This is a genomic window from Serinibacter salmoneus (assembly GCF_002563925.1).
Lineage (GTDB): Bacteria > Actinomycetota > Actinomycetes > Actinomycetales > Beutenbergiaceae > Serinibacter > Serinibacter salmoneus.
This window is the reverse complement of sequence record NZ_PDJD01000001.1, coordinates 1,837,526-1,949,063: the sequence shown is the minus strand read 5'-3', so window position 1 is coordinate 1,949,063 and position 111,538 is coordinate 1,837,526. Positions and strand designations below refer to the sequence as shown.

The following is a 111,538-nucleotide window of genomic DNA, read 5'->3' as shown; positions in this document are numbered from 1 at the left end:
CCGGTGGGCTGACCGACGGCTGGAATGCGCTCGTGCGCGCCGGCAACGCGACGCTCGTGGCGCTGGGGGCCGCTCTGCCGTGGCTCGGCGTCGCCGCGATCCTCGGCGCCGTGGTGTGGGGGATCCGGCGCTCGGTGCGCCGCCGCCGCGCCGCGCGCGAGGTGACGGTCAGCGAGCCGACCGGCGAGTGATGCCCGGGTGACGCCTGGCCCGGCCGGCTTGCGACGGCGCTGGCTTGCGACGGCGACTGACCCCTTCGCTGGCGGCGGATCGGCTTCGCCGGCGGCGGATGCGTGAGGCCCGGCGTTGGCGGATGCGGCATCTGTGCAGGTCAGCGGGCCGGGGTGGCGGTGTCGGCGTCGCACATCCGCCGTGCGCGAAGCCGATCCGCCGTGCGCGGAGCGGCTGGGGTCCGGTGGAGGGGCTGCGCGGTGAGGATGCTGCGCGGTGAGGACCCAGTGCGGTGGGTGCGCGGCGTCAGCCGTGGGTCAGGGGAGCGGCGCGGTCGCCGCGAGCAGCGCGCGGGTCACCTCGTGCTGCGGCTGCGCCCAGACCTGCTCGGTGGGCCCGGTCTCCACGATCCGCCCGGCGCTCATCACCGCCACGCGGTCGCAGGTGCGGCGCACCACCGCCAGGTCGTGGGAGATCAGCACCATCGCCGCACCCCGCTCGCGCTGCAGCTCGCCGAGCAGGTCCAGGATCCCCGCCTGCACCGCGACGTCGAGCGCGGAGACCGGCTCGTCCAGAATGAGGACCTCCGGGTCACTCGCCAGGGCGCGCGCGATCGCGACCCGCTGGCGCTGACCGCCCGAGAGGCTGCGCGGCATCCGTGAGGCGAGGCCGGTCTCCAGGTGCACGGTGCGCAGCAGCGCGGCCACCGCGGCCTCGTCCCGGGCTCCGGCGTCCCGCAGGATCCGGCCCACCGTGCGGCGCGGGTCCATGGCGCCCAGGGGGTCCTGGGGCACCATCCGGATCCGGGAGCGGGCGGCACGACGGCGCCGCTCACCTCCCGCGGACCAGGCGCCGCCGTCCAGGCGCACCTCCCCGCCGTCGGTGGGTTCGGCCGCCAGGAGCAGCCGGGCGAGCGTTGACTTGCCCGACCCGGACTCCCCGACGATGCCGAGCATCTCGCCGCGGCGTAGCGCGAGGGTGACGTCGTCCACCGCCGCGATCGTGGCAGCCACGAGGCCACGACCGCCCGGCACCGGGTAGCGGCGCACCAGGTGCTCGGCGCTCAGCACCACGGTGCTCGCCGGAGGGCCCTCGCCTGGCTTCGGGCCCCGCGGCAGGGCCGCCAGCAGCGCCCGGGTCGCGCGGTGCTTCGGGGCGCCGAGCACCCGCGCGGTCGGCCCCTCCTCGACCACCCGCCCCGCCTCCAGCACGATCACGCGGTTGGCGATGCGCGCCACCACGCCGAGGTCGTGCGTGACCAGCAGCATCCCGGTGCCCGCATCCCGCTGTCGGGCGAGCAGGTCCAGCACCCCGGCGGCGATCGTGGCGTCCAGCGCGGTGGTCGGCTCGTCCAGCACGAGCAGCGGTGGGTCGGTGACCAGGGCGGAGGCGATGAGGGCGCGCTGACGCATCCCGCCGGAGAGTTCCCCGGAGCGCTGCCGCGCCCGCGTGCCCGGTTCGGGCAGGCCGACGTCACGCAGCGCCTCCACCACCCGGCGGGAGCGGGCCGCCCGAGGGGCCCGCGTGTGCAGCCGCAGGCTCTCGCCGACCTCCGCGCCGATCGTGCGCAGCGGGTCCAGGGAGCCCAGGGCGTCCTGCAGCACCAGGCCCACCCGCCGCCCGCGCACGCCGCGCCAGGCCCGCTCGGTGGCGCCCGCGCACGCCACGCCGTCGACCCTCAACTCCCCGGCACTCACCCGGGCGCGGGCCCCTCCCTCGCCTGCCAGGCCCAACAGGCTGCGCGCGAGCACCGACTTGCCGGCGCCGGAGGCCCCCACCACCGCCACGCACTCCCCGGCGGCGACCTCCAGGTCCACCCCGTGCAGCACCGGCGTGAGTGCACCCTCGGTCTCGAAGGCCACCCGCAGGTCCCGTACCCGCAGCACGGCCTCGCTCGAGGAGCGCTCCGGGCTCGATCCAGCGCTCATGCCGCCCCCACCCGGCCGAGGGCCCTTCCCAGGCCCGTGGCGGCCAGCGCCGTCACCGTGATCGCCAGTCCCGGGCCCAGCGACATCCACCAGGCGGTGGTCAGGTACAGCCGCCCGGCGTTCAGCATGGCCCCCCACTCCGGATCCGGCGGCAGGGCGCCGAGCCCGAGGAAGCCGAGCCCGGCCACCCACACCACCGCCTGTCCGATGCCGAGGGTGACCACCACCGCGAGCGGCCACAGGGTGTTGGGGACCACGTGGCGCGTGAGGGAGCGCATCGCGCCGGTGCCCTCCAGCCGCGCCGCCTGCACGTACCCCGAGCCGGCCACCGAGCGCACCCGGGCGCGCAGGATCCGGGCATACCCCGGGGCGCTCGCGATCCCCACCGCCAGCACCGAGGAGGCCAGCCCCGGGCCCCGCACCGCCACGAGCAGCAGGGCGAGCACGAGGGTGGGGAAGGCGTACAGCACCTCGATGGCGCGCCCCACGCCGAGGTCCACCCACCGGCGGCCCAGGCCCGCCGCGAAGCCGAGCACCAGCGCGATCGCGGTGCCGATCGCGGTGGCCGCGAGCCCCACCCCGAGGGAGTCGCGGGCGCCGTGCACCACCCGGGTCCACACGTCCCGGCCGGACTCGTCGGTGCCCATGGGGTGGGCCCAGGAGGGCGGCGAGAGGGCCGCGGCGGGATCGATCGCCGTCGGGTCGCCGGGGGCGATCACCCCGGGGGCGGCGACGGCGAGCAGCAGCCACAGCGCCGCCGCCAGCGAGATCCAGCCGGGCACGCCGAACGCGCGCCTCATGTGGCCGAGCCCTGCGTCGTCCCCGCCCGCGCGGCCCCGGCGGCCGCCGACCGGGTGCGTCGCAGCCGCGGGTCCAGCAGCGCCTCGACGACCTCCACCACCACCGTGAGGAGCACGTAGGCCACCGCGATCACCACGACCCCGCCGATCACCACCGGCACATCGCGCTGCAGGGTGGCATCCACCAGCAACCGGCCCAGACCCGGGCGGGCGAAGAGCACCTCGACCACCACCGCCCCGGAGATCAGGAACCCGAACGCCCAGCCGGTCAGCGCGACCGTGGGGGTGGCGGCGTGGCGCAGGGTGTGCCGCAGCAGCACCCCCACGCGGGTGCCGCCGCGGGCGCGGGCGGTGGTCGCGAACGGCGCCCGCTCGGCCTCCACCAGCCCCTCGGCCAGCAACTGCCCGAGGAACCCGGCCAGGGGGACCGCCAGGGTCACGGTCGGCAGCACCAGCCCGAGCACCGAGCCGGGGGTGGAGGTGGCGGGGAACCACCCGAGGTCGACGGCGAAGATCACCACGAGCAGGGCGCCGAGCAGGAAGTGGGGGAGCACCGAGGCGACGATCTCCCCGCCGCGCAACACCCCGGCCGCGCCGCGGGCGAGCCACCCCGCTGCGCCCGGGCGGGTCGAGGCCGCGGCCGGAGCGGCGACCAGGGTGACGGCCAGGGCCAGCAGCCAGGCCAGCACCAGCGCGCTGATCGCGAGCACCGCGGTGGCGGCGAGCTGATCGCCGATCAGGGTGGCCACCGGGGTGCGGCGGGCGTAGGAGTCGCCGAGGTCGAGCGTGGCCACCGCCCACATCTGCCGCAGGTACTGCTGCCACAGCGGCAGGTCCAGCCCGTACTGCTCCCGCGCCGCGGCCACCGCCTCCGGTCCCGCCTGGGACCCGGGGCCGCCGAGCACCGCCTCCACGGGGTCCCCACCCGCGGCGCGCAGCGCGAGGAACACCACCGTCGCGGTCACCCAGACCACCAGGAGGGCGCGGCCGAGCAGCGCGAGGGCGCGGCGCAGCAGCAGGGTGGTCATGCGAGGTGTGTCAGCCGAGGGTGGCGCTCGCGAACGACGGCGTGGAGACGCCACCGGCGGCCGTGACGCCTTGGGCGCCGCGCACCAGGAAGTGGTTCTGCTGGTCATACAGCGGCAGGATGCTGTAGCTCGCGAGCACGATCTCCTGCGCCTGGGCCATGAGGTCCGCGCGGGCGGCCTCGTCCTGGGTGGCGGAGGCCTCCTCCAGCAGGGCGTCCAGCGCGGGGTCGTCGAGCTGGGCGTGGTTGGCGAAGTAGCCCGAGGGTGCCGGCTCGATCGAGTCGGAGTGGTACAGGATGCGCAGCACGTCCGGACCCACCTTCGTGTACGGCGCGGAGACCGCCTCGTACTCGTTCGCGCCGAGCGCGGCGTACCAGCTGCCGAGGTCCATCGGCTCCAGGATCACCTCGAAGCCGACCTGCGCGGCGTTCGCCTGGATCTGCTGGAACAGGGACTGCTCGGCGGCCACCGACTGGTTCGTGGAGACCGGGAATCGGACCGTGAGGCGCTCGCCGTCCCGGGTGCGGTAGCCCTCCGCGTCGGTCTCGCTCCAGCCGGCCTCGTCCAGCAGTGCCGCGGCGGCCTCCAGATCGGTGCCGAACAGGTCCGGGTCGCTGATGGCGGTGGGTTCCACCGACGCGAGGGGGGAGTAGGAGCGCTCGGCAACCCCCGCGAACAGGGTCTCGATGCCGGGGTTCGGGCCGGCGGCGCGGATGAAGGCCTCGCGGACCGCCACGTCGTCGAACGGGGCCTGGCCGCCGTTGAGCTCGATGCGGTTCACGCTGCCGGGGCGCGGGGCGTCCAGGTGGGTGATCGCCTCGTCGGCCTGCGCGGCCACGATCTGGTCCGGCTGCGGATTGTCGATCACGTGCACCTCCCCGGAGATCAGCGCGGCGTGCCGGGTGGCGGCGTCGGGCACGAACCGCCAGGTGATGGCGTCCAGGGCGGCGGGCTGCGGGGCATCGGCCCCGGCCGGCACGTAGTCCTCGTTGCGCACCAGGTCCACCTGCTGCTGCGGGGTCCACCCGGCCACCACGAAGGGGCCGGTGCCGATCGGCGCGAGGCAGTTCTCCTCCATGCCCCGCTCCAGACCCGCGGGGGACTGGATGGCGGTCCACGGCTGGGTCAGGGACTCCAGGAGCGCGGCGTCCGGTTCGCTCAGGTGCAGCACGGCGGTGCGCTCGTCCGCGGCCTCCACCTCGCTCACCTTCGCCACTGCGAGGTATCCGGTGGAGGAGCCGGTGTCCGGGTCCTGCAGGTGGGCGATGTTCGCGGCCACCGCCTCGGCGTCCACGGGTGTGCCGTCGGTGAACGTGCGCTCGGCCAGGGTCAGGGTGAGGGTGAGGCCGTCCTCGCTGACCTCCCACTCCTGCGCGAGGCCCGGCGTGATGGTGCCCTCGGCGTCGCGTTGCAGCAACGGCTCGAGCACCTGGGAGGCGAGCAGCGCCTGCGGGTAGTTCCCGCCCACGTGCGGGTCCAGGCAGGTGGGCTCCGCATCGCCGGTGGCGTACACGAGGGTGCCGCCGGATGCGGTGCCCGAGGTGGCGTCCGAGGCGTCGGTGCTGCCGGCGGGGTCGGCGGGGTCGGTCGTGCCGCCGCTGCACGCGGCCAGCACGAGGGTGAGCGAGGCGATGAGGCCGGTGGCCGATGCGCGCACGGAGAACCTCCCAGGATTGTTGGGCTGCGTCCAACAATAGGCCCGCGCCCGGGGGCGAGGCGACGTACCATCGCCGGGTGAGTGAACGTCGTCGCGCCGGCCGGCCCCCCGCCGCCTCCCGCGACCTGTTGGAAGAAGCGGCCTGCGAGCTCTTCCTCGAGCGCGGCTACGACGCGGTGTCTGTGGCGGACATCACCTCGCGGGCCGGGGTCTCCCGCTCCACGTTCTTCAACTACTTCCCCGCCAAGAGCGACCTGCTCTGGTCCTCCTTCGACGCCGCGGTCCGTGATCTGCACGAGGGGCTCACCCAGCACCGGGCGCGGCGGCGCACCACCGGGCGGGCGTGCGAGGCGGACGCGGTGGCCGAAGCCCTGCGCGAGCTGGCGCGCACCCTGCCGCCCGGGAACGTCACGCTTGCCCTCTCCCAATTCCACGCCATGGGACTGGGGGAGGAGTTGCGAGCCGCGCAGGCGCAGCGCGTGGCGGGGGTGGCGGACGTGGTGGCCGAGCACCTGGAGGCCACCGGGCAGGGCGAGCTGGCCGCGCGGGCGCAGGCGACGGCGTATGCCGGAGCCCTGCTCGCCGCGGTTGCGGCGTGGGCCGGTTCGGGAGCCGGGCGCGCGGACCTGCTGCCGCTGCTGGAGGAGGCGCTCGGCGCCGTCGCCGCGCTGCGCACCTGAGCGCGCTCCGCCACCCCGCCCCCTCCGCCACCCCACCGCCTCCGCCGCCCAGCGCGCGAAACCGTGCCTCCCGCGGTGAGGACGTGCGCGGCGGGCACGGGCCGAGCGCGGAAGGCACGGTTTCGCGGTGGGAGGGGCTACGGCTCGATCGCCGGTGTCTCGTCCGGTGGGGTCTCGTCCGGTGGGGTCTCGTCCGGTGGCGCCACGCCCGAGGGGGCGCCCTCGTCCTCCCGGGTGCGGTTGAGGTACTGGATCACCTGATTGATGACGGCGGCCAGCGGCACCGCGAACAGCGCGCCGATGATGCCCGCCACCAGGGTCCCGGTGGTCACCACGAGGATCACCGCGACCGGGTGCAGGCGCACGGCCGGGCCGAGCATGAACGGCTGCAGCACGTTCCCCTCGATCTGCTGCACCGCCAGCACGATGAGCAGCATGATGAGCGCCGAGCCGACGCCCTGGTCCACGAGCGCCACCAGCACGGCCGCGGCCCCGGTCGCGATCGCCCCGATGAACGGCACGAACGAGCCGAGGAAGACCAGCACGGTCAGCGGCGCCACGAGCGGCAGCCCGAGGATCAGCGCGCCCAGGCCGATGCCGATCGCGTCCACGCAGGCCACGAGGATCTGGGTGCGGGTGTAGCTGCCGATCGCCGACCAGGCGACGTGGCCTGCGCCGTCGACCCGCTCACGCGCCCCGCGCGGGAACAGGCGCACCGCCCAGCCCCAGATCGACCGCCCCTCCTGCAGGAAGAAGAACAGCGTGAACAGGGCGATCACGGTGCCCGCGGCGATCTGCCCCACCGAGGTGGCCACGCTGAGCGTGCCGTTGACGATGCTCCCGGAGTTGTTCTGCACCATCGAGGTGACGCTGTGCATCCAGGAGTCGATCTGGCCCGAGTCGATGCCGAGCGGACCCTCGGCCAGCCAGTCCAGGAGGGCGTCGAACCCCTCGACCACCTGGTCCCACAGGTCCGCGATGCCGTTGATGAGCTGCCCGCCGGCCACGATCACGAGCGTGACCACCACCCCCAGGGTCGCCAGCAGCGTGACCAGGGCGGCCAGCCAGCGCGGGAGGTGGGCGCGGTCGCGCAGCGCCCGCACCACCGGCGTCAGCAGCGCCGAGAGCAGCGCTGCGATGACCACCGGCACCACGATGACCTTCAGCGCGATGACGAGGAAGGCGATCACCACGAGCGCGCCGGTGATGGCGAGGAATCGCCACGACCATTCCGCGCTCTTGCGCACGGGGGAGGGGACCGACGCGGAGTCGGGCACGCGATCCGGCAGACGATCAGGCACTGCTACCTCACTGGTGGGCCGAGGGGTGGAACGCGCCGGAGCCGGGGAACGACGGCGCGTGCTCGGGGTGGCCAGGAAGCCGCCGCCCCGAGGGGTTCAGGCGTGTGTTGCCTCAGACGTACTCGTCGTAGGCGGGCAGGTCCAGCACCCCGTTGCCGGACAGGCCCAGCACGATGACCTCGTCGGTGGTGGCGGCGCGGGCGTGCGCGATCGCCGCGGCCACCGCGTGGGTGGACTCCGGGGCGGGGATGATGCCCTCGGCGCGGGCGAATTCCACCCCGGCGCGGAAGGCGTCCGTCTGCTCCACGGCCACCGCCTCCATGAGCCCGAGGTTCACCGCGTGGGAGACCATCGGGGCCATGCCGTGGTAGCGCAGCCCGCCCGCGTGGATCGCGGGCGGCACGAAGTCCTTGCCCAGGGTGTGCATCTTCATCAGGGGTGTCAGGCCCGCCACATCGCCGTGGTCATAGCGGTACTCGCCCTGCGTCAGGGACGGGCAGGCCGCCGGTTCGCAGGCCACCAGCCGGGTGCTGGTGCCCTCACGCAGGTTCTGGCCCAGGAACGGGAACGTCAGGCCCGCCAGGTTCGAGCCGCCGCCCGCGCAGCCGAAGATGACGTCCGGCGCGCCGGACTCCACCTCGGCGAACTGCACCAGCGCCTCCTGACCGATCACGCTCTGGTGCAGCAGCACGTGATTGAGCACCGAGCCGAGGGAGTAGTGCGCCTTCGGGTTCTTCGCGGCGGCCTCCACCGCCTCGCTGATCGCCATCCCGAGCGAGCCGGTGGTGTCCGGGTCCGAGGCCAGGATCGCGCGGCCGGCCTCGGTCAGGTCGCTGGGGGAGGAGTGGCAGATGCCGCCGTAGACCTGCATCTGCAACCGGCGGTAGGGCTTGGAGTCGTAGGAGGCGCGCACCTGCCACACCTCCACGTCCAGGCCGAGCAGCGCACCGGCCAGGGACAGCGAGGCGCCCCACTGACCGGCCCCGGTCTCGGTGGTCAGCGTGGTGGTGCCCTCGATCGCGTTGTAGTACGCCTGCGCGATCGCGGTGTTCGGCTTGTGCGACCCGGCGGGGCTGACGCCCTCGTACTTGTAGTAGATCCGTGCCGGGGTGCCCAGCGCCCGCTCCAGGCGCTCGGCCCGCACCAGCGGGGAGGGCCGCCACATCGCGTAGATCTCGCGGATCGTCTGCGGGATCTCCACGTACCGCTCGGCGGTGACCTCCTGCGCGATCAGGGCCTGCGGGAACAGCGGCGCGAGGTCGTCCGGACCCACCGGCTCCCGGGTGCCCGGGTGCAGGTGCGGCGGCATCGGCTCGGGCAGGTCCGCGGCGAGGTTGTACCAGTGGCTGGGGACCGTGGACGGCACGGCGGTGCCGAGCGGCTCGAGGGAGCGCTGGACGGGCGGTACGGGCATGGTCATGGATCCTCCTGGTCTCTCACCCACGTCGGTGTCCCTGTGAGCCTAGGGTCATCCATCCCTCCCCCGCGAACGAGGGAGTGGCGGCGCCCTCGGTCAGGCGGGCCGTGAGGGAGCGCAGGTCCTGGCCGTGGCCGGCCGGGACGGCCAGGGTCAACTCGACCTGCGCGCCGTAGTCGGCGTCCACCTGCCAGCCCCGGCCGCGCGCCTCGCCCTCCAGCGCGGCGGCGCGGGAGTAGTCCAGGGTCAGGGTGAAGCGCTCCACCCGGGTGCGCTGCGCCGTCGTGCCCTCCTCCAGGGCCGCCGCCACGGCGCCGCGGTAGGCGCGGGTGAGACCCCCGGTGCCCAGCAGCACGCCCCCGAAGTAGCGCACGACGACGGCGACGACGTCGCTCACCCCCGCGGACAGCAGCGCCTCGAGCATGGGGGCGCCGGCGGTCCCGGAGGGTTCGCCGTCGTCGCTGCTGCGCTGCAGGGCGCCCTCCGGTCCGATGACCATCGCGAGGCAGTGGTGGCGGGCACGGGGGTGCGCGGCGCGTTCGGTGGCGACCACCTCGCGGGCCTCGGCCTCGGTGGCGGCGGGGGCCACGACGGCGAGGAACCGGCTGCGTTCGATGATCAGTTCGGCGCGGGTCTCCCGGGCCAGGGTGAGGTAGGTGCCCGGCTCGCTCATCGCTCGGGGGTTCCGCCGGTGGTCATCGGGGGGTCATGCGGTGGCATCGTCGTTCGGCCCGGGGGTGGTGCCGGTCTGGTTCGGGGGCTCCACGAGCGCGGCCAGGTGGCTGCGCGCCTCCTGGAGTCGCTGCGCGGCCTCCGTCTCGGAGCGGCGCCACAGCGCCAGGGAGGTCGCGGCCTTGTCCCGGTCGCGGGTCAGCCGGTCCAGCTGCTCCTGCAGGTCGGTGACCATCCCGGCCAGGGAGTCGATCGTCTCGCGCACCGCGTCCAGTCGCTTCTCGGCGGCGACCAGGTCGCTGGTGGCGCGCTGCAGCGCGAGCGGTCCGGCGGGTCCACGGGCGGGCGTGGCCCCGGTCAGTCCGAGCGGGACCCCGGAGACCAGCGCGACGGTCTCCGCGAGCGTCCCGGAGCGCACCGCGGCGGCGACATCGGCGGAGACCACGGCCGAGCGCAGGGTCTCGGCCACCAGCGCGAGGGTCTCCGGGGACGGGCTGTGGTGGCCGCTCGCGGCCTGGGACTCCCCGTGGTACCAGAGCAGGGCCACCAGGGCGTCGGTCTTCACGCGGCGCTCACCCTCCAGGTCGGTGAGGTCATCCGGCGACCCCGCGGCGAGGCGGGCGCGCAGGCGTTCGCCGACGTCCAGGAGGGCCGCCAGTTCCTGCGGCCAGCGCCGGGCCAGCTGGTTCACCCAGTACGCCCCCTCCGTGGGGGCGGCGAGGCGGCGGATCCGGGCGGCAGCGAGTTCGTCGCCGTCGTCGGCGAGGCGAGCGGCGATCGCGTCACGACGGCGCACGAACGCCACGGGTTCCTCGCCGTACAGCGCGTGAACCTCGGCCTCCTGCCGTACCGCCACCTGTCATCCCCACGTCGCTGGGCGCGGCCGAGTGCCGCGCGTCGCGCCCTCAGTCTGACGCACACCGCGCCCTCGGTCCATCGTAGACGGGCGGGAATCGCCTCAGACCGCCTCCGAGGGTGGCTCCGACCGGTCCAGCGCGGCATCCAGGTCGGCCATGATGCGGCGACACTCCGCCACGTCCCACGGGGTGCCGGACAGCTCGAACTCCAGCAGGATCGGGCGACCGGAGGCGCGCGCGATGTCCCGGGCCGCCTGCTGGTAGTACCGGCCGAAGTTGCGGTTCCCCGAGCCCATCACGCCGACCATCGCGCGGCGGTTCGCCGGCTTGCGCAGGAAACGCTTGACCGCCTCGGGGATCGTGTCGTTGGTGGCGTTGCCGGACTTGTACGACGGCGTGAGCAGCACCCAGGGCCCGTCCACCTCGCTGGTGCGCACCTCGCGCTCGGCGAGGTTGAAGACCGGGCGCTGGAGGTGCTCGGCGAAGGTGCGCACCAGCCCCGAGGACGAGGAGTAGTAGTAGATCGGGGTCTCGCGCACCCTCTCAGGATCGCGCAGCGGCGAGCAGGTGGGCAGGACGTTCGTCCCGCGGGTCCTCGCCGGGGCTGCACGTGTCGAGGAGGTCCTCGCACACGGCGAGCAGCGCGGCGCGGATCGGCTCTGCGCGGCGGGAGAGGTCCCGCTGCGCCGCGACGTAGGCGGCCTTGCCCTCGGGGGTCTCGATCGCGACGGGGCTCAGGCCGAAGCGGGAGACGTCGTAGGGGGAGGCGCGCATGTCGAGCTCACGGATGTCCCGCGCCAGCACGAACGCCTGCAGCGCCAGCGCGCCGGGGATCGCCGGCCCGAGGTGGATGACCGGCTTCATGAGGTCCATGCCTACGTGCAGGCACCCGCCCTGGTCCATCGCCACCTGGGTCTCGCGGGTGGGACGGTAGGCGTTCAAGGGCTCGGCCGGCGGGGTGAAGAACCGGTAGGCGTCGATGTGGGTGCACACGATCTTGTGCGTCTCCACGACCTCGTCGGTGGCGGCCTCCCCGAGCCGCAACGGCAGGTCGTGGCGGTGCCCGCCTGCCGGTTCGCGGTAGACCATCGCCCACTCGTGCAGCCCGAAGCAGTCGAAGCGGGGCGCCCGGCCGGCCACGGCGCGCAGCAGCTCGGCGTGGAAGCGCACCGCGGCGCCCCGCTGCGCCAGGAAGGCCGAGGTGTCCAGGTGAGCGGCGCCGTCGGGCGTCATCGCGAAGTACCGGGCGCCCTCGAACGCGCTGCCCGCGGCATCGGCCAGCGCGACGCCGGCGCCGGGCGACCAGCGCTCCAGCGCGGCCGGGCGCAGCGGGTAGTAGGTGAACAGGAAGTCCTCGACGGCGTGCTTCTCGCCCGTGGCCCGGCGCTCGCGGTGCGCGGCGGTCAGGTCCCGGGCGGCCTGCGCGTGGTCGCGCGCGAGGGCGCTCCAGGTCGCCCGGTCCAGTCGTTCCACGCTCCCATTGTCCGCGACGGGATGGGTGCGCGGCGCGAGCGCTGGGTGGGGCGGGAAGCTCCTCGGTGGCCCTCGCCCAGGGCGGTGGACCCCTCGCGCAGGGAGGAAGCACCGCTCTCGGTTCCAGGTGCCGGCGGGCGTCCGCGCAGGTCAGGCGGTTGGGACCTCGTGGTCGGGAGTCGCCCGCGCCGATCGCACCGCCCTGAGCGAGGGGTCCACCGCCCTCAGCGAGGCCGCGCGCAGCGACGCCGACGCCGACGCCGCCACCCGCCGCGGTCGGGGAGCCCCTCGGCGCTCAGCGCGTCCCGCGCGGGCGCAGCGCGAACCGGTCCAGCTCCCGCGGCGTCGTCCCCGGGTCCCGCACGTCCGCCACGTAGCTGACGACCTCCCGCGCCCCGGTATCCAGCAGCGTGAACACCACGTGGTCATTGCTCGCCACGTACGGCACGCCCTCGAGGGGCGCGGTCGGCCACGCCGGCTCCATCCCGCCCGGACTGCCCGAGGCGAGGTGGTCCGCCGAGCGCCACGGCGCGGGCGGCACCTCCCGCTCTCGACCCGAGGTGGCGTGAAAGGCCCCGTGGGTGTTCCCGGTGTTGGAGGTCTCCACGTAGTGCACCCCGCCCGGGGAGGTGAAGCGGGTGAACAGGTGGGAGTGCCCGGAGAACACGAGATCCACCTCGGCCTCCTCCAGCAGCGGCACCAGGTCACGCAGCAGCACGTTGCCGGGGTACTCGTAGCGGATCCCGACGAGCGCGCCGTCCTGCTCGCGTTCCTCGATGCGCACCGGGGGCGTGAACGGTGGCATCACGTTGGTGCCGATCCCGTACGGCCCCTCGTGCAGCATCACCATCCGTACCCCGGCGGCGCGGAAGGCCTCGCTCGCCAGCTCCTGGCGCAGCCACGCGTGCTGAGCGGAACCGGCGATCGGCGCGTCGAACAGGAAGTCGCCCTGACCCTGCCGGGTCGGTTCGTCCAGGGCGTCGGCCGCCTCCTGGAACCGACTCGCGGCCACGCGATCGGCAGGGTCGGGATCGGCGACGGCGGAGCGCCAGATCCGGGTCGCGTACAGCACCACGAGGCGCACCTCGCCCACGGTGACGGCGTAGTACCGGCCCGCGCCGGGGGAGGTGCTCGGGAGGGTGAAGAGCTCCTCGTAGGTGGTGGTGGAGAAGGAGCGGTCCCGCAGCCACGCCTCGCGCTGCGCTGCGGGGTCCGCGGTGGGGTCGGAGGTGGGGTCGGCGCTCGCGGCGAGCGCGGCCCGGGCCTCGGCGTCCGCGGCGAGCTCCGCCTCCGCGACCGCGCGGGGCACCGGGGCGGCGAAGGAGGCCGCAATGCTGGGTTGCCCGATCCGCCGGCCCTGCACCTCGTGGTTGCCGATCGCGGGGAAGAGCGGCACGTGCTGCAGGAGCGGCGCACCGTGCCAGGTGCTCGCGCCCGCGCTGTCGGCCCGGTCGGCGCGCCCCTGCATGGTGGCGAAGAAGGCCGCCCCGCCCGCGCCGTCGAACCACTCCGAGGCCCGGTCGGGGCGGTTGACCATGTCCCCGGCGAGGAACACCGCATCCAGCGGACCCAGTGTCGCGGCCGCGAGCTGCAGGTTCGCCGGGGTGTTCGGCTCGGCCTGGTGGTCGCTGGTGAGCAGGATCCGCTGCGCCGCACCCGGCGCCGGTGCGGGCGCCAGGGTGAAGACGTCGGAGAGCCAGACGTGGCCGGCACCGCCGGTCACCTCCAGCGGATCCGGTTGCGGGCCGAACACGCTCACCACCCGGTACGGCTCGCGCCGGCCCGCGGCCAGGTCGGCGACGCGGGCGACGAGGCGCCACACCTCGCGCGGCACGATCCCCGCCTCCCGCGGTGGCCGGAGCGCTGCGGGCAGGTCGGAGTCGGCGTCCTCCGCGGTGCGGGTGAGCCGGGTGGGGTGCGCGGGAATCATGCGCACGCCCGGGATCTCCTCACCGTGGCCGGCGCGGGCCGCGTCCTGGGCGGTGAGGCCGGCGACGGCGTCGCCCACCAGCACGGCGCTCGCGGCGGGGCGGGTGGCGCTGGCCCAGGCCACGTGCACCTGCCCCGGCCCGGGGAGTTGGAGGTAGGGATCGCTCAGGACGAGCGGGTGCAGGGGCGTGATCGTCACCGGTGCTGCCAGTCCGCCGCGCGGGTGGCCTCCACCGCCCGCTCGGGCAGCGAGGACAGCCACGTCACCAGCCGCTCCAGCGGACCCCTGCCGAGGAACAGTCGCCAGATCCACGCGCCGAGCACGCTGCCCAGGGCCAGCAGGATCAGCGGTTCGTTGGAGACGGGGTACCAGACGGCGTCCGGTCCGAGGATCGCGATCACCACGATCTGCGCGGAGTACACGGTCAGCGACATCGACCCGGCGGCGGCGAGCGGGCTCAGCGCGACCTCGACCGGCCGCACCGAGCACAGCAGCAGGCACAGGGCGAGGACCGCGAGCGTTACCCCGAGGTTCCCGACGACCTCGGGCGGAGAGTCGGTGTGCGGTTCGGCGTTCGCCAGCACCCCGGGCCATGCCGCGAGCTCCTCCTCGGTCAGGCCCGCGCTGAGCCACACCCCGGCGCCGTACCCGATCGCCGCGAGCGCCACCCCGGCTGCGCCGAGCACGAGCACGGCCGAGCGCGAGTTCCCGGCGGCGAGGAGCCCGCGCCCCACGACCATGCCCACCACGAGGTAGGCGATCCACACCAACGCGGGGTAGTACCCCCACACCATCTCCCCGACCCCGTACTGGAACAGGTGGTCGTAGGGATCGGGGGAACCGGTGGTCACGGTGCGCAGCCACAGCACGAAGACGGGCGCCAGGGTGGCCGAGAGCACGCCGAGCAGCACCAGCAGCCACGTCGGGGCGCGCAGCACCGGGATCGCCATGAGGAACATGACCCCATAGGTCGGCAGGATGATCGCGACCGGCGTCCCCAGCCCCATCAGGGCCACGCCGATCGCCATGATCACCACGGCGCGCACCACCAGCCGCCCGCTCAGCACGCCCCACCCTGCGGGCCGGCGGCGGTCCAGACGGCGGGACATCAGCGCGATGCTGACCCCCGCGAGCGTCGCGAACAGCGCGGAGGAGCGGCCGTCGAACCACCACATCCAGTCCTCGCCGGTTCCGCCCTGCGGGTGGTGCCCGGTGCCGAGGTGCGCGATGAGCATGCCCAGGATCGCCACCGCCCGGGCGACGTCCACACCCGCCAGGCGCGGCGCCGTCGGGCGTGAAGCGGGTGGTGACGGTGTTGTTGCCGGGGCATCGGTCACCACTTGAGACTACGGTGAGGCCACCGGATCGCAGGCGAAGGAGGCTGAGATGTCCACCTATGTTCATGGCCACAGCGAGAGCGTGCTGCGGCAGCACTCCTGGCGCACGGCGGAGAACTCCGCGGCCTACCTGCTGGATGATCTCGGCCCGGGGCTGGACCTGCTCGATGTGGGATGCGGCCCCGGCACGATCACGGTCGGGTTGGCGCAGCGCGTGGCCCCGGGCCGGGTGGTCGGGGTGGACACCTCCCGCGAGGTGCTGCTGAAGGCCTCGGAACTCGCCGTGGCCCGCGGGGTGGAGAACGTGCTCTTCGAGGAGGGCGATGTGCGCGCCCTGCCGTATGCCGACCACTCCTTCGACGTGGTGCACGCCCACCAGGTGCTGCAGCACCTGAGCGACCCGGTCGGGGCGCTCGCCGAGATGCGCCGGGTGCTGCGGCCCGGTGGGCTGCTGGCGGTGCGCGATGCGGACTACGGCGCGATGACCTGGTTCCCCGACTCCGAGGGGCTGGATGCCTGGCGCTCGCTGTACCGGGAGGTGGCGCGGGGCGCCGGGGGAGAACCCGATGCCGGACGGCGCCTGGTCGCCTGGGTGCGCGAGGCCGGGTTCACCGATGTGGAGGCCGGCGCCGACACCTGGTGTTACACGCAGGAGGAGGCGGCCTGGTGGGCCGGGGTGTGGGCGGACCGGGTGGTGCACTCCGCGTTCGCGCGCAACGCGATCGCGCAGGAGGCAGCCACGGAGGGTGAACTCGCGGATCTCGCCCGGGAGTGGACGGCGTGGGGCCGGCAGGAGGACGCCTGGTTCGTGATCCTGCACAGCGAGGTCCGCGCTCGGAAGGTGAGTCGCTGACCTAGGCTGGCGGTATGCGCATCGCACGAATCGTCGTCGGAGATGACCCCCGTTTCGCCGTCGTGGACGGGGAGGGGGATTCCGCCCGCTACGCGGTCATCAAGGGTGACCCGCTGTACACCCCGATCGAGCCGACCGGGCAGATCCTGGACGCCGACGGCGTGCGGCTGCTCGCGCCCGTGATCCCGCGTTCCAAGGTGGTCGGGGTGGGGCGCAACTACGCCGAGCACGCCGCGGAGCTCGGCAACGAGGTGCCCGAGGCCCCGATGATCTTCCTCAAGCCCAACACCTCCGTGGTCGGCCCGGACGACCCGATCGTGCTGCCGGGATACTCCCAGCGCGTGGACCACGAGGGCGAGCTCGCCGTCGTGATCAAGCGGATCTGCAAGGACGTGCCGGCCTCCAAGGCGCTGGAGGTGATCTTCGGGTACACGGTCGCGAACGACGTCACCGCTCGCGACCAGGGCGAGACGGGCCCGTGGCTGCTGAAGAAGGGCTTCGACTCCGCCTGCCCGCTCGGGCCCTGGATCGAGACCGACCTCGACCCCGCCGACCTCGCGGTGCGGGTGCGGGTGGACGGCGAACTGCGTCAGGACGGCCGCACCAGCCAGATGATCCACGGGGTCTCCGAGCTCATCTCCTACATCTCCTCCGTGGTCACGCTCCTGCCGGGCGATGTGATCCTGACCGGAACCCCCGCGGGTGTGGGGCCGATCCATGCCGGCCAGCGCGTGGACGTGGAGATCGAGGGCCTCGGTACGCTGTCGAACCCGGTGCTGCCGACCCGGTAGGCGCCCACGGCGGTGCTGCCGACCCGGTAGGCGCCCACGGCGGTGGTGGCGGCACTGCGGTGGCGCCTCGTGGGTAGTCGTCAACGGCGACTACCCTGAACGACTGTGACTACTGCTGCTCCTGTGACGCCCGAGACCCCCGTGAAGGTCCGCTTCTGCCCCTCACCGACCGGCACCCCGCACGTCGGGATGATCCGCACGGCCCTGTTCAACTGGGCGCAGGCGCGTCACACCGGCGGCACGTTCGTGTTCCGCATCGAGGACACCGACGCCGCCCGTGACTCCGAGGAGTCCTACGCCGCGATCATCGACTCGCTGCGCTGGCTCGGGCTGGACTGGGACGAGGGCATCGAGGTGGGCGGCCCGGACGGGCCCTACCGCCAGTCCCAGCGCGGGGAGATCTACCTCGAGGTGGTCGAGAAGCTCAAGGCCGGCGGCTACCTCTACCCCTCCTACGCCACCGCGGAGGAGGCGGCCGAGCGCAACGTCGCCGCCGGGCGCGGCGCCCAGATGGGGTACGACAACTACGACCGCGACCTGACCCCGGAGCAGATCGCCGCCTACGAGGCCGAGGGCCGTCAGCCCGTGTGGCGGCTGCGGATGCCGGATGAGGACATCACGTTCACCGACGCCATCCGCGGCGAGGTGACCTTCGCCGCCGGGTCCGTGCCCGACTTCGTGGTGGTCCGCGCCGACGGGAAGCCGCTGTACACGCTGGTCAACCCGGTGGACGACGCCCTCATGGGCATCACCCACGTGCTGCGCGGGGAGGATCTGCTCTCCTCCACGCCCCGCCAGATCGCCCTGTACCGGGCGCTGGTGGAGCTCGGCATCGCCGCCCGGGTGCCGGACTTCGGCCACATGCCGCTGGTGCGCGGCGAGGGCAACAAGAAGCTCTCCAAGCGCGACCCGCAGTCCAACCTGTTCCACCACCGCGACCGGGGGTTCATCCCCGAGGGCCTGCTGAACTACCTGGCGCTGCTGGGCTGGGCGATCGGCCCGGACCGTGACGTGTTCACGATGGCCGAGATGGCGCAGGCGTTCGACATCCACGACGTGAACCCCAACCCCGCGGCGTTCGACGTGGCCAAGGCGGAGGCGATCAACGCCACCCACATCCGCATGCTCGAGGCCGAGGACTTCCGCGACCGCCTCGTGCCCTACCTGCCGGGGCTGGTCTCCGCCGGCACCTTCGCGGAGCTCACCGTGCGCGAGCAGGCGATCCTCACCGCCGCCGCGCCGCTCATCCAGGAGCGCGTCACCCTGCTGGGCGAGGCGAGCGACATGCTGGGCTTCCTCTTCACCGCCGACGGCGATCTGCAGATCACCGAGGACGCCGCCAAGACCCTCAAGGAGTCCGCGCCCGCGGTGCTGGACGCCGCGATCGGCGCCCTGGAGGGCCTGAGGGAGTTCACGACGGCGCAGATCGAGCAGGCGCTGCGGGAGGCCATCGTGGAGGGCCTGGAGATCAAGCCGCGCCTGGCCTTCGGTCCGCTGCGCGTGGCGGTCTCCGGCCGCCGGATCTCCCCGCCGCTATTCGAGTCCATGGAGATCCTGGGCCGCGAGTCCACCCTGGCGCGGCTGCGGGCGCTGCGCGCGACCCTGTAGCCGTGCCGATCCGGGGCGTCCTGCTCGACATCGACGACACCCTCGTGGACACCCGCGGCGCCTTCGGTGCGGCGCTCGCGGCCGTCGCCGCGGTGTACCTGCCGGTGGGGGTCGACGTCGAACGGGTCGTGGCCATGTGGCGCGCCGATGCCTCCGGGCACTACCGCCGGCACACCCGCGGGGAACTCACCGCCGCGCAGCAGCGCCTCGCCCGCGCCCAGGAGGTGCATGCCGCCTTCGGCGGACCGCCGCTGGACGAGGCGACCTTCCCCGCGTGGGACGAGGTGTTCCGCACTGGATTCCGCGCCGGCTGGCGCGCCCACACCGACGCCCTGCCCACGGTGCGGGCGCTGCGGGAGGCGGGCTACGCCGTCGGGGCCCTGACCAATGCCGTGGGTCCGCTGTCGCAAGACAAACTCGAGCGGGTGGGGCTGGCCGAGGACGTGCCGCTCCTGGTCACGCTCGACACCCTCGGCTTCGGCAAGCCCGACCCGCGCGTGTTCCTCCAGGCGTGCGCGAGGCTGGGGACGGCGCCGGGGGAGACCGCCTACGTGGGCGACGAGCTCGACATCGACGCCCTGGCCGCGCTGCGCGCGGGCCTGGGACTCGGGGTGTGGTTGGACCGGCCCGGCACCCGGCGCGGCGGACCACACCTGGAGGACCCCGCCGCGGCAGCGGAGCACGGCGTGGCGGTGATCTCTTCGCTCACCGAGCTGCCGGGCGTGCTGGGCCGCGTGGACGTGCGCTGAGGGAGCCAGCAGGAGCGGGCGCGTGGTCGAGGCTTAGTCCGGAGCCGTCGGAGCCGTCAGCGTCGTTAGCGCCATCCTTCGCGCACGGCGGGTCGGCTTCGCGCACGGCGGGTCGGCTTCGCGCACGGCGGCTGTATGACGGCGCTCGGTGGGCGAGACGGCGTCGCTGCAGGTCAGCGCGTGGTTGCCCCGGCGGGCGGCTCGCACATCCGCCGTCAGCGAAGCCGATCCGCCGCAGGCGAAGCGGCGGAGTCGGTGATCGCAGTGACCTCGCGCCAGTAGCAGCGCGCCAGCGCGAGCCGTTCGGGGGCGTACCCCTCCCACTTCGCGGGCGGTATCTGCGACTGAGGCACCTCGTGGAAGCCGCGGCGCAGGAAGAAGGCCGCGGCCTCGTCCGAGACCGTCACGGCGAACACCGCCCGCAGCCCCCGCTCGGCGGCCAGCTGCAGCACGCCGTCGATCAGCATGCCGCCCGAGCCGGCGCCGGAGAACTGGCTCACGGTGATCAGCCCGGAGATCTCCCCGACCCGCTGCGCGGCGTAGGGGGTGGTCTCCAGCCCCACCACGCCCGCCAGGTGGCCCGTGGAGCGCAGCCGGGCACCCAACCCGGTGGCGGCGATCCGCGCGATCGCCTCCCGGCTGCGTGGCTTGAGGATGCCGTCGGCCACACCCTGGGCCACCAGGGACTCCACCGCCGGCAGATCGTCCACCCGCAGCGGCGAGAGCGCGGTGTAGCCGCCGAGGGTGAGCAGGGTGCCCGCGCCGTCGAAGGTGAACAGCTCCACCTCCAGATCCGCGGCCCGGCACAGGTTCACGCTGAACGCCCCGCCGCGCAGGGCCTGCTCGGCCGCGGGCAGCAGGTGGGCGCTGCCGCGGGCGGCGAGGTCGGCCTCGAGGGCGGCGCGGCTGTGGCCGAGTTCCACGAAACTGCGAGCCGGGTCGCCCAGCCCGCCGCCGGGGTCGGTGAGCATCACCTTGGAGGCGCGCAGGCCCGCGGCGACCTGACCGCAGACCGCGGCGACCCGCTCGCCAGGGTGGGCCGCGCTCGCGGGCACGCCGTCGCCGTCGGGCACGCCAGCGCCGTCGGGTACAGGCGCGTTCTTGACCGCAGGCGCCGTGCTCGCGTCGATCAGCAGCACCGGCTCGTCCTGCGCCGCCACCCACAGGCGCGCGAGCGCGGCCTCGTCCCAGGAGGTGGCCGCCATCGACTCCACGCCCACCGCGGTGGTCGCCAGGGCGTCCAGGAGCACGGCCACGGCGTCGGCATCCGGCAGCACCACGACGAACCGGGTGTCCCCGGCCGCGAAGCCCTCCACGCTGCGGCGCAGGGCCGCCACGCCCTCCGCCTCGACCTCGGGGAGGGCCACCACCACGGTGGAGCCGCGGAACTCCTCCACGAAGAAGGCGCGTTCGGTGGTCGGGATCTCCTCGGTGCGGGCGCGGGCCACCGGGGTTCCCGGGTGCACGGTCTCGCGCACGGGGGCGCTGGCGCGGCGGCGCACCGGCGCGGGGACGTGTTCACTCACGGCGACCAGTGTGCCGCCGCCGGTGGGTGCGCGGGAAATGCCGGGGAACCTCAGCCGCGCGGCAGGGGCGGGATCCACCGCGTCGGCACCGCGGCCAGCGCGTCCGGCGGCACCAGGCGCCGCACCAGCGGCCGGTACCAGAGGGTGTAGAGCGCCACGATGAACACGATCGAGGCGAACTGCGGGCCCGCACCCGGCAGCAGGGTGAGCACGCCGTCGTTGAAGGAGTGCAGGGCGGCGGCGGCCAGCCACATCCCGATGATCAGGCCCGCAGCCTTCCTGGTGCCGCGGGCGAGGTTCAGCCAGATCACGCTCGCAGCGCCCGCGGTGATCATGACGTGCAGCAGCTCCACCCACGCGCGGCCCATGGTGCCCGCGAACGTGAGCAGGGCGTGGCGGGTGGACTCCGACAAGCCCGAGAGGTCGACATCGCCCAGCACCTTGTCCTGGTGCAGGCCAGAACCGACGGCGAACTCGATGCCCTCGAAGATCCCGAACACCGCGCCTGCCAGCACCACGACCCACACACCGGCGCGAGGATCGCGGATCCACGGCAGGCCCACGGCGAGCAGGATCAGCGGCACGAGCAGCTTCGCGAACTCCTCCGCCGGCCCCGCGAACAGGTACCCGGGCTCGCTCGCGGATCCGACGAGCGCGCGGAACGCCGACTCCAGGCCGAGCGCCACGCCCACGGCGATGACGCCCGCGGCCAGGCCCCACCACGTGGCCACGCGCGGTACGGAGGCCTCGATGCGCAGCCGACGCGCGGTGCCGAGCACGAGGGCCACGATCGGGCCGCCGACGGCGAAGAGGCCGGCCACCCCGAGCACCACCTCGTTCGGGGTGCTTCCCGTGGACCCGCCGACCCAGGCGAGGACCGCGCCGATGAGCAGGCCGCCCACAGCGATCCAGAACGGAGCGCGGCGCATGGTGGCACCGAGGGAGCGCGGCGAGTGGAGCTCCGGCGCGCTCGGCTCCGGCAGCTTGGGCCCGGACCACAGCGCCCCCGTCCATTCGCGGGCGAACCCGGCGTGGCCGCTGGGGTAGGTGCCGGGCGGGGGAGTCTGCGTGGGAGCTGCCGCGCGGTGCGCTCCGTGGGGGGCCGTCATGCTCCCAGGCTAGGGGGCGCCGTCGCGTGTCCGCAGGGGTGGCGTGGCGGCGTGTTGGGGGCCCGCCCGAGCGATGCGGTGTGATCTGCGTCGCGTTCCGCGGACCGGCGCAGGGGCCGGTTTGGAGCATCGGCTCGGACCAGGTAGAGTCCTGCGACGGTTGATGGACCGGGAAACCGGCCCTGATACCCCCTTGGGGTATGGTGTAATTGGCAGCACGACTGATTCTGGTTCAGTTAGTCTAGGTTCGAGTCCTGGTACCCCAGCGCAGCGGAAAGTCGCGGATTTCGCATCACGGCGAAGATCATGTAGGCTCTCCGAGGCCCGGGAAACCGGACAGCATGACAGCGTGACAACGGCCCCATCGTATAGCGGCCTAGTACGCCGCCCTCTCACGGCGGTAACGCGGGTTCGAATCCCGCTGGGGTCACAGTTGGAAGCCCCCGCTCGCATCGCGAGCGGGGGCTTCGTCATTTCCGGGGTGCGCCCCCACACGCGCGGGCCGCCCCCTCACGCACGAGAGACGACGAAGCGCGCGAGAGACGACGCCCGGCGGACCATCTCGCGCGTATCGACGACGCTCGCGGGTGGTGCCAGGGCTCGCGGGTGGTGCGGGGGCTAGCGGGTGGTGCCTGGGCTCGCGCACGCGCGAGGGCCGCGCCCCCGCACACGAGAGACGACGAAGCGCGCGAGAGACGACGCCCGGCGGACCATCTCGCGCGTATCGACGACGCTCGCGGGTGGTGCCAGGGGTTCGCGGGTGGTGCCGACCTCAGCTGGCGTCGGCGCGGCGCAGCACGTCCGAGAGACGGTTCGCGGCCGAGACCACGGCCGCGGCGTGCAGGCGCCCGGGCTGCTTGGTCATCCGCTCGATCGGGCCCGAGATGGACACCGCGGCCACGATGCGCCCCGAGGGCCCGCGGACCGGCGCGGAGACCGAGGTGACCCCCGGCTCACGTTCGGCCACCGACTGGGCCCAGCCGCGCCGTCGCACCCCGGACAGCACCGTGGCGGTGAACTTCGCCCCGTGCAGCCCGCGGTGCAGTCGGTCCGGCTCCTCCCAGGCCAGCAGCACCTGCGCGGCGCTGCCGCCGAGCATCGAGAGCTGCGCCCCCACGGGGATCGAGTCGCGCAGGCCCACGGGCCGCTCGGCCGCGGCCACACAGATGCGCTGATCGCCCTGGCGGCGGAAGAGTTGGGCGCTCTCACCGGTGTGGTCGCGCAGCGCGGCGAGCACGGGGCCGGCGGCGGCCAGCAGACGGTCCTCGCCGGCGGCGGCCGCGAGTTCGGCCAGGCGCGGGCCGAGCACGAACCGGCCCTGCAGGTCGCGCGCCACCAGGCGGTGGTGCTCCAGCGCCACCGCGAGCCGGTGCGCCGTCGGGCGCGCAAGATGGGTGGAGGCGACCAACTGCGCGAGCGTAGCGGGACCGGACTCCAGCGCGCCGAGCACCGTCGCGGCCTTGTCGAGAACGCCAACCCCAGAAGTGTCCATGCCTCGATATTGTCATCTCATCTCATGAGACGCAAGTTCGTCGCAGCGCCGGTGCCGCGACAATGAGACGGCAACAACCGGGCGCGTGGGCACACCCCGCCGCGTGCTCGATCCAGAACCGGACGAAGGTGGCGATATGGGCAAGACCCTGGCGGAGAAGGTGTGGGACGCGCACGTGGTGCGGCGCGGTGAGGACGGCGCGCCCGACCTGCTCTACATCGACCTTCACCTCTGCCACGAGGTGACCAGCCCGCAGGCCTTCGAGGGCCTGCGTCTCGCCGGCCGCCCGGTGCGCCGCCCGGACCTCACGATGGCCACCGAGGACCACAACACCCCCACGCTGGACATCGACCTGCCGATCGCGGACCTCACCTCCCGCACGCAGATCCAGACGCTGCGCAACAACGCCGCCGAGTTCGGCATCCGCATCCACTCCCTGGGCGACGCCGACCAGGGGATCGTGCACCAGGTCGGCCCGCAGCTCGGGCTGACGATGCCGGGGATGACCGTGGTGTGCGGCGACTCCCACACCTCCACGCACGGCGCCTTCGGTGGTCTGGCGTTCGGGATCGGGACCAGCGAGGTCGAGCACGTCCTGGCCACGCAGACCCTCCCGCTGAAGCCGTTCAAGACCATGGCGATCAACGTCGTCGGCGACCTGCCCCCGGGCACCACCAGCAAGGACATCATCCTGGCGATCATCGCCAAGATCGGTACCGGCGGCGGCGCCGGCTACGTGCTGGAGTACCGCGGTGAGGCCATCGAGAAGCTCTCGATGGAGGCCCGCATGACGATCTGCAACATGTCCATCGAGGCGGGCGCCCGCGCCGGCATGATCGCCCCGGACCAGACCACCTTCGACTACGTGCAGGGCCGCCCGCACGCCCCCGAGGGCGAGGACTGGGACGCCGCGGTGGAGTACTGGAAGACGCTGGTCACCGATGAGGACGCCACCTTCGACGTCGAAGTGGAACTGAGCGCGAGCGACCTGGAGCCGTTCGTCACCTGGGGCACCAACCCCGGCCAGGGCCTGCCGATCTCGGCGAACGTGCCCGTGCCGGAGGAGATCGCCGACGAGGGTGAGCGGGTGGCCGCCGAGCGCGCCCTGGAGTACATGGGCCTGGAGCCCGGGCAGCCGCTGCGCGAGGTGAAGGTCGACACGGTCTTCATGGGCTCGTGCACCAACGGCCGCATCGAGGACCTGCGCTCCATCGCCAAGGTCATCAAGGGCCGCAAGAAGGCCGACGACGTGCGCGTGCTGGTCGTGCCGGCCTCCGCCCGGGTGCGTCTGCAGGCCGAGGCCGAGGGCCTGGACGAGATCTTCACCGACTTCGGGGCCGAGTGGCGCAACGCCGGCTGCTCGATGTGCCTGGGGATGAACCCCGACCAGCTGCAGCCGGGGGAACGCGCCGCGTCCACGTCCAACCGCAACTTCGAGGGACGTCAGGGCAAGGGTGGCCGCACCCACCTGGTCTCCCCGCTGGTGGCCGCCGCCACCGCGATCCGCGGCACCCTGTCCTCGCTGTCCGACCTGGACCTCGGTGAGGACGTGGACCTCACCACCTTCGACGGCTCCCCGCTGAGCCCCCTCGACCCGAACCTGCTGGTGCAGGTCTGATCCGCCGGTAGCACGGGAGGAAAGCAATCATGGAGAAGATCGTCACCCACACCGGCATCGGCGTCCCGCTGCGCCGCAGCAACGTGGACACCGACCAGATCATCCCGGCCGTGTACCTCAAGCGGGTCACCAGGACCGGCTTCGAGGACGCCCTGTTCGCCGCCTGGCGCGGCAACGAGACGTTCGTGCTGAACCAGGACGCCTACCGCAACGGCTCGGTGCTGGTGGCCGGCCCGGACTTCGGCACCGGTTCCTCCCGCGAGCACGCGGTGTGGGCGCTGAAGGACTACGGCTTCCGGGTGGTCCTCGCCTCCCGGTTCGCGGACATCTTCCGCGGCAACTCCGGTAAGCAGGGCCTGGTCGCGGGCGTGGTGGCGCAGCAGGACATCGAGCTGCTGTGGAAGATCCTCGAGGCCAACCCGGGCATGGAGCTCACGGTGGACCTGGCCAGCCGCACCGTGACGGGCGGCGAGGTGACCGTGCCGTTCGAGATCGACGACTACACCCGCTGGCGCCTCATGGAGGGGCTGGACGACATCAGCCTCACCCTGCAGCACGAGGAGGACATCACCGCCTTCGAGGCCACCCGCGACTCCTGGCGGCCCAAGACCCTGCCGGCCAAGCACCTGCCGACGCAGCCGATCGTGGCGGCCCGCTCGGGGGAGTAGCCCGGACCGGGCGGTGGCGGGGTCGTCGACCCCGCCACCGCTTGCGTGCGCACCGCGACGGCGCACAGACGGCGGGATCTCGCCGTTCCCTCGGCGCGTGCTTGCTTGAATCCGCGTCAACGCGTGGAACACTTTGGCCGTGACGTCACTCTCCAGTCGTCCGGGCAGCCGGACGGCGGGAGGCCCCCCGAGCGACGTCAGCGCCCCGGGGGTCCTCCCGCGCCCCGACTCGGACTCGGTGCGCCCTCATGCGGGTGCCCCGCACCTGCAGGGTCTCGACGGACTGCGTGCCCTCGCGGTCCTCGCGGTGTTCGGCTATCACGCGGAGATCCTCGGCCTGACCGGGGGGTTCCTGGGCGTCGACCTCTTCTTCGTCATCTCGGGCTACCTCATCACCACCCTCATCCTGGTGGAGGTCACCCGCACGGGCCGGTTCGCGGTCGGCACCTTCTACCTGCGGCGCGCGCGGCGACTGCTGCCGGCGCTGTACCTTGTACTGGCCGCCGTCGCGGCCGCCCAGCTGCTCCTGCGTGAGCAGCTGGACCACCTGCGCGGCGCGATCCCGGCGGCGATCGCGTACGTCTCCAACTGGTTCCAGATCCTCGCGTCCCAGTCCTACTTCGATGCCTCGGAGCGGCCCTCGCTGCTGCGTCACCTGTGGACCCTCGCGGTCGAGATGCAGTTCTACCTCGTGGCGCCGCTGCTCGCCTGGGTGGCGCTGCGCTGGGGACGACGCACGCTCGGCAAGGCGCTGTTGATCACCGCAGGCGTCTCCGCGGTGCTGATGGTGCTGATCTCGTTCGCCTCCGGAGTGCCGGGGACCGACCCGACCCGCGTCTACGTGGGGACCGATACCCACCTGTTCCCGATCGTGCTGGGTGCCGCTGCCGCCTGCGTGTGGCGCCCCTGGCTGCACACCGGGGAGCGGGCGCGCCGTTCGGCTCGCACCAGCGACGTCGTGGCCGTGGTCGCTCTCGCGGCCTTCCTTCTGCTGGCATTCCTCGTGCAGGACTCCTCCCGTGCTCTGTACCTGGGCGGCTATGCCGCCATCGCCTTGGTGTGCCTCGCCCTGGTGACCACGGTGGTCCACCCCGGGTCCGCCGTCGGCCGGATACTGGAACGCCAGCCGCTGCGCTGGATCGGCACCCGCTCCTACGGGATCTACCTGTGGCACTGGCCGGTGCTCATGCTCACCCGACCCGGCATCGATGTGTTCTGGCCGCTCCCGGCGGTGATCGCCGTGCAACTGCTGGCCACCGGCCTGCTCGCGGAGGCCTCCTGGCGCTACGTGGAGACGCCGATCCGCCGGGGCGCGCTGGGCCGCTGGTGGACGGCGGTGCGCACCTCGGGGGCCCTCGCACCGGCGGCGCGGGGGACGACGATCGCGGTGGCCTCGGCCACGGTCCTCGGCGTGGCCCTCGCCGCCGGGCTGGCGCTCACACCCGACCGGGCGACGGCGCTGGAGAGCAACGAGCGGCTGGCGGCGGGTTCCGGGGTCGTCACCGCGGCCGCGGCCCCGGGTGGTCCGACGGCGCAGCCCGGCCAGGAGCAGGCGTCCCCGGCCGAGGCGGCGGGGGAGGCCGAGTCGACCGCCAGCGCCCGGCCGAGCCCGGAGCCCAGCCCGGAACCCACCGCCGAGCCCAGCCCGGAACCCACAGTCGAGCGCAGCCCCGAAGCAAGCACAGAGTCCGCGCAGGAGCCCGCCGAGCAACTCGGCACGGTCAGCGTGGTCGGGGACTCGGTGGCCGGTATCGCGGCCCCGGAACTCATCGAGCGGGGCGTCGCCTCGGTCGATTGGGAGGTGGGACGCCAGTTCGCGGACGTGGTCAACGCGGTGTTCGCCAGCCGCGACGCCGGCACCCTGGGACACACGGTGGTGGTGCACGGGGGGACGAACGGGCCGATCGGCGAACGCGACCTGCGCCGCCTGATCGAGGGGCTGCCGGACCGCCGGGTCTTCCTGGTCACGGTGCGCAGCCCGATCGTCTACGAGGCGGAGGACAACGAGCGTCTCGCGCAGATCGTGCCGGAGTACGGCAATGCCCACCTCATCGACTGGTTCGCGCTGTCCGATGCGCACCCGGAGTGGTTCTACGAGGACCACTTCCACCCGCGGGAGGGCACCGGGACCGACCAGTACGCCGACCTGATCTGGGAGGCGATCCAGCCCTGAGCGTCGCGGTGCTCATCGGGTCCGCCCGCGGACCCCGCTACGTTCGCGGCGGCCCGGACGCCACCAGCGCACGCTGCCGATCCGGCTGGGCGTCCGGCCCCTGCCAGCGGCCGTCGATCCACCAGGTGGCGCCCGCCGCCTCGTAGGCGGCGGCCCGCTCCGCGGCATCGGGCTGCTCGGCGAACTGCCCCTGCAGCACCACCTCGAACCCGGCCATCGCCTCCGGGCCGCCCCGCACCTCGGTGAGGTGCGCGACCAGGGCCGCCACGTCGTCGGGCGTGGGCTCCTCCATGGCCCGCTCGCCCCGCAACTGCACCACGATCCCGTCCCAGCGGGCGGCGCGCGCCATCGACTTCGGCGCCGGCCACACCCCGACCGGCCAGATCGGCACCCGGGGCCGGGCCACCGGTCGCGGCGCGATCAACATGTCCTGCACCTGGTAGTGCTCCCCGGCATGGCTGAACGGCTCGCCGCCGGCGGCGGCGTCGAGGATCGCCAGGGTCTCGTCCAGGAGGGCGGCGCGCTCACGCAGGCCGTGCGGCGTGGCGCCCCGACCGCTCACGCCGGCGACCGCGCGGTCCTCGGTCACGCCCACGCCCATGGGCAGCACCAGGCGGCCGCCGGAGAGGTGATCCACCGTCAGTGCCTGGCGCGCCAGTTCCCAGGGGCTGCGGCGAGGGACGGCGAAGACCAGCGCCCCGAGCGTGATGCGCTCGGTACTCGCGGCCACCGCGCCCAGCAGCGCGAACGGGTCCCAGGTGGCATCGGTGCCCAGGGAGATGGCGTCCCACGTGAAGTAGCCGTCCCAGCCCGCGGCCTCCACCTCGCGCGCGAGCGCCACCTGCTCGGCGACGGTGCCGAAGGATCCCACGAATCCGTATCTCATGGTCGGCACGCTAGCGGTGCCCACCGACATCGACCTCTCACGGCGGCGGCTCAGGCGATCCGCACGCCCTTCGGCAGCACGCCCGCCGGGGTGCGCAGGCGGCGCTGCGCGGCCCAGGTGCCGGCGGCGCCGAGCACCAGCAGCGCCCCCATGCCCCAGGGCCAGATCGGCGCACCTGGGTCGATCTCCTCCGGCTCGTAGAGCATGACGCCATAGCCCTCGCAGTAGTCGAACTCGGTCTGCGGCGGCTGCTGGGCGGCGCGGACCAGGTAGCTCAACCCGCTCAGCGGGTCGGGGGCGGCCGAGCTCACGCTCTGCCCGATGGTGGCGGCATCCGCGACGATCACGAACGGGTTCAACCCCAGCAACCACGCGGTGCGCTCGAGGTGCTGCACAGGCTGGGTCTCGGTTCGCCACACACACTCCTGCATGTCGGAGGCATCCGGGTCGCCTTCGTTCCAGTCGTAGGTCTCCCAGAACTCCTCGGGGAAGTCGCGCACCCGCACCTCCTCCTCGGTGCCGACGAAAACCGCCGAGAGGCCGAAGGCGATCGGGGTGCCGATCGCGAGGCCCGCCACGATGAGATAGGTCAGCACCGCCGAGCCCGCGGGGCGGGAGGTCAGGGCGCTGCAGCCCAGCCCGATCCCACAGACCACCAGGAGGATCAGCGCGACGATCCCGATGGCCACCACACCGGCGCCCACGGACGTGCCGCCGCGCGAGAGCCCGAAGGCGAGGAATGGCAGCGAGATCGCGAGGAACGCCAGGCTCGTGGCCCAGGCCGCCAGCAGCTTCCCCAGGGTGAGGTCCCAGGAGCTCAGCGTGGTCGCCTGCAGGATCGCCAGCGTGCCGTTCTGCCGATCGCCGTTGATCGAGGAGGCCGACATGGTCGGCGTGATCAGCAGGCCCAGCAGCAGCACGAACATGAGGATCAACCCGAACACGGTGCGCCCGGCGGCCTCCTGCGCCTCGGTGAAGCCGCCCTCGCCGGTGACCCACCCGGCGGCCGCGGTCACCAGCCAGGTGATGACCCCGACGATCACGAACCAGACCGCCAGCGCCGCCTGCCAGCGTGTGGAGCGGACCCGCTGGCGCAGGTCGAGGGCCGTCACGGTGCGGATGCCGTGCCCAGAGGGTCCGCGCCCGGGGGGCGGCGGCGTGGAGGGCGTGCCGGCGGTGGCCGGTGAGGTGGTGGTCATCGCGTCTCCAGCTGCATCTCGAGGTAGGTGTGCTCCAGGCCGCGGGGCGCGGGCGCGAGGGCCGCGATCGGCAGCCCGGCGGTGATGGCGTCCCGCAACACGGTGGCGGCCTGCGCCTGGTCAGCGAGGTGGAGCCCGACGGCGCAGCCCCCCTCCGGTACACCGCCGGCCCCGGGCGCGGGGTCGGGGTGGATCGGGAGGCCCATGCTCGCCGCCCAGGTGGCGAAGGCGTCGCCGTCCAGGCACACCAGGCGCCAGGGCTGGATGTCGGTGCGGATCTCGGGGGGCGCGGTGGTGCGGCCCTGGGAGAGGAAGACCGCGTCGTCGACCATCCCCTCCAACTCCACCAGGATGTGGGAGGAGACGAGGATCGCGACGCCGGAGGCGGCGAGGTCGCGCAGCATGGTGCGCGCCTCGATGCGGGCGCCGGGGTCCATCCCGGAGGTCGGTTCGTCCAACAGCAGCACGCTGGGGGAGTGCACGAGCGCCCGCGCCAACCCCAGGCGCTGCTTCTGACCGCGGGAGAGCACGTGCGCCTGGGTGTGGGCGAAAGCGGTGAGGCCCACCTGCTCCAGGAGCTGCGCGGCGCGTGCGGCCCCGGCAGCCTTCGGCAACCGGTAGGCCGCGGCCATCGTGGTGAGCACCTCCGTGGCGGTGAGGGAGTCCCACATCCCGAAGGCGTCCGGCATCCACCCCAGTTCGCGCCTGGCGAGGGCGCCCTGAGTGACGGGGTCGTGGCCGCGCACCCGGATCGAGCCCGCATCGGGGCGCAGCAGCCCCGCGAGCATCAGCATCAGCGTGGTCTTCCCCGCGCCGTTGGGTCCGATCAGGGCCGTGACCTTGCCCGCCTCGAGGGTCAGGCTGGCGTCGTCCACCGCGACGAAACTGCGGAAGGAGCGACGCAGGGAGACCGCCTCCAGGGCGGGCGCACCGTTGCTCATGGCAACACGCTAGACCCGCGACGTCCAGGAGACGTGCATCCCACGGTCGGGAATCTTGCGGGTCCTGTGGAGGTCGAGCCCACCGGCGGCAACGCGGTCGGTATACTCAAAGTATGACCACCACCATCAAGGTGAGCAACGAACTCCGGGACCGGCTCAAGGGCCAAGCGGCTCGCGCGGGACTGACTCTGGGTGGGCATCTTGCGGCGCTGGCGGATCGCGCCGATCGGGACGAGAGCATGGCGAACCTGGCTGCGGCGATTGCGGCGACCCCTCCGGAGGTGATGGAGGAGTATGCACGCGAGACGGCGATCTGGGAGCGGGTGGAGGCCGAGGACCTGGACGGCGGCTCGCGGTAGCGGCGCTCGACCGTGGCGGACGACCTGGTTCCGGGTGCCCTCGTCTGGGCCGAGCTCGACCCCGTGCTCGGGCGAGAGCAGGGCGGACGGCGTCCCGTCCTCGTCGTCGCTTCGCCCGCCTACCTCCAGGTGGTCACGACGTTGGTCATGGTCGTTCCGGTGACGAGCGTTGATCGCGGGTGGCCCAACCATGTCCCGGTGCGAGGGGGCAGTCTCGGTCGGCCCTCCTGGGTGATGACCGAGCAACTGCGCACGATGGCCAGGTCGAGGGTGAGCCGGTCGGCCGGTCTCGTCGCCCCGAGTTGCCTGGCGCAGGTGCGCCGCTGGCTGGGCTACTTCCTCGAGGGTTGACGCCTCGCCGCTAGCCGGTCTCTTCCTCGGAGTCGGGCTCGGCCTCCATGACCGCCGCGACGGCGTCCAGCGCCCCGCGCAGATAGCGCACCACCACGGCGCGGTCCTCCTGCGACAGCGCGGCGTCCATCGCGGCCAGCCGCTGGAACATCGGGCCCATGTGGGCCCTGACCTCGGCCTGAGCCGAGGGCGTGACGACCACGCGGGTGCGGCGCCGGTCCTGCGGGTGTGGCTGGCGCTCCGCATGTCCCTTGGCCACGAGGCGATCCACGATGCCGGTGGAGGCGGCCGTGGAGACGTCCAGCAGGCGCGCGATCTCCGCGGGGCCGATGGGGGAGCGCTGCAGGTGCTCGAGCGCCTGGAACTCCAGCTCGCTCACGTTCACGCGCGCCGCGAGGGCGTGCGTCATCTCTCGAGCTACGCCCATCACCTCACGCAGGAGCGTGAGGGACTCGGACTCGTGCCAGCGCTGCGCGCCGGGCGAGGCGTTGCGTGCCGGGTTCGCATCCTCGACCGGTTCCGTCATATAGTTCACCTACTTAGTGACTAGGATGCTGAGATAATACCCGACATGAGGAGGATCCGGTGATCGACACGTCGCAGGACCACCAATCCGAGGCGCAGGATGCGCCCACGCGTGGGTGGCAGGCCTTCGCCCTCGCTCCCCGGACCGCCTGGATCGTGGCGGTGGTCCCCCTGCTGGTCGGTCTCGGCCTCATCGGCGGCCTCGGTCAGGCCACCTGGGAGCGCACCCCGCTGGACCAACTGCCGGCCGGCATGGACTCCACCGAGGGCATCGCCCTGGCGCAGGAACTCCCCGAGAGTGACGGCTCCAGCGCCGTCATCGTCTTCGCGGCCGACGAGGGCGAGCTCGACCAGGCCCAGATCGGCGAACTCGGCGCCCTCATGGGCTCCTACAGCGAGGGCGAGCCGGTGCTGATCCCCTCCGAGGACGGCACCGCCGCCCTCGGCATCCTCTCGATCGACTCCGCCAGCGCCAGCGAGGTCAGCGAGCAGGTCACCGAGCTGCGCGCGAACCTCGAGGAGGACACTCCCGACGGCGTGACCGCCCAGGTCACCGGCCCCGCCGGGGTGGAGGCCGACCTCGCCTCGGTGTTCGAGGGGGCGAACTTCCGCCTCCTGGCCGTCACCGCGAGCGTGGTCGCGGTGCTGCTGATCATCACCTACCGCTCGCCGGTGCTGTGGATCCTGCCGCTGCTCGTGGTCGGCGTGGCCGATCAGGCCGCCGCCGTGAGCGCCACCTGGGTGCTGAAGGCGTTCGACATCCCGTGGAACGAGTCCACGATCGGCATCCTGTCCGTGCTCGTGTTCGGAGCGGGCACGAACTACGCCCTGCTGCTCATCTCGCGCTACCGGGACGAGCTGAAGATCTACGACAACCGCTACGAGGCGATGCGGGTCGCGGCCCGCCGCACCGCCGAGCCCGTGCTGCTCTCGGCCGGCACCGTGGTGGCCGGTGTGCTGACCCTGTTGCTCTCCCTCACCCCCACCACCCGCGGGCTCGGGCTCGCCTGCGCCGTCGGGGTGACGGTGGCGGCGTTCTACGTGCTCGTGTGCCTGCCGAGCGTGCTCGTGCTGTTCCCGCGCGGCATCTTCTGGCCCAAGCGCCCCCGGGTCGGCGACATCACGGCAGCCGAGGCGCCCTCCGTGTGGCGCCGCATCGGCGGGGTCGTGGCCAAGCGCCCGGTCATCGTGGGCAGCGGTGTGGTGGTGCTCCTGGCCGCCTTCGCCGTCGGGAACGCCGGGATCAAGCTCGGCCTGGACACCTCCGACCAGTTCCTGTCCACGCCCGAGGCGATCACCGCGGCCGAGCGGATCGCCGAGTCCTACCCGGCCGGCACCGCCAGCCCCACGCTGGTGACCACGACGGGGGACGCCGAGGCGCTCGCAGGCGAGATCGAGCAGGTCGACGGCGTGGCCTCCGTGATGCCTTCGGCCTCCGGGAACGGGGTCTCCCAGGTGCAGGTGGTGCTCACCGGCGCCGAGGGGTCACCCGAGGCGGTGGCGGCGATCGACGGGCTGCGCGAGGTCACCGCAGGGTACGAGGAGACCTACGTCTCCGGACCCGAGGCCGAGACCCGCGACGCCACCGATGCCGCCAACCGCGACCGCTTCCTCATCGTGCCGCTCATCCTCGTGCTGGTGCTGGTCTCCCTCGCGGCCCTGCTGCGCGCGATCGTGGCACCCATCCTGCTGGTGGCGACCGTGGTGGGCACCTACTTCGCCAGCCTCGGGGTCTCCTGGTGGCTGTTCACCGGGGTGCTCGGTTTCGAGGGGCTCGCCGAGACGGTGCCCCTGTACGCGTTCCTGTTCCTCGTGGCGCTCGGCGTGGACTACAACATCTTCCTCGTCACGCGGGCGCGGGAGGAGGCCGTCGGGTACGGCACGCGCGACGGCATGCTGCGCGCCCTGGGCGCCACCGGTGGCGTGATCACCAGCGCCGGCATCCTGCTCGCGGCCGTGTTCGCCACCCTGGGTGTGCTGCCTCTGGTGGTGCTCGCCCAGCTCGGCGTGGTGGTGTGCATCGGCGTGCTGCTGGACACCCTGCTGGTGCGCACCATGCTCGTGCCGGCGCTGGCGCTCGTGCTCGGCGACGCCTTCTGGTGGCCGCGCAAGACGGTGCAGACCGTCACCGCCGCCTGAGGCCTGCGGCCGCGTGGCCGCGAGGCCGCGTGGCCACGAGGCCGCGTGGCCACGAGCAGGGCGATCGAGGGCCGCCGTCGGAGACCGACGGCGGCCCTCCTCGCGCGTTGTCCACGATGTGGGCGTTTTCAGTTGTCTCAGCAAGTGAAGTGACAACCGACCTACCGTCGGGTCGTCACCACACGAGACGGCAAGGAGCCCCTTGATGACACGCCGAACCCCCCGAGCACTGATCACCACCGCAGCCGCCGTGGCCGCGACCGCCCTGCTCGCGGCCTGTGGTGGCAGCGACGCTGGCGCCTCCTCCGACGGCGCCGCGAGCGCCGAGGCGGCCGGCGATGCCCGGACCGGCGGGGAGCTGCTGTACCTGGAGTACCAGCCCTACACCACGCTCTACCCGCCGCAGTCGGGCTTCTACCCCAACGGCGCGCTCATCGCGAACATCACCGACCGCCTCGTCTACCAGGACCCCGAGACCCTGGAGTTCTCGCCCTGGGTGGCCAGCGCGTGGGAGGTGAACGAGGACGCCACGTCCTACACCTTCACCATCCGCGAGGGCGTCACCTTCTCCGACGGCACCCCGCTGGACGCCGAGGCGGTGGCCGCGAACATCGACGCCTACGGCCTCGGGGACGCCGCCAAGGGCTTCCCCGTCTCCGAGCAGATCAACAACTACGTGGGATCGCAGGTCGACGGCGAGCAGGTCACCTTCACCTTCTCCGCCCCCTCTCCCGGGTTCCTGCAGGCCACGAGCGCCAACGGCGCCGGGCTGCTCTCCCCGGAGACCCTCGAGGGCGACGCCGACTTCTTCGCCCCCGGGAACGCCACCGAGGTCATCGGCTCCGGTCCGTTCGTGATCGCCGAGGAGACGGTCGGCACCGAGATCCTGCTGGAGGCCCGGGAGGACTACGACTGGGCGCCGCAGGAGTCCGAGCACCAGGGCCGGGCCTACCTCGACGGCGTGCGGCTCGTGGTCACCCCGGAGGACAGCGTGCGCGTCGGTGCCCTGACCTCCGGGCAGGCCGACGTGATCCGCTACGTGCAGGCCTACGACGAGGAGCAGGTGGAGGCCGCCGGGCTGCAGCTGTTCGCCCCGCAGACCCAGGGCGTGAACAACAGCCTCTCGCTGCGGCCGAGCAACGAGATCCTCTCCGACATCGACGTGCGCCGCGCCATCGTGGCGGGTGTGGATGCGCAGGAGGTGGTGGACACCGTGTTCACCGAGAACTACCCGGCCGCCACCGGCGTGCTCTCCAGCACCGCGCTCGGCTACGTGGACCTCTCCGACGACCTGGCCTACGACCCCGAGGCGGCCGCCGAGCTGCTGGACGGCGCGGGGTGGGAGCCCGGTGACGACGGGATCCGCGTGAAGGACGGTCAGCGCCTGGAGCTCGTGGTCAACGAGGCCGCCCCGCAGCCGCTGTCGCGCGACACCCTCACCCTGATCTCCCAGCAGCTCGCCGAGATCGGCGTGGACCTGCAGATCCTCGCCGCCGACTCCGGCACCTACGCCGAGGCGATCCTGGACGCCGACCAGGTGCAGGCCTACCACTCGATGGTGGGGCGCACCGACCTGGACGTCATCAAGAGCCAGTTCCACTCCGCCAACCGCGACGCGCTGCTGTCGCAGGACGCGGAACTGGACGCGCTGCTGGACGCCGTGGCCTCCACCGCGGATGAGGAGGAGCGACTGGCGGCCACCGAGGAGGCGCAGCGCTACCTGGTCGAGCAGGCCTACGTGGTGCCACTGTTCGAGGAGCCGCAGGTCTACGGCGCCCAGCCCTACGTGCAGGGCTTCGGTTGGGACTCCATCGCCCGCCCGGTCTTCTACGACACCTGGCTGGAGAACTAAGTGGAGTGGGGCTACCTCGCCGGCCGCATCGCCACCGCGGCCGGCGTGCTCCTCGCCGCCTTCACCGTCGCGTTCCTGATGCTGCAGGCCCTGCCCGGGGACGCCGTGATGATCCGCTTCGAGGACCCCGAGCTCGGGCTCACCGAGGCGCAGATCGCCGAGGTCCGGGCCGCCTACGGCACCGAGACACCGCTGCTGCAGCAGTACTGGAGCACGCTGACGGCGGCGCTGCGCGGTGACTTCGGGTACTCCGTGGCCTCCGGTGCCGCGATCACCACGCTGCTCGGGGCCGCGCTGCCCTCCACCTTCCTGCTCGCGGGGCTGGGCTTCCTCGCGGCGCTGATCCTCGCCTCGCTGCTCGCCTTCGGCGCGATCCTCAGCCCCTCGGGCCGCCTCGCGGGTTTCCTACGCGGCCTGCCCTCCCTGTTCGTCTCCGTGCCGGTCTTCTGGCTCGGCATCGTGCTCATCCAGGTGTTCTCCTTCCGGCTCGGGTGGATCTCGGTGATCCGCCCCGGCCCCGTGGAGGCACTGATCCTGCCGGTGCTCACCCTCGCCATCCCGATCAGCGCCCCGATCGCGCAGGTACTGGTGCGGGCCATGGACGATGTCGCCGCACAGCCGTTCGTCGCCGTCGTGCGCTCCAAGGGCGCCGGGCAGGGCTGGGTGCTGATCCACGCGATCCTGCGCAACGCCGCCCTGCCCGCCCTCACCATCGCCGGGGTGCTGCTCGGCGAACTCATCGGGGGAGCGGTGGTCACCGAGACCGTCTTCGCCCGCTTCGGCATCGGCCGCCTCACCGCCGATGCCCTCGCCACCCAGGACACCCCCGTGCTCATGGCGATCGTGGTGGTCGCCGCCGCCGCGTTCGTGGTGGTGAACCTGGTGGTCGACCTGCTGGCCCCCGCCATCGACCCCCGGCTGCGCCGCCGGGTTGCCGCGTGATTGCCGCCGGAGGACCGACATGACTCTCGAGATCAGCGAACTGCAGCGCCGCACGCTGCAGGAGACCCCCGCGCCCGAGCCGGCCACCGACCCGGGCGCGCCGCGCCCCCGGCGCACGCTGCGCCGTCGGGCACGGGGCCTGACCCCCGGCGTGATCCTGTCCGCCGCGGTGCTCCTGCTCGTGCTCGCGTGGGCCCTGGCCCCCGCCCTGTTCACCACAGCCGACCCCTACGTGGGCGAACCCAGCGAGGCGCTGCAACCGCCGAGCGCGGCGCACTGGTTCGGCACCGACCCCACCGGGCGCGACCTGTTCACCCGGGTGGTCTACGGCGCCCGCTACTCCCTGACCGGGGGCGTGGTCGCGGTGACCGTGGGCCTCGTGGCTGGCACCGCGATCGGCGTGGCCGCCGGCTCCCTGGGCCGCCTGGTGGACGAGATCCTCATGCGCGTCACCGACGTGCTGCTGTCCATCCCCGGGCTGCTGCTGAGCCTCTCGGTGATCATCCTGCTCGGCTTCGGCACCACCAACGCCGCGATCGCGGTGGGCGTCACGGCCGTGGCGGCCTTCGCCCGCCTCTCGCGCTCCGAGGTGGTGCGGGTGCGACGTCTGGAATACGTGGAGGCCGCGTTCGGCAGCGGCGGGCGCACCCTGGCGGTGCTGTGGCGGCACGTGCTGCCCAACTCCCTCACCCCCGTGCTGGCGCTCGCCGCGCTGCAGTTCGGCACCGCGATCCTCGCGATCTCCACCCTCGGGTTCCTCGGCTACGGCGCCCCGCCGCCCACCCCGGAGTGGGGGCTGCTGATCTCCGAGGGCCGCGGCCACCTCGCGACCTCCTGGTGGCTGACCACCCTGCCCGGCCTCGTGGTCGTGGCCGTGGTGCTCTCCGCCAACCGCCTCTCCTCCCTGATCCGAGGTGCCCGATGACCGCCCCCGCCCTGGACCTGCGCGACCTCTCCGTCGGCTACGACACCCCCGAGGGCGTCCACCAGGTCACCCACGCCGTCTCCGTCTCGGTGGCGCCGGGCGAACTGGTCGCCCTGGTGGGGGAGTCCGGATCCGGCAAGAGCACGACGGCGCAGGCCGCCCTGAACCTGCTGCCCACCACCGGTCGGGTGCTGAGCGGGCGCATCGCGGTGGCGGGTGAGGACCTCACCGACGCCTCGGCCGCCACCTGGCGGTGTGCCCGCGGGCGGCGCATCGCGCTGGTGCCGCAGGACCCGGGAGCCTCCCTGGACCCCACCACCCGGATCGGGGACTCCATCGCCGCGGCCTTCCGCATCCACCGCGCCGCACCCCGCCGGGTGCTGGCCGAGCGGGTGGTGGACCTGCTGGAGCGGGTGGGGATCGACGACCCGCGCCGCCGCGCCCGGCAGTACCCGCACGAGCTCTCCGGCGGGATGCGTCAGCGCGTGCTCATCGCCGGCGCGATCGCCCTGGACCCCAGCGTGATCGTGGCCGATGAGCCCACCAGCGCCCTGGACGTCACGGTACAGCGCCGGGTCCTGGACCTGCTGGACGAGCTGCGCCGCAGCACCGGCACCGGGATCCTGCTGGTCACCCACGACCTCGCGCTCGCCGCCGACCACGCCGACCGCGTGGTGGTGCTGCGCGAGGGCCGCGTGCAGGAGAGCGGACCGGCGGATGCGGTGCTGCGCGACCCTTCCGCGCCCTACACCCGGCGACTGCTGGCCGACGCCCCCACGCTCGCCACGCCGATCACCCGGAAGCCGCGGGTGGCTGAGGCCGGGTCGGCGCTGCGGGTGCGGGACCTCACCGTCACCTTCGGGCGCCGCCGGCACGCCTTCACCGCCGTCGACGGCGTGAGCTTCGACATCCCCCAGGGCACCACGCACGCGATCGTGGGGGAGTCCGGGTCGGGGAAGACCACCACGGCCCGCGCCGTCGCCGCCTTCCAGTCGATCACCAGCGGCTCCGTGCAATTGCTGGGCCGCGAGGTCGCCAGCCTCGGTTCTGCCGGGCGACGGGAGCTGCGCCGCAGCGTGCAGCTGGTCTACCAGAACCCCGACCGGTCGCTGGATCCACGGCACACGGTGCTGCAGGCCGTGACGGAACCCCTGCGCAACTTCTCCCTCGGCACCCCGGCCGAGCAACGCCGTCGGGCAGCCGAGGTGCTCGAGCGGGTGGCGCTCGACCCCGCGCTGCACGCCCGGCGCCCCCGGGAGCTCTCCGGCGGGCAGCGGCAGCGGGCCGCCATCGCGCGGGCCCTGGTGCTCGACCCCGACCTGCTGATCCTGGACGAGGCCACCAGCGCCCTGGACGTCACCGTGCAGGCCGGGATCCTGCGGCTGCTCGCCGACCTGCAGAACGACCTGGACACCACCTACCTGGTGATCTCCCACGACCTCGCGGTCGTGCGGCAGATCGCCGACACCATCACCGTGCTGCGCGGTGGTCACGCGGTGGAGGCCGGGAGCGTGCGGGAGATCTTCGAGACCCCGCGCGAGGACTACACCCGCGACCTCATCGCCGCCATCCCCGGCGCCGCGCTGCCCAGCGCTACCGTCACCGCTTCCGTCCCTGCTTCCGTCCCTGCGAGGAGTAACGCATGACCACCGACCACCTCCGCCTCGGCGTCTTCACCCGGCTGCTGGACGAGACCTCACCCGCCCAGCGCTACCGCAACGCCGGCGACCTCGTGGTGCGCGCCGAGCAGCTCGGCCTGCACTCCGCCTGGGTCGCGCAGCACCACTTCCACGCCGCCGAGGGCGGGCTGCCCTCACCCGCCGTGCTCCTGGGCTGGATCGCCGCGCAGACCTCCCGGATCCGCCTCGCCACCGGCATCATCACCCTCCCGCTGGAGCAGCCGCTGCGCGTGGCCGAGGACCTCGCCGTGCTGGATGAGCTCTCCGGCGGCCGGGTGGAGCCGGGCTTCGGGACCGGGGGCACGCCGTCCTCCTTCCTCGCCTTCGGCAAGGAGTCCGCCGACCGCCGCGCGATCTACGCCCACGCCCTCGCGGAGGTGCTCGATGCCTGGGGCGGCGGGGACCTGGGGACCGAGGAGAACCAGCTCTACCCGCAGGCGCCGACGCTGAGCGGCCGGGTGTGGGAGGCCACCTTCTCCGCCGCCGGCGCCGCCCGCATCGGCGCCGCCGGACACGGCCTCATGCTGTCGCGCAGCCAGCCGCGCCCGGAGGGGCAGCCGGACCTGAGGATCTGGGAGATCCAGGAGGAAGTCGTGGACGCCTACCTCGACGCCCTGCCGGGCGGGGTGGAGCCGCGCATCGCGGCCTCGCGCAGCGTGTTCGTGGCCGATTCCGAGGACGTCTGGCGCCGGGAGGCCGACCGCGGCCTGCGCGCCGTGGCGCGCGCCGGCGGCCTGTGGGGCCTGGACCCGCAGGGCTCCGTGGAGGAGCTGGTGCGCCGATCGGACACGGTCGTCGGTACCCCGGAGCGCGTGGTCGAGGAGCTGCGCCGCGACACCGTGCTGACGCACGCCACCGACCTGCTGGTGCAGGTGCACTCGGTCGACCCCGTGCACGACCTGACCCTGCGGTCCCTGGAGCTGCTGGCCACGCAGGTGGCGCCGGAGCTCGGGATCGCGCTTGCCGAGGGTGCTAGTTCGGTTCCTGCTGTTGGCTCGGCGGCGTCGCAGGAGCGCGCACTCGAGGAGGTGACGGCATGAGCGCCGAGGTGAGTGAGACTGAGGTGAGTGGTGTGGAAGTGACCGATGTGGATGTGACCGAGGCCGATGTGATCGATGCGGCGGTCGGGATCCGCGCCGGCGACGCCCTGGACGCGGTGCGCCGCGGCCGGGCCACGGCGCGCGAGCAGAGCCAGGCGGCCCACGAGGCGCTCTTCGCGCCGCAGCCCTCGGGCGAGCACTCGGGCGACGAGAAGGGTTCGGTGAGCGCTCGGGTGCGCCACGCCGTCGCCCTGTTCGTGCTCGGCCTGCACGGCACGGCGGGGGAGCCCCTCGCCGCCGCGCACCGCGAGGCGCTCGCGGCCGCGGACGGCGACCTGATCGCCGCGGTGGAGGCCGCCGTCGCCGCCGCGAGCCGGCCGGGCCCCTACGGTGTGTACGCCGAGGTCGGGCTCCAGGGCGAGAACGAGCCGGGGGAGGTCTTCCGCAGCCAGGACGCCGGGCTGACCGAGCAACTCGGCGCGCCGCTGGCGGCGGCGATCGACCATGCCGCGCTGCTCGTGCTGCGACCGCGGGAGGCCGCACCCGCGGACCTCGCGCGCCTGACCGGCGCCGGATGGGACACCACCGCGATCGTCACCCTCTCCCAGCTCGTGTCGTTCCTGACCTACCAGGTGCGGATCGTCGCCGGGCTCACCGTCCTGCAGGAGACCTCCTCGAAGGAGACGCACACATGAGCACGACGACCACCGCGCGGGTGACGCCGCCGGAGCACTTCACCCGCGAGCAGCTGGACTGGCTGGCGTGGCTCGAGCCACCGCGCGCGCAGGACCTGACGCCCGAGCAGATCGCCGGGCTCGTGGAGCCGAAGCGGGCCGAGAACCCCTACTTCCGCCTCCTCGCCCTGGACCCGGCCGTTCTCGAGGCCCGCACCCGCGCGGACCTGGACATCTTCCACACCGGCGCGCGGGACGGCTCCGGGCTGCCGCGCGCCGAGCGGGAACTGGCGGCCACGGCCACCTCGCGGACCAATGGGTGCGTGTTCTGCGCCAGCGTCCACGCGCGGTTCGCCGCCACCCTGGGCCACCGGCCCGAGGAGGTGGACGCGCTGCTCGCGCAGGGCGTGCACACCGCGCTGCTCGAGGGTTCGCTCTCGGCGCGGTGGTCGGCGATCGTGCGGGCCGCGGAGGCGCTCACCCGCACCCCGATCGCGTTCGGTCCCGAGCACGTGGCGGAGCTGCGCGAGGTGGGCCTGGATGACGCCGCCCTCGTGGACCTGATCTCCTCCGCAGGGTTCTTCTCCTGGGCCAACCGCCTCATGCTCTCCCTCGGCGAGCCCTCCGTCCCCTCTGTCCCCTGACCCCCACCTCCGCGAGGCAGTTCTGCAGGCACCGCGAGGTGGTTCTGCAGGTATCGCGAGGTGGTTCTGCGGGTACCGCGAGGTGGTTCTGCAGGGTGCGTCGTAGGCTCGATCCATGAGCACGGGCCGACGACGGCGGTACAGCGGGGCACTCCTGCTGAGTTTGGGTCTCGCCTCGTGCAGCGACGGGCCATTCGGGGTGACGTGCTCCACGATCGGGTGTTCCTCCACCTTGACGGTGGAAGTGATCGGCGACCCGGAGTCCGTGGGCGAGCTTCGCCTCTGCGACCAAAGGTTCTGCAGTCTGGAACCGGGAGAGACCCGCGCGTACGGCGATTCGTCTCGGCCGGGTTGGGGCGGGCCGACCGGAGACGGTGAATCGTGGACCTTCACCGTGTTCTATGGCGACCTCTCAGTGGAGATCGAGGACCACCAAGGCTCCGTCATGAAGCGAGTGGCGATCGATCCTGAGTGGGTTCGCGTGGGCGGGACGGAGGCGTGCGGCGGTCCAATGGAAGCGACCGTGCAGGTCGAGGTGTAGCACGGCTCGTCGGGTACTGACGAGGTCGTGGCTCGTGCGATCGTGTGCACTGCGTAAGTGAGTGCCGCACCTACTGGTCAGCCTGTGCGCCTGGTTTCAGCACCAGGATCTCGCCCGGCGTCACCTTGAGCGCCTCGCATATCAGCACGAGCGTGTGCATGCGCACGGCCTTGGCGTGGTTGTTCTTGAGGATCGACAGGTTCGCCATCGTGATGCCGGTTCGACGGGAGAGCTCGGTCATCGTCATGTCGCGCTCGGCGAGCAACGCACCGAGGCGGCACTCGATGTGTCCGTGCACCCCGTCGTCGTCAGACGACATGGGTGAGTTCCTCGGTCATGCGGGCGCCCTCGCGAAACGCTGCACCCGTGGCGAGGACGACGACGCCGATGACGATCACGGCCACGGGCCAGGAACCTCCGTCGTAGACCAGGCCCTCGTACGGGCCGTGGGTGAAGAGGTCGTCGAGCTGGTTGGCGAGCATCCAGTTCGCCGCGACGTCGAGGGCGCCAGCGACAACACCGCCGAGGCTCAGCACGAACCCGATGCGACGCATTCCACGGAGTACCGCGGGGTCGAACGGTCGCCCGCGGCCGATGGTGCCTAGCACCGCGACTCCCCAGGCAGCTCCGAGTGCCATCACGACTCCGGTGAGCACCGCCGGTGTGTACCCGACCAGGCGGACCCAGAAGTCCAGGTCCACGAGGTAGGCGACCTCACCGTCTCGTGACTGGGCCCGCAGGACCTGCGGGAGGTCGAGGTAGTCCAGGCGTGGCTCGGCTCCGCCGAGCGCAAAGAGGAACCGGCCGGTCGCCAGACACCAGAGGCTGCCGAGCGCCTGCAGCGAGGCCGCCAGCGCGAGGAGGCCTAGGGTGGCTCGCGCGAGCCGGAGGGAGAAGGCAGAGCGCTCGGTGCTCGAGTCTCCCGGGCTGCCGGTGTCGTCTGCGCTCTGCGGACCATGGTGCTGCACGGCGTCACTACCCTTCGGGCGTTATCGACCTCGATATTCTCGATAACGATAATGTTCGACGCGACCGGCGGGTGTCAACCACGACGACGGACGTCGTCACGGTCCCCTCACGGATCTCTCACGTCTGGCCGGGTTTGGGCGGTGGGGTGGCGCCTAGGGTGATGGTGTGGACAGGCCGATGCGGGTGGATACGGCTATTCGACTGCGGTGGATGCTGTGGCTGCCGCCGCTGAGTGCCTTCGTTCTGGTCCTGGGCCTCGCTGCCTGGTTCGGGTACTTCTTTCTCGGTATCGGCAAGCCGCCCTCTCTGGAGTCGCATCTGGATGAGATCGAGGGGGTGGAGGAGGCATCGTTCTGGGTTCACACTCAGCCGTTTGTGGAGACCACGGATCCAGGTGAGTGGACCCTTCACATGCGAGGGGCGTGGGATGCCGACAAAGTCGAGAGTGTGACGCAGGAGGCGATCAGGGTCATCAGCGCAGTTGATGATCCACTGGATGATGGGGTGCCGACGCTGGAGGTGATTCAGGGGCGAGGCCGGGTGGCACTGGGTGTGTTCCCCGACGCTAGTGAGGAGGTGTCGGGGCTCGTCGAGGTGGCTGACGAGGTGGTTCACTCGACGATGCAGGCGTTCACTGTCGATATCTTGATGTGGTCGCGGCCCACGGTGACGGTGGAACCAGAGACGCCCGAGGCGGTCGCTCGTGCGGCGCAGGATTTGGTCTGGTTGGCGAAGCCGAGCGCGGTGGCGTCGGTGAACGTGGGGGTGTCCCTGGAGGAGGAGTGTTTCAGAGGAGAGTTCAGCTCCACGATGAACGAGTACCGCCTCTCCTCGGCGCCAGAGGTGGCGCAGTTGGTGGACCTCACTGCGCCCGAGGCGGTATCGGTGCGTATGGCCGAGGACGAGTGGGGCCTCTATGTGGGCATGTGGGCCCAGTACGCCGACAGCGCGGCCGCAGCCGCAGCTCACGAGGCCGCGAGCAGTCCCGGCATCTCCGTGCGTGCACGGCGGTGCGAACCCGGTAGTGCCTGAATCCGGCGGCCTACTCGACGGTCTCCCTGTAGGCGGGAACGAGAGACTCCGGTGCGCAGGGGAGCAGCGTGGGCGTCGCGGCGTCGGTGTCCTCGGGGCCTAGTGGCTCCACGAACGCTTCAAGGTATGACGAATAGTCAGGGAAAGCGGCAGCGAGCGGTTTCTCCGTGAACGAGCGAAGGGTCTCGACGGCGTCCTGCGCAGCAGTGAGATTTCCGGCGTCGTACTGACTGACGGCTTCTGACAACCAGGCGCACTGCCAATCGATTGCCATCAGGGACGCAAAGAACCCGTCCTCGTACCGCAGAGGCATCGGGTGCGTCTGGCCCGACGACAGTCCGCTACCACCCTCCAAGCGTTCGATCTGCTCATCCAGCTCGGCAAACCGCTCGAAGGTGCTCCATTCGGCGCCCGCCGGGAGAGGGAGGAGCGCCTCGGCCTCCGCCCTCTCGCGTTCCTGCTGTGCCCCGACCTCGGACCGGTTCTCACGCAGCTCCTCTAGCCACTGTGCTTCTTCGGCGCCGAGGCTGACTGAGGCATCGGGAGTCGAGGCTACGGAGGATGACGGGGTCGAGTTCGCAGCTGGGTCCGGGGACGCCGGGGCGCACGCCGTCAAGACGACGAGCGCCATTGAGGACAAGGCGATGGGGTTCGGGTGTCTCATGGTCGATCCTCCATATTCCCGGTGGGGGGATCTCTCACTCCTCGTCGAGTGTGGTTCATCATTCAACTCTTTGAAACTACCACTCGCCCTTCGGAGCGGGACGCGACGGGGTGAGGAGTGTCGCGGTGGCGCCGAGAGGGACGCACCACGCCGTCGGCGCCTCAGAGCCCGGGCGGATCCACGAACGTCAACGACCGCGAGGACGGCGGCTCGATGACCCTGACGTCGAGTCCCTCCAGCACAGCGCGTAGGGCTACGGCGTCGGCCGGCATCTCCCAATCCCGTGCCCCTGCGCCGCCGAACACGGTCAGTGCGCGTTCGGTCGGAGGAGAGAACCGGATCGTCCCGACGATCCCGCCGAAGCCTGCGGCGTCGAAGGCGGCCGCCCACGCCCGCGGCACGTCGTACGGGGTCATCGTGCACAGCTCGTGACACACGACGCCGTGGCGCAGGGCGTCCCGAGCCGTCAGGTCCGCCGCCTCGACCGAGGCATCGAGCGCGATAGCGGAGACCGCCCGGTCCTCGACGAGCGTGGCGGGGACGACACCCGCCTGGGCAAGCGGGCCGCCGATACGTTCCCGCGCCGCGGCCTCTGCGCTGGACGCGAGGTAGAGGCTCCCGCGAGGCTCGTCGAGGTTGAATCGCCCTCCTGTGCCGGAGGCGAACCACCAAGGCCCCAGCGGCCCGTGCTCGCGGAACCACATCGCGCCATGCGGAACGCGGACGTGCGGGAACCCCATCACGTCGCCGGTGGGGAGTCGCTGCGCTACTCGCGCTCTAATCATCTCCGGGTCCACGAGGCGGCAGCCTCCCGAGCGAGGCCGACCACCCGTTCGCCGTCGCGCTCGGGGTCGAGCAGCCAGGTCCGCGGTTCCAGCCCGTCGAGTTCATCGTTGGGGAGGCAAAGCCAGAGGGCAGCCGTCCAGCCGTCGATATCGCGAAGCGCGCCCAGGACGGGCAGGAGCGCCGGATGCACTCGCCCGCCGTCGAACTGGAACGCGGGGTAGACGTTGATGCCGTCGTCGGTGCGGGCTCGCAGCACGCTGCCCACGTCAACCCGGTGCTGCAGGGCCTGGCGGCTCTCGAGTCCGAGCAGCGTGCGGGCACCTTGCGAGCTGAGGAACGGACCGATCAACTCGTCGTAGGCATGGTGAGTCGGGAGGGCAGCGACCATCGCGTTCGCCGTCTGCTCGGCGCTCTGGGAGAGGTCGAGGTGGGCGCGGGAGAGGCCCTCCCGCACGTGGGTCAGGACGGACTCGACGTACTCCTGCTCGCGTGTCGGCATCGTTGGCGCCTCCTCGTCTTCCCCAACTGACCGCTCTGGGCCCCTCCCACTTTACGCTCTTGACGCCCGTCGCGGAAGGCCCCCGAAGTGCGGAGCGCCGCCGCAGGCACCCCCCAGTAGACTCACCGGGCGTGAGCACCGCCAAGCGATATCCCGCCGCCTACCGCTTCCTCGCCGGGCTGATCAAGCCCTTCCTGTGGGTCTTCCTCAGCAAGGAGTGGCGCGGCACGGAGAACCTGCGCCGCACCGACGGCTTCATCGTGGCGGCCAACCACGTCTCCCAGTTGGACCCGGTCACCACGGCCCACGTGCTCTACAACAACGGCGCCGCGCCGAAGATCATGGCGAAGGACTCGCTCTGGAAGGTGCCGGTGCTCGGCTGGTTCCTGCGCAAGCTCGAGATGATCCCCGTGGTGCGCGGCTCGCGCCGCGCCGGGGATTCCCTCGTGGCCGCCCGTGAGGCGCTGGACTCCGGCCAGGTGGTGCTGATCTTCCCCGAGGGCACGCTCACGCAGGACCCGGACTCCTGGCCGATGATGGGGCACACCGGAGTTGCGCGGCTTGCCCTCACCAGCGGCAAGCCCGTGATCCCGCTGAGCCAGTGGGGCGCGATCTACGTGCTCCCCAAGGGCAGCGCCCTACCGAAGCTCTTCCCGCGCCGCACCATGCGCGCCGTCGTGGGCCCCGCGGTGGACCTTGAGGACCTGCGCGAGAAGCCGCTCACCGGTTCGGTGCTCCACGAGGCCACCCAGCGGATCATGGCCGCGATCACCGCGGGTGTCGCCGAACTGCGCGGCGAGGAGCCGCCCGCGCAGCCGTTCGACCCGCGCCGCAGCGACACGCGTTCCGGCTGGACGCACACCGACGGCTCGCCTGCCGAGGGCAACGCCCTGGCGGCATCGGCCGGGGAGACCACCGCCGGCGAGGTCGCCGAGGCCGCCGCCGCACAGGCGAGTCCTGAGGCGAGCGAGGCACCCGACGGCGCAGCCCGCCCCGGTCCCGACGCCTCCCCGGGAGCGGCCACCGAGGCCGAGGAAGGGCGATAGCCATGCGGTGCACCGTGATCGGCGCGGGCAACTGGGGGACCACGTTCGCTCAGATCCTCGCGGACGCCGGGAACCCGGTCGTGCTGTGGACCCACGTGGAGTCCCGCGCGGAAGAGATCACCGACCGCCACACCAACCTGCGCTACCTCCCCGAGGCGGTGCTGAGCGACCGGATCACCGCCACCACGGACATGGCGGCTGCGCTGCAGGGAGCCGAGCTCGTCGTCGTGGCCCTGCCCTCCGACGTCGTGCGCCGTGTCCTGGCCGACCACGCCTCCAGCGTGCCCCGCAGTGCGATCGTGGTCTCCCTGATGAAGGGCGTGGAGCACGGCACCGACACGTTCATGTCGCAGGTGTTGAGCGAGATCTGGGACATCCCCGCGCAGCGCATGGCGGTGTTGTCCGGGCCGAACCTGGCCGGTGAGATCATCCGGCGCCAGCCCACCACCTCGGTGGTTGCGTGCACCGACGAGCAGGTGGCGCTGCGTGTCGCGGGCGCGTGCGCCACGCCGTACTTCCGGGTGTTCACCACCACCGACGTGATCGGCGCGGAGGTCGGGGGAGCGGTGAAGAACGTCATCGCGCTCGCCGTCGGGATCGCGCAGGGCGTGGGCTACGGCGACAACACCATGGCCTCGATCATGACCCGCGGACTCTCGGAGGCCTCCAGGATCGGCGTCTCCCTCGGCGCGCAGGCGGAGACCTTCGCGGGACTCGCGGGGATGGGCGATCTGATCGCCACCTGCTCCTCGCCGCTCTCCCGCAACCACCGCCTCGGCTCGTTGGTGGGGAAGGGGTACTCGCTGCAGCAGGCGGTCGCCGAGATCGGCACGACGGCGGAGGGTGCCAAGTCCTGCCGGGCCATCCTGGACCTGGCGCAGCAACGCGGGATCCGGGTGTCCATCACGGCCGCCGTGGTCGCGGTGCTCTACGACGGGCTCCCCGTCCCGGAGATGGTCTCCCGGCTGGTGGAGCGGCCTCCGCGCGCGGAGGACTGAGTCGGCGCGGACTGAGGGTGCGGCTGAACCGGGTGCGGCGGCGGGGTGAGTCGACGCGGCGCCGAGTTCCTCGCTCAGGGCGGTGGACCCCTCGCTGAGGGAGGTGCACTCACCAGTTCTCCGCGCCGGCGTTGCCGTCGCATCGCTGTGACCTGCACCGACACTTCCATGGGGTGAGAACCGAGAGCGGTGCTTCCTCCCTCAGCGAGGGGTTCATCGCCCTCCGCGAGGGGCAGGCCGCCCTCCGCGAGGGGCAGACCGCCCGTAGCGACAACTCGGCGTAGACCCCACGCCGGGTGTCGTCCGCGCCTACTCCTGCGAGGCGCGCAGCGCTTGGTCCAGGTCCTCCCAGAGGTCCTCGACGTCCTCGATCCCCACGGAGACCCGCAGCAGGTCCTCCGGCACGGTCGGGGCCTCGTTCGGCCAACGACGGCGTCGCTCCAGCATCGATTCCACCCCGCCCAGGGAGGTGGCCGGCAGCCAGACCTGGACCGCCTCCGTCAGCCTCGCCGCGGCCTGGGCGCCGCCGCGCACGCGTAGCGTGAGGATCGCGCCGAACCCGTCCATCTGCCGGGCCGCGAGGTCGTGCTGCGGGTGGTCGGGCAGGCCCGGGTAGGCCACCGCGGCCACGGCCGGGTGGGACTGCAGGCGCGTGGCCAGCTCCAGGGCGTTGGCCTGCGCCCGCTCCACGCGCAGGGCGAGGGTCCGCAGGCCGCGCACCGCGAGCCATGCCTCGAACGGACCGGCGACTCCGCCGTCGGTGATGCGTCGCTGGCGCAACTTCGCGAAGAGTGCGTCGTCGGAGGTGACCACGGCGCCGAGCACCACGTCGGAGTGCCCGGCGAGGTACTTCGTCACCGAGTGCACCACCACATCGGCGCCGAGTTCGAGCGGACGCTGCAGTAGCGGGGTCGCGAAGGTGTTGTCCACCGCCACCAGGGCCCCGACCTCGTGCGCGACCGCCGAGATCGCGGCGATGTCGGCGACCTCGAGCATCGGGTTCGTCGGGGTCTCCAGCCACACCAGGTCCGCGGGCGCCTCGCCGTCGCCGCCGCGGATGGCCGCGGCCACGGCCTCGGCGTCGGTGATGTCCACGAGCCGCGCGCTGATCCCGGAGCGTTCGCCGAGCCACCGCACGCCCACGAGGGCCTCGTGATAGGCGTGCTGCGGGGCGACGATCACGCCGCCGGGAGGCGTGAGGGACAGGGCCGCGGAGATCGCGGCCATCCCGGAGCCGAACAGCAGACCGGGCCGGTCCGCGCGCTCCAGTTCGCCGAGCGCGATCTCGAAGGGCTCCCAGGTCTCGGTGCCGATGCGGGCGTACACGAGGTCCTCGGGGGCGGGCTGCTCGTGGCCCACGTAGGTGGAGGACATGACGATCGGGGGGTTCACGGGGGCGCCGGGGGTGCGGTCGGGCCGACCCGACTCCACCACCACGGTTGCGGGGCGCAGGTTCATGCTCTCGACCCTACGCGTGCCGATCCCGCGCGGTGTCAGTGCGTCCGCGTAGTCTCGCCCCATGAGTCGGACCCGGGTAGCGATCATCTTCGGCGGCCGCAGCAGCGAGCACGCCATCTCCTGCGCGACAGCCGCCGGCGTGATGTCCGCGATCGACAGCGACCGCTTCGAGGTGGTGCCGATCGGCATCGCCCGTAGCGGCGCCTGGGTGATCGGCCCGGAGGACACCGAGTCCCTCAAACTCGCCCCCGGCTACCTGCCGGAGGTCACCGATCAGGAGCGCCCGACGGCGATGCTCGGCTTCGGCCCGCAGTCCGGCCAGGTGATGGTCGCCTCGGGTACCGAGGCGCAGCGCGTGCTCGGCGGCGTGGACGTGGTCCTGCCGCTGCTGCACGGTCCGTTCGGGGAGGACGGCACGCTGCAGGGCATGCTCGAACTCGCGGATCTGCCCTACGTCGGCTCCGGTGTGCTGGCCTCGGCGGCCGGCATGGACAAGTACGCGATGAAGATGATGCTGGCCGGTGCGGGTCTGCCGGTGGGTCGCTTCACCCTGATCGGCCGACGGGAGTGGGAGCGGGACCGCGCTGCGTGCCTGGATGCGGTGTGGCCGCTCGGCCCGGTGGTGTTCGTCAAGCCCTCGCGCGCCGGATCCAGCATGGGGGTGCAGCGCGTGGTGCTCGCCGACGGCGAGGCCGCCCTGATCGCCGCGATCGAGGAGGCGCGGCGGCACGATCCGCGCGTGATCGTGGAGGCGGCCGTGGACGGTCGCGAGATCGAGGTGGCGGTGCTGGAGGGGCGCGGCACCAACCCGCCGCGCACCACCGCGCCCGGCGAGATCGTGGTCAGCGGGGAGCACACCTTCTACGACTTCGAGGCGAAGTACACCGACACCTCCACCACCTCGCTGCAGGTTCCGGCCTCGGTGTCCGACGAGGCGCAGCGCGAGGCGCGCGCCATGGCCGCGCGGGCGTTCGAGGTGCTGGACTGCGAGGGGCTGGCGCGGGTGGACATGTTCCTCGCGGGCACCAAGCTCAGCATCAACGAGGTGAACACGATGCCCGGCTTCACGCCGTTCTCGATGTTCCCGATGCTGTGGCAGCACGAGGGGATGAGCTACTCCGAGCTGATCACCGAGCTCATCGACCTGGCGCTGGAGCGCCCGACCGGGCTGAGGTAGAGGGCTCGCCCGCTCCGTGTGGGGAGCGACGTGGCCCGGCTCAAGTGAGCCCCGCGAGTCGCGCCAGCGCCGTCACACCCGCGCCCAGCAGCACGCTGAGCACCAGCGGTGCGCGCAGCCACGCGGCGGTCAGCGCGCACGCCACGCCGAGGGGCCGCGCCCAGCCGCCGAACTGGTGGCCGTCGAACACCGCGGTGCTGAGCGCCACCGCAACGAGCAGGGCGATCACGGCGTGGTCGAGCACCCACTCCGCCAAGGCCGCGCGAGGGCCGGTCGTCACGCTGCCGCCGAGGGCCACACCCGCGCGCCGCGTCGAGTACGTGCCGAGGCCGAGCAGCACGACGGCGATCATCACCTCGGTCATGCGCCCGCCCCCGCGATCCCGCCCTGCTGATCCCCGCCCTGCTGATCCCCGCCGCCGGGGCGGCGCGCGAGGAGCAGGACCACGAGCGCCGCCAGCCCCGCGATCGGTGCCACCCCCAGCGGCACGACGGGCGTGACCACCAGCGCGATCGCTGCGGCGAGCACCGCCACCGCGAACGTGCTGCCGTTGCGCACCGCCGGCATCGCCAGCGCCCCCAGCAGAGCGGGAAGCACGGCGTCCAGGCCCCAGAGCTCGGGCTCGGGCACCACCTGCCCGAGGGTCGCACCGATGAGGGCGCCGAACGGCCAGCCCACCGCGACGCCGATCCCCGAGACGAGGAAGGTGGCCCATCGCTGCGCGAGGGTGCGTGGCGGCAACTCGGCGGGGCGGTCGCCGCTCGGCGCGGCGGCAAGGGCCACGGTCTCGTCGTTCACGAGGTGCGCCCCGGCCCACCGGCGCCATCCGGCGGGCAGCAGGGGCGAGCACGCCATGCCGTAGACCACGTTGCGCAGGTTCAACAGCAAGGAGGCGCCGAGGGCGAGCCATGGGCTGGCACCGGCGCCGATGAGCCCCACGAACAGCAGTTCCGCGGACCCGGCGAGCACGAGCACCGCGAGAACGAGGATCTGCCAGACGGCGAACTGGTTGGCGGTGGCGGTGACGCCGTAGGCGACACCCACCAGGGCGACGGCGAGGGTGACCAGGAGCACCGCGCGGCGCAGTTCGGCGGGGACGGACGTCCAGAGCGAAGCCATGCCGGGATACTGACCTGGCGAACGATCGTTCGTCAAGCAGAACGAATCGGGCGGCGTGGTGAACGATCGGCCGGTAGGCTGAACGCATGTCCGAGCCTACGCCGTCGACCACTCCTCCGGCTGCCCCAGCAGTCCCGGGCGCGCCGACCGAGCAGGGCGGCCGCCCGGACGTGCGCGCGCTGGTCGCCCAGGGTCTGCGCACCGCCCGCGCGCGCAGCGGCCTGAGTCTCTCCGAGGTCGCGCGCCGCGCCGGGATCGCCAAGTCCACCCTCTCGGCGCTCGAGTCGGCCCAGGGCAACCCCGGGGTCGAGACCCTGTGGGCGCTGAGTGACGCGCTGGGGGTGCCGTTCTCGGCGCTCGTGGAGCGCCCGAGCGCGCGCGTGCAGGTGATCCGCGCGGGCGAGGGTCCGCGGGTGCCCGCCGGGGACGCGACATACGAGGCGACGCTGCTGGCCGCGTGCCCGCCCATGGCGCGGCGCGACCTCTACCGCATCACCGCCGAGCCCGGTGTGCCGCGCCGCTCTGAACCGCACGTGTACGGCGCCCAGGAGCACCTGGTGCTCGCGTCGGGGCGCGCCCTCGCCGGCCCGCTGGAGGCGCCCGTCGAGCTCGGCCCGGGTGACTACCTCAGTTACCCGGGCGATGAGCCCCACCTGTTCGAGGCGCTCGAGCCGGGCACCACGGCAGTGCTGCTGTCCGAGACCAGCTGAGCTGCGCCGTCGGGCATCCCGCCTGAGCGAGTCCAAAGACCGCGCGGGAAAGAGAACGGCGCCCTCCCTGGTGTGGGAGGGCGCCGTGGTTCGCCGCTGGCCGAGGTCGTCGGCCGGGCGAACGGTGCCGGACAGGCGCGACTGGTGTGTCAGCGCCGTCGACGGCAGTCTGTGGTGGGGCTCAGTTGGTGGCGGCGACGACGTCGCGCACCTCGTTGACGACCTGGGTCCAGGTCGTGGTGTCCATGGCGCCGCGGCGGGCGCGGGCAACGGGAAGGTAGGCGTTCACGGCCTCGCGAACCAGAGCAATGGCCTCGTCGTGGACGTCGGTGGTGGGAACGGTCGCGGTGCTCATCGGGGTGCTTTCTCTCGTGATGCCTTGTGGGCTGTGAACACCCTCAATGTTACGTGTCTGTAACACGTTCGGCTAGGACCTTCGGCCGTGATCTGTGCCTCACTTTCCCGCGGAATTGCAACGTTCTTGGCCCCTGCGGGAGGGGTGCTTGACCATCGCGATGGGGGTCCTAGAGGTGTGACGTCACGCACACTGCGCGAACGCCGTAGTGGGGGCGATCGCACCCGCCAGATCCAGCAGCACGGCCGTCGCATCCGTGCCCGCGTACTCGACCGGCACGATGACCTCCACGGTCGGCACGCGTCCGTAGGTAGTGAACACGAACCGCCCCCGCTCGGTGTCCTCCCCGGCCACGTCGTCGTTCTCCTTCACCACCCAGTCCACGCTCTCGCTGCCCTGTCCGGTCACCGTGATGCAGCGGTCGGTCGTCGGCTCCAGGGGCTCCAGCCCGCACCGCAGCGTGATCGCCGGATCGCCCCACGCGAGGGAGGACTGCGAGGTGGTGGCCCGGCGGTCCGCATCCGCGAGCACCTGCGGGGCGTTCTGCAGCACGATGCCGCAGATCGGGTCCGAGGCGCTGGGCGCCGGCTCCACGGTCACCGCATCGGATCCGCAGGCCGTCAGCAGTCCGGCGGCGGTCAGGGCGAGAGCGGGCAGGACGGCGGAGCGGGGGCGGGTGAGGTGCACCCGCTCACGGTATCCGCTCGGGTGGGCGGCGCCGTCGGGCCCGGTTGTGCTCGGCCGTGGCGCAGGGCGCCGCCTACGCTGGCCGGGTGCCCCTCACCGTTGCCGAGCTCGACGAGACCGAGCTGATCGCCCGTTTCGCCCCCCGACTGCCGCGCGGCGTGCGCACACCCGTCGGCACCGGCGACGACGCCGCCGTGCTGCGCTTCGACCGCGGCGACGCCGTGGTCACCACCGATGTGCTCGTGGAGGACCACCACTTCCGCCGCCGCTGGAGCAGCGGGGCCGACGTCGGGTGGCGCGCCGCCATGCAGAACCTCGCCGACGTCGCCGCGATGGGCGCCGTACCCCGAAGCCTCGTGGTCTCCCTCGTGATGCCGCCCGACCTGCCGGTGGATTGGGTGATCGACCTGGCCGACGGGCTCGCCCAGGCCTGCGCGCCGCATGAGGTCGGCGTGGTCGGCGGGGACCTCTCGGCGGGGCCGAGCGTGATGGTCAGCGTCACGGCCCTCGGGGAGCTCGACGGCGTGGCCCCCGTGCTGCGCTCCGGCGCCCGGGCGGGGGATCAGGTGGCCTGCGCTGGGACGCTCGGGCGGGCCGCCGCCGGATTCGCGCTGCTGGAACTGGCGGACTCCGGGGTGGTGTTGCCGGACTCCGTGAAGGGGCTGGTGGGGGCATTCCGCCGGCCGACGCCGCCGCTCGGCGCCGGCGTGGACGCCGCCCGATCAGGGGCGACGGCGATGCTTGACCTGAGTGACGGCCTGCTGCGGGACGCCGGCCGGGTCGCCCGCGCGAGCGGGGTGGGGATCGAGCTCTCCTCGCGGCTGCTGGGGCCCGAGGCCGAGGCACTGCAGGAGGCCGCCGAGATCGCCGGGATCGCCGAGATGGACTGGGTGCTCGGCGGGGGAGAGGACCACGGGCTGCTCGCGACGTTCCCTGCCTCGGCGGCGCTGCCGGCGGAGTTCCGGCGGATCGGCAGGGTCCGCGACGCAGTCGGGCACGCCGTGACGATAGACGGGGAACCGCCCTCGGTGCGCGTCGGATGGGACCACTTCTCCGGTTGACCGGCCGTGGATTCTGGCTCCCTACCCTCCACCGCGCAACCTCGTGATGGTCCAGCGCGCGAGGCGCCGGCCCTGCCATTCGAGATCGCCCACGATCCGCGCACCGCGAGAGGTGAGCGGTGGCAGGGGACGGGTGGTGGGCGCCGGCTCGGACTCGGACTCGGACGCGGGGTCGGCCCCGCATTGGGGCAGCAGTGCGGGGCGGTGGAAGAACATCGAGTGCCGGTACAACTCGTGGTCCAGTTCGTCCGGTGGTAGCAGATACTCACTCAGGCCGAACCGTTCCCGCAGTTCCCGATACCCCTGCACCTTGTCCCGGTAGTTCGCTAGGTGGCACACGAACAGTTCATCTAGGCGCTCTGCCAGGTGGTAGGTGCGGGAGTTGAAGGCGAGGGGATCGTGCAAGCCCACCTGCTCGGCCAGCCCCCGCGTGGCGATGAGGTACTGCATGCGCTCCTGATCGCCGTCGTCGGCGTAGAGGTTGCCGTTGACCTCTGGATCCCACCACGCCGCAACCGACTCCATGGGGGTGTGCAGGATGGTCGCGATGAAGTCACGCATCGTCGCCGTATTGCGGATGATCATAAGGCCGGCGTTGATCGCCGACCACTCCCCGAACGGGTTCACGGGGCTGCGGCAGACGTGGAACGACTCAGGGCGCTCGAGGAGTGGAATGTCTCGACGGTCAGTGTCCGCCGCTGGCCCCCATGGCGCGTCGACGTCCTTGCCACGCAACTGGGTGAGCGGGACATCGAGCTGGGTGAAGATCGCATCGTCGTCGATCCAGAAGATCCACTCGGTCTCTGGGTCCTTCATGACCTGGAGAATGGCGAGTAACTTCTGGTCCCAGACGGTCTCCAAGGGGTATGGCGTCGCGTCGAACACATAGGCGTACCCGTGCCGCTGGGCGTAGGCGCGGTGGTTCAGGGGGGCCGGCGTGGCCGGGTTGGAGTGTCCCGACACGATGGTGATGCTCATGGTCGCATTCTGCCTGCGCAGAACTCCTGCCACAGGTAGAACGCGCGGTCGGACGATCCCGGCTCCGAGGCCAGGAAGCAGTGGCGCTCGTAGAAACGGATCGCGTCGACGTCGGGTTCGTCGACGTTGACCTCCAGCAGGCCGATGCCCTCGGCCCGCACCCGGCGCGCGAGCTCGGTCATCATGGCGGACCCGATGCCCTGCCCTCGCCGGTCCGGTGCCACGTACAACTCGTCCAGGAGTGCCACGCCGCCCGGGTGCCACACGTTCGTGCGGACCGTGACCAGCGCGAGGGCGCAGGCGGGCTTGCCCGCCACCAGGGCCCACGTGGTGTCCTGCCGCAGCAACTGCGTGACGCGGTCCGTCAACACCGCGTGCTCCGGCGTGGGTGCGTCGAACTCGCGATGGAACGCGGACAGCAGGTCCGCGACACTCGAGGCCTCATCGCTGTGCGCCCACCTCACCCCGTACGTCATGCTCCGAGGGTAGGGGAGGCCGCCAGCCGAGTGGGGCATGGGTGCGACGGGTGGGGGCGCGGGGTCGACGGATCGCAGTGCGGCGGGCGACATGTGCGGCGCGGCGGGAGACACATGCCGCGTGTTGAACGACGACGGCCGCCCTCCCATCAGGGAGAGCGGCCGTCGTACTGCGTCAGGAGCGGCTCACAGAGCGCGCGTCACCTTGCCCGCCTTGAGGCAGGAGGTGCAGACGTTCATCCGCTTGGGCGTGCCGTTGATCACGGTGCGCACCTTCTGGATGTTGGGGTTCCAACGGCGCGAGGTCCGCACGTGCGAGTGCGAGACGCTCTTGCCGAAGCTCGGGTGCTTGGCGCACACGTCGCAGGTCGAAGCCACGGTCGTTCTCCTCATCGTGAGCCGCTCGAGGCGGCGAATGGTCCGGCGCGTTGTCGGCGATCGGGCGCGGGGCACCACGGTCACTCGTCGCAACGCAACCGCAATAGCGTACCCCACACGGGGGAGTGCGCCCAATCGGCTGCCGCGCCTGGTGATCGCGTGGGCGATTGTTGCGGCGTCGGCTCCGGCGGCAATGCCCGGCAGCCTAGCGAACCGCGTACGCGTCTACCCAAGCACGTGGTCCACACCCGCACGCGGTCCACACCCGCACGGCGTCCGCGCGCGATGTCGCACCCGCCGCATAGGCTGCCCCCGTGAGCGACCTCGACCGGCAACTGCGCCTGAAGTACGACGCGCGCAAGGCCAAGAAGTTCGAGAAGCTCGGAATCACCACCGTGCGGGACCTGCTGACGCACTACCCGCGCCGCGCCTTCGACCCAGGCCGCCCCACCGACCTGGCCGAGATCGCCCGCCTCCCGGAGGGGCAGGAGGTGATGATGGCCGTGGACATCGCCTCCCTCACGGCGCGGCCGATGCGCAACCGCCGCGGGTTCCTGGTCGAGGTCACCGTGACCGACGGCGTCAGCACCCTCCCGGCGATCTACTTCGCCCCCCACCGCGGCCGGGTGACCTACCTCGAGCAGCGGCTCGTGCCGGGTCGTCGGGTGGTGGTGGAGGGCAAGATCAAGTACCGCTCCGGCCGCCCGCAGGTGGTGCACCCCACCATCGAGGAGGTCGACTCCGACTTCAGCGAGGAGGAGCTCGCCGAGCGCGCCAAGCACCCCCGGCTGACCTACCCCCAGACCGCCGGGGTGGACTCCAAGTCCATCGCCACGCTCATCAAGAGCGAACTCGACGCCCTGGACGACGCTGACCTCCCCGACCCCGTGCCGCCGGCCGTGCGTCGCGAGCACCGCCAGATGGACCACGCCCACGCCATCCGCGGCATGCACCGCCCCGAGTCGATGGGGGAGTACCTGGCCGCGCAGGACGCACTGCGCTACGAGGAGGCGTTCGTGCTGCAGGCCGCCATGGCCAAGCGCCGCGCCGAGGCCGCCGCGGAGCCCAGCACCCCGTTTCCCCGCCGACCCGGTGGGCTCCTCGAGGCGTTCGACGCCCGCCTGCCCTTTGCCCTGACCGAGGGGCAGCGCGCCGTCGGCGACACCCTCGCGGAGGAACTCGCGGGCGGGGTCCCGATGCAGCGGCTGCTGCAGGGCGAGGTGGGCTCCGGGAAGACCGTGGTGGCGCTGCGCGCCATGCTGCAGGTGGTCGACGGCGGAGGGCAGGCCGCGCTGCTGGCGCCCACAGAGGTACTGGCCGCCCAGCACGAACGCTCCCTGCGCGCCCTCCTCGGGCCGCTCGCCGAGGGCGGCATGCTGGGGTCGGGCGACGAGGCCACCCGGGTGGTGCTGCTCACCGGCTCCATGTCCACCGCGCAACGTCGCGCCGCGCTCGCCGAGGCCGCCTCAGGCAGCGCTGGCATCGTGGTCGGGACGCACGCCCTCATCCAGGAGCACGTGCAGTTCGCCGACCTGGGACTCGTGGTCGTGGACGAGCAGCACCGCTTCGGGGTGGAACAGCGCGACGCCCTGCGTGCCAAGGGCCGCACCAGTCCCCACCTGCTCGTGATGACCGCCACCCCGATCCCGCGCACCGTGGCCATGACGATCTTCGGCGACCTGGAGGTCTCCACCCTGCGCGAGGTGCCGGCGGGACGCGCCGAGATCACCACGCACCTCGTCCAGGCGGGCAACCTCGCCTGGGTGCAGCGGATGTGGACCCGCATCGCGGAGGAGGTCGCGCAGGGCCGGCGGGCCTATGTGGTGTGCCCGCGGATCACCTCCACCACGGGCGAGGCGGGGGAGGAGCTGCTGCCGCCCGACCCCGAGGGCGCCGGTGGGGGCGCCAGGGGCATCGAGGGCGCCGGTGGCTCCACCACGTCCGCACCCCGAGAGCTCTCCGCGGTGGAGGACGTCGTGGAGCAACTGCGCGAGGAGCCCGCCCTCGCGGGCATCCCGATCGGGATGCTCCACGGGCGGATGAGCGCCGAGGAGAAGGACGCCGCCATGGCCGCCTTCGCCTCCGGGGAGGTACCCGTGCTCGTGGCCACCACGGTCATCGAGGTGGGCGTGGACGTGCCCCAGGCGAGCGTGATGGCGATCCTGGACGCCGACCGCTTCGGCCTCTCGCAGCTGCACCAGCTCCGCGGCCGGATCGGGCGCGGCAGCCTGCCGGGGGTGTGTCTCGCGCACACCGCCGTGCCGCCCGAGACCCCGGAGGGCGCCGTGACCCCCGCGTGGGCCCGGTTGACCGTGTTCGCCGGCACCCGCGATGGTTTCGTGCTCGCCGATGAGGACCTCAAACAGCGCCGCGAGGGCGACGTGCTCGGCGCCAACCAGTCCGGGCGCACCAACTCCCTGCGGCTGCTGCGCGTGGTGAGCCACGCCGAGATCATCGACCAGGCCCGCGCCGACGCCCGCGCCGTGATCGCGCAGGACCCCACCCTCACCGACCATGCCGAACTGGCCGCCGCGATCGAGCGTGCCCTGGACGCCGAGGCGCAGGAGTACCTCGAGCGGAGCTAGGAAGGCGCGCGGCGTAGGCTCGACGCCGTGTCTGCCACCCCCGCCGTGAAGGCGACCGACCTGCTCGTCGGGTACGGGGAGTCCACCGACTCCGCGGTCTGCCCGCCCATTTCCTTCCAGCTCCCCGCCGGCCGCGCCCTGGCCGTCGTGGGCGCCAACGGCACCGGGAAGTCCACGCTGCTGCGCGCCGTCGCCGGGGTGCTCGCGCCCCTGGCCGGCCGGGTGGATGTGCTCGGCACCGAGGTCGACGAACGCGAGGCCACCTTCCGCGCTGCCGTCAGCACCGTGATGGACGAGGACGCCTCCTTCCCCTCCCTCACGGTGCGCGAGCACCTGCTCCTGCTCGCCCGCGGGCACGGCGTGATGCAGGCGAGCGACCTGGTGACCGACCTCGTCGCGGAGTTCGGCCTCACCGACCGGGAACGCGCCATGCCCACCGCGCTGTCCTCCGGGCAGCGGCGCCGCATGCTGCTGGCCGCCGCGTTCGTGCGGCCACGCAAGGTGCTGCTCCTGGACGAACCCGAGCAGCGGCTGGATGCCGGCATGCGCGACCGCCTCGCGCAGCGGCTCAACGACGAGCGGAACGACGGCGTCGCGATCGTCATGGCCACCCACGACCCCAAGCTGGTGGGGGAGGTCGCCAGCCACGCCCTGGTCATCAAGCCGGACTCGGTGGAGCGCACCACCCCCGCGCAGGCCGTCCGCGCGATCGAGGACCTGTAGATGGAACCGATGAGCGGCGCCGCCCTGCGCGCCCTCACCGCCAAGGCGCGCCGCGGTCACGGTGGCGCCGGCCTGGGCTCGCTCGTCGGCGACGCCTACACCTACCTGCTGACGGCGGTGGTGGCCGTGGCCATGGCGGTCAGCGGCGCCGGGGTGCTCGGTGCCGAACTGGACACCACCACCCCCGAGGCGAGCGCCGGCGTCGCGTGGCTGTGGTGGGTCGGCTCCCTCGCCGCGCTGGGTCTGCTGCTCGGCCTCCTGGCGAGACTCGGCCCCGTGGGCGTGGGCGCCCCCGGGGCGCTGTGGTGGCTCACCACCCCCGCGGACCGGCCCGGCCTGCTGCGCCCCGTGCTGGCGGGGTGGCTCGCCGCGACCGGGGTGATCGGGGCCGTGATCGGCGCCGCCGTCGCCGCGCTGGTGGGTGCCCCACTCGGCACGGTCGGTGTGGCGGCACTCGGCGGCGCGGGGGCGGGCGTGGCGCTCGCGGCCGCCGCGGCACTCTCCCAGGTGCTTCCCGGCAATCACGCCATCCGGGGCAGGCGCCTGGCGCTGGTGGGTGACCTGCTCACCGCGTTCGCGGTCATCGCCTGGATCGCGCTCACCGAGACCGGGACGATCCCGCCGGCCACCCCGGCGGTGGCCACGGCAGCGGCATTGGTGATTCTCGGCGTCGTGCTCGCGGTTGCCGCGGCCGCCCGGCTCGGCGGGATCTCCGGGATCGACCTGCGCGAGCGCGGCGCCCGCACGGGGCGCGCGAGCTTCGCCATCGTCTCCCTCGACCTGCGCGAACTCGGCCGCGTGCTGACCGACACCGGCCGCGACTCCCGCCGCCGGCTGGCGCGGTTGGGCGGCGTGCGCGGCCCGGTCACCGCGATGGTCGCCGCCGACTGGCTGCTCCTGACCCGCTCACCCCGCCAGCTCGCGATGCTCGCCACCAGCCTCGGCATCCCGTTCGCGATGGAGGTGGCCGGCGGCTCCCTGCCCCTGGTGCTCGGCGGCCTCGTGGTGGGTGCCTACCTCGCCGCCACCGCCGTGGGGGTGGGGGCCCGCGCCGCCGAGGACGCCCCGGCGCTGGACCGCGCGCTGGGGATGTCCGCGCGTGCCACCCGGGCCGCTCGGCTCGTGCTCCCCAGCGCGGTGCTGCTGGTGTGGGTCCTGGTCACGATCGTGCTGCGCGACTCCCTCGGCTCCGGCGCCGTGATCGGCGCCGCGACCACCGGACTGGGCGTGACGCTGATCGTGTGGCTGCCGATGGCCGTGCTGCTGGCGATCGGGTTGGCGGCCGCCGCGGTCAAGGCCGCCTACCGCAAGCCGCCGGACTGGGGCGGCCAACTCGTCGTCGCCCCCGGCGGCATCGCCTACCCGCCCGGGGTGATCACCTCCCTCACCCTGGGACCGGTGCTCAACCTCGTGGCGACCCTGCCCGCCCTGGTGGCCTTCGCCGTCGGCCCGCAGCCCGTGTTGCTGCTCGCCCAGCTGATCGTCTCCGGGATCCTCGTGGCGGTCGCGGCGCACGTGGGTAGCCTGAAGAAGTGAGGATCGTCGCAGGAAGCGCCGGCGGGCGCACCATCGCGGTGCCACCGCGCGGCACCCGCCCCACCTCCGACCGGGTCCGCGAGGCCCTGTTCGGCCGCCTCGCCGCCTGGGGCGTGATCGAGGGCGCCCAGGTGCTCGACCTGTACGCGGGCTCCGGCGCGCTCGGGCTCGAGGCATTGAGCCGCGGGGCCCAGGCCGCCGTGCTCGTGGAGGCGGATCACCGGGCCGCTCGGGTGTGCCGCGAGAACGTCGCCGCGCTCGGCCTGCCCGCCACCGTGCGCCACCAGAAGGTCGAGACCTACCTCACCGAACCGAGTGATGCGCGTGCGGACCTGGTGTTCCTCGACCCGCCCTACGACCTGGCCGAACCGGCGCTCGCGGTGGTGCTGGAGCGCCTGGTGCCCCACCTCGCGCCGGATGCCCTCGTGGTGGTCGAACGCTCCTCCCGCAGCCCCGAACCCACGCTGCCGCTGGGGCTGGTCGCCGCGCAGACCAAGAAGTACGGGGAGACAGCCCTGCACTACCTCGACCACACTGATGATGAGGCCGGCGATGGTTAGGCTGACGGCGTGAGAACAGCGGTCGTTCCCGGCACCTTCGATCCGGTCACCCTCGGGCACGTGGATGTGGTGCGCCGCGCGGCCGGCCTGTTCGACGAGGTCGTGGTGGCCGTAGCGGTCAACGCCGCCAAGTCGCCGCTGCTCTCGGCCGCCGAGCGCCGGGACCTGTTCGCGCAGGCCGTGGCGGACCTGCCCGGGGTGCGGGTGGCGATCGCGCCGGGCCTGCTGGTGGACTTCTGCCGCGAGGTCGGCGCCGTGGCCGTGGTCAAGGGTCTGCGCGGGGGAGCGGACTTCGACGCCGAGTCCCCGATGGCCCTGATGAACCGGCACCTGACGGGCGTGGAGACCGTCTTCGTGATCGGAGATCCCGCCCTCGCCCACGTCGCGAGCTCCATGGTGCGCGATGTCGCCCGGCACGGCGGCGAGATCGAGGACCTGGTGCCCGACGGCGTCGCCCCCCTCGTGCGGGAGCGGCTCGCCGAACGATCGGGCAGCCGATGACCGGCCGGTCGGGTGATGTGGGCCACAATGGTGGCGAGACGACAGGAGATACCCGTGGCTGAGAATGCCCCCAGTGGCGCCGATCAAGGCGAGGCGCTGCTCGCGATCCTCGACGACATCACCCGTCAGGTGCAGCATGCCCGCGCCGTGCCGATGAGTGCCTCCGCGATGATCAACCGCGCCGAGCTGCTCGACCTCGTGGCCGCCGCCCGTGAGGCGGTGCCCGACCAGGTGGCCGCAGCCGACCGGATCGTGGCCGAGGCGGAGGCCGTGCACGCCCGCGCCACCGCGGAGGGTGAGCAGATCGTGGCCGAGGCGCACGCCAAGGCCGCCGACCTCGTGGCCGAGCACGCCATCGTGGCCGACGCCACGGTGCGCGCCGCGGAGATCGTGGCCGCCGCGGAGGAGGAGGCCACGGGCCTGCGCGCCGACTCCGACCGCTACGCCGACCAGCGGCTGGCCGAGATGGAGTCGGACCTGGACGCCGCGCTGAACCAGGTGCGCGCCGGACGGGCGCGCTTGGCGGGGCGGCTGGGCACCAAGTAGCCCAGCCTCTCCAAGTGGCCCGCTGGTCAGGCTCCTGGTAGAGTTCTTCGTTGGTCCACTCGGGCCCGCACCCCATCCGAAGGAGCTCACGCGTGACTGCGCGTCCCACGCTCGTTCTCGGGATCCACGACCTGTCGCGGCGTCCCGGCACGATGCGCGAAATCGACCTCGAGGTCCCGGCACCCGCCGATCTGACCAACGAGGTCGTCGGCGTGCCCACGGGTGAACCCATGCGGCTGACCGGACGGTTGGACTCGGTCATCGAGGGCGTGCTGGCCAGCGGCACCATCACGGCCCACCTGCGCGGAGAGTGCGTGCGATGCCTGGGCCCCGTCGCCCACGAGATCACCGCGGAGTTCAGCGAACTCTTCGCCTACCCGGGTGCCGTGGAACGGGACCCGCAGGACGAGGAGGCCGAGGACATCCTCGAGGTGATCGGCGAACAGATCGACCTCGAGCAGACGGTGCGTGACGCCGTCGGGCTCGAACTGCCGTTCCAGCCGCTGTGCCGGCCGGACTGCCAGGGCCTGTGCCCGCAGTGCGGGAAGGACCGCAACGCCGACCCGCACGAGCACGACAACATCGATATCCGATGGGCCGCGCTCGTGGATGCGCTGAACACCGAGGAGTCCGAGGAGCCCGATCCGGGGTCCGCGGGCGGGGGTTCGGCGACCCAGTAGGACGTGCCGTAGAATCACCTGCGGTTTAGACAACGACGAAAGAGGAAGACCCGTGGCTGTTCCCAAGCGCAAGATGTCGCGCAGCAACACCCGTGCGCGCCGTTCGCAGTGGAAGGCGACGCCGGCGACCCTGAGCTCCTGCCCTCAGTGCAAGGCTCCGCGACTGTCGCACCAGGCATGCCGTTCCTGCGGTGCGTACGACGGTCGCACCTACTCCGAGGCCATCCGCTCCGAAGCCTGATGGCCGAGGCGGTGTCCCAGGAGTCCTCACGCGAGGCCGACCTGGAGGTGCTCGCTGCACGCTTCGATCCCGAGGTGGATCGCGAGTTGCTGCAGCTCGCCCTGACGCACCGCTCCTACGCCCACGAGGCGGGGGGAGTCCCGACGAACGAGCGCCTGGAGTTCCTGGGCGATTCCGTTCTCGGGCTGATCGTGACGGAGTACCTGTACGCCGAGCACGCCGAGGTTCCCGAGGGAAGCCTCGCCAAGATGCGCGCGGCCTGTGTGTCGCAGCGCGCCCTGGCGGTGGTCGCCCGCGAGTTGAACCTCGGCGCTGCCGTGCTGCTCGGGCGCGGGGAGACGAACTCCGGCGGCGCGGACAAGGACTCGATCCTGTCCGACACGCTGGAGGCGTTGCTCGGCGCGTCCTACCTCTCCGTGGGGCTCGAACGCACCCGCGTGACCGTGCTGCAGCTCCTGGACGCCAGCCTGCGCAACGCCGCGAAGGCGGGCGCCGCCCTGGACTGGAAGACCTCCCTGCAGGAGCGCTCCGCCGAGCTCGGCCTCGGCGTGCCCTGGTACGAGGTCTCCTACACCGGCCCCGATCACGCGCGGGAGTTCACCGCGCAGGTGATCGTGGCCGATGTGGTGCGTGGCCACGGGGTCGGCACCGCCAAGAAGCACGCGGAGCAGCGCGCCGCGGAAGAGGCGTTCGCCTCGCTCGCCGGTGAGGATGCCTGAACTTCCCGAGGTCGAGACCGTGCGCGACGGCGTGGCGCGCCACGCCCTGAACCGCACCATCTCCCGGGCTGCTGTGCTCTCCGAGCGCACCTCGCGCCGGTTCATCGGTGGTCGGCGTGCCCTTGGCGATGCCCTGCAGGGTCACCGGTTCGACGCCGCGGTGCGGCGCGGCAAGTACCTCTGGCTCACCCTCGCCGGGTCTGGTGACGCCGATGGCACCAGCGCACCAGCACTGCTCGTCCACCTCGGCATGAGCGGGCAACTGCTCGTACGCGATGAGGTCGGTGCCGCGGCCCGCCACCTGCGTGCCCGCCTGGAGTTCGACGACGGCGGCGCCCTGGACTTCGTGGACCAGCGCACCTTCGGGTACCTTACCCTCGAGCCCCTCGTGCCTACGCCGGACGGCGCCCCCGGCGGATTGGGCAGCGACGTGGCCGGGGTGCCCGCGCCGGTCGCGCACATCGCGCGCGACCTGCTGGACCCGGCGCTCGACAGGGCGGCCGTGAGCCGCCGGATCTGCACCAAGCGCACCGCGATCAAGCGGGCGCTGTTGGACCAGACCGTGGTCTCCGGCGTCGGGAACATCTACGCCGACGAGGCGCTCTGGCGCGCCCGCGTGCACCCGGAGCGGGCCTGCGATGAACTCTCCGCCCGCGCCGTCACCCGCGTGCTGGGGTGCGCCGCCGAGGTGATGACCGAGGCACTCGCGCAGGGCGGCACGTCCTTCGATGAGCTCTACGTCAACGTGAACGGCGCCTCGGGGTACTTCGACCGCAGCCTCGCGGTGTACGGGCAGGGCGGTCGGCCGTGCCCGCGGTGCGGCACGCTGGTGGTGCGGCAGTCCTTCGCGAATCGTTCCTCGCACCTGTGCCCGCGCTGCCAGCGGCGGCCGCGCTCGAGGTGACGTTGGGTTAGCTGTGGCCGCCAGTGGGCCGAGGCTGGCGAGTTCGGACGTCGTGAGAGCAGTCTTGGACGATGCCCAGCGCGGGCTGACCCCGGACCATGCCGATGCCAGTATTCACCCGCTGCCACCCGGACGAGGATCCGCGCATCGTGGAGTTCCTCTCGCTGCAGGACCTCAAGGGCTCACAGTACTTCGGCGCCAGCTACGACAGGCTCAAGCGCACCGCCCAGTTCGACTGGGATCTGCTGGTGATCGACGAGACCCACGAGGGCATCGACACCACCAAGACTGATGTCGCCTTCGATCAGATCAAGTGGAAGTGGACGCTGCGGCTGTCGGGCACGCCGTTCAAGGCGCTGCGGTCGGGCGCGTTCGACCAGGACCAGATCTTCAACTGGACGTACGAGGACGAGCAGACGTGCAGGACTGGCGGGACGCCAGCCAGGAGAACCCGTACGTGGCACTGCCGACGCTGAACGGATCGTACTGTCGCCCGAATCGATACAATTTATTGAGGGCTGGCACGGTCCAGCCAGAGATCGAGGAGTCCTGTGCCCGTCATTTTCAAGACTGTCGAGTGGGAAGTCGAGCAGCTCGTCGCTGGCGTACAGCAGGGGAGCATCAGCCTCCCTGACCTGCAGCGGCCGTTCGTGTGGCCGGCGACGAAGGTGCGCGACCTGTTCGACTCGATGTACCGCGGCTACCCGGTCGGCACCTTGATGTTCTGGGACGTCGCCGAGGAGGACTCCAGCCGCGCGATCTCAGGGACAGCCGAGATCACTGCCGCGCATCAGATCGTGGACGGTCAGCAGCGCCTCACGAGTCTCTATGCCGCGATGAAGGGGCTTACCGTCCAGGACGACACCTACCGGCCGAAGTCGATCAAGATCGCGTTCCACCCATTGACCGAGCGATTCGAGGTCGCCACGGCAGCGACTGCGCGCTCGCCTGAGTGGATCGATGACATCTCCGAGGTGTTCCGCGCTCCCTACGACGCTCAGGATGGCTTCTTCGACGCGCTCGAGGACGCGGGTCGCGACCTCACCCGGGAACAGAATCGCGAGTTGAGGGATGTCTTCAACAAACTCAGGGACCTCACGAGGTACAAGTTTGAGGTCGTCCACATCCAGAAGGACGTGGAGAAGAAGTTGGTCGCCGACATCTTCGTCCGCATCAACTCCGAAGGCATGAACCTCAAGGCGTACGACTACATCCTCACGTGGCTGAGCGTTTTCTGGCCCGAGGGTCGAGACCGGATCGAGCACTTCGCTCGCGCGTCGCGGATGACCCCTGAGCGTGCGTCCGAGGTCGTGGGCCAGAAGGTGGACTGGACTCCGAAGAACCCCTATCTGGCGGTGGAGACTGGCCATGTGGTGCGCGCCATGGTGGCAGTGGGGCAGAACCGGGCCAAGCTCATCGACGCGTACGCGAATCTCCAAGCAAAGGACCGGACGACCGGTCAGGTCGACGGCGAGAAGCAGGAGCGCGAGCTCGAGAAGCTGCGCAAGGCGCTCCCGATTGTCACCGACCGCGTCAACTGGACCGAGTTCATCCGGTCGATCCAGACTGCGGGCTTCCGGTCGCACACTGGCATCACCTCGAACATGAACGTCGTCGCGAGCTATGTGATCTTCCTGCTCGGCCGGACCCGCTACTCGGTGGAACTCACGCGGCTGCGGAGCCTGGTCGCCCGCTGGTTCTTCATGGCGCAGTTGACGGGTCGGTACACCGGTTCGAGCGAGTCGCAGATCCAGAAGGACCTCGACATGTTCGCCGGGATCGGGGTGGGTGACGCGGACGAGTTCGCGAACCTTGTGGACAGCACGCTCGCTGTCACGGTCACAAACGACTTCTGGGAGTTCAACGCTCCGCAGTCGTTGGTGTCGTCGAGCTACAAGCTCTCGCCAGTGTACCAGTGCTACCTCGCCGCGCTGAACTACCTCGACGCCGACATGTTCATGCTGAAGATGAAGGTGCGCGAGTGGATGGACCCTGCGCTTCCCGCGGTCAAGGGCCTTGAGGGACACCACCTGTTTCCCCGGCACTACCAGGAGTCAGTCCTCGGCATCGCCGACACGAAGCGCATCAACCAGGTCGCGAACTTCGCACCGACCGACTGGCACACCAACCTCCAGATCTCCGACCGAGCGCCAGCCGACTACTGGCCTGAACTCGTTGTCGAGCGGGGCGGCGACGCCGCTTGGTTGGACAAGCAGCGCTATTGGCACGCCCTTCCGGAGGACTGGCACCTGCTGCCTTACGACGAGTTTCTCGCGCACCGGCGGAAACTGATCGCAGCTGTTACCCGCGATGCGTTCGAGCGCCTGTCTCGGGACGGTCACGTCCAACCTGCGCTTCCAATGGACGTCCCGCAGGAGGCGGCAACGGACGAAGCAAGCCTTTCTGCCTTGGTCGGCGAGGGCTACCTTCTCCCGGGTGATCAGCTGGATCCGGTCGATCCGGAGTGGGTCGTCGACGCGGTGGTCACCGATGACGGCACGATCCAGATCGACGGCATCCACGAGTTCGATTCTTTGGATGATGCTGCTCGTTACCTGGAGGTGACGAACGTCAGCGGATTTGAGTTCTGGGCGCTCGAGCAGGACGGCGGCCTCGCGCCCTTGGCGGAGGTCATGGCAAGCGGTCCGCGAAATCGGTAGTCCGCAACGACTCCGGTCGGGATCGCGAAGCGAATGACGGTCGTCCACGGGCCGTACGACCAATCACGCCTGCCGGTGTGATGCCCCGGATCAACGGCACCTTGGGTGAGGCGACGAGGTTCGGTGGGGCGGTCGGCACCGCTCCTGGTGCAGCCCCAGCACCTCCTCGCCCATGATCGGTGACGCTGCGGGCACGATCAGGGCCGCATGTACCCCATGGTGAGCCGGACCTGCAGCGTGCCCGGGTCGACTGTGTCGGCGATGAATCGCTCGGCGAAGAGGTGGGTCGTCCAATGCTGGCTCCTTCGACACGGCAGACGTCAACGTTTCAGTGGGATGTTGCGTACTTCGACCGCCGCCTCGCGGTGTATGGGCAGGGCGGTCGGCCGTGCCCGCGGTGCGGCACGCTCGTGGTGCGGCAGTCCTTCGCGAACCGCTCCTCGCACCTGTGCCCGCGCTGCCAGCGGCGCTGAGCCGGGGTGTGCGCCGTGGCGGCAGGAGTGCCGGGCGCTAGTCTGTCGGGGTGACTGATGCGACGAGTGTGATGATCGTGGACGACCACGAGGTGGTGCGCCGGGGGATCGCTGACGTGGTGGCCGCCGCCGTGGGCCTTGAGGTGGTGGCCGAGGCCGGCACCGCGGCCGACGCGATGCGCCGCGGGGCGCTGCTCAAGCCGAACGTCGCCCTGATCGACCTGCAGTTGCCGGACGGCACCGGTATCGACGTGATCCGCGACCTCGCGCAGACCAGCCCCGAGACCCGCACGATCGTGCTCACCTCCTTCGACGACGACGACGCGGTGGCCGCAGCCGTGGAGTGCGGCGCCCGCGCGTACGTGCTCAAGACGGTGCGCGGGGCAGAGATCGTGGACGTGGTGCGCGCGGTGGCCGCCGGCCGCATCCTTCTGGACGACCGCACCCTCACCCGCCGCCGCCAGGCGCACCCGGATCCCACCGCCTCTCTGACGGCGAGCGAGACCAAGGTGCTGGACCTCGTGGCCAAGGGCATGACCAACCGCGACATCGCCGAGGAGCTCGGGCTCGCGGAGAAGACCGTGAAGAACCACGTGACCTCCATGCTCGCAAAGCTCGGGCTGTCCCGCCGCACCCAGGTGATCGCCTGGGTGGCGAGCCAGCACACCACCTCCTGGCGCTGAGGCGCGGGCGCTCGCCCTCACCGCGCGAGATTGTGTCCCGCGGTGCGGCACCACCTCTCGCCGAGCGGGTGGTTGGGCAGGGGCGGCGCGTGGAAACGCGGCGTAACCCATCGCTCGGCGAGTGCTTGTCGGCGGGGGGTCCGCGCAGTAGATTCCGCTCACGATCACTGGCGCACTGGGGGAGCCATGAAGAAGTGGGTGAGCGTGACGACGGCGTCGATCGCCCTGGTGGTGCTCGGCGGGGTGGGCGTGGCGTACGCCATGGGCCCGCGGGTGCTGGAGGGCGGGGAGCGCACGCGGGAGTTCTCGCAGACGGCGTCGACGCCGTTGGAGGGCGTGGGTGGCTGCGCCGAGGTGACGATGAGCGGCACGGTGGCGGTGCACTACGTCCGCATCGCAGACGTGCTGGACCGTGAGCGTGAGTTGCTGAGCGAGTTACGTATCCGGGAGCCCGTGGTCGAGGTCTCCACCACCGGGTGCGACGGCGAGGGGGCTCTCGACGTCGCCCAGGTGACGATCGCCTCGGCCTTCGCGGGTGCTGAGTGCGTGGGGGAGTGGCGGCTGGAGGAGGCTCACGCCGAGGGAGACGGGCACGATCCGGCTGACGGCGACGCGGCGGCCTATGCTCCGGCGTGCAGCAAGGGCCCAGCGGCGGTCCGGACCACGATGGACGGGCCTGGGAGCGCCTTCGAGCAGCACCAGTCCAACGCCGAACTCGCCGTCGAGGGGCGCGCGAGCGGCCGCGAGGGGGTCGAACTCTGCGCGGCCGCCGCGGTCGCCGTCGCGGTCTCGACGGAGCAGAACGAGGAGGACCTCGCGCTCGTGGACCTCGGGGAGATCTGCTTCACCCGATGACGGGCGCGCCGGGATCGCCCTGTGGCCGGGACGCCCTGTGCCTCGCCGAACGTGCCCTTGCGCCGACCCCACCCACGCCGAGCGTGTGGTTGTGCAGGGGTGGCGCGCGGAAATGCTGCGTAACCCATCGCTCGGCGAGTGGGTGGTTCGCCGAGCGTGGGGTTGTGCAGGGGTGGCGCGTGGAAATGCTGCGTAACCCATCGCTCGGCGAGCGGGGTATGGGGCACCGAGCGGGTGGTTGCGCGGGGGTGGCGCGCCGGGCGGGCGGCTCAGCCGATCCAGGCCTCCCACACCAGCCGCGAACCACCCTCGGGCACGGGGGAGAGGCGGGCTGCGCCGTCGTGCTCCTCGGCCCGGGCGACCAGGTTGGCCAGCCCGCTGCGGCGGTCCACCTCGGGGTCGGGCCCGCGGCCGTCGTCGGTGACGATCACCTGCACCGTGCGGGTCTCGATCTGCACCTCCACGCGGGCGCTCGTCGCCGCCGCGTGGCGCGCCACGTTGGACAGTCCCTCGCGGACCACCGCCACCACGTCGTCGCCGAGCTGTTCGCCCAGGCGCGCATCGATCTCGGTGGCGTCCTCGTCGCCCGCGTCCACCTGGGACACGTCCCGACCGTCCAAGGTGAGCAGCATGGAGGGGGCATAGCCCAGGCTCGCGCGCGCGAGTGAGGCCTCCCGCACCAGGCGCTCCACCACCGGCAGCTGCTCGTCGCGATCGCGCAGGGAGCGCACGATGCCGCGGATCTGGCGCACGGCCTCGTCCACGCCGTCGATCGCCTCCTCGATCTCGTCGTGCACCTGCGCCGCGGTGGGGTGCACCACGGCCGTGGCGCTGCTCGCCAGCATCGAGCGTGCCCGCTCCAGGCGCATCCCGGTGGCGAAGAGCTGCTGGATCGCCAGATCGTGCAGGTCGCGGGCGATCCGGTTGCGCTCGGACAGCAGGGAGGCGACGTCCTCGGCGTGGCGGGCCGCCGCGAGCCGCAGCGCCAGCGCCGCCTGGGAGCCGAAGTCGTGCGCGATCTCGAGGTCCTCCTGCGTGAACGGCACCCGGCCGGGATTGCGGAACAGGATGAGGATGCCCACGGTCGTGGTCGACTCCTGCGAGCCGCGGGCGCGCAGCGGCGCGTACAGGGCGCGCTCGAACCGCCGTGCCGGTGGTACGAACGAGGCGGCCTGGCGCGAGATGGACTCCACGATCCGCCCCACCCCGGATCGCACGGTCTGGATCGCCGGCCCGCGCGTGGGCAGTTGCTGGCCGAGCAGGGACGCCGCCCCGGCGCCCTCCACGATCTCCACCACCCAGTCCTCCACGGAGGGCAGCACGATCACGGCCGCGTCGGCGTCGGCGGCCTCGCGGGTGCGGCGCGCCACGAGTTGCAGCACGTCCTCCTCCTCCGAGCCCTCCAGCAGCATCGTGGTGATCTCCTGGGATGCCTCCAGCCACTTCTCGCGGCGCTGCGCCTGGTCGTACAACTGCGCGTTGTCGATGGCGACGGCGGCCGCCGCCGCCAACAGTTGCACCGTCTCGACATCCTGATCGGTGAAGCCGCCGTCCTTCTCCGCGAGGTACAGCCGCCCGAGCACCTCACCGCCGAGCGTCACGTTCACCCCGAGGAAGGCGTGCATCGGCGGGTGACCGGGCGGGAAGCCCCCGAAGTCCGGGTGCGCGGTGAGATCCTCCAGCAGCAACACGCCGTCGTCGGGGAGGGCGCCGAGCACGCCGTGCCCCCGGGGCGGGCGCCCCAGCACGGCGGCGGTCTCCTCGTCGATGCCGCGCTGATGGAACTCCGTGGTCTCGCCGAACGCGTCGATGGAGGCGATCGCGGCGTACTTGGCGCCGGTGTGATCCGCGGCGGCGCTGACAAGTTCGGCCAGTGCCTGCGCGGCATCCAGGTGCCCCGCGAGCCGCAGCAGACGGGTGAGCAGGCTGGGGGAGACGGGCAGGCTCATGGGGTGGTCTCCAGGGTGGGATCGGGCCGGGGGGTCTCGCCCGCAGTGCCGGGCGTGAGGGTGAGGATCTCATCGGCGTGCTCGAGCGCGGAGGTGTGGTGCGTCACCACCACGACCGCGAGGCCCTCGCTCGTCAGGCCGAGCAGGTCGGTCATGAGCGCATGGGCCACCTCGGCCGAGAGGTGTTCCGCCGGTTCGTCCAGCAGCAGCAGCGGCGCGCGGGAGACCAGGGCACGGGCAATCAACAGCCGGCGACGCTCGCCACCGGAGACCGTCTCCGGCCCGATCGGCTCGTCCAGTCCCGCGGGCAGGGCGGAGACCCACTCCTCCAGGCCGGCGCGGTGCAGCGCCTCCCAGGCCTCCTGGGTGGTGACGTCGCCGCGGGCCGCGCGCAGGTTCTCCAGCACGGTGGTGGTGAACACGTGCGCGTCCTCGGCGGTCAGCGCCACGTGCCGGGTGCGCTCCGCGCCGCGCAGGCCGTAGGGGTCCAGCCCGTCCAGCCGCACACTGCCCCCGGCGGCGGGCAACATGCCGGCGAGGGTGAGCAGCAGGGTGGTCTTGCCGACCCCGGAGGGGCCCACGATCGCCAGGCTCCGCCCCGGGCCGACCTCCAGGGTGACCTCGCCGAGCGGGGCGTGGCCGGGCCAGCCGTAGCGCAGGGCCTCCGCCCGCAGGCCATCGCCAAGAGGGCTGCCCGACGGCGCAGCCGGGGTTGCGCAGTCATCCGCCCCGGGGGCGGTGGCCTCCTCGGGTGAGGCCGCCATGCCCTCCGGCCCGAGCAGGTCGGCGATCCGCCGCGCCGCAGCCGCCGAGCGGTGCACCTGACTCGCCGCGGCCGGCAGCGCCGTCGTGGCCTCGAATGCCGCGAGCGGGAGCAGCACCACCACACCGAGCTCGGTGGCGGTCAGGGCACCCGAGACGTGTGCCGGGATCGCGACCAGCAGCGCCCCGATCACCGAGAGCCCCGTGGTGAGGACCGCGATCGCCGCCGAGGCGGCGAGCGGGCGCGCGGCCCGGTTCTCCACCGCGGCGCTGCGCCGGTGGGCCGCCTCCAGCCGCGCGAGTTCGGTCTCGGTGCGGCCGGAGAGCGCGAGGTCCGCGGCACGGGTGATGAGGGTCTCGGTGGCGGTGCCCACCGCGGTGCGCTCCGCCACCCGCGCCTGTTCCGCCTCCGTGTCGGCGCGGGCGGCCAGGACCGGCACCACCAGGGCGCTCACGGCGAGCATCACCAACAGGATCAGCGCGGAGAGGGGGTTGAAGAACGCGACCGCGATCACCGAGCCGAGGCTCACCACCACGGCCGCGGCGGCCGGCACGATGCCGCGCACCACCACGTCGCCCACGTCGTCCACGTCCACCCCGGTGCGGGCCAGCAGATCCCCGCGGCGCAGCGCCGCGATCCGCTCGGTGCGCCCGGTGGCGAGCCGCTCGTACAGGGTGGTGCGCAGGTTCACCACACCCTCGAGCGCCACATCGTGCGAGGCGAGACGCTCCAGGTAGCGCGAGACCCCACGCAGGATCCCGAAGAACCGCACCCCCACGGCGGCCACGTTGAGGAACATCACCGGGGGCATCTGACTGGCGCGCACGATCAGCCACGCAGAGACCCCCGAGAGGGCCACGGATGCGCCTAGGGTGAGGGAGCCGAGCGCGATCGCCCGCGCCACCATCGCGCGGCGGATGCGCATCAGGCCCAGCACGGGGCGCAGGTCGCGCAGGTCGGCGAGCAGCGTGTTCACACCAGCACCTCCCCGTGCACGTGGGTAACCTCGTCCGCGAACGCGAGCGTGGCCTCGCGGTGCGCGATGACCACCACGGCCGCGCCTGAATCAGCCACCGCCCGCAACCCGGTGAGGATCTCGGCCTCGTCCGCCGCCGAGAGGTGGGCCGTCGGCTCGTCCAGCACCACCAGGCGCGAGCCGCGCAGCAGCGCGCGGGTGAGCTCCAGGCGCTGCGTCTGCCCCACCGAGAGCCCCGAGCTGAGCCCGCCCTCCCCGGCGGCGAGCGGCGTGTCCCAGCCCTGCGGCAGGCTTTGCACCACCTGAAGCAACCCGGTGCGCGCCGCGGCCTGGTCACGCATCGCCGCGCTGCGCAGCCCGCTTGGGTCGAGGTGCTCGGCCAGGGTCCCGCCCTGCGTCAGCACGCGCTGGGGCACCCAGGAGGCCTGCTGCCACCACCGCTGCGCGGTGACGTCCGCGAGATCGGTGGCTGCGCCGTCGTGCAGCAGCGTGATCCGCCCGCGATCCAGCCCCTGTTGGCGCAGCAGCGCCATCGCGGTGGTGGTCTTCCCGCTGCCGGAGGGCCCGGCGAGCGCGTGGATCCGCCCGGGCTGGATCCGCAGCGACAGGTCGGCCGGGGCGAGGTAGCCGCGGGAGCCCGCGAGTACCCCCACCTCCACCAGGTCGATGGCCTCCCACGCTGGCACGTCCCGGGTGCCGTCGGCCGGGGGCTGGGTCTCCAGCAGGTCGAAGGTGCGCGCGGCCGCGGTGACGCCGTCGGTGGAGGCGTGGAACTGCTGCCCGACGGCGCGCAACGGCAGGTAGATCTCCGGCGCGAGGATCAGCACCGTCAGGCCCGTGGTCAGGTCGATGTTGCCGTACACCAGCCGCATCCCGATCTCCACGGCCACCAGCGCCACCGCGAGCGAGGCGAGCAGTTCCAGTACCGCCCCGGAGAGGAACGCCACCCGCAGGGTGGACATGGTGGTGCGCTTGTACTCCTCGCCGAGCCGGCGCACCCGCACGCCCGGGCCGATCTCGCGGCCGAGGGCGCGCAGCGTGGTGAGCCCCGCGAGCAGGTCGAGCAGTTGCGCGCCCTGCTGCTCCAGTGCGGCGAGGCGCTTCTCGGAGAACTGCCGGGTGGTGACCCCGATGAGCCACATGAACAGCGGGATCAGGGGGATCGTCGCGGCGATGATGAGCCCGGAGACCAGGTCCTGCGAGAGGACCACCACCAGCGCGATCGGGGTGAGGATCGCCGTGAGCAGGAGCTGGGGGAGGAACCCGGTGATGTAGGGCACGAGGTCGTCCAGCCCGCGGGCGGCGAGCACGGAGACCTCGTCGGCGTGCTCCAGGCGCCAGCGGTGCGGCATGGCGGCGGTGTGGCGCAGCAGACGGCCGCGCAGGTCGCCCACGGTGGCCACCGCGCTGGCGGCGCCGATCCGGTCCCGCAGCGCGGTGAGCGCGGTGCGCGCGAGCACGGCGCCGGCCAGCACGAGGATCGGCCCGGAGACGTCCGCGAGCCCCGCCCGGCCCTGCGCCACGGGGGCGACGGCACGGGCGATCGCGAAGGCCTGCACGATCACGCACAGGGTGGACAGCACCGAGAGCACCGCGGTGACGATCACGTAGCGGCGGGCCGAACGCGCCTGGCGAAGCAGGCGCGGATCGAGTGGCTTCACAGCGTCAAGACTCCCATGTCTCACTGACATTCATCGTCGCGGAACTCCATGACAACGACGGCGCGCGCCCGTCCCCGAGGGGAGGGCGCGCGCCGCAGGTGCGAGGCGAACGCTCAGTGCGCCCCGACCGACTCCGACTCGGCGGCCGGCGGCGGCGAGCTCGGGATCGACTCGCGGCTCAGGCGCTTGCGGAACACGTGGAAACTCCAGCCCTGGTACAGCAGCACGAGCGGCACCAGGAACACCGCCACCCAGGTCATCACCATGAGCGTGTAGTCGCTGGAGGAGGAGTTCGCGATGGTGAGGGAGTTCGCCGGGTCGTTCGCGGGCATCACATTCGGGTAGATGGACCCGAAGATGAACACCACGGCCATCGCGATCGCCACGGCGTTCAGGGTGAACGCCCAGCCCTCGCGGCGGGCCCGAGTCGTCAGGACCACGCCCACCAGCGCCAGGGCCGCGATGACCAGCGGCGCCCACGTCCAGGCGTTACGGGAGTAGGCCAGTTGCGCCCAGATCACCCACACGGCGGCGACGGCGGCGCTCGGCAGGGCGAGCTTGATCGCCAGGTCCGCGGCGCGCGTCTGGTAGTCCCCGCTGGTCTTCAGCGCGAGGAAGACCGCGCCGTGGGTGAGGAACAGGCCCAGGGTGACCAGGCCGCCGAGCAGCGCGAACGGGCTCAGCAGCGCCCAGAAGCCGCCCACGTACTGCATCTCGGAGTCGATCTCCAGGCCGCGCACCAGGTTGGCGAAGGCGACACCCCACAGGATGGCCGGCACCCAGGAGCCGATGGCGATGCACCAGTCCCAGCCGTTACGCCACGCCTGGGTGGAGCCCTTGTGGCGGTACTCGAAGGAGACACCGCGCACGATCAGGGCCAGCAGGATCAGCAGCAGCGGCAGGTAGAAGCCGGAGAACATCGTGGCGTACCAGTGCGGGAAGGCCGCGAAGGTGGCGCCACCGGCGGTCAGCAGCCACACCTCGTTGCCGTCCCAGACCGGGGCGATGGTGTTGATCGCCACCCGGCGGTCGGTGTCGTCCTTCGCCAGGGGCTTCATGAGCATGCCCACGCCGAAGTCGAAGCCCTCCAGGACCAGGTAGCCCGTCCACAGGACGGCGATGAGAATGAACCAGAGAAGTGCGAGATCCATGGTGAGAGTCCTTCCTGGCTCAGTACGCGAAGTCGAGTTGCTTGGGGGCGTCGTCGTGGTCGGAGGCCGTGGCCGGCTCCGGCACGGGCTCGGCGCCCTTGAGGACGTCCTTCTTCAGCAGCTTGTACCAGACCACGGCCAGCGCCCCGTAGACCACGGTGAAGGCCACCATCGAGAACAGCACCTCGCCGGAGGAGACGACGGTGGAGACGCCGTCGGCGGTCCGCATGTGGATCGCGATGTCGCCGGTCGCGTCGATGTTCGGTACCACCACCCACGGTTGGCGGCCCATCTCGGTGAAGATCCAGCCGAAGGAGTTCGCGAGGAACGGCATCGGCAGGGCCAGCAGGCTGAACCTGCCGAACCACTTGTTGTCCGTGACCCGGCCGCCGCGCAGCACCCATAGGCCCCACAGCGCCAGGATCGCGGAGAACGCGGCGAACCCGATCATGAACCGGAAGGACCAGTAGCTGATCATGAGGTTCGGGATGTACTGCATGTCCTCGCCGTACTCCTCGGCGAACTCCTGCGTGAAGCGCTCCTGCACCTCGATCGTGCCGGGCACGTAACTCTCCTCGCCGGTGAAGTGGCCGGTCGCGAGGAAGGAGGTCAGGTAGGGGATCTCGATGAGGTGGTGGACGTCGTCACAGTTGTCGGTGTCGTTGAGGTTACCGATCGTCAGCACCGAGAAGGAGGCGCCCTCGGTGCCGTAGCACAGGGACTCCGCGGCGGACATCTTGCCGGGCTGCTGGTCATACATGACCTTGGCCTGCTGGTCGCCGGACAGGCCCACGCCGATGCCGGCGACGATGATCGCGATCAGGCCGACGTAGGCGGCGGGGCGGTAGACCGTCTTGGCGGTCTCCACGTCACCCTTCTTCACCGAGCGCACGATCCACCAGCCGGCGATACCGGCCACGAACGTGCCACCCACGAGCCACGCGGCGGTGATGACGTGCGGGAAGGCGGCCAGGGTGGTCGGGTTCGTCAGCACGGCACCGATGTCGGTGAGCTGGGCGCGCCCGAGTTCCTCGTTCCACTCCGCGCCCACCGGGTGCTGCATGAAGGAGTTGGCCGCGAGGATGAAGTAGGCCGACAGCGTGGTAGAGAAGGCGACCATCCAGATGCAGAACAGGTGCACGCGGCGCGAGAGACGCTCCCAGCCGAAGATCCACAGGCCGAGGAAGGTGGACTCCACGAAGAAGGCCGCGAGGGCCTCCATGGCCAGCGGCGCACCGAACACGTCGCCCACGAACCGGGAGTACTCGCTCCAGTTCATGCCGAACTGGAACTCCTGCACGATTCCGGTGACCACGCCGATCGCGAAGTTGATCAGGAGCAGGCGCCCGAAGAACTTGGTGATGCGGAGCCAGTGCTCCTTGCCGGTGCGGTGCCAGATCGTCTGCATGATCGCGACGATCGTGGAGAGCCCGATCGTGAGTGGGACGAAGATGAAGTGGTAGACGGTGGTGATTCCGAACTGCCACCGGGCCAGTTCTAGGGCTTCCATGCTGCTCCTGTCGCGTCGACCCCCGCAGCCGACGCGGGACGTTTTCGATCGTACGGTGCGGCCAACGTACTGTCCTGTCGTGTTGTCAGGAAGGACCAAGGTCCCGGGTGTATCGGGCCTGGCCGCGGGGCTGCGCCGAACACGTGACTTCCGCGCCGAGCACGTGGCCGGTGAGCACGGTCTCGGAGCACGCGGCACGGTTTCGCGGGGCGGGGTCTAGCGGGCGGGGCGGGCGGGCGCGGGGTGCTGTCTAGCGGGCGGGGCGGGCGGGCGCGGGGCGCGGTTTCGCTCGCGGGGCGCGGGGCGGCCGGATCGGCGCGGGCGGCGTGGCAGTCGGGCCGGTGACACCGCCTGTGCGATACTCGATGGTGGCTGGCGCGGGTCACACCGCCGCGCAGGTCCGGCGGGATCTCCGGCTCCTCGTCCGCATCGCACCGCTTCGGCGTTCGTGCGCGGATGATCGGCCAGGAGGCGCCGGCCCCAGTTGGGGCACACGAGAACTTTCGGTCCCGGGAATTCCGAGGATCGACGACCGGCCGGCAGGCGCCCGAGGTTTGGTGTGGCGGGTGAGCTGTCGGATGGAGCCACGATGGCTGACGAGAGCACAACGCAGGAAACCAGCAGCGCCCAGGAATCCACGGGCGCCGGGCGCACCCCACGCCGCCGAGGGAGTCGCCGCGCCACCACCGGTGTGGTCACCCCCTCCGCGTCTGCCGAGGGTGCGACCCACGAGATCACGGTGCACACCACCTTCTCCTCCCGCCCCCAGGCAACGCCTGAGCGCGACCCGGAGCAGCAGGTCGACGTCCTGGCCGCTTTCGGTCTGGGCGAGGCGAAGCCGGCCACCAAGCCGGCCGCGAAGGCTGCTGCGAAGCGGTCGACGTCGAAGGTCGCCCAGGAGGAGTCGCCGGCTGCCGAGCAAACGCCCGAGCAGAGCGCGGGGTCGACCTCCGGGCAGTCCTCCGAGACGGCCGAGAAGCCGGCCACCACCCGCGCTCCTCGCCGCCGCGCCAGCCGCAGCGCGCAGGCGCCCAAGGTGGAGGCCACCCAACCGACGGCCGCACCCGAGCAGGCCGGCGCCCCGGAGAAGGCTCCCGTGAACGACGGCGAGGCCGACGATCCCCGCCTGCCCGCCACCGCGTTGCTCTTCCAGGCGCCCGCCAAGCGCAAGCGCAAGAAGGTCGAGCCGAAGCCCGACGCCGCAGCCTCCTCGGATGCGGACGCCGCCCAGGCGACGCAGGGCCAGGCACCCGACGCCCCGCAGGGCGAGCAGAAGCAGGGCGAGCAGAAGGCGGCGGCGAAGAAGTCGACCCGTAAGAAGTCCGACGGCGCGGGCGAGGGTGGCAAGGGCACCAAGGGCAAGGGTCAGGGTGGCCGCGGCAAGAAGAAGGCCACGGAGCAGCCCGACGGCGAGACCGAGCAGGCTGACCTGGCCGAGCAGTCTGAGCAGGCCGCGCAGACCGGGACCGCCGCCGACGCTGCCGCTGACACGTCCACCGGCGAGGTGACCCCGGAGGCCGCCGAGGAGGAGACCGCGGTGGACGCCGACGAGGCCACGGACGACGACTCCGAGGGTGCTGACTCCGAGAGCGACGACGCCGAGGACAGTGACTCCGACGACGCTGACTCCGACGACGCTGACTCCGACGACGAGTCGGACAGCGACGCCAGCGATGGCGAGGGCAGCGATGGCGAGGGCTCCGGCCAGCCGCGCAAGCGCCGTCGTCGCCGCGGTGGCCGTGGCCGCAAGCGCGGCGGCTCTGGAGGCGGCAGCGCCGACGACTCCGGCGCCGGCCAGGGCGGTAACCAGCAGGGCGGTAACCAGCAGGGCGGCAAGGCCCAGGGTGGCCAGCAGGGCGACCAGGCCTCGGGATCCGAGGACGCCGGTTCGAACGATGACACCGACGGCTCTGCCGAGACCAAGGACGAGACCGACGGTGAGTCCTCGGGCTCCAGCAGCCGTCGCCGTCGCCGTCGCCGCGGTCGCCGCAGCGAGGAGGGCGACGAGGCCGCCCGCGCACGCGATGAGGTGACCGCGCTGAAGGGCTCCACCCGCCTGGAGGCCAAGCGGATGCGCCGCCGCGAGGGCCGCGACGCGGGCCGTCGCCGCCACATCCTCACCGAGGCCGAGTTCCTCGCGCGCCGCGAGAGCGTGGAGCGTTCGATGGTGGTGCGCCAGCGCGAGAACATGACGCAGATCGCGGTGCTCGAGGACGGCGTCCTCGTGGAGCACTACGTGGCGCAGGCCAAGCAGACCACCATGGTCGGCAACGTGTACCTCGGCCGCGTGCAGAACGTGCTGCCGAGCATGGAGGCCGCATTCGTGGACCTCGGCCGTGGCCGCAACGCCGTGCTGTACGCCGGCGAGGTGAACTGGGAGGCCGCGGGCCTGGACGGGCAGCCGCGCCGCATCGAGCAGGCGCTGAAGTCCGGCGACCAGGTGCTCGTGCAGGTCACCAAGGACCCGATCGGCCACAAGGGTGCGCGACTGACCTCGCAGATCACCCTCGCGGGCCGCTACCTCGTGCTCGTGCCCTCCGGTGCGATGACCGGCATCTCACGCAAGCTCCCGGACAACGAGCGTGCCCGGCTGAAGAAGCTGCTGAAGGAGATCGTCCCCGAGGGGCAGGGCGTCATCGTGCGCACCGCCGCCGAGGGCGCCAGCGAGGACGAACTGCGTCGCGACGTGGAGCGTCTCACCTCCGAGTGGGAGTCGATCCAGGCGAAGGCGAGCGGCAAGGGAAAGAAGGCGCCGCTGCTGCTGAAGTCCGAGCCCGAGCTCGCGCTGCGCGTGGTGCGCGACGTCTTCAACGAGGACTTCGCCTCCCTGACCGTCGCCGGCGAGGAGGCGTGGGCCACGATCAGCGAGTACCTCGGCTCCGTGGCTCCCGACCTCGCCGAGCGCCTGACCAAGTGGGCCGGCCCCGGTGACGTGTTCGCCTCCACCCGGATCGACGAGCAGCTCGCCAAGGGCATGGACCGCAAGGTCTACCTGCCCTCCGGCGGCTCGCTGGTGATCGACCGCACCGAGGCCATGACCGTGGTGGACGTCAACACCGGCAAGTTCACCGGCTCGGGCGGCACGCTCGAGGAGACCGTCACGAAGAACAACCTCGAGGCCGCGGAGGAGATCGTCCGGCAGCTGCGGCTGCGCGACATCGGCGGGATCATCGTGGTCGACTTCATCGACATGGTCCTGGAGTCCAACCGCGACCTGGTGCTGCGCCGCCTGATCGAGTGCCTCGCCCGGGACCGCACCCGCCACCAGGTGGCCGAGGTCACCTCGCTGGGGCTGGTGCAGATGACCCGCAAGCGGGTGGGGCAGGGTCTCGTGGAGGCCTTCTCCACCCCCTGTGAGCACTGCAAGGGCCGGGGGTTCATCACCTCCTCCGAGCCGCACGCGCACGTGGAGACCGAGGAAAGCGCCCCGGAGGAGTCCGGGCGTTCGCGTGGTGGTCGTCGTCGTTCCTCCCGGGGCGGCAACGGCGATGGCGGGTCGAGCGCAGGCGCCTCGGCCGGCAACGCGCCGGAGCCCGATGACGCCGCCCGCGCCGCCGTGAAGGCCACACTCGCGCAGATCGCCGCCGCCGCGCAGCACGCGCACGACGACGAGAAGCCGGCCGAGAACGCGGAAACGGGTGAGGACGCGGAGTCGGGTGAGGGCGTGGAGTCGGTTGTGGCCGACGACGCAGCCCCGGCCGAGCCGGCGCCCGTACCTCAGGCAGAGCAGGCCGAGGCGAGCCAGCCGGCCGAGGTGAGCGACGCCGTCGTGCCGGATTCCGCTGAGGCCGCACCGGCCGAGAACGAGGCCAGTGAGACCGAGGACGAGCCCGCCGATCAGGAGGCGAGCACGTCCTGACGTACGTCCCGACCGGGTCAGTTTGACCCGGTCGGTCCGGCTGCGTATTCTTGAACGTCGGCGCGTGTGGATTACCGCGTGCCGCAAAGCCAAGCTGCTGCAGCCACTGCCGGGTGCGCCCTGTGCCGCGGCGGGTTCGATGCGCAGCAGTCGTAGAGGAGAGATGCAACGTGGTGTACGCGATCGTCAAGGCGGGTGGCCGTCAGGAGAAGGTGACCGTCGGTGACATCGTCGTCATGGACCGGGTGACCGGTGCTGTCGGCGACCAGGTCGAGCTGACCCCCCTCCTCCTCGTGGACGGTGAGAAGGTCACCTCCGCAGCCAAGGATCTGGAGAAGGTCACGGTTTCGGCGGAGATCGTTCGGGACGAGAAGGGCCCGAAGATCACCATCATGAAGTTCAAGAACAAGACCGGCTACCGCAAGCGCCAGGGGCACCGTCAGAAGTTGACGCGCCTCAAGGTCACCGCGATCGCCTGAGCCCCCGCGGCTCCCAGCAGAAAGGGGTGTGCTCATGGCACACAAGAAGGGCGCAAGCTCCTCTCGCAACGGTCGCGACTCCAACGCCAAGCGCCTCGGCGTGAAGCGGTACGGCGGCCAGGTCGTCAAGACGGGTGAGATCATCGTCCGTCAGCGCGGCACGCACTTCCACCCGGGTGAGGGTGTCGGTCGCGGCGGCGACGACACGCTGTTCGCCCTGCAGCCCGGTGCCGTGCAGTTCGGCACCCGCCGTGGGCGTCGCGTGGTCGACATCGTGGCCTGATCAAGGCTTCAAGTCCGTGAGGGGCGCACCGCACACGCGGTGCGCCCCTCACGGCGTATCCGGGTCCGCTCACCCACCGGTGATCGCCCCACCCCTGACCGGCCGGACCGGCCGGACCCCTGATGTGGAGGAACGAGAACGTGGCTGCATTCGTCGACCGAGTCGTCCTGTTCGCCGCCGGCGGTGACGGCGGCAACGGCTGCGCGTCCGTGCACCGCGAGAAGTTCAAGCCGCTCGGCGGGCCCGATGGGGCCAACGGCGGCAACGGGGGAGACGTGGTGCTCGTGGTCGATCCGCAGACCACCACGCTGCTGGACTACCACCACCGGCCGCACCGCACCGCGGAGAACGGCACCCAGGGCAAGGGCGATATGCGGCACGGCGCCAACGGCGCGGACGTGGAGCTGAAGGTCCCCGAGGGCACCGTGGTGCGCACCCGCGACGGCGAGGTGCTCGCTGATCTCATGGGTGCCGGCACCCGCCTCGTCATCGCGCGCGGCGGGCAGGGCGGGCTCGGGAACGCGGCCCTGGCCTCCCCGAAGCGCAAGGCCCCCGGGTTCGCCCTGCTGGGTGAGCCCGGCGAGGAGGCCGAGGTCGTCCTGGAACTGAAGTCGGTGGCGGACGTGGCGCTCGTGGGCTTCCCCAGCGCCGGGAAGTCTTCCCTGATCGCGGCCATGAGTGCCGCGCGGCCCAAGATCGCCGACTACCCGTTCACCACCCTCGTGCCGAACCTCGGCGTGGTGCAGGCGGGCGAGGAGCGTTTCACCGTGGCGGACGTGCCGGGCCTGATCCCCGGTGCGAGCCAGGGCAAGGGCCTGGGCCTGGAGTTCCTGCGGCACATCGAGCGGTGCGCGGTGCTAGTACACGTGCTGGACTGCGCCACCCTGGAGTCCCAGCGCGACCCCATCAGCGACCTGGACGCGATCCTGGCGGAACTGGAGGCGTACGCCCCGGACCTGGACATCGCCGGCAGCGACGTGCCGCTGCTGGAGCGCCCGCAGTTGGTGGCGTTGAACAAGACCGACATCCCTGACGGCCAGGACCTGGCCGACATCGTGCGCCCGGACCTGGAGGCGCGCGGCTACCGGGTGTTCGAGATCTCCTCGGTCTCCCACGCCGGGCTGCGGCAGTTCTCCTTCGCCCTGGCGGAGCTGGTCGCCAAGGTGCGGGCGGAGCGCCCCGAACCCGAGGCCGCACCCGTGGTGCTGCGCCCCCGGGGCCGGGACGAGGCGGAGTTCTCCGTCAAGCGCGTGAAGACGCCGGACGGCGAGGCCTACCAGGTGCGCGGCTCCAAGCCCGAGCGGTGGGTGCGTCAGACCGACTTCGCCAACGACGAGGCCGTGGGCTACCTCGCGGACCGGCTCGCGCGGATCGGTGTGGAGGAGCAGCTCGCGAAGGCGGGTGCACTGCCCGGCGACACCGTGGTGATCGGGGACGTGCAGGGCGGTGTGGTCTTCGACTGGGAGCCCACGATCGCCACCGGCGCGGAGCTGCTGGCCCCGCGCGGGACGGATATCCGTCTGGACGGTCCGCAGCGCCGCACCACGGGGGAGCGGCGCGAGCAGTACGCCGCCCGGATGGCCTCGGACGCCGCGGCGCGCGAGCGCTTGGAGCGCGAGCGGGACCTCGGGGTGTGGGCCGACCCGGACGTCGAGGGCGACGACTCGTGAGCCGCGCCGCCCTGCGCGGCGCCCGCCGCATCGTGGTGAAGATCGGTTCGTCCTCGCTGACCGACGCCTCCGGTGGCGGACTGGACTCGGGGGCGGTGACCGCCGTCGCCGATGCGGTGGCGGGTCGCTTCGCCGCGGGCACCCAGGTGGTGCTGGTCTCCTCCGGCGCGATCGCCGCGGGGCTCGCGCCGCTGGGCCTGACGACGCGGCCGCGGGACCTGGCCACGCAGCAGGCGGCGGCGAGCGTGGGGCAGGGGCTGCTCGTGGCGCACTACACCCGCGCGTTCGCCGCGCACGGGCTGACGGTGGCGCAGGTGCTGCTGACCGCGGAGGACGTGATCCGGCGCGCCCAGTACAAGAACGGGCAGCGGGCGCTGGAGCGGCTGCTCGCGCTCGGCATGGTGCCGGTCATCAACGAGAACGACACGGTGGCCACGGACGAGATCCGGTTCGGCGACAACGACCGGCTCGCCGCGCTGGTGGCGCACGTGGTGCAGGCCGATGCGCTGGTGCTGCTCACCGATGTGGATGCCCTCTACACCGGGCACCCGCGGCTGGCGGATTCGCGGCGGATCTCCGTGGTCGCCCACCCCGGCGAGCTGGACGGCGTGGAGGTCTCCCAGCGCGGTAGTGGCGTGGGGACCGGCGGCATGACCACCAAGGTGGAGGCCGCCATGACGGCCACCGGCGCCGGGATCCCGACCCTGGTGGCCGCGGCGCGGGACATCGCGCCGGCCCTGGCGGGTCAGGACGTGGGCACCTGGTTCGAGGCGACGCATGCGCGGCCCCGGACCCGGCGGCTGTGGCTCGCGCACGCGGCCTCCACCCGCGGGTCGCTGATGCTGGACGACGGCGCGGTGGCGGCGATCACGGACGGCAAGCGGTCCCTGCTCGCCGCGGGCGTGGTGGACGTCTCGGGGACCTTCGACCCCGGCGACCCGGTGGAACTGCTCACCCCCACGGGGTCGGTGGTGGCGCGCGGACTCGCGGGTTACGGCAGCGAGGAACTCCCGGAGCGGCTGGGCCTCTCGAGCGGCGTGCTGCGGGAGCGGTTCGGCGCCGACCGGCCCGTGGTGCACCGCGACGACCTCGTGGTGCTGCGGCCGAAGGTGCACCGCACGCGCTGAGGGCGCCGAGTGAGGTGGGGCCAGGCGGGGTCGGGCGGGTTCCCGGCGCACGGCTCAGCAGGTCGCCTCCGGCGCGGGTTGATGCTCGCGCACGGCGAAATCCCCGCCCTGCACGCGGGTGAGCGTGTACCGGGCGCTCTCGGCGCCGAGGCCGTGCCGCCCCCAGCCGTCTCCCGTGCGCAGGATCTCCGTGTCCGCCCAGTCCAGGCAGAGGTCCACCACGATCCGCTCGTGCCAGGCGGAGGCGAGGAGCGTGCCGTCCTCGGCGCGCTCCTGGTGCCAGGTGCTCCGGCGCGCCGCAGCGACCTGCACCCTGGTGACGGCCGGTTCCCCGTGAAGACGCACGCCCTCCCGGCGCAGGTGCGCGATCTCCTCCGCCAGCTGCGCGGCCGAGGCGCCGGCGTGGCGGGAGGTGAGTTGCGCCGTCGTGCCCTCCTCGAAGCCGGTCTGCGCCCCCGCAACGTAGAGCGCGAGCGTCTCCAGGGTGAAGGCGACGGCGTCGTCGACGGCCACCGGTGTGCCTCGGCCGGTGGAGGTCCCCACCGGGGAGTGGGTGGGCGCGTTCGTGGCGGGTGCGATCCATGGCTGCGGTGCTGGGGGCGGAGCGCCCGGCGTGCAGCCCAGCAGCATCCCGGCGCTCAGCATTCCGGCGCTCAGTATCCCGGCGGTGAGGGTCCCGGCGGTGAATGTCGCGGCCGCGGACCGGTGGCTCATGGACAATCCAGGTCGTCCACCGGCTCGCTGGCGTGCAGCCGCAGCGTGCCGTCGGGCGCTCGGACGATCGACTCGCGCAGTTGCGTGACGCCCAGCTCGCCCTGCTCGACGGGTTCGCCTCGCACGGTGAACTGCACGGGCGACCAGTCCAGGCACACCTCGAGCACCACCCCGGAGACGTAGTCGGTGAGGTTCAGCGAGGAGGCCCCCAGGATCGCGATCTCGGGTTTGCCCGCGAAGGTGAGCTCGTCCTCCAGTGCCTGGCGCTGCTCGGTCAGCAGGGCCTCCCGGGCCTGGTCGGCGTGCGCCGCCAGGAGCGCGGCGGTGTTGCCCTCGTCGGCGAACCCGGTCGCCATCGCCAGGAGATAGCGCTCGTGCAGGTCGAGGTAGAAGGCGGTGGCCTGCTCCAGGAACGCGCGCTGTTCCTCGTTCCACCAGGGGCCCGCGGACTGGGTCGGCGCGACCGTTGCGGTGGAGGTGGCCGACGGCGCGGGCTGGCTCGGGGTGGGATCGGCACCCGGGGTGCAGGCCGCGAGGATGCCGACGACGATGCCTGCGCATGTCGCGAGTGCCGCACCCCCGCGGCCGGTTCCCGTCCTGCGAGTCATCCTGCACCCCCTGCAGCATGTGCCCGGAACGCTACTCCTGGGGTGTGCCCGGGCGTAAGGGGTCGCCGCGAGCCGGGCAGGGCACGTCGTCGGCGCCCTGGATGGCGCGGATGCGCAGGGCGCCGTCGGCGGAGCGCATGATCGTGACGGTCAGCGGCTCGACGGCGCGGCCGCTGCCGGTGGGCGACCAGTCGACGCAGACCTCGAGCACGATCGCGGACACCACCGGGGAGGCCACCAGGGAGCGCACGGCGGTGTGGGTCAGGCGCGGGGTGCCGATCAGGGTGAGGTCGTCCTCCCGGGCGAGGCGGATCTCCTCCAGCAGGTCCTCGCGCGCCTTGGCGGTGTGCACCGCGACGAGGGCGGCGACGTGCTCGGGGTCCGCGTAGCGGCGCTGCATGCCCGCGATGAGCTGATCGAAGGTGGCGCGGTAGAAGGCGGTGGCCTCGGCGATGAAGGCGAGTTCGTCGGCGTTCCACCAGGTGCCGATGGCGATCGTGCTGGGGTCGGGGGACGGCGTGAGGGCCGACGGCGCGCTGGCCGACGGCGTGGGTGGCGCTGACGAGGAGGGCTCACCCGGGGTGCACGCCGTGGTGGCGAGGGTCGCGACGGCCGCGAGCGTGGCGCACGACGCGCGGGTCGCGCACCTGGCACTCCTCGTGCGCGCAGCGCCTGCGCGGCCGAACCGTGTCCTATGAGCCATCCTGCACTCCCTGCGGCAGGTGCCATGCAGGCTACTCCGCGGGGCCCGCGGCGGGGAGGGTCGGTGATGATGCGGCCAAGCCTCTGGTCAGGGGACGAGGTTGACCTTGCGGTCGATGACGGCGACGGGGCGGGTGTTGACGAGGTCGAACGCCATCGTTCCGGCTTCGCCGCCGCCGCTCCATTCGACTTGCCAGCTGGAGGTGACGGTGAGGTCGTAGGTTCCGCCGGGCTGCGCAGTGCTGGTGCGCTCCCAGCCCATCGAGCAGATGTCGAGTCCCTCGAGGGCGCGCACGCTGTGGAGAGTTGTGTGGTGGTGCAGGGGATGGTGGCGCTGCCGTCGCCTGGGTCGACCGTGACCGAGGCGAGTACGGCGACACGCGGCAACGAAGGCGCAGGCTCACCACGACCCCTGCCCGACGGTAACTGGACGCTGGGAGTTCATGATGACCTTAGAGGGGGAGTGAGTGTAGTATCGGCGCTCAGGAACAATTTGGGATCATTAGAGGTGGCCCCTCCCGAGGGGCAGTGAGGACCCGTGCATCATGACCGCTCAGCCAGCCCCCGTGAATCACAGCGCGCCGTGCCAGAGTGCCAAGCGGGTCGGGTGCAACTGTCACTGCGTGGGAATGGTGCATCAGAAGAACATCTTGATGGCCGCCTTCAAGTCGTGTGGAAAGCCCGAGAAGTTCGACGCCGAGCTCACGAGACTGTTCGGCTCTCCCTTCAGAAGTGTCTCCGCCGACCCAGTCGCTGGCGAGTCCGTCCGTAGGAAGGACTGGCAGCCGGTTGCATCTGCGACTCCGCAGAAGCAGTGTTCGCAGATCGAGCAGCGCATCGTCGATGTTGCGGTGCGGGATGTCCTTCGCATCGTTCACTTGATTCCGAAGTCGAGCAAGGTTGACTGGGTGCCCTTATTGGAGGGCTTGACCTGCCGAACGAGCTGGAGTGACGTCGCTAGACAGGTTCAGGCCTTCGCGGGTCGACCCGATCGGGCAAGCGGTTTCTTCTGGAGTAGTGCTCTCGCCGCGACTCTCGGTGCTTGGGACAAGACCCGCCCGACAGCAGCGCCGAGATCGTCAGACATTGCTGCGTTCCCCGGTTCGCAGTCGACGGTGTTCAAAGAGGTGCGTCATCCTCGCGCAAGGTCTGGAAACACGGTCAAAACCATCAAAGAAGTGGCAGACCCCTTGGCGTTCAATGTTGCTGCTGAGACCTTGGCTGCGGCGCTCTCGAGGTCGTCGCTTCCGATGCGAGAGGGTCGTGCCGTTGTTGCCGTGATTGGTTCTGTCACGTCTGCAGATCTTTGGCGGCACCCTGCGGCTGTCCGCTATCTCCTTATCCCGGCGATCGGGATCCTGCGGCGCGACTTCAGTGGGACTTTCTCGCTTGACAGCCAATCTCGACTCACGGAGCAAATCATCGAGGACGAACTTGTGCAGAAATGGCGAGCTCGCGGAGTGTGGTGACGATACAAGGGGGCCTCAGGTGGCCTTCGCTCGGGTGAATAAGATGCGCCATCACCCGGACTGAGCGCGCTCGGAATCAGTATGCCCACCACAACTGCACATGGCGCATTTTCGCGCACGCAAGGCAGAATCACGGCCGAGGCCTGGCGGTGACGTCGACGCAATCAGCGGCCTCGTCCGGTGAACTTCTGTTCCGGTCAAAGGAGGGGCAAGGCCTGGTCGCGGGATTCGAGTGATCGCTGCAGGCCCCTTCCCTTGTTGTTCATGGGACGAGGTTGACCTTGCGGTCGATGACGGCGACGGGGCGGGTGTTGACGAGGTCGAACGCTATCGTTCCGGCCTCGCCGCCGCCGCTCCATTCGACTTGCCAGCTGGAGGTGACGGCGAGGTCGTAGGTTCCGCCGGGCTGCGCGGTGCTGGTGCGTTCCCAGACCACCGAGCAGACGTCGGCGCCCTCGAGGGCGCGGGTGCTGGTGGAGAGTTGGTCGGTGGTGCAGGGGGTGGTGGCGCTGCCGTCGCCCGGGTCGACCGTGACCGAGGCGAGTTCAGCGGTCGCGGTGACGGTGATGCCGCCGGCGGAGGCCTCGGCTGAGTTCGGGCCGGTGGTCTCGGGGCCGGAGTCGGCCGCGAAGACCTGGTTGGGCATGCGGATGAGGATGTTCGGGTCGGCGTTGTCGGGCTCGGGCGCCATGCCGATGTCGATCGCCCGTAACTGCATCGAGTCGACCGCGCGTTGCGCCAGCAACGCTGGGGACGGCGGTGTCGTCGCCGGTGGCGCGACCGGCAATGAGATCAGGATGAAGTTGGCGCCCGCACCTTGCTCGGGGCCGCCGATGTAGCACCGGAACATCCCGCCGTTGCCGTCCGCATCGAGACTCACGGGCACTGGGTCGACGTAGCAGTTGGAGGACGAGAGCCAAACTAGACCGCCCACCTCGCACGGTATCTCCACTCGTGTTGAGTTGGATCGGCAAACCCGAGGCTTTCCGGGATCACCGGACTCTCCGTCCTCGATTATTGGAGTGATGGCGTTTTCCGGTGGCGGTTGCCATGGAGCTCGCGAGTCGAGGTCGCAGTTTGCAAAGCGGCCGTTTGCGTCGCAATCTCCGCTGGCGTCTGCGTGCGCAGACGGAGCGCCGATCACTGCTGCGAGGATCACGCTCAGCAGCGTGACCAGTGCCCGACTCAGCACAAGGCGCCTTCCTCGATCTCGGAGGCGGAAATCTCCCAGACAACCTGGGACTCTCCCCGCTGTAGCGTCTCGACAATCTCGATGCGCTGGCCGCGTCCCTCAGACGGTTCTCCGGCAATCAGATAGTCCATCTCGGTCGTGTCCGTGCACACCCGGAGAGACACGGACTCCGGGCTGACGGCGATCGGCTCGATACCGTCAGCGCGAACCGCCCCGACGAGGACCCTTTGCTGCTCGACGTAGAGGGAGATCTCGCGCGCGATGATGTTCCTCGCTTCGCCCGTGTAGTACGACATCACCTCGTCGATCCCGGATTGCTCGCTGAATCCCTCCTGGGCGGCGTCGTTGTAGGCCGCGAGCCCAGCGAGGTAGGCAGCTTCGGCCTCCTCGATGAGGGCCTGCTCCTCCTCGGTCCATTCGGAGCTGGGGGACTCCGTGGGCGTGGGGGAGTCCGTCTCAGTGGGCTCCTGGGTGGTGGGCTCGGCGGTCGTCGGTTCCGCGCTGGTGGCCGTGGTGGTCTCGGGTGCCGTGGTCTCGACGGCGTCGTCCCCGCCGGAGCAGGCGCCGAGCAGCCCCACGGCCAGCCCGGCTGCGGTCAGGCGGACAGTCCATCCGCGCGGTCGAATCGTGCCAAGCGTCATCGCGTCCCCCTCGATAGCCGGTGGTCGTCAGGCTAGGGGGAATCCGCGTGGTGTGGGGGAACGGGCATCACGCCCTGTGGACAACGGCCCCGAGAGCCGCACTGAACACCGGCCCCGAAGGCCGCACGCCCGCACGCCCGCACGCCTGCGCGCTACGGCGCGATCTGACTCGCGGCGTCCGCTCGGTGATAGGTCCGGTCCACGTACACCAGGCGGGCCGGTGCGCCCGGGTCGGCTGCGCCGTCGTCAACCAGGTCGGTGACCCGGCCCACCACCAACAGCGAGGACCCGGCGGTCACCCGCTCCGTGAGCTCGATCCGGGCCCAGGAGTCGACGTCGGCGAGGCGCGGCTCGCCGGTGGGGAGGTAGGCCACGTGCTGGTCGGCGAACCGGTCGATCCCGGAGGTCGCGAACCGCACCGACAACTCGGCCTGGTCCTGGGCGAGGAAGGAGACCACGGCGCTGGACGCCGTCGCGAGCGCGCCATAGGAGGAGGAAGCCTGGGCGATGGAGAAGGCCAGGTAGGCCGGTTCGGCGGACACCGAGATCACCGAGGTGGCGGTGAATCCGACGGGGCCGTCGGGGCCCTCCAGCGTCACGATCGCCACCCCGGCCGGGTGGCGGCGGAAGAGGTCCTTGAACGCGGTGGCGTCCACGGCCTCGGCGGGGCGCTGCCGCGTGCTGCAGGGGGCTGACGGGCTCATGCATCGAAACTACGACCGTCACAGGTCCACGTGCAGGGGTTCGTGAGGCGTTCCACATGATGGACGAGAGGGTGGAACACGCGGTGCGCGTCACACGCGCAGAGAGTTGACACGACAACTCAATCCGCCCTAGCGTGAGCGTCACGGTCTTGAGTGCCAGCACACAGCCCCGGCTAGCTGGCCGGCAACCCTCCTCTGCGGCGGGGTGCCCCGGGTGACGACCAGGCGCTGGCTACCTGCCAGTGCAAGCGCTCACCCCGCCACGGCGGGGAACCCCGAAGGAACTGGACACGATGGCAACGCGAGTGCAGACCCCAACCCTGCGACACTCCACCACGTCCTCGATGTGTGGCATGCCGATGGCATGCCTGTGTATGCGCTGACGGCGGTGCGGTTCAGCGACTAGGCCCACGGGCTCCTCGCACCTGCTGGCCAGACCAGCCCCCACCGTCGTCGTACCCACACAACCCCGGCACGCCGCCGCGCACCTCAGGCGCACCCCGATGCGCCCCGCGCCCAAATGGCGCGAGCGAGCGCGCGTGCCCCCACACATCGCCCCTGCCCCGCGCAGGAGAACCAGGACCACTCTCATGTCTGCAACCACCAGCACCCGCTTCACTCTCGGCCTCGACCTCACCACCCTTGGCGCGAAGGCCAGCGTGCAGCGGCGCGCCACCGCCCGCACCGGCGAGAAGGTCTCCCTGACCGACGTCGCCGAGTACCTCGACCTGGCCCGCGAGGCCGGGGTCGAGCTCGTCACCGTGGGGGAGTCCTTCCGCCTGGAGGACACCTCCCGTCAGGACGCCTGGCTCGACCCGGCCGTGCTCGCCTCCCGCCTCGGCGCCGAGGGCCACCTCACCGACGGCCCCGCGATCGCCCCCGCCCTGCCCGCCGGGTTCATCGACCCGGTCCGCCTGGCTCGCGCCGTGGCCGGCATCCACGCCCGCACCGGCGGCAACGGCGGCTGGCAGGTGCCGATCAGCACCACCGCCGGCGGAGTGCACGAGGAGATCCGCCGCGTCTGGGCCGCGAACAGGGACGCCAACACCGGCGGGCGCCGCCCGCTGCTGGTGACCGCCCCGACCGACCGCGCCACCGCCGTGGTCGCCGGCCGCCACTCCGACGTGGTGCGCCTGCGCGTCAGCACCATCGCGGAGGCCCGCGAGTGGCGCACCGCCATCCGCACCGCCGCCACCCAGGCCGGCCGCAACCCCGATGACGTGCGCGTGGTCGTCGACGCCATCACCGTGATCGGGGACGACGCCGCCTCCGCCCTCTTCCGCGCCGACCTGCTGCGCGACCTGGGCGCCCAGGCCGACACCCTCACGATCGCCGGCACCGCCCGCGGCGTGGCCGAGGAACTGCAGGCCTGGTATGCCTCCGGGGCGGTCGACGGCGTGGTGATCCTCCCCGGTTCCGTGCCCACCGATGTGGTCGCCCTGGCCACCCAATTGGCCCCCGAGCTGCGTTCCCTCGGGGTGTTGGAGGGCGACGGCGTGGCCGAGGACCTGCTGCCGGCCTCCGCCGGTCTGGACGCGGCCCTGGACGCCGCGCTGGCCGACTGGAAGTGATAGCGGCGGCGATGGGACGGGTGAGACGCCGCGCCCGCCGCGGGGCGCGGCGTCCTACCCTGTGAGCATGTCCACGCAGCACACCTCCCAGGCCGAGTACACCGCCGCCGCAGCCACGGCCGACAGCCCGCCGCAGGCGAGCGAGTCGGAGGTGCGCGAGGGTGTGCACGCGATCGCCCGCCAGGCCAAGGTCGCCGCCCGGGCCCTCGCCGCCGCCACCGGCGAGCAGAAGAACGCCGCGCTGCTCGCGATCGCCGACGCCCTCGTGGCCCACGCCCCGCAGATCCTCACCGCCAACGCGCAGGACGTGGAGCGTGAGAGCGCCGCCGGTATGAGCGCGGGCCTGGTGGACCGGCTGCGCCTGGACGAGGCCCGCATCGCCGGAATCGCCGACGCGCTGCGCGAGGTCGCGGCCCTGGCGGACCCCGTCGGTGAGGTGGTGCGTGGCCAGAGCCTGCCCAACGGCCTGCGGGTGCGCCAGACCCGGGTGCCGCTCGGCGTGGTCGGCGTGATCTACGAGGCCCGCCCCAACGTGACCGTGGACGTGGCGGGCCTGGCGCTGAAGTCGGGCAACGCCGTCGTGCTGCGGGGTGGGAGCGCCGCCGCCCGCTCCAACGAGGCGATCATCGCGGTGCTGCGCGAGGCGCTCGCCGCCCAGGGCCTGCCCGCCGACCTGGTGACCTCCGTGGACGCCTACGGCCGGCCCGGGGGAGTGGAACTCATGCGCGCCCGCGGCCTGGTGGACGTGGTGGTGCCGCGCGGCGGAGCCAGCCTCATCCAGACCGTGGTGGAGCAGTCCACGGTGCCGGTCATCGAGACCGGCGTGGGCAACTGCCACCTGTACGTGGACGCCGGCGCGGACGTGGCGCAGGCCGTTGCGATCCTCATGAACGGCAAGACCCAGCGCGTGGGCGTCTGCAACGCCCTGGAGACCCTGCTGGTGCACCGGGACGCGGCCGCGGAGTTCCTCCCGGCGGCGCTCGCCGCCCTGGCCGGCGCGGACGTCACGCTGCACACGGACGACGTCGCCGCCTCCTACGCCCCCGAGGGCGCCCGGGTGGTGCCCGCCACTGCGGAGGACTGGGCCACGGAGTACCTCAGCCTGGACATCGCGGTGCGCGTGGTCGGGGACATGGAGGCCGCGCTGGAGCACATCCGCACCTACTCCTCCGGGCACACCGAGGTGATCTGCACCCCGAGCATCGCCGCGGCCCGGCGGTTCACGCAGGGCGTGGACTCCGCCGCCGTGATGGTGAATGCCTCCAGCCGCTTCACCGACGGCGGGCAGCTGGGCCTGGGTGCCGAGCTGGGGATCTCCACGCAGAAGCTGCACGCCCGCGGCCCGATGGGCCTGGCGGAGCTCACGACCACCACGTGGGTGGTCGAGGGCGACGGTCACATCCGGCCCTGAACCCGGCGCCGTCGGCTTCGCGCACGACGGTTGGGCTTCGCGCGCGGCGGTTCTGCGATCGTCCCGGCGTCACCGCACCGCTGTGACCTGGGTAGATGCGCCGGCCCCGCCAACGGCGCCGCGCGTATCCGCCGCCCGCGAAGGCGACCCGCCGTGCGCGAAGCGCGGCTCGGCACGGCGCGCAGCCGGCCGCCCCCGCCGCACGCAAGAGGCCCCGCCACCGCGATGCGGTGACGGGGCCTCGGGGAGGCTCACTCCGGCGCTAGTTCGCCTCAACCCGCCGCCGCCGACCCGGGGGCCTGCGGCGGAGTTCCTTGCGCCTGGATCAATCATCCGCGCTCGGGAGGGCTCCGAACCGGGTACAAGGTCCCCCTGCGCCAGCCCCTGTGCCACCCCCTGCGTCGACCCCTGAGACCCCCGGCGACACCGGGCGGCGCCCGGGTTGCGGTTCATGGGAGGATTGGTGCGGCACGGGGAGGTCTCGAGGCCGATGGGAAGGATGACCGAATGACCAGCACGCTCGTTCTGCTCGCCGAGGTTGCGCACGAGGAGTCCACGCGGCCCAACCCGTGGCTCTACGGCGGCATCACGCTCGCGGTCCTCCTGCTGCTCCTGCTCGCGACGTATGCCTTCCGCAGCGTCGGGACGCGTCGACGCTGACAGTGCCCAGCCAGCGCGACCCCGGGTCGCGACGTGTCGGCGTGATGGGTGGCACGTTCGACCCCATCCACCACGGCCACCTCGTGGCGGCCAGTGAGGTCGCCGCGCAGTTCGCGCTCGACGAGGTCGTCTTCGTCCCCACCGGGTTGCAGCCGTTCAAGGCGGATCGTCGCGTCACCCCGGCGGAGCACCGATATCTCATGACGGTGGTCGCCACCGCCTCCAACCCGACCTTCACCGTCTCCCGGGTGGACATCGACCGCACCGGCACTACCTACACGATCGACACGCTGCGCGATCTGCGCGCCGAACGTCCCCACGATGAGTTGTTCTTCATCACCGGGGCGGACGCGCTGAGCCAGATCCTGTCCTGGAAGGACGCCGCGGAGCTGTTCTCCCTGGCGCACTTCGTGGGAGTCACCCGCCCCGGGCACGATCTCAGCCCCGAGGGCCTGCCCGCCGCGAAGGTCTCCTTCCTGGAGATCCCGGCGTTGGCGATATCGTCGACCGATTGCCGCGAACGAGTGGGGCGCGGGCGCCCGGTCTGGTACCTGGTGCCCGACGGCGTGGTGCAGTACATCCAGAAGTATCAGTTGTACCGGGGGAGTGGAGAGGCTGATGAGTGAGGAGAAGTCGGAGCGTCCGTTGACGCGCCGCGAGTTGCGCGAGCAGCGCCAGCTCGCTGAGCGTGCCGAGGCCGCCGCGCAGGCCACGGCCGCGAATCTGACCCCGGTCCGGGACGACGACGCAGCCACCTCGGGCGGCGACGCCGCCCCCGTGAGCGGTGGCGCCGCGGACCGCTCGGGGCAGCCGGGCGCACCCGCCGCAGCCCCGGAGCAGGGCGCGCAGGAGTCGGCGCAGCCGCAGCAGCCCCAGTCGCCGGGCGCCGCCTGGTTGCAGGCCGGTGGGCATCCCCCCACCCGGCGTTCGCGCCGTCAGCAGACCCAGACGGCGATCCCGGCGGCCACGGCGGGGGAGCACATCGCCGACACCAGTTCCTCCCCGAGCGTGCCGCCCGATGCTGCGGTGAGCCGCGAGACGCCGTCGCCCGGCCCGTCACGCCCGCCGAGCCGCCGCTCGATGCGTGACATGCCCGCGCCGGCCACGCCCTCGCGGGGCGAGCGGATGCCGGCCCCGGGCCCACGGGAGGCGGATGACCAGGGTGAGGCTGCGCCGTCGACCCCCTCGGTGGTACCGCCGGCGCGCGCGCAGGGCGTGCGGCGCCTGGAGTCCACCGGGGAACTCTCCGCGGTGCGCTCCACGCGCGCCCGGGAGGACTCCCGGGTGGAGATCACCGGGCCGATCGACTGGTCCAGTTCCATGATCCCCGCGGTCACCGAGGACACTCCGGCCCCGGACGGCGCGGGTGCGCCGGCTTCCTCGAGCACGCCGACCACCCCGACCGCCCCGACGACCCCGACCGAGCGGCCCCGCCGCGTCTCGGTGCTGGGCAACGGTGGCGCCACACCCTCCTGGGGCGGTGTGAACGGCAGCGCGGGGGCGGCTGTGCCCCGCCGCCCGCCGGAGGTGTCGGGGGCGCTGTCGCGTCCGCCGCTCAAGCCTGATGAACTCGCGCGCGAGGCCGCAGCGAGCCTGGAGGCCGAGGGCTTCACCCCGCGGCCGCGCTGGGTGGTGCCGTTGGCGATCGTCGGGCTGATCGTGCTCGGCGTGGCGCTGGGCACCGGCGCCTACTTCCTGTTCTTCGAGTGACCCCCTACCGACTGGAGTGTTCGTGACCGCATCGCCCAAGGCCGTGGAGCTTGCCGGGGTGGCCGCCCTGGCCGCCGCGGAGAAGAAGGCCGAGGAGATCATCGCCCTGGACGTCTCGGAACGCCTCGTGCTGACCGACGCGTTCGTGCTGGCCTCCGGCTCCACCGAACGGCAGGTCTCCGCGATCGTGGACGGCGTGGAGGAGGCCCTGCACGGCGCCGGCGTGAAGGCGGTGCGCAAGGAGGGGCAGTCGCAGGCCCGCTGGGTGCTACTGGACTACGGCGAGATCATCGTGCACGTGCAGCACGCCGAGGACCGCGTGTTCTACGCCCTGGAGCGACTGTGGGGCGACTGCCCGCAGATCGAGCTGCCCGACCTGGGCGAGGAGCCCGACGGCGAAGCCTCCCCGGCGTAGTGGTCGCCTCCCGGGTGGTGCTGTGGCGCCACGGCCAGACGGACTACAACGCCTCCTTCCGCCTGCAGGGCCAGGTGGACATCCCGCTGAACGCGACCGGGCGCGCGCAGGCCGAACGTGCCGCGCACCGGGTGGCGGAGTTCAACCCGAGCGTGATCGTGGCCTCGGACCTGGTGCGTGCCGCGGACACCGCGTGGGCGGCGGCGCACCTGCTGGACATGGACGTGGCGACCGACGCGCGGCTGCGGGAGCGCCACTTCGGCGTGTGGGAGGGCCTGCACGCCGACGAGATCGCCGAGGGCTGGCCCGAGGCTGCGGCCGCGTGGAAGCGCGGGGAGCACCCCGAGGGGATCGGCGCGGAGCGTCGCGCGGAGGTCGGCCAGCGGTTCGCCGCCGGCGTGGAGGCGCATGCGGGGTTGATGCCCGACGGCTCCACGCTGCTCGTGGCCGCGCATGGCGCCTGCATTGCCGTGGGGATCACCACGCTGCTCGGCCTCGATGCGGACGACTGGGCCGGGATCCGCGGACTCGGGAACTGCCACTGGTCGATCCTGGAGTCCTCCCCGCGCGAGCCGCGCTGGCGGCTCGATGCGCACAACGTCGGGGTCGCGTGAGGGGCACGTGCGGCAGGGGTTCGTTGACGGCCTCGGGCGGGGCTGCTGGCGGCCCGGAGGGCCCAGGATCGTTGCAATCCCGCCGGTTTGTGTCTGGGCCGCGGGTCACGTAAGATAGTCCAGGCCTGCGGGGGAGACAACCGGCAGACACGGGGCTATGGCGCAGTTGGTAGCGCGCTTCCATGGCATGGAAGAGGTCAGGGGTTCGAATCCCCTTAGCTCCACAGTGCGATGTCTCAGGACATTGTGAACGGCTGAACCACCTGTGATGGTGGTTCAGCCGTTTCTTCGTTGGTAGCCCTTGGTGGGGTCCGAGGGTGTAGGCCGCGAGGGTTGGCCGGTTGGTGTGGTGACGCTGGCTTCGTGGTTGTGGACCAGGACGGTCGCTTTTGCGTGGGCGCGGCCGATGCCGACGACCGCCCTGCGTGAGATGGCGACTCGATCTCTTGGGCTTCCACCAGGACGCTGGGGCCGGGCGGGCAGCGTCGTAGACCTCCTAGAACTCCGTCGGTGGCTGGTGATCGAGGTAGCTGTTCAGGCATGCGGTGTTTCCTGTGAAACTAGGACAGGAGTGCGGGTTCGACATCGTTTTTGCTGCTTCAGGGCCCCTTCTCGGGGGGATCAGCGCGGCTTGTCGGTGAGGTGCTCTTCCCCGGCGCGCAGCGGCCGCCAGCTTGGTCGCTCCTGATCATCAGGGCGCTCGCCTCACCCGCAAGCCGCGACACCAGAGTCCTCGCTCTACACCGGATCGGCGAATAGCCGCAATGTGCGACCCGCGACACGTCTCGGCCTAAGCGCGGAAAAGATCACGAAGCTCGGCTCGGCTGCTGACACCCAACTTCCGAAAGGCTGCGTTCAGTTGGTTTGTGACGGTGTTGACCGAGACGTCGTTAATCTCGGCGATCTCCTTCGAGGAGTATCTATCGGCGGCGAGCCGTGCAACCCGATGTTCGCGTTCTGTAAGCAATGTGGAGCGATCAGGCTGTGCGTTCCATAATGCCATCGTCGGCATCGCTACACGCATCTCGTCAGCGGCAAGGAGGTGCCTTCTTGCTGCCATCGCAGAAACCTTCCGCCGTTCATCGACCGCTGACAACCACAGACGTGTATCGGCTGCCGTGGTGACGAGCCCCAGTTCGGACGCATCCGCGGCAACCTGCGCCAATCTCTCGAAGTCGCTGTTTGCAACGGCATCGGCGTGGCTCGTGAAAAGCTGCAGTAGTCCGCCGCCCGCGATCGTGGATGCGGATCGAAGCAGCGCGGCGCTTTCGAATGGTCGGCGACCCATCCGCGCAACGCAGTGCGCGATCATGCCCCCAAAGTAGGTGTGCTGTGTTGACATGAGCCAGTTGGCTGTGTCGAGTAACAGGTCAGCGCTTTGGTCAGCACGGCGTTCTGCGTTAGCCTGCCATGCTTCAACCCAACTTCGTAGCATCACCACTTTCGGGTCACTTGCTGCAGCATCAGGAATGCTGTCAAGCCCTTTGCGCGCTTCGATGCTTCGCCCCGTGGCAAGAGCCGCTGCCGCAGTGAGGGCACGAGCGGCAGGGAGGAGGCCGGTGCCGTCCCGCCACGCAAGATGGGAAGCAGCGCTTTGGCCGATATTGTACGCGCGCTCAGCGTCCGCTGAAAAGAACTCGAGGAATCCGAGTGCATATTCCCAGGCACCCAACGATTCTGGATTGCTGTCTTGCGCTGACGTAATTGCTTGCCTCAAGCGCCTTCGGGTAGCGAGAACGTCCCCACTGTAGGACAACGCCATTATTTCAGTGAGTTCTATCAATGTATCGCCACCAGGAACGAGCGCAAGGAACTCATCGGGGACCTGCCGCAGTCGAGGCAGCAGTGTGGTCGTTTGCTGCAAGGGACCAGAAACTACTCCTGAGACTCCAGCCGTGATCAGGCTCATCGCCCCTTCGTGGCCACGGCTCTCTCGCTGTGTGGTGATCGTATCGTGTGCCTGTCCCGCGACAGCAGCCCAACGTACGCTCGCACCTTGCAAGTGCGCAATGCTCGCCTCGTCGTGTACTGAGGCGAGCGCGTCTTGAACGGTCTGTAGTGCAGTTTTCGCATCTGAATGGCGGATGCCGACATGCTGCGCGTAGGCGAGAGCCACCGATGTCTTCTCAGCATCGGTGTGCGCAATTCGCTTTGCCCTATCAAAATGCGAGTCGGCGGTACTTGTGCGGTCGAGCAGTGACGCTGCTAGGCCGCCGGTAATCAGAGCAGGCAAATGATCTGGTTCGTGCTCCAAGACTGCGGTGGCTGCGCGAAGCGCGAGAGGTGCATCGAACGATCCGAGGGCATATTCGGCCAGCGCCATCATGGAGTGTGGCGCAAAATCACACCCGTGATCCAAAGCCAAGAGAGTTGCTTGGCGCTGCGCATGCGGGCGCGTTTCTGCGGCCGGCCCGCTGAGTACGCGTATCGCACGGTGCACGACCTCGTGTCGCAATGCGGAAGAGGCGTGAGAGATGAGGTAGTGAGCATCCAGCGGTCGCGATAGTCTCAACCAGCCGCAATCAGTGCTCTCAATGAGGTCAGCATGCGCCAAGGCGTTTCGGTCATCGGTGCTTATCGCGGCAGAAGGGCATTCCCCTGTCAACGCGATGAGTGTGGCGGCCTCAATCGTTGTCGTCGGTAGGTGGCTGAAGCGCTCCGCGACAAGTCCGGTCAGCCGTTGGCTCGGTGCAGGAGGTCCGTTGATCTCCCAACCGTGGGGAGTCTCGATGAGGCCGCCGTTGTCCAGTGTTCCCCGTATGATCTCGCGGAGGTGCAGTGGGTTTGTCCCGGCTGCCGCGAGGATCTCGACCTCGGCGCGGGGTGTCGGGATTCCGCCGATGAGGCTGGAGATCAGCAGACGCGCCTCGGCTTCCGACAGTGCGGAGAGTTCTAATTCGGTGAGATACCCGCTATCATAGAGATCGTGAATGTCCTGCGGCGCGCTGTCAAGGTCACGTACAGTGAGAACGGCGGGTATCTGCGTGCTGGAAATGAGCTGTGTAACGACGTAGAGAGAGGCGCCGTCAAGCAGATCCACGTTGTCGACCAAGAGGACGGTTTCAGAACGCCGTCGTGAGAAAGTATCGACGACGACGGCCGGAGACTCCAGTGCAGCGGGTGACAGATCTCTGACACCCGCGAAGGCTCCCAACGGCACTGATGCACCTGCAGCGGAGCCAACAATGAGAGGCGCTCTTGCTCCAGCTTCGAGCAACTGCGCACGCGTCAGCCGCATAGTGTGAGACTTACCACTACCGTCCGGGCCCGTGAGTAATTTTGCTCGACCATGAGTCAGGGTCTCTTCAACAAGAAACCTCACCGTGCCCTGGCGTGGGGCGTCTCCACTCACGTTCGGCGTGTCCTCTCCGCACTTTCAAGGGACTGCCCTGCACCGCAACCCTCGCGTGTAGTCAACTTCTCACTATGGCTCCCGCCCCGGGACAAGCCTAGCGTTCGCAACGCTCGCTAGGTCCGTGCCGTCCACGAGAGAGAGACATGCCCACGCACTGCACTGCTCGAAGGCCTCCGCTCCCGCCCTCCCTGCGAACGCCGTCCGAGATGGCACTCGTGGTACGCGGAGGCGGCACGCCGGCGTATGCGGGCGAGGCGGTACTCGACGGTGTGACCGATGTGTACGTCAACGCCGCAGATCGGTCACAGGGCGCCTCGGCGGTGGCCAGCGACAAGGGAGCGAACAGTGGGCATCCTGAGCTGGCTCTTGCGCTCGGAGATGCCTCCGCCGAGTTCGCTGCTGGTTGTCGCAGACGCCTCAGAGCATATGAGCAGTGCTTTCGCCCAGCGCAAATGAGACGAGAGAGCGGCCATCGCGTGGATACGCGGTTCGGGTTGTGTTGCGCGGCCTTATGAACACCATCACCACCAGTTGCCCAAGGAGAGATCATGAAGACTGTTTCTAGAGGTTTTGCATCACTTGCGATCGCTACCCTCATGCTGAGCGGATGTTCCTCTAGTTCCCACGCACCGGACCTGGCGGAGAATAGTCCCGATGAGTCAACTGTCAGCGAAGAGGATTCGCACGAAGATTCGACGGCTGGCGAGGTAGCCGATGGCGAACGTGCATCCATCATGGGTACGGTGCGGGTCAACGACTTAACGACTTATGCTATAACCGAGGTGCGCAACTGTGAGCCTCTGAACGACGGAACAATCGAGCGGGAGCTGGAACTTCAAGGCTTCGGCGAACACGATGGCGAGCGCATTCAGATCGACGTGTACAAGCAAATGGTAGCTGGCAGTGCTGGCAACGAGGTGTCGTGGTCTGGCCCGGAAGGCGTTTTCGGAAGCTCAGGTGTCGCCAATATTACTTGGGGGTCCGGGGATGCCAATGTTCTAGGCTCGTCTGAAATGGTCGACAGTATGACGCAGACGGAGAGACTCATGATCGGCTTTGATTTGCAAGTCCCTGTTGAGACCGTGCCATGCCGGTAGGAACTCCCGTGGTTCTAGCGCCTGACCTAGCGGGCTCTGGGTGACTCGATCGGAGTGAGAGCCGCATTCGTCAGTGATGGCTTGAACGTTCTCGTTCCATGATGCGATCCGGGTGTCGTTGGCCGCTAGCCCACGATCATGCGGGAGGAGGCGTCGTTCGTCCCGCGGTTGGAGCAGACGCCGGGGAAGCCGCAGACGCGGTGGTACTCGGATGATGAGAAGGCCGCCGGGGTGCGGAAGGTGCGCACCCTGAGCGCCGAGCTGGGGACCGAGCGCGGCACCGTGCATCGGGCCATGACGCAACTGGGCTTCGGGGCGGAGCTCGACCGCCGATACCGGACGTGATTGCGTTCATCGACGCGTACCGCGGTGACGTCGCTGGCGGCGTCACGCTCACAGGCGAGATGCTCGTAATGACTGTCACGGGGTGCATGGACCAGCGTGGCAAGGCCACGGAGCGGCCAGTCCCGTCCGGGAGCTTCGGCCAGCTCTCGTGCCGCCTGTTCTGTGGCTGTTCACCGGAGGGCGGCCCCGTGGTCTTACTGGTCTCTTCCTTGTAGACGCAGGCCTGTCGCCGCGCTGCGATGCTCATCAACGGCGCCTCCTCGAGTACGAATGCTGCTTCTGCCAACGGCGTGCAGACGGCGAGGAACCGGTGGCGTTGAACAGGTCCACCCATGCCTCGACGGGCATGTCCTTCGGCAGACCGGCAGCGGTCACGCCGTGGCCGCGCAGCCACATCTGTGCTGCCTGGGGTGAGTTGAGTGGGGTGGTGCGTGCGAGGATCTGGGCGAGCCCGCGTCCGGGGCCGGTGTAGACGCGGTGGACCAGGGCGTGGAACTGGCGTCGCTGTGCCGGGGGCAGTAGCGGGTGTTCGCGGCGGTGGATGGTGAGGATTCCGCCGTCGACGCCCGGTCGTGGGGTGAAAGCGCGGGCTGGAACCCGACTGTGCAGCGTGAACTCGAACCAAGGCGCCCATTGCGCCGTCATCATCGTTGCGCCACCAACGCCTGCTCTGCGCCGCGCAACTTCCCATTGCACAAGCACGATTGCGTCGGTCCATGTCGGGGCGTGCAGGATGCGTCGCAATATGGCTGTGGCCTGGTGAAACGGCAGGTTGCCGACGAGCACATACGCTGACGCGGGAAGTCGGTAGTTCAGGAAGTCGTCGGCGACGACCTCAACGTGTGAGGGGCATTGCTCGGTCAGGCGCCTGGCGAGCTGGGTGTCGATCTCGACGGCTGTCACCGGTCGCCCGAGCTGGGCCAGTGGCGTGGTAAGGGATCCCTCTCCGGGGCCGATCTCGATGATCGGGCCCTCGGTGGTGGCCACGAGTTGAGTGATCGTGGCGATGGGGGTTTGGTCAGTCAGGAAGTTCTGGCCGTGCTCATGACGGCCACCTTGATAGGTAGGCACTGTTTGCTCCGTGGTTGTGGCGGAGCCGGGCACGCTGAAAGAGCCGCCCGGCCGTGATCACCGGGGGCGGGAGCAACAACGGGTGGAGTGTGCTCGTCGCCGTTAGCGGCTGCGCAGACGCAGCGAAGCAGTGCCGTGAACCAACATGCCAACCAGCGTAGGCGGTCCCATTGCACGTCAGCAACGCTATTACCCGTCCATGCGCCAGCAGACTCCTCGGCGTGGACGCCACCGAGGGTGCGCGGACCGTCACGGGCGGGCAGTGGTCGCCGGCTCAGCCTGCACCGACCGGACCATTCGGACACGCCTGCCTTCTCCTGATCGGAGTACCGCCGTGTGGCCGGTTCCCCCGCGCGCTCGTCCTCCCGCATGCGTTCACCCTCGTTCCCAAGTCGGGCGACTCCGCCCAACCAAAGGGCGATTCAACCCTTGGTCTCGATCCCGTCGGGTTTAGTAGTCCGGAGGAAGCGGATGACCTCGCGGTCGAGGCCATCACGATTGTGGTGCGCGTGCTGAATCAGTGACGTTCGGGTGTGAGCGGCGTGAGCGCATGGTCGCTGCGGCGAGCAGAACGCCCGCGGCTCCGCTGAGAGCTCCGGGGACGCCGGTGTTGCCGAGCACGAACACCGCGGTGAACACCATGCCATGGCTGAGGCCACTGATGAGGAATCCGGGCAATAGCCCGATCCAGAACGACTCAACCGTGAGCATGGCCGTGAGCATCAAGAGTCCTGCCGCAGAGAGGCCGAAGCCGAGGATCAGCACAACTGGGGCCGTCCATGCCTTCAGTAGGCGTCCGGCAAGGACGTTCCCGACGGTAGTGAGTGCGGCCATCGGTAGAAATGCCATGCCGGCGGCAAGTGGTGAGAATCCCCGTTGTTCCTGCACGAACAGAGTCACGATAAAGAACTCCGTTCCGACGCTGGACATGTACAGTGCGGCTGCGAGGGCGCCCCGACGGAGGTTCTTGATCTTGCGCAACTGTCGGTCGACCAGCGGAGTGACCGAGTGGCGCTCGTTGATCATGAACGCGGCCAGGGCGAGGACGGCGGCAACGGCGACGGCGACGAGCCAGACCAGGTCGGCACTGCTATCCCCAACCAGTGTCAGCGTGAGGACGACGAGCACGGTGGCGGCCGTACCGAGCGTCGTCGACACCGCAGGCACGCGAGCGCGCGCGGGATCAAGGTGAGCGGTGTCGGCCATCTTGCGGGCACCCCAGATGCAGGAGAGCACAATGGGGATATTGATCAGGAAGACCAGCCGCCAGGTGACCTCTGTGAACAACCCTCCGAGAATGACGCCGGCCGCAAGCCCGGACGCGCCCACGGCTCCCCAGGTCGCGTACGCCTTGGAGCGTAGGGGGCCAGTTGGGAAATTCACAGATAGCAGCGCCAGGATCGCAGGAGACAGGAAAGCTCCGGCGAGCCCCTGGAGTGCGCGGCCCGCGACTACTATCCAGTCCGCGGCCGCAACCCCAGCCAGGAGAGACTGGCCACGCCGAACGCAGCACTCCCCATGATGAAAACGCGGACAGCCCCGACCCTATCGACGACTTTGCCGCCGAAGAGCAGGAAGCCCGCAAAGGGCAGAGAGTACGCCGTCATCAGCCATTGCAGCATTGCGGGGTCCATGCCGAGATCAGTGCTGATGGTCGGCATCGCGACATAAACGGTGGAGAAGTCGGTCGCGATGCCGAACTGCGCCAGGCCGATCGTGGCAAGCGCGATGCCCTGTGCCCGGGTCATCGACGCGTGGGCAACAGGAGCCTGAGACGTGAGTGCCATGCCGAGAGGGTAAGAGTTGACATCTGAGTGAGGTGCAAGTGGCTGCGCGAGCGACGTCGCTCCGCATCCGGACGCGCTCCTCGGCGGCGCCTGGGCAAGTCGGTGGGCTACCATGCGGGCATGTCCGGCATTGACGTGGATGTGACGACGTCAGCGGACCGCGTCCTGTCGATCGGGATGCTCGCTGAGGCCAGTGGTGTGAGCACGGGATCGATCCGGTACTACGAAGAGCAGGGCCTGATTCAGTCGCAGCGAACCGACACCGGGCACCGGCGGTTCCGGCCCGAGGCCGTGGACAGGGTGATCCTGATCCAGCGACTGTTCTCGGCAGGGCTCAGCAGCCGAGAAATCAAGCCGGTGCTGCCATGCATGGTGGACGAGAGCGCCCGAACGTCTCTGCTTGTCGATGTTCTCCGCGATTACCGAGAGCGGCTTGCGCAAGAGATCAGGAAACAACGGCAGACCGTCCGCATCTTGGATGACGTCATCGACGAGTACGACACCGCCTAACCGCGTCGTGTTGTTTTCTGAAGGGTGTAGCCGTCGCCCGGTGCAATGCTGGCCTGAGTGCGGTGACCTCGCAGGCATCGACTGAGGTATCGCTCGTGCCTCGCGGGCCGTAGGCGTGGGCAGTGTGCGGCGCCCCACCCTCGCGGAGCCGTGCCGGTACAGTCCAGCCATGCCCCGCCGCCGATACCCCGCGCGTGTGCCGGCCAAGGCGCGGCAGCGGTACGCGCGGCGTCGACAGCGGCGCCTGGACCGGGTGGACAACGACCTCACCGACGACCAGTGGGTCCTCCTGCAGGAAGCGTGGCTCGGGTGCGCGTACTGCGGGGCGGACGGCGTCGCCCTGCAGCGCGACTGCGTGATGCCGATCTCCCGCGGCGGGCGGTACACGATCGCGAACGTGGTGCCCGCGTGCGCCTCCTGCAACGCCAGCAAGCACAACAGCGAGGTCACCGGCTGGCTGCGCCGCAAGAAGCTGGACGAGCGCGCCTTCCTCGAACGCTGGGCGCTCGTGCTGCAGTCGCTCCGGTCCGAGCCAGAACCACTGGAAGGCACCGAGGCCCCCGTGCTTAAATGAACGCAGCGTTCATATAGCCGAGGAGTCGCCATGCCCACGCAGTCCGCCACGCCCGCCAAGCCGAGCACCACCGCACCCACCACCCGCGTCGCCCTCGTCACCGGGGGCTCCGGCGGCATCGGCGCGGCCGCCGTCGAGCGCCTCGTCGCCGACGGGTACGCCGTCGCCGTCCACTACGCCGGCAACCAGGCCAAGGCGCAGGCCCTCGTCGAGCGCATCACCGCCGCGGGAGGGCAGGCGATCGCCGTGGGCGGTGACGTCGCCGACGAGCACGCCATGGCCGCCGCCTTCGACGCCACCGAGCAGGCCTACGGCGGGATCGACGTCGTCGTCCACACCGCCGCCGTCATGACCCTCGCCCCGATCGCCACCCTCGACCTGGACGAGCTGGACCGGATGCACCGCACCAACATCCGCGGCACCGTCGTCGTCGCCCAGCTCGCCGCGAACCGGGTGCGCGCCGGGGGAGCGATCATCACCTTCTCCACCACCGTCACCCGCACCTCCTTCCCCACCTACGGCGGCTACGTCGCCTCCAAAGCCGCCGTCGAGGCCCTCACCCCCGTACTCGCCCGCGAACTGCGCGGCCGGGACATCACCGTGAACACCGTGGCCCCCGGACCCACCGCCACACCGCTGTTCCTGGACGGCAAGGACGAGGCCACGATCGCGAGCCTCGCCAAGGCCGCGCCCCTGGAGCGCCTGGGTGAACCCGCCGACATCGCCGAGACCGTCGCCTTCCTCGCCGGCCCCGCCCGCTGGGTCAACGGCCAGGTGATCTTCACCAACGGGGGACTGGCGTAGTGGGCCGCGGACGCCGCCCGGCAGGTGAGGTGCGCGCGGACGTGATCCACGCCGTCGGGCACATCCTGCTGGCCGAGGGCCTCGCCGGCCTCACCTACGAACGGGTCGCCCGCGAATCGGGGGTCAGCAAGGCCACCCTCTACAAGGCCTGGGCCTCCCTCGGCGTGCTCGCCCTGGACGGCTACGTCCACGCCGTCGAGGACACCCTCGCCTTCCCCGACACCGGCGACATCCGCGCCGACCTGGCCCACCAGCTCCACCGCTTCGTCACCCTCATGACCACCACCCCGGCGGGGCGGCTGCTGCCGGAGCTCATCGGGCGCTCTCAGGCCGACCCCGAGCTCTCCGCCGCCTACCGGGAGCTGTACTCCTCGGTGCGACGGCGACTGGCCACCGACCGCATGGCGGCGGCGCAGCGGGCGGGGCAGATCCGCGACGACGTGGACGTGCGGGTGCTCGTGGACCAACTCTGGGGCGCGGTCTACCACCGGCTCCTGGTGCCCGACGAGGTGGTCGACCACGCCTTCGCCGAGGCGCTGCTGGCCAATGTGCTGGACGGGGTGCTGGTGGGGGAGAGCACCCGGTAGTCAGGCCGAGCGCGCGTACCTGGGCTAAGCCGCTATTGCAGCAGCTGTGCGACGCGTTGGTGTGAGAGCCCGACCAGCACGGCCGAGTCCCGGATCGAGACGCCGCCGTCGCGCAGGGCGAGGAGCGCCTCATCGCGCTTGGCATTGAGTTCCGCCTGGCGCCGCGCGAGGTCGTCCCGCTCGGCGAGGAAGTCATTCCACACGCGGTTGCCCTCGGCGCCCAGAACCGCGGACGCGTCCCACGTCAGCGAGATGTCGTCCTCGTCGAGGTCAAGGAGCCCGGCGAGGAGGTCGGTCATCTCGTTGCCCAGGTCGGCCAAGCGCGCGGTCTCGGTGGCGGCACCGGGAATCCCGTCGGCCACGGCGACCCACCAGCGGCCCTCGCGCTCGAGGCGAACGTTGAATGTCCGTGTCACTTGTCCAACCACCCTTCTCCGAAGAGGTCCAGCAGGGCCTTCTCGTTGCTACGCGTGACGATCTGCGACTGCTGCCCGGCATGCCCTGTCAGGCCGATCCTTCCGACCTCATTGCCCTCTGCGTCCAGGACGACCCAGATCGAGTGCGAACCCTTCCCGCGTCGGGGTAGCTCTTCCACGCTCAGTCCGAGCCGTCTGGCGTTCTTGCGCACGGCGCGCAGCACCTGTTGGGCCGAGCGCGTGCCATTGACCATTGATGGAGTCTAGTCGGGTAGGCACCCGGGTGTCTAGCGTGATAGACGCAGGTCGCCTCCGGGTGCGTAACGCTGTTGTGCCGATTCTGCCCTTCGGGCTGGTTGCCGCGATGCCGCGATGCCGCGATGCGCCGGGGCGCCTACGACGGCGACCGCCGCGCGCCCAGCACCAGTGCCGCACCCAGCACCGCGAACAGCGCACGGTAGTAGCGCCGATCCAACCGCGTGAAGCGGTCGCCACCCGGCGGCAGGCCCAACACCCGCAGCGCGGCATTGCCGCCCAGAGCGGCGCGCGCGAGGAGCGCGGCACCGGCGATCCGGCGCCCCCATACGGCGAGTGGCCGATCTCCCATCGCGCCCGCGGCCACGGCCGCACCCGCGAGCGCGGATCCGCAGACCAGCCACGTGGCGGCCGTGCCGGGGGCGACCTCGCCGTTGCCCACCACGAGTTCGTTGAGTTCGCGCGCTGAGCCGGCGGGCCAGGGCGACCCCAGGGCCCATACTGCGTGCAGCGCCCCGGCCGCCGCGAGGCCGCAGGATGCCACCGTTCGCGAGAGGCGCGTCACCGTGTCCACGCCCTCAGCATAGGAAGCGCGGGATCGCCACGCCCGAGCAATGCGGCGAGGATGCTGGGCCCCGAGGTTACGCAACCGTAGGTTCGCGGCGTAGACTGGGGGGTAGGTCAGCACGCGCAGTGTCTGGCCGCGGCTGGGAAGTCGTCCACTGCAACGACGGGAGCCGCATGACCGGCACCTCCACACCGACCCGTGAGCCTCGCAACGCCGTTGTGAGCACCTACTCCGCCCTGTCCAAGACGGTGCGAGAGCGCGGCCTGCTCGCGCGCGCACCGCGCTACTACCTCGTGCTGACCCTCGCGCTCAGCGCAGCCCTCGGCGGCCTGATCACCGGATTCGTGCTCCTGGAGCACTCCTGGCTGCAGCTGCTGATCGCCGCCGGCCTCGGGATCGTGCTGACGCAGTTCGCCTTCATCACCCACGAGATGGCCCACCGCGTCGTCTTCAGCTCCGGCCCGAGGAACGACCGGTGGGGCCGGCTGATGGCCAACGCCGTCGTCGGCATCTCCTACACCTGGTGGATGGCGAAGCACACCCGCCACCACGCCAACCCCAACCAGATCGGCAAGGATCCCGACATCCAGCCGGACACCATCGTGTTCCTGGAGGAGGACGCCGCCAAGCGCACCGGGCTGCGCGCCTGGCTCACCCGCTACCAGGGGTATGCGTTCTTCCCGCTGCTCACCCTCGAGGGGCTCAACCTGCACGTGACCTCGGTGCGCTCCGTGGTGCGTAACGAACGCGGACGCTCCCGCCTCCTCGAACTGATGACGATCGCCCTGCGCCTGAGCGCCTACCTCGCGGTGGTGTTCTGGGTGCTGCCCCTGGGCATGGCGTTCGCGTTCGTCGGGGTGCAGCTGGCCGTCTTCGGCGTCTACATGGGAGCGAGTTTCGCGCCCAACCACAAGGGCATGCCCATCGTGCCCGCGGGCAGCAAGCTGGACTTCCTGTCCAAGCAGGTGCTGACCTCACGCAACATCCGCGGCGGCCGCGCGATGACCCTGCTCATGGGAGGCCTCAACTTCCAGGTGGAACACCACCTCTTCCCGAGCATGCCGCGCCCGCACCTCATCGAGACCGCCCGGATCGTCAAGGCGCACTGCGCCTCGATCGGGATCCCCTACACCGAGGTGTCCCTGCCGGAGTCCTACCGGATCGTGATCGCCTACCTCAACCGCGTGGGCCTCGGCGGGCGCGACCCGTTCGACTGCCCCACGTTCGCCACCCTGCGGCGCTCCTGAGCCCCGGGGCAGCGACCGCAGGGCAGCGATGAGCACGCCCGAGCCTCAGTCCGCAGCGCGGGCGCGCTTCGCCGCACACGGGCTGCCCGACGGCGAAGCTCCCAACGATCCGCAATCCCTCCTGACGCTGTGGCTGGATCAGGCGCGCGAGCACGGCGTGCCGCTGCCGAGTGCGGCGGCCCTCGCCACAGCCTCTGCGGCGCGCGGACCCTCGGTGCGCATGGTCAACCCCGTGCACCTCACCGCCGGCGAGGTCGTGGTGATGACCGACACTGCCTCACCCACCGGCGCCGACCTCACCGAGGACCCGCGCTGCGAGCTCGTGCTGCCGTGGCATGCGCTGGAGCGGCAGGTGCGGATCCGCGGCGTCGCGGTGGCGCTCGCGGGGGAGGAGGTGCGTCGACGGTTCTCCGAACGCCCCCGGCACGTGCAGCTCGCGCTGCACACCGGGGTGCAGTCGGCGGTCACCACCGAGGAGGCGCTGCGGGC

The 111,538-nt window shown here is 71.4% G+C and carries 110 protein-coding genes, 3 tRNA genes, 2 pseudogenes and 1 riboswitch (2 of these 116 cut by a window edge); of the genes and pseudogenes, 65 read left to right on the top strand and 50 right to left on the bottom strand.

Annotated features, from left to right (window positions below; genetic code table 11):
• Positions 1–191: the 3' portion of a DUF4349 domain-containing protein gene (locus ATL40_RS08780; RefSeq protein ID WP_143556915.1), read on the top strand. 862 nt of this gene lie to the left of the window's left edge; 191 of the gene's 1,053 nt are visible here — the last part of the coding sequence; its start codon lies beyond the left edge, outside the window; it ends in the stop codon at positions 189–191.
• A gap of 297 nt (positions 192–488) precedes the next feature.
• On the opposite strand, the gene nikE is transcribed toward ATL40_RS08780, so the two are convergent.
• The 4 genes from nikE to ATL40_RS08760 are packed head-to-tail and all read right to left on the bottom strand — an operon-like array spanning position 489 to position 5,584.
• Entirely contained in the window at positions 489–2,099 is a 1,611-nt protein-coding gene (gene nikE, locus ATL40_RS08775; protein ID WP_098469214.1) for a nickel ABC transporter ATP-binding protein NikE, read from the bottom strand.
• A complete protein-coding gene (locus tag ATL40_RS08770) occupies positions 2,096–2,899 on the bottom strand; it encodes an ABC transporter permease (RefSeq protein ID WP_098469213.1) in 804 nt (267 codons plus the stop codon). Before ATL40_RS08770 ends, nikE begins: the two co-directional genes overlap by 4 nt.
• Positions 2,896–3,927: an ABC transporter permease gene (locus ATL40_RS08765; protein ID WP_098469212.1), complete on the bottom strand. Its 1,032-nt coding sequence runs from the start codon at positions 3,925–3,927 to the stop codon at positions 2,896–2,898. The genes ATL40_RS08770 and ATL40_RS08765 overlap by 4 nt, the downstream gene beginning before the upstream one ends.
• 10 nt (positions 3,928–3,937) lie before the next feature.
• The gene (locus ATL40_RS08760; protein WP_098469211.1) at positions 3,938–5,584 is read right to left on the bottom strand and encodes an ABC transporter substrate-binding protein; all 1,647 of its coding nucleotides are present in this window, start codon (positions 5,582–5,584) and stop codon (positions 3,938–3,940) included.
• 77 nt (positions 5,585–5,661) lie between these two features.
• Between ATL40_RS08760 and ATL40_RS08755 the strand changes: the two genes are divergently transcribed.
• Positions 5,662–6,264 (top strand): TetR/AcrR family transcriptional regulator, encoded by a 603-nt coding sequence (locus tag ATL40_RS08755; protein WP_169925920.1) that lies wholly within the window; start codon positions 5,662–5,664, stop codon positions 6,262–6,264.
• A 137-nt stretch (positions 6,265–6,401) separates the two neighbouring features.
• Here the strand turns inward: ATL40_RS08755 and ATL40_RS08750 are convergent, their stop codons facing one another.
• The 8 genes from ATL40_RS08750 to ATL40_RS08715 all read right to left on the bottom strand — a co-directional run bounded on the left by ATL40_RS08750 (position 6,402) and on the right by ATL40_RS08715 (position 15,251).
• Complete coding sequence (locus tag ATL40_RS08750) at positions 6,402–7,565, bottom strand: AI-2E family transporter (protein WP_169925919.1); 1,164 nt, start codon at positions 7,563–7,565, stop codon at positions 6,402–6,404.
• Positions 7,566–7,677: 112 nt separating this feature from the next.
• Positions 7,678–8,985, bottom strand: a complete 1,308-nt coding sequence (locus tag ATL40_RS08745; RefSeq protein ID WP_211283090.1) for a TrpB-like pyridoxal phosphate-dependent enzyme — start codon at positions 8,983–8,985, stop codon at positions 7,678–7,680.
• Between the two features lie 16 nt (positions 8,986–9,001).
• On the bottom strand, positions 9,002–9,655 hold the full coding sequence (locus ATL40_RS08740) for an IMPACT family protein (RefSeq protein WP_098469208.1): 654 nt from the start codon (positions 9,653–9,655) through the stop codon (positions 9,002–9,004).
• 33 nt (positions 9,656–9,688) lie between these two features.
• Positions 9,689–10,510 carry a hypothetical protein gene (locus tag ATL40_RS08735; RefSeq protein WP_098469207.1) on the bottom strand — a complete coding sequence of 274 codons (822 nt, stop codon included), beginning with the start codon at positions 10,508–10,510 and terminating at the stop codon, positions 9,689–9,691.
• A 102-nt stretch (positions 10,511–10,612) separates the two neighbouring features.
• The gene (gene nrdI / locus ATL40_RS08730) at positions 10,613–11,050 is read right to left on the bottom strand and encodes a class Ib ribonucleoside-diphosphate reductase assembly flavoprotein NrdI (protein ID WP_098469206.1); all 438 of its coding nucleotides are present in this window, start codon (positions 11,048–11,050) and stop codon (positions 10,613–10,615) included.
• A 4-nt stretch (positions 11,051–11,054) separates the two neighbouring features.
• Positions 11,055–11,984, bottom strand: coding sequence for a 3-methyladenine DNA glycosylase (locus ATL40_RS08725; RefSeq protein ID WP_211283089.1), 930 nt, complete (start codon positions 11,982–11,984; stop codon positions 11,055–11,057).
• A gap of 295 nt (positions 11,985–12,279) precedes the next feature.
• Positions 12,280–14,112 (bottom strand): metallophosphoesterase, encoded by a 1,833-nt coding sequence (locus ATL40_RS08720; protein ID WP_143556914.1) that lies wholly within the window; start codon positions 14,110–14,112, stop codon positions 12,280–12,282.
• Positions 14,109–15,251: a heparan-alpha-glucosaminide N-acetyltransferase domain-containing protein gene (locus ATL40_RS08715; protein WP_143556913.1), complete on the bottom strand. Its 1,143-nt coding sequence runs from the start codon at positions 15,249–15,251 to the stop codon at positions 14,109–14,111. Before ATL40_RS08715 ends, ATL40_RS08720 begins: the two co-directional genes overlap by 4 nt.
• Positions 15,252–15,300: 49 nt before the next feature.
• Here ATL40_RS08715 and ATL40_RS08710 point away from each other — a divergent pair, with 49 nt between their 5' ends.
• The 4 genes from ATL40_RS08710 (at position 15,301) to ATL40_RS08695 (ending at position 19,252) form a co-directional block, all read left to right on the top strand.
• Complete coding sequence (locus ATL40_RS08710; protein ID WP_098469203.1) at positions 15,301–16,104, top strand: methyltransferase domain-containing protein; 804 nt, start codon at positions 15,301–15,303, stop codon at positions 16,102–16,104.
• Between the two features lie 14 nt (positions 16,105–16,118).
• Positions 16,119–16,895, top strand: a complete 777-nt coding sequence (locus ATL40_RS08705) for a fumarylacetoacetate hydrolase family protein (RefSeq protein WP_098469202.1) — start codon at positions 16,119–16,121, stop codon at positions 16,893–16,895.
• 189 nt (positions 16,896–17,084) lie between these two features.
• Positions 17,085–18,503: a glutamate--tRNA ligase gene (gltX, locus tag ATL40_RS08700; RefSeq protein ID WP_245867217.1), complete on the top strand. Its 1,419-nt coding sequence runs from the start codon at positions 17,085–17,087 to the stop codon at positions 18,501–18,503.
• A 2-nt stretch (positions 18,504–18,505) separates the two neighbouring features.
• Positions 18,506–19,252, top strand: a complete 747-nt coding sequence (locus ATL40_RS08695; RefSeq protein ID WP_098469200.1) for an HAD family hydrolase — start codon at positions 18,506–18,508, stop codon at positions 19,250–19,252.
• Between the two features lie 215 nt (positions 19,253–19,467).
• On the opposite strand, the gene ATL40_RS08690 is transcribed toward ATL40_RS08695, so the two are convergent.
• Both ATL40_RS08690 and ATL40_RS08685 read right to left on the bottom strand, forming a co-directional pair.
• The gene (locus tag ATL40_RS08690) at positions 19,468–20,778 is read right to left on the bottom strand and encodes a GNAT family N-acetyltransferase (protein ID WP_211283088.1); all 1,311 of its coding nucleotides are present in this window, start codon (positions 20,776–20,778) and stop codon (positions 19,468–19,470) included.
• A gap of 50 nt (positions 20,779–20,828) precedes the next feature.
• Positions 20,829–21,887 (bottom strand): PrsW family glutamic-type intramembrane protease, encoded by a 1,059-nt coding sequence (locus ATL40_RS08685; RefSeq protein WP_098469199.1) that lies wholly within the window; start codon positions 21,885–21,887, stop codon positions 20,829–20,831.
• Between the two features lie 194 nt (positions 21,888–22,081).
• On the opposite strand from ATL40_RS08685, the gene ATL40_RS08680 reads away from it, so the two are divergent.
• Both ATL40_RS08680 and ATL40_RS08675 read left to right on the top strand, forming a co-directional pair.
• Positions 22,082–22,153, top strand: a tRNA-Gln gene (locus ATL40_RS08680).
• Between the two features lie 91 nt (positions 22,154–22,244).
• A tRNA-Glu gene (locus ATL40_RS08675) sits at positions 22,245–22,317 on the top strand.
• Positions 22,318–22,659: 342 nt separating this feature from the next.
• On the opposite strand, the gene ATL40_RS08670 is transcribed toward ATL40_RS08675, so the two are convergent.
• Positions 22,660–23,379 carry an IclR family transcriptional regulator gene (locus tag ATL40_RS08670; protein WP_098469198.1) on the bottom strand — a complete coding sequence of 240 codons (720 nt, stop codon included), beginning with the start codon at positions 23,377–23,379 and terminating at the stop codon, positions 22,660–22,662.
• Between the two features lie 136 nt (positions 23,380–23,515).
• On the opposite strand from ATL40_RS08670, the gene leuC reads away from it, so the two are divergent.
• The 3 genes from leuC (at position 23,516) to ATL40_RS08655 (ending at position 27,838) form a co-directional block, all read left to right on the top strand.
• Positions 23,516–24,997: a 3-isopropylmalate dehydratase large subunit gene (gene leuC, locus ATL40_RS08665; RefSeq protein ID WP_098469197.1), complete on the top strand. Its 1,482-nt coding sequence runs from the start codon at positions 23,516–23,518 to the stop codon at positions 24,995–24,997.
• 29 nt (positions 24,998–25,026) lie between these two features.
• A complete protein-coding gene (leuD, locus tag ATL40_RS08660) occupies positions 25,027–25,665 on the top strand; it encodes a 3-isopropylmalate dehydratase small subunit (protein ID WP_098469196.1) in 639 nt (212 codons plus the stop codon).
• Between the two features lie 139 nt (positions 25,666–25,804).
• The gene (locus tag ATL40_RS08655; RefSeq protein ID WP_169925918.1) at positions 25,805–27,838 is read left to right on the top strand and encodes an acyltransferase family protein; all 2,034 of its coding nucleotides are present in this window, start codon (positions 25,805–25,807) and stop codon (positions 27,836–27,838) included.
• Between the two features lie 37 nt (positions 27,839–27,875).
• On the opposite strand, the gene ATL40_RS08650 is transcribed toward ATL40_RS08655, so the two are convergent.
• From ATL40_RS08650 to ATL40_RS08640, 3 genes are read right to left on the bottom strand one after another with little or no spacing between them, the layout of a single operon-like run.
• Positions 27,876–28,724, bottom strand: a complete 849-nt coding sequence (locus ATL40_RS08650) for an LLM class flavin-dependent oxidoreductase (protein WP_098470382.1) — start codon at positions 28,722–28,724, stop codon at positions 27,876–27,878.
• Between the two features lie 50 nt (positions 28,725–28,774).
• Positions 28,775–29,923, bottom strand: a complete 1,149-nt coding sequence (locus ATL40_RS08645) for an ABC transporter permease (protein ID WP_098469194.1) — start codon at positions 29,921–29,923, stop codon at positions 28,775–28,777.
• Entirely contained in the window at positions 29,920–30,864 is a 945-nt protein-coding gene (locus tag ATL40_RS08640) for an ABC transporter ATP-binding protein (RefSeq protein ID WP_098469193.1), read from the bottom strand. Before ATL40_RS08640 ends, ATL40_RS08645 begins: the two co-directional genes overlap by 4 nt.
• A 113-nt stretch (positions 30,865–30,977) precedes the next feature.
• Between ATL40_RS08640 and ATL40_RS08635 the strand changes: the two genes are divergently transcribed.
• On the top strand, positions 30,978–31,223 hold the full coding sequence (locus tag ATL40_RS08635) for a DNA mismatch repair protein MutS (protein WP_098469192.1): 246 nt from the start codon (positions 30,978–30,980) through the stop codon (positions 31,221–31,223).
• A 12-nt stretch (positions 31,224–31,235) separates the two neighbouring features.
• On the top strand, positions 31,236–31,574 hold the full coding sequence (locus ATL40_RS08630; protein WP_098469191.1) for a type II toxin-antitoxin system PemK/MazF family toxin: 339 nt from the start codon (positions 31,236–31,238) through the stop codon (positions 31,572–31,574).
• Positions 31,575–31,584: 10 nt separating this feature from the next.
• Here the strand turns inward: ATL40_RS08630 and ATL40_RS08625 are convergent, their stop codons facing one another.
• On the bottom strand, positions 31,585–32,100 hold the full coding sequence (locus ATL40_RS08625; RefSeq protein WP_098469190.1) for a MarR family winged helix-turn-helix transcriptional regulator: 516 nt from the start codon (positions 32,098–32,100) through the stop codon (positions 31,585–31,587).
• 59 nt (positions 32,101–32,159) lie between these two features.
• On the opposite strand from ATL40_RS08625, the gene ATL40_RS08620 reads away from it, so the two are divergent.
• The 9 genes from ATL40_RS08620 to ATL40_RS08580 all read left to right on the top strand — a co-directional run bounded on the left by ATL40_RS08620 (position 32,160) and on the right by ATL40_RS08580 (position 42,535).
• On the top strand, positions 32,160–34,238 hold the full coding sequence (locus tag ATL40_RS08620; RefSeq protein WP_245866906.1) for an MMPL family transporter: 2,079 nt from the start codon (positions 32,160–32,162) through the stop codon (positions 34,236–34,238).
• 205 nt (positions 34,239–34,443) lie between these two features.
• The gene (locus tag ATL40_RS08615; RefSeq protein ID WP_098469189.1) at positions 34,444–36,090 is read left to right on the top strand and encodes a TIGR04028 family ABC transporter substrate-binding protein; all 1,647 of its coding nucleotides are present in this window, start codon (positions 34,444–34,446) and stop codon (positions 36,088–36,090) included.
• The gene (locus ATL40_RS08610; RefSeq protein WP_098469188.1) at positions 36,091–37,032 is read left to right on the top strand and encodes an ABC transporter permease; all 942 of its coding nucleotides are present in this window, start codon (positions 36,091–36,093) and stop codon (positions 37,030–37,032) included. It abuts the gene before it with no gap.
• Positions 37,033–37,051: 19 nt separating this feature from the next.
• On the top strand, positions 37,052–37,957 hold the full coding sequence (locus tag ATL40_RS08605) for an ABC transporter permease (RefSeq protein ID WP_098469187.1): 906 nt from the start codon (positions 37,052–37,054) through the stop codon (positions 37,955–37,957).
• Positions 37,954–39,603 carry a dipeptide ABC transporter ATP-binding protein gene (locus tag ATL40_RS08600; protein ID WP_098469186.1) on the top strand — a complete coding sequence of 550 codons (1,650 nt, stop codon included), beginning with the start codon at positions 37,954–37,956 and terminating at the stop codon, positions 39,601–39,603. Before ATL40_RS08605 ends, ATL40_RS08600 begins: the two co-directional genes overlap by 4 nt.
• Positions 39,600–40,676 carry a putative FMN-dependent luciferase-like monooxygenase gene (locus ATL40_RS08595; RefSeq protein ID WP_098469185.1) on the top strand — a complete coding sequence of 359 codons (1,077 nt, stop codon included), beginning with the start codon at positions 39,600–39,602 and terminating at the stop codon, positions 40,674–40,676. Before ATL40_RS08600 ends, ATL40_RS08595 begins: the two co-directional genes overlap by 4 nt.
• On the top strand, positions 40,673–41,371 hold the full coding sequence (locus ATL40_RS08590; RefSeq protein ID WP_098469184.1) for a CMD domain protein: 699 nt from the start codon (positions 40,673–40,675) through the stop codon (positions 41,369–41,371). Before ATL40_RS08595 ends, ATL40_RS08590 begins: the two co-directional genes overlap by 4 nt.
• On the top strand, positions 41,368–41,994 hold the full coding sequence (locus ATL40_RS08585) for an alkylhydroperoxidase domain protein (protein ID WP_098469183.1): 627 nt from the start codon (positions 41,368–41,370) through the stop codon (positions 41,992–41,994). Before ATL40_RS08590 ends, ATL40_RS08585 begins: the two co-directional genes overlap by 4 nt.
• A 115-nt stretch (positions 41,995–42,109) precedes the next feature.
• The gene (locus tag ATL40_RS08580) at positions 42,110–42,535 is read left to right on the top strand and encodes a hypothetical protein (RefSeq protein ID WP_098469182.1); all 426 of its coding nucleotides are present in this window, start codon (positions 42,110–42,112) and stop codon (positions 42,533–42,535) included.
• Between the two features lie 70 nt (positions 42,536–42,605).
• Here the strand turns inward: ATL40_RS08580 and ATL40_RS08575 are convergent, their stop codons facing one another.
• Both ATL40_RS08575 and ATL40_RS08570 read right to left on the bottom strand, forming a co-directional pair.
• Positions 42,606–42,854, bottom strand: a complete 249-nt coding sequence (locus ATL40_RS08575) for a helix-turn-helix domain-containing protein (RefSeq protein ID WP_098469181.1) — start codon at positions 42,852–42,854, stop codon at positions 42,606–42,608.
• Positions 42,844–43,503 carry a DUF2975 domain-containing protein gene (locus ATL40_RS08570; protein WP_098469180.1) on the bottom strand — a complete coding sequence of 220 codons (660 nt, stop codon included), beginning with the start codon at positions 43,501–43,503 and terminating at the stop codon, positions 42,844–42,846. Before ATL40_RS08570 ends, ATL40_RS08575 begins: the two co-directional genes overlap by 11 nt.
• Positions 43,504–43,669: 166 nt before the next feature.
• Here ATL40_RS08570 and ATL40_RS08565 point away from each other — a divergent pair, with 166 nt between their 5' ends.
• Complete coding sequence (locus ATL40_RS08565) at positions 43,670–44,536, top strand: hypothetical protein (RefSeq protein WP_098469179.1); 867 nt, start codon at positions 43,670–43,672, stop codon at positions 44,534–44,536.
• 10 nt (positions 44,537–44,546) lie between these two features.
• Here ATL40_RS08565 and ATL40_RS08560 read toward each other — a convergent pair whose 3' ends face one another.
• From ATL40_RS08560 to ATL40_RS08550, 3 genes are all read right to left on the bottom strand, one after another.
• Positions 44,547–45,200: a hypothetical protein gene (locus ATL40_RS08560; RefSeq protein WP_098469178.1), complete on the bottom strand. Its 654-nt coding sequence runs from the start codon at positions 45,198–45,200 to the stop codon at positions 44,547–44,549.
• 161 nt (positions 45,201–45,361) lie between these two features.
• On the bottom strand, positions 45,362–45,904 hold the full coding sequence (locus ATL40_RS08555) for an RES domain-containing protein (RefSeq protein ID WP_169925917.1): 543 nt from the start codon (positions 45,902–45,904) through the stop codon (positions 45,362–45,364).
• A gap of 77 nt (positions 45,905–45,981) precedes the next feature.
• Complete coding sequence (locus ATL40_RS08550; protein WP_098469176.1) at positions 45,982–46,485, bottom strand: hypothetical protein; 504 nt, start codon at positions 46,483–46,485, stop codon at positions 45,982–45,984.
• A 131-nt stretch (positions 46,486–46,616) separates the two neighbouring features.
• Between ATL40_RS08550 and ATL40_RS08545 the strand changes: the two genes are divergently transcribed.
• Positions 46,617–47,531: a lysophospholipid acyltransferase family protein gene (locus tag ATL40_RS08545; protein ID WP_098469175.1), complete on the top strand. Its 915-nt coding sequence runs from the start codon at positions 46,617–46,619 to the stop codon at positions 47,529–47,531.
• A 2-nt stretch (positions 47,532–47,533) separates the two neighbouring features.
• A complete protein-coding gene (locus ATL40_RS08540) occupies positions 47,534–48,529 on the top strand; it encodes an NAD(P)H-dependent glycerol-3-phosphate dehydrogenase (RefSeq protein ID WP_098469174.1) in 996 nt (331 codons plus the stop codon).
• A gap of 309 nt (positions 48,530–48,838) precedes the next feature.
• On the opposite strand, the gene ATL40_RS08535 is transcribed toward ATL40_RS08540, so the two are convergent.
• Positions 48,839–49,987 carry a trans-sulfuration enzyme family protein gene (locus ATL40_RS08535; protein WP_098470380.1) on the bottom strand — a complete coding sequence of 383 codons (1,149 nt, stop codon included), beginning with the start codon at positions 49,985–49,987 and terminating at the stop codon, positions 48,839–48,841.
• A gap of 61 nt (positions 49,988–50,048) precedes the next feature.
• Here ATL40_RS08535 and ATL40_RS08530 point away from each other — a divergent pair, with 61 nt between their 5' ends.
• Entirely contained in the window at positions 50,049–51,164 is a 1,116-nt protein-coding gene (locus ATL40_RS08530; protein WP_098469173.1) for a D-alanine--D-alanine ligase family protein, read from the top strand.
• A 40-nt stretch (positions 51,165–51,204) separates the two neighbouring features.
• Here ATL40_RS08530 and ATL40_RS08525 read toward each other — a convergent pair whose 3' ends face one another.
• Together ATL40_RS08525 and ATL40_RS08520 are read right to left on the bottom strand one after the other, a co-directional pair.
• A complete protein-coding gene (locus ATL40_RS08525; RefSeq protein ID WP_098469172.1) occupies positions 51,205–51,528 on the bottom strand; it encodes an AzlD domain-containing protein in 324 nt (107 codons plus the stop codon).
• Positions 51,525–52,283: an AzlC family ABC transporter permease gene (locus tag ATL40_RS08520; protein ID WP_098469171.1), complete on the bottom strand. Its 759-nt coding sequence runs from the start codon at positions 52,281–52,283 to the stop codon at positions 51,525–51,527. The genes ATL40_RS08525 and ATL40_RS08520 overlap by 4 nt, the downstream gene beginning before the upstream one ends.
• Before the next feature lie 86 nt (positions 52,284–52,369).
• On the opposite strand from ATL40_RS08520, the gene ATL40_RS08515 reads away from it, so the two are divergent.
• Positions 52,370–52,993: a helix-turn-helix domain-containing protein gene (locus ATL40_RS08515; RefSeq protein ID WP_098469170.1), complete on the top strand. Its 624-nt coding sequence runs from the start codon at positions 52,370–52,372 to the stop codon at positions 52,991–52,993.
• A gap of 181 nt (positions 52,994–53,174) precedes the next feature.
• On the opposite strand, the gene ATL40_RS15005 is transcribed toward ATL40_RS08515, so the two are convergent.
• Complete coding sequence (locus ATL40_RS15005) at positions 53,175–53,348, bottom strand: hypothetical protein (RefSeq protein WP_169925916.1); 174 nt, start codon at positions 53,346–53,348, stop codon at positions 53,175–53,177.
• Between the two features lie 183 nt (positions 53,349–53,531).
• On the bottom strand, positions 53,532–54,035 hold the full coding sequence (locus ATL40_RS08510; RefSeq protein ID WP_098469169.1) for a DUF3515 family protein: 504 nt from the start codon (positions 54,033–54,035) through the stop codon (positions 53,532–53,534).
• An 86-nt stretch (positions 54,036–54,121) separates the two neighbouring features.
• On the opposite strand from ATL40_RS08510, the gene ATL40_RS08505 reads away from it, so the two are divergent.
• Complete coding sequence (locus tag ATL40_RS08505) at positions 54,122–55,096, top strand: thiamine-phosphate kinase (protein ID WP_098470379.1); 975 nt, start codon at positions 54,122–54,124, stop codon at positions 55,094–55,096.
• 21 nt (positions 55,097–55,117) lie between these two features.
• Here the strand turns inward: ATL40_RS08505 and ATL40_RS08500 are convergent, their stop codons facing one another.
• The 3 genes from ATL40_RS08500 to rpmB form a co-directional block, all read right to left on the bottom strand.
• The gene (locus ATL40_RS08500) at positions 55,118–56,074 is read right to left on the bottom strand and encodes a glycosyltransferase family protein (RefSeq protein WP_098469168.1); all 957 of its coding nucleotides are present in this window, start codon (positions 56,072–56,074) and stop codon (positions 55,118–55,120) included.
• Positions 56,071–56,550, bottom strand: coding sequence for a GNAT family N-acetyltransferase (locus ATL40_RS08495; protein ID WP_098469167.1), 480 nt, complete (start codon positions 56,548–56,550; stop codon positions 56,071–56,073). Before ATL40_RS08495 ends, ATL40_RS08500 begins: the two co-directional genes overlap by 4 nt.
• A gap of 186 nt (positions 56,551–56,736) precedes the next feature.
• Positions 56,737–56,928, bottom strand: coding sequence for a 50S ribosomal protein L28 (rpmB, locus tag ATL40_RS08490; RefSeq protein WP_098469166.1), 192 nt, complete (start codon positions 56,926–56,928; stop codon positions 56,737–56,739).
• 314 nt (positions 56,929–57,242) lie between these two features.
• Here rpmB and ATL40_RS08485 point away from each other — a divergent pair, with 314 nt between their 5' ends.
• The 15 genes from ATL40_RS08485 to ATL40_RS08415 all read left to right on the top strand — a co-directional run bounded on the left by ATL40_RS08485 (position 57,243) and on the right by ATL40_RS08415 (position 70,594).
• On the top strand, positions 57,243–59,513 hold the full coding sequence (locus ATL40_RS08485; protein ID WP_098469165.1) for an ATP-dependent DNA helicase RecG: 2,271 nt from the start codon (positions 57,243–57,245) through the stop codon (positions 59,511–59,513).
• A 27-nt stretch (positions 59,514–59,540) separates the two neighbouring features.
• The gene (locus ATL40_RS08480) at positions 59,541–60,236 is read left to right on the top strand and encodes an ABC transporter ATP-binding protein (RefSeq protein WP_098469164.1); all 696 of its coding nucleotides are present in this window, start codon (positions 59,541–59,543) and stop codon (positions 60,234–60,236) included.
• Positions 60,237–60,245: 9 nt separating this feature from the next.
• Positions 60,246–61,772, top strand: coding sequence for a DUF6297 family protein (locus ATL40_RS08475; protein WP_143556910.1), 1,527 nt, complete (start codon positions 60,246–60,248; stop codon positions 61,770–61,772).
• Positions 61,769–62,332 carry a 16S rRNA (guanine(966)-N(2))-methyltransferase RsmD gene (gene rsmD / locus ATL40_RS08470; RefSeq protein ID WP_098469162.1) on the top strand — a complete coding sequence of 188 codons (564 nt, stop codon included), beginning with the start codon at positions 61,769–61,771 and terminating at the stop codon, positions 62,330–62,332. Before ATL40_RS08475 ends, rsmD begins: the two co-directional genes overlap by 4 nt.
• A 9-nt stretch (positions 62,333–62,341) precedes the next feature.
• Positions 62,342–62,833, top strand: a complete 492-nt coding sequence (coaD, locus tag ATL40_RS08465; RefSeq protein WP_098469161.1) for a pantetheine-phosphate adenylyltransferase — start codon at positions 62,342–62,344, stop codon at positions 62,831–62,833.
• A 54-nt stretch (positions 62,834–62,887) separates the two neighbouring features.
• A complete protein-coding gene (locus ATL40_RS08460; protein ID WP_143556909.1) occupies positions 62,888–63,379 on the top strand; it encodes a hypothetical protein in 492 nt (163 codons plus the stop codon).
• A gap of 92 nt (positions 63,380–63,471) precedes the next feature.
• On the top strand, positions 63,472–64,059 hold the full coding sequence (locus ATL40_RS08455) for a YceD family protein (RefSeq protein WP_245866905.1): 588 nt from the start codon (positions 63,472–63,474) through the stop codon (positions 64,057–64,059).
• A 52-nt stretch (positions 64,060–64,111) separates the two neighbouring features.
• Positions 64,112–64,300, top strand: coding sequence for a 50S ribosomal protein L32 (gene rpmF / locus ATL40_RS08450; protein ID WP_098469160.1), 189 nt, complete (start codon positions 64,112–64,114; stop codon positions 64,298–64,300).
• Positions 64,300–65,019 carry a ribonuclease III gene (rnc, locus tag ATL40_RS08445; RefSeq protein ID WP_098469159.1) on the top strand — a complete coding sequence of 240 codons (720 nt, stop codon included), beginning with the start codon at positions 64,300–64,302 and terminating at the stop codon, positions 65,017–65,019. Before rpmF ends, rnc begins: the two co-directional genes overlap by 1 nt.
• Positions 65,012–65,923 (top strand): bifunctional DNA-formamidopyrimidine glycosylase/DNA-(apurinic or apyrimidinic site) lyase, encoded by a 912-nt coding sequence (mutM, locus tag ATL40_RS08440; protein WP_098469158.1) that lies wholly within the window; start codon positions 65,012–65,014, stop codon positions 65,921–65,923. The genes rnc and mutM overlap by 8 nt, the downstream gene beginning before the upstream one ends.
• 104 nt (positions 65,924–66,027) lie before the next feature.
• On the top strand, positions 66,028–66,399 hold the full coding sequence (locus ATL40_RS08435; protein WP_211283087.1) for a hypothetical protein: 372 nt from the start codon (positions 66,028–66,030) through the stop codon (positions 66,397–66,399).
• A 75-nt stretch (positions 66,400–66,474) separates the two neighbouring features.
• Positions 66,475–68,583 carry a GmrSD restriction endonuclease domain-containing protein gene (locus ATL40_RS08430; protein WP_098469157.1) on the top strand — a complete coding sequence of 703 codons (2,109 nt, stop codon included), beginning with the start codon at positions 66,475–66,477 and terminating at the stop codon, positions 68,581–68,583.
• A gap of 293 nt (positions 68,584–68,876) precedes the next feature.
• On the top strand, positions 68,877–69,056 hold the full coding sequence (locus ATL40_RS08425; protein WP_098469156.1) for a zinc finger domain-containing protein: 180 nt from the start codon (positions 68,877–68,879) through the stop codon (positions 69,054–69,056).
• A 71-nt stretch (positions 69,057–69,127) separates the two neighbouring features.
• Positions 69,128–69,739: a response regulator gene (locus ATL40_RS08420; RefSeq protein WP_098469155.1), complete on the top strand. Its 612-nt coding sequence runs from the start codon at positions 69,128–69,130 to the stop codon at positions 69,737–69,739.
• A 186-nt stretch (positions 69,740–69,925) separates the two neighbouring features.
• On the top strand, positions 69,926–70,594 hold the full coding sequence (locus tag ATL40_RS08415) for a hypothetical protein (protein ID WP_098469154.1): 669 nt from the start codon (positions 69,926–69,928) through the stop codon (positions 70,592–70,594).
• Between the two features lie 269 nt (positions 70,595–70,863).
• Here the strand turns inward: ATL40_RS08415 and ATL40_RS08410 are convergent, their stop codons facing one another.
• From ATL40_RS08410 to ATL40_RS08390, 5 genes are all read right to left on the bottom strand, one after another.
• Positions 70,864–72,543 (bottom strand): GAF domain-containing sensor histidine kinase, encoded by a 1,680-nt coding sequence (locus tag ATL40_RS08410; protein WP_098469153.1) that lies wholly within the window; start codon positions 72,541–72,543, stop codon positions 70,864–70,866.
• On the bottom strand, positions 72,540–74,282 hold the full coding sequence (gene cydC, locus ATL40_RS08405) for a thiol reductant ABC exporter subunit CydC (RefSeq protein WP_245866902.1): 1,743 nt from the start codon (positions 74,280–74,282) through the stop codon (positions 72,540–72,542). Before cydC ends, ATL40_RS08410 begins: the two co-directional genes overlap by 4 nt.
• Complete coding sequence (gene cydD, locus ATL40_RS08400; RefSeq protein WP_098469152.1) at positions 74,279–75,943, bottom strand: thiol reductant ABC exporter subunit CydD; 1,665 nt, start codon at positions 75,941–75,943, stop codon at positions 74,279–74,281. Before cydD ends, cydC begins: the two co-directional genes overlap by 4 nt.
• Positions 75,944–76,056: 113 nt before the next feature.
• Positions 76,057–77,094 (bottom strand): cytochrome d ubiquinol oxidase subunit II, encoded by a 1,038-nt coding sequence (cydB, locus tag ATL40_RS08395; protein WP_098469151.1) that lies wholly within the window; start codon positions 77,092–77,094, stop codon positions 76,057–76,059.
• Between the two features lie 19 nt (positions 77,095–77,113).
• Positions 77,114–78,604, bottom strand: a complete 1,491-nt coding sequence (locus tag ATL40_RS08390; protein WP_098469150.1) for a cytochrome ubiquinol oxidase subunit I — start codon at positions 78,602–78,604, stop codon at positions 77,114–77,116.
• 589 nt (positions 78,605–79,193) lie between these two features.
• Between ATL40_RS08390 and ATL40_RS08385 the strand changes: the two genes are divergently transcribed.
• The 5 genes from ATL40_RS08385 (at position 79,194) to proB (ending at position 86,022) form a co-directional block, all read left to right on the top strand.
• The gene (locus ATL40_RS08385; protein ID WP_098469149.1) at positions 79,194–82,463 is read left to right on the top strand and encodes an Rne/Rng family ribonuclease; all 3,270 of its coding nucleotides are present in this window, start codon (positions 79,194–79,196) and stop codon (positions 82,461–82,463) included.
• Positions 82,464–82,633: 170 nt separating this feature from the next.
• Positions 82,634–82,942, top strand: coding sequence for a 50S ribosomal protein L21 (gene rplU / locus ATL40_RS08380; protein ID WP_098469148.1), 309 nt, complete (start codon positions 82,634–82,636; stop codon positions 82,940–82,942).
• A 34-nt stretch (positions 82,943–82,976) separates the two neighbouring features.
• Positions 82,977–83,225: a 50S ribosomal protein L27 gene (gene rpmA / locus ATL40_RS08375; RefSeq protein ID WP_098469147.1), complete on the top strand. Its 249-nt coding sequence runs from the start codon at positions 82,977–82,979 to the stop codon at positions 83,223–83,225.
• A 140-nt stretch (positions 83,226–83,365) separates the two neighbouring features.
• Positions 83,366–84,895 (top strand): GTPase ObgE, encoded by a 1,530-nt coding sequence (gene obgE / locus ATL40_RS08370; RefSeq protein ID WP_098469146.1) that lies wholly within the window; start codon positions 83,366–83,368, stop codon positions 84,893–84,895.
• On the top strand, positions 84,892–86,022 hold the full coding sequence (proB, locus tag ATL40_RS08365) for a glutamate 5-kinase (protein ID WP_098469145.1): 1,131 nt from the start codon (positions 84,892–84,894) through the stop codon (positions 86,020–86,022). The genes obgE and proB overlap by 4 nt, the downstream gene beginning before the upstream one ends.
• 54 nt (positions 86,023–86,076) lie before the next feature.
• Here proB and ATL40_RS08360 read toward each other — a convergent pair whose 3' ends face one another.
• From ATL40_RS08360 to ATL40_RS14720, 4 genes are all read right to left on the bottom strand, one after another.
• Complete coding sequence (locus ATL40_RS08360; RefSeq protein ID WP_098469144.1) at positions 86,077–86,736, bottom strand: hypothetical protein; 660 nt, start codon at positions 86,734–86,736, stop codon at positions 86,077–86,079.
• Complete coding sequence (locus ATL40_RS08355; protein ID WP_098469143.1) at positions 86,733–87,344, bottom strand: hypothetical protein; 612 nt, start codon at positions 87,342–87,344, stop codon at positions 86,733–86,735. The genes ATL40_RS08360 and ATL40_RS08355 overlap by 4 nt, the downstream gene beginning before the upstream one ends.
• Positions 87,345–87,375: 31 nt before the next feature.
• Complete coding sequence (locus ATL40_RS08350) at positions 87,376–88,047, bottom strand: hypothetical protein (RefSeq protein WP_098469142.1); 672 nt, start codon at positions 88,045–88,047, stop codon at positions 87,376–87,378.
• Positions 88,048–88,134: 87 nt separating this feature from the next.
• A complete protein-coding gene (locus ATL40_RS14720) occupies positions 88,135–88,341 on the bottom strand; it encodes a hypothetical protein (RefSeq protein WP_143556908.1) in 207 nt (68 codons plus the stop codon).
• A gap of 328 nt (positions 88,342–88,669) precedes the next feature.
• Here ATL40_RS14720 and ATL40_RS14715 point away from each other — a divergent pair, with 328 nt between their 5' ends.
• Complete coding sequence (locus tag ATL40_RS14715) at positions 88,670–89,515, top strand: hypothetical protein (protein ID WP_143556907.1); 846 nt, start codon at positions 88,670–88,672, stop codon at positions 89,513–89,515.
• 262 nt (positions 89,516–89,777) lie between these two features.
• Here the strand turns inward: ATL40_RS14715 and ATL40_RS08345 are convergent, their stop codons facing one another.
• The 3 genes from ATL40_RS08345 to ATL40_RS08335 all read right to left on the bottom strand — a co-directional run bounded on the left by ATL40_RS08345 (position 89,778) and on the right by ATL40_RS08335 (position 92,052).
• Complete coding sequence (locus ATL40_RS08345) at positions 89,778–90,395, bottom strand: hypothetical protein (RefSeq protein WP_143556906.1); 618 nt, start codon at positions 90,393–90,395, stop codon at positions 89,778–89,780.
• Positions 90,396–90,700: 305 nt separating this feature from the next.
• Positions 90,701–91,348, bottom strand: coding sequence for a hypothetical protein (locus ATL40_RS08340; protein WP_098469140.1), 648 nt, complete (start codon positions 91,346–91,348; stop codon positions 90,701–90,703).
• A 152-nt stretch (positions 91,349–91,500) separates the two neighbouring features.
• Positions 91,501–92,052 carry a flavin reductase family protein gene (locus ATL40_RS08335; RefSeq protein ID WP_098469139.1) on the bottom strand — a complete coding sequence of 184 codons (552 nt, stop codon included), beginning with the start codon at positions 92,050–92,052 and terminating at the stop codon, positions 91,501–91,503.
• 145 nt (positions 92,053–92,197) lie between these two features.
• Positions 92,198–92,309, top strand: a riboswitch (SAM riboswitch).
• A 333-nt stretch (positions 92,310–92,642) separates the two neighbouring features.
• Between ATL40_RS08335 and ATL40_RS08330 the strand changes: the two genes are divergently transcribed.
• From ATL40_RS08330 to ATL40_RS08300, 8 genes are all read left to right on the top strand, one after another.
• Entirely contained in the window at positions 92,643–93,623 is a 981-nt protein-coding gene (locus tag ATL40_RS08330; RefSeq protein ID WP_143556905.1) for an LLM class flavin-dependent oxidoreductase, read from the top strand.
• A gap of 67 nt (positions 93,624–93,690) precedes the next feature.
• The gene (locus ATL40_RS08325) at positions 93,691–95,034 is read left to right on the top strand and encodes a glutamate-5-semialdehyde dehydrogenase (RefSeq protein WP_098469137.1); all 1,344 of its coding nucleotides are present in this window, start codon (positions 93,691–93,693) and stop codon (positions 95,032–95,034) included.
• A 507-nt stretch (positions 95,035–95,541) separates the two neighbouring features.
• Positions 95,542–95,694 (top strand): hypothetical protein, encoded by a 153-nt coding sequence (locus ATL40_RS15000; protein WP_169925915.1) that lies wholly within the window; start codon positions 95,542–95,544, stop codon positions 95,692–95,694.
• Positions 95,695–95,696: 2 nt separating this feature from the next.
• Positions 95,697–96,320 carry a nicotinate-nucleotide adenylyltransferase gene (nadD, locus tag ATL40_RS08320; protein ID WP_281254895.1) on the top strand — a complete coding sequence of 208 codons (624 nt, stop codon included), beginning with the start codon at positions 95,697–95,699 and terminating at the stop codon, positions 96,318–96,320.
• Positions 96,313–97,404, top strand: coding sequence for a hypothetical protein (locus tag ATL40_RS08315; RefSeq protein WP_098469135.1), 1,092 nt, complete (start codon positions 96,313–96,315; stop codon positions 97,402–97,404). Before nadD ends, ATL40_RS08315 begins: the two co-directional genes overlap by 8 nt.
• 22 nt (positions 97,405–97,426) lie before the next feature.
• Positions 97,427–97,819, top strand: a complete 393-nt coding sequence (gene rsfS / locus ATL40_RS08310; protein WP_098469134.1) for a ribosome silencing factor — start codon at positions 97,427–97,429, stop codon at positions 97,817–97,819.
• A complete protein-coding gene (locus tag ATL40_RS08305; RefSeq protein WP_098469133.1) occupies positions 97,819–98,433 on the top strand; it encodes a histidine phosphatase family protein in 615 nt (204 codons plus the stop codon). Before rsfS ends, ATL40_RS08305 begins: the two co-directional genes overlap by 1 nt.
• Positions 98,434–98,584: 151 nt before the next feature.
• Positions 98,585–98,657: transfer RNA gene (locus ATL40_RS08300), tRNA-Ala, on the top strand.
• 566 nt (positions 98,658–99,223) lie between these two features.
• Here the strand turns inward: ATL40_RS08300 and ATL40_RS08295 are convergent.
• The gene (locus ATL40_RS08295; RefSeq protein ID WP_098469132.1) at positions 99,224–101,671 is read right to left on the bottom strand and encodes a helix-turn-helix transcriptional regulator; all 2,448 of its coding nucleotides are present in this window, start codon (positions 101,669–101,671) and stop codon (positions 99,224–99,226) included.
• Positions 101,672–102,336: 665 nt separating this feature from the next.
• Between ATL40_RS08295 and ATL40_RS14710 the strand changes: the two genes are divergently transcribed.
• Positions 102,337–102,885, top strand: coding sequence for a YajG family lipoprotein (locus ATL40_RS14710; RefSeq protein WP_143556904.1), 549 nt, complete (start codon positions 102,337–102,339; stop codon positions 102,883–102,885).
• A gap of 138 nt (positions 102,886–103,023) precedes the next feature.
• A pseudogene (locus ATL40_RS08290) lies at positions 103,024–103,221 on the top strand (hypothetical protein); the annotation flags it as partial.
• Between the two features lie 255 nt (positions 103,222–103,476).
• Here ATL40_RS08290 and erm read toward each other — a convergent pair.
• Together erm and ATL40_RS08275 are read right to left on the bottom strand one after the other, a co-directional pair.
• The gene (gene erm / locus ATL40_RS08280; RefSeq protein WP_098469129.1) at positions 103,477–104,301 is read right to left on the bottom strand and encodes a 23S ribosomal RNA methyltransferase Erm; all 825 of its coding nucleotides are present in this window, start codon (positions 104,299–104,301) and stop codon (positions 103,477–103,479) included.
• Positions 104,302–104,793: 492 nt separating this feature from the next.
• Positions 104,794–105,962 (bottom strand): annotated as a pseudogene (locus tag ATL40_RS08275) (MFS transporter).
• A 246-nt stretch (positions 105,963–106,208) separates the two neighbouring features.
• Between ATL40_RS08275 and ATL40_RS08265 the strand changes: the two are divergent.
• The 4 genes from ATL40_RS08265 (at position 106,209) to ATL40_RS08250 (ending at position 108,563) form a co-directional block, all read left to right on the top strand.
• The gene (locus tag ATL40_RS08265; RefSeq protein ID WP_098469126.1) at positions 106,209–106,598 is read left to right on the top strand and encodes a MerR family transcriptional regulator; all 390 of its coding nucleotides are present in this window, start codon (positions 106,209–106,211) and stop codon (positions 106,596–106,598) included.
• Between the two features lie 169 nt (positions 106,599–106,767).
• Positions 106,768–107,172, top strand: a complete 405-nt coding sequence (locus ATL40_RS08260) for an HNH endonuclease (RefSeq protein WP_098469125.1) — start codon at positions 106,768–106,770, stop codon at positions 107,170–107,172.
• A 30-nt stretch (positions 107,173–107,202) separates the two neighbouring features.
• The gene (locus ATL40_RS08255; protein ID WP_098469124.1) at positions 107,203–107,976 is read left to right on the top strand and encodes an SDR family oxidoreductase; all 774 of its coding nucleotides are present in this window, start codon (positions 107,203–107,205) and stop codon (positions 107,974–107,976) included.
• On the top strand, positions 107,976–108,563 hold the full coding sequence (locus ATL40_RS08250) for a TetR/AcrR family transcriptional regulator (protein WP_098469123.1): 588 nt from the start codon (positions 107,976–107,978) through the stop codon (positions 108,561–108,563). Before ATL40_RS08255 ends, ATL40_RS08250 begins: the two co-directional genes overlap by 1 nt.
• Positions 108,564–108,595: 32 nt before the next feature.
• On the opposite strand, the gene ATL40_RS08245 is transcribed toward ATL40_RS08250, so the two are convergent.
• From ATL40_RS08245 to ATL40_RS14995, 3 genes are all read right to left on the bottom strand, one after another.
• Entirely contained in the window at positions 108,596–108,979 is a 384-nt protein-coding gene (locus tag ATL40_RS08245; RefSeq protein ID WP_098469122.1) for a MerR, read from the bottom strand.
• The gene (locus tag ATL40_RS08240) at positions 108,976–109,233 is read right to left on the bottom strand and encodes a hypothetical protein (protein WP_211283086.1); all 258 of its coding nucleotides are present in this window, start codon (positions 109,231–109,233) and stop codon (positions 108,976–108,978) included. The genes ATL40_RS08245 and ATL40_RS08240 overlap by 4 nt, the downstream gene beginning before the upstream one ends.
• Before the next feature lie 140 nt (positions 109,234–109,373).
• Positions 109,374–109,808, bottom strand: a complete 435-nt coding sequence (locus ATL40_RS14995) for a DUF3995 domain-containing protein (RefSeq protein WP_169925913.1) — start codon at positions 109,806–109,808, stop codon at positions 109,374–109,376.
• A gap of 167 nt (positions 109,809–109,975) precedes the next feature.
• On the opposite strand from ATL40_RS14995, the gene ATL40_RS08230 reads away from it, so the two are divergent.
• Entirely contained in the window at positions 109,976–111,049 is a 1,074-nt protein-coding gene (locus ATL40_RS08230) for a fatty acid desaturase family protein (RefSeq protein WP_098469121.1), read from the top strand.
• 28 nt (positions 111,050–111,077) lie between these two features.
• Positions 111,078–111,538 carry the 5' portion of a pyridoxine/pyridoxamine 5'-phosphate oxidase gene (locus tag ATL40_RS08225; RefSeq protein ID WP_098469120.1) on the top strand. It continues 184 nt past the right edge of the window, so the window shows 461 of its 645 coding nt (coding positions 1–461); its start codon is at positions 111,078–111,080; its stop codon lies beyond the right edge, outside the window.

Bases quoted from the DNA above. Each gene is read 5' to 3' on its own strand.
- ATL40_RS08260 (WP_098469125.1), top strand. From the start codon at position 106,768: ATGCCCCGCCGCCGATACCCCGCGCGTGTGCCGGCCAAGGCGCGGCAG.
- ATL40_RS08705 (WP_098469202.1), top strand. From the start codon at position 16,119: ATGCGCATCGCACGAATCGTCGTCGGAGATGACCCCCGTTTCGCCGTC.
- ATL40_RS08640 (WP_098469193.1), bottom strand. From the start codon at position 30,864: ATGAGCAACGGTGCGCCCGCCCTGGAGGCGGTCTCCCTGCGTCGCTCC.
- ATL40_RS08350 (WP_098469142.1), bottom strand. From the start codon at position 88,047: ATGGCTCATAGGACACGGTTCGGCCGCGCAGGCGCTGCGCGCACGAGG.
- ATL40_RS08560 (WP_098469178.1), bottom strand. From the start codon at position 45,200: ATGAGACACCCGAACCCCATCGCCTTGTCCTCAATGGCGCTCGTCGTC.
- ATL40_RS08390 (WP_098469150.1), bottom strand. From the start codon at position 78,604: ATGGAAGCCCTAGAACTGGCCCGGTGGCAGTTCGGAATCACCACCGTC.
- nikE (WP_098469214.1), bottom strand. From the start codon at position 2,099: ATGAGCGCTGGATCGAGCCCGGAGCGCTCCTCGAGCGAGGCCGTGCTG.
- ATL40_RS08325 (WP_098469137.1), top strand. From the start codon at position 93,691: ATGTCCACGCAGCACACCTCCCAGGCCGAGTACACCGCCGCCGCAGCC.
- ATL40_RS08435 (WP_211283087.1), top strand. From the start codon at position 66,028: ATGCCAGTATTCACCCGCTGCCACCCGGACGAGGATCCGCGCATCGTG.
- leuD (WP_098469196.1), top strand. From the start codon at position 25,027: ATGGAGAAGATCGTCACCCACACCGGCATCGGCGTCCCGCTGCGCCGC.
- ATL40_RS15005 (WP_169925916.1), bottom strand. From the start codon at position 53,348: ATGAGCACCGCGACCGTTCCCACCACCGACGTCCACGACGAGGCCATT.
- gltX (WP_245867217.1), top strand. From the start codon at position 17,085: ATGATCCGCACGGCCCTGTTCAACTGGGCGCAGGCGCGTCACACCGGC.
- ATL40_RS08710 (WP_098469203.1), top strand. From the start codon at position 15,301: ATGTCCACCTATGTTCATGGCCACAGCGAGAGCGTGCTGCGGCAGCAC.
- ATL40_RS08635 (WP_098469192.1), top strand. From the start codon at position 30,978: ATGACCACCACCATCAAGGTGAGCAACGAACTCCGGGACCGGCTCAAG.
- ATL40_RS08670 (WP_098469198.1), bottom strand. From the start codon at position 23,379: ATGGACACTTCTGGGGTTGGCGTTCTCGACAAGGCCGCGACGGTGCTC.
- ATL40_RS08525 (WP_098469172.1), bottom strand. From the start codon at position 51,528: ATGACCGAGGTGATGATCGCCGTCGTGCTGCTCGGCCTCGGCACGTAC.
- ATL40_RS08335 (WP_098469139.1), bottom strand. From the start codon at position 92,052: ATGAGCCCGTCAGCCCCCTGCAGCACGCGGCAGCGCCCCGCCGAGGCC.
- ATL40_RS08425 (WP_098469156.1), top strand. From the start codon at position 68,877: ATGCTGGCTCCTTCGACACGGCAGACGTCAACGTTTCAGTGGGATGTT.
- ATL40_RS08500 (WP_098469168.1), bottom strand. From the start codon at position 56,074: ATGAGCATCACCATCGTGTCGGGACACTCCAACCCGGCCACGCCGGCC.
- ATL40_RS08530 (WP_098469173.1), top strand. From the start codon at position 50,049: ATGAGTCGGACCCGGGTAGCGATCATCTTCGGCGGCCGCAGCAGCGAG.
- ATL40_RS08590 (WP_098469184.1), top strand. From the start codon at position 40,673: ATGAGCGCCGAGGTGAGTGAGACTGAGGTGAGTGGTGTGGAAGTGACC.
- ATL40_RS08770 (WP_098469213.1), bottom strand. From the start codon at position 2,899: ATGAGGCGCGCGTTCGGCGTGCCCGGCTGGATCTCGCTGGCGGCGGCG.
- ATL40_RS08745 (WP_211283090.1), bottom strand. From the start codon at position 8,985: ATGACCATGCCCGTACCGCCCGTCCAGCGCTCCCTCGAGCCGCTCGGC.
- ATL40_RS08520 (WP_098469171.1), bottom strand. From the start codon at position 52,283: ATGGCTTCGCTCTGGACGTCCGTCCCCGCCGAACTGCGCCGCGCGGTG.
- ATL40_RS08765 (WP_098469212.1), bottom strand. From the start codon at position 3,927: ATGACCACCCTGCTGCTGCGCCGCGCCCTCGCGCTGCTCGGCCGCGCC.
- ATL40_RS08580 (WP_098469182.1), top strand. From the start codon at position 42,110: ATGAGCACGGGCCGACGACGGCGGTACAGCGGGGCACTCCTGCTGAGT.
- ATL40_RS08555 (WP_169925917.1), bottom strand. From the start codon at position 45,904: ATGTGGTTCCGCGAGCACGGGCCGCTGGGGCCTTGGTGGTTCGCCTCC.
- ATL40_RS08340 (WP_098469140.1), bottom strand. From the start codon at position 91,348: ATGACGCTTGGCACGATTCGACCGCGCGGATGGACTGTCCGCCTGACC.
- rnc (WP_098469159.1), top strand. From the start codon at position 64,300: ATGGCCGAGGCGGTGTCCCAGGAGTCCTCACGCGAGGCCGACCTGGAG.
- ATL40_RS08535 (WP_098470380.1), bottom strand. From the start codon at position 49,987: ATGAACCTGCGCCCCGCAACCGTGGTGGTGGAGTCGGGTCGGCCCGAC.
- ATL40_RS15000 (WP_169925915.1), top strand. From the start codon at position 95,542: ATGACCAGCACGCTCGTTCTGCTCGCCGAGGTTGCGCACGAGGAGTCC.
- ATL40_RS08240 (WP_211283086.1), bottom strand. From the start codon at position 109,233: ATGGTCAATGGCACGCGCTCGGCCCAACAGGTGCTGCGCGCCGTGCGC.
- ATL40_RS08230 (WP_098469121.1), top strand. From the start codon at position 109,976: ATGACCGGCACCTCCACACCGACCCGTGAGCCTCGCAACGCCGTTGTG.
- cydB (WP_098469151.1), bottom strand. From the start codon at position 77,094: ATGGATCTCGCACTTCTCTGGTTCATTCTCATCGCCGTCCTGTGGACG.
- ATL40_RS08415 (WP_098469154.1), top strand. From the start codon at position 69,926: ATGAAGAAGTGGGTGAGCGTGACGACGGCGTCGATCGCCCTGGTGGTG.
- ATL40_RS08315 (WP_098469135.1), top strand. From the start codon at position 96,313: ATGAGTGAGGAGAAGTCGGAGCGTCCGTTGACGCGCCGCGAGTTGCGC.
- ATL40_RS08625 (WP_098469190.1), bottom strand. From the start codon at position 32,100: ATGACGGAACCGGTCGAGGATGCGAACCCGGCACGCAACGCCTCGCCC.
- ATL40_RS08575 (WP_098469181.1), bottom strand. From the start codon at position 42,854: ATGTCGTCTGACGACGACGGGGTGCACGGACACATCGAGTGCCGCCTC.
- ATL40_RS08330 (WP_143556905.1), top strand. From the start codon at position 92,643: ATGTCTGCAACCACCAGCACCCGCTTCACTCTCGGCCTCGACCTCACC.
- ATL40_RS08605 (WP_098469187.1), top strand. From the start codon at position 37,052: ATGACTCTCGAGATCAGCGAACTGCAGCGCCGCACGCTGCAGGAGACC.
- ATL40_RS08515 (WP_098469170.1), top strand. From the start codon at position 52,370: ATGTCCGAGCCTACGCCGTCGACCACTCCTCCGGCTGCCCCAGCAGTC.
- ATL40_RS08475 (WP_143556910.1), top strand. From the start codon at position 60,246: ATGAGCGGCGCCGCCCTGCGCGCCCTCACCGCCAAGGCGCGCCGCGGT.
- ATL40_RS08740 (WP_098469208.1), bottom strand. From the start codon at position 9,655: ATGAGCGAGCCGGGCACCTACCTCACCCTGGCCCGGGAGACCCGCGCC.
- ATL40_RS08595 (WP_098469185.1), top strand. From the start codon at position 39,600: ATGACCACCGACCACCTCCGCCTCGGCGTCTTCACCCGGCTGCTGGAC.
- ATL40_RS08600 (WP_098469186.1), top strand. From the start codon at position 37,954: ATGACCGCCCCCGCCCTGGACCTGCGCGACCTCTCCGTCGGCTACGAC.
- ATL40_RS08265 (WP_098469126.1), top strand. From the start codon at position 106,209: ATGTCCGGCATTGACGTGGATGTGACGACGTCAGCGGACCGCGTCCTG.
- ATL40_RS08360 (WP_098469144.1), bottom strand. From the start codon at position 86,736: ATGAGCCACCGGTCCGCGGCCGCGACATTCACCGCCGGGACCCTCACC.
- ATL40_RS08650 (WP_098470382.1), bottom strand. From the start codon at position 28,724: ATGAGATACGGATTCGTGGGATCCTTCGGCACCGTCGCCGAGCAGGTG.
- ATL40_RS08645 (WP_098469194.1), bottom strand. From the start codon at position 29,923: ATGACCACCACCTCACCGGCCACCGCCGGCACGCCCTCCACGCCGCCG.
- ATL40_RS08685 (WP_098469199.1), bottom strand. From the start codon at position 21,887: ATGACGGCCCCCCACGGAGCGCACCGCGCGGCAGCTCCCACGCAGACT.
- ATL40_RS08385 (WP_098469149.1), top strand. From the start codon at position 79,194: ATGGCTGACGAGAGCACAACGCAGGAAACCAGCAGCGCCCAGGAATCC.
- ATL40_RS08585 (WP_098469183.1), top strand. From the start codon at position 41,368: ATGAGCACGACGACCACCGCGCGGGTGACGCCGCCGGAGCACTTCACC.
- ATL40_RS08495 (WP_098469167.1), bottom strand. From the start codon at position 56,550: ATGACGTACGGGGTGAGGTGGGCGCACAGCGATGAGGCCTCGAGTGTC.
- ATL40_RS14710 (WP_143556904.1), top strand. From the start codon at position 102,337: ATGAAGACTGTTTCTAGAGGTTTTGCATCACTTGCGATCGCTACCCTC.
- ATL40_RS08615 (WP_098469189.1), top strand. From the start codon at position 34,444: ATGACACGCCGAACCCCCCGAGCACTGATCACCACCGCAGCCGCCGTG.
- leuC (WP_098469197.1), top strand. From the start codon at position 23,516: ATGGGCAAGACCCTGGCGGAGAAGGTGTGGGACGCGCACGTGGTGCGG.
- rpmA (WP_098469147.1), top strand. From the start codon at position 82,977: ATGGCACACAAGAAGGGCGCAAGCTCCTCTCGCAACGGTCGCGACTCC.
- ATL40_RS08255 (WP_098469124.1), top strand. From the start codon at position 107,203: ATGCCCACGCAGTCCGCCACGCCCGCCAAGCCGAGCACCACCGCACCC.
- mutM (WP_098469158.1), top strand. From the start codon at position 65,012: ATGCCTGAACTTCCCGAGGTCGAGACCGTGCGCGACGGCGTGGCGCGC.
- ATL40_RS08420 (WP_098469155.1), top strand. From the start codon at position 69,128: ATGATCGTGGACGACCACGAGGTGGTGCGCCGGGGGATCGCTGACGTG.
- ATL40_RS08295 (WP_098469132.1), bottom strand. From the start codon at position 101,671: ATGCGGCTGACGCGTGCGCAGTTGCTCGAAGCTGGAGCAAGAGCGCCT.
- ATL40_RS08355 (WP_098469143.1), bottom strand. From the start codon at position 87,344: ATGACTCGCAGGACGGGAACCGGCCGCGGGGGTGCGGCACTCGCGACA.
- ATL40_RS08410 (WP_098469153.1), bottom strand. From the start codon at position 72,543: ATGAGCCTGCCCGTCTCCCCCAGCCTGCTCACCCGTCTGCTGCGGCTC.
- ATL40_RS08540 (WP_098469174.1), top strand. From the start codon at position 47,534: ATGCGGTGCACCGTGATCGGCGCGGGCAACTGGGGGACCACGTTCGCT.
- ATL40_RS08550 (WP_098469176.1), bottom strand. From the start codon at position 46,485: ATGCCGACACGCGAGCAGGAGTACGTCGAGTCCGTCCTGACCCACGTG.